The organism is Kitasatospora sp. HPM-01-4 (assembly GCF_051374625.1).
Lineage (GTDB): Bacteria > Actinomycetota > Actinomycetes > Streptomycetales > Streptomycetaceae > Kitasatospora.
On the sequence record NZ_JBPQGP010000005.1, the window covers coordinates 5204531 to 5318462 of the forward strand.

Consider the following 113932-nt stretch of genomic DNA (forward strand, 5'->3'; position numbering starts at 1 on the left):
GGCGTTGGCGAGCACCACCCGGTTGGCGATCGGGTCGTACACCGCGTACACGCAGGTCGCCAAGTGCTGTTCGTGGCCCAGGCGTTGGGCCTGTTCGTCGAGGTGGTAGAGCACCTCGTGCGGGGGCAGGTCGAGGGCGGCCAGGGTCTGCGCGCTGGTGCGCAGCTGGCCCATGACCGCGGCGGAGGTGAGCGAGTGGCCCATCACGTCGCCGACGATCAGCGCCATCCGGTTGCCGGGCAGGGGCACCGAGTCGTACCAGTCGCCGCCGACCTGGGCGCCGCTCTCGCCGGGCAGGTAGCGGTGCGCCAGCCGGACGCCGTGCCGCTGCGGCAGGTGGGCGGGCAGCATGCTGCGCTGCAGCTCGTCGGCGATCTCCCACTCGCGGGAGTAGCGCAGTGCGGTGTCCATGGCGAGCCCGGCCTGGGTGGCCAGGAGGGTGGCGGTGGCGGTGTCCGCGAGGTCGAAGGCGGTGGCGGCGTCGAAGGCGGCCGTCACCGGGTCCGTCGCGACGGGCTGCCGGGCCGGGACCTTGCCCGGGCGGCGGATCAGCAGCAGCAGTCCGAGCGCCGCCTTCCGTCCGCGCAGCGGCAGGGCGAGCAGCGCCGTGCCGGCCGCCAGCCGGGCCAGTGTGCGGGGGCCGTACAGCTCCTCCAGCAGTGGGCGCAGCCCGGCGGCGGACGGGGTGCCCAGGACCACGGGACCGGACGGCAGCTGCTGTCCGAGCGCCCGGGCGAGCGCCCCGTCCGGCTTCACCTGGAGGACGGGCGAGCGGCGGCCGAGCCGGGTGCCGTGGGCGTGGTGGACCCGCAGGACGGGCGGGCAGCCAGGGTCGCGTTCCAGGTTGGGCAGCGGGTCGCTCAGGTGCACCACGGCGGCGTCGGCCAGGGCCGGGACCACGACCCGGCTGAGGTCGCGCAGGGTCGCGGTCAGGTCGAGCGAGCTGTTGATCCGCCGGGCGGCGCTGTCCAGGTACGCCAGCCGTGCGGCGACCGGCCGGCGTCCGGCCGCGGCCTGCGGCGGGACGGCGGCGGGCGGTGCGATCTGGGGAATGGTCATCGTTGTCATCGGGAGTGGCGAGCGGCGCTGGACGGGCACGGTGGGCGGCTGCCCGGTCTGGGGCTGGTAGTGGTCGCGCACGGTCTGCCCGTTCCGGTAGGTCGTAGGAGTCAGGGGGAGTTCAGCGGTCCGGTGGCCGATCGTCGGCGTTCTCGACGGCTCCTGTGCCCGGCGGAGCCTTGGTCGGTGGGGCCTCGGTCATGGGGACCCGGGCCGTGCGCTTCGCCGGTCGGTCCACCCGCGGATCCGTCAGCCGGTCCACCGCCCCGGCCGGTCAGTCGGTCCGGCGGCACCGCAGGAACAGCTGCTCCTCCGGCGGCAGGGCGGTGTTCGCGGGGGCGTACGGGTGGCCCGAGTGCGCCTCGACCGCGAAGCCGGCTCCGGCCAGCGTCTGCTCCAGCTCCTCGCGCAGATAGCCGCTGATCCTTATCTCGTGCCCGAGGAAGGGCAGCGGCGCGTAGTCGAGATCGGCCTCCACCATGCCGAGCGCCAGCAGGCCGCCGGGCCGCAGCAGCGTGCGGATCCGGCGCAGCACCACGGGTATCTCGTCCTGCGGCAGCATGATCAGCGAGAAGAAGGCGGTCGCGGCGGCGAGACTGCCGGCTCCGTCAGGGCCCAACTCCGGTGCGCCCCAGGCGTGTACGGCGCGCGGCGTGGCCAGGTCGTACATGTCCATCCGGTGGTGGCCGGCCGCCGGGAACGCGTGGCGGGCCAGTGTCAGCATGCCGTCGGAGAGGTCCACCCCGGTGACCCGCAGCCCGCCCTGGGAGAGCTGGCGGATGGTCGGATCACCCGTGCCGCACCCGATGTCGAGAACGGGCGCGCCGGGCTCCAGCTCGGCCAGCAGCCAGTCGCCGCAGTCCAGTTGGCCGGCCTTCGCGGGGAAGGCCTCGCAGTAGCGGGCACCGATGGTGTCGAAGGCGACCGCCTGCAGCGCGCGCTCGGCCCGGCGGCGGGACTCCCGCTGATCGGGGCGCGGACCGGCCTGCTGATCGGTTCGGTGATCGGCTCGCTGGCCGGCGCGTTGGCCGGCCCGCTGATCGCTTCGGTGATCGACCGGCTGATCGGTCCGATGGCCGGCCGGCTGGCCGTTCCGTCGGTCGGCGGAGGCGGGCCCGCGGCCCTGGGCGGGATCGGATATCTGTCCGGTCGTCACGATTTCGAGGCACCTTTCCACCCTGGCCGCAGCGCGACGGCGCGACCGGCAGCCGCCCCCGGCCACCGGCCTCGCCACCTGCTGCGGTCCGCCACGCTCCCGCGTCACTGTGCTGCCTGCTGCCCTGCTGGTTCCGTGTCCCGTTGCTCGCTGTCGTGCGTGCCGCCGTGCCGGGGTTCCCGCTCCGGCCCTATCCCTCCCGGCAGTGCTTCAGGCACACTGCACTGGCCTACGAGAATAGGCGTGATCACTCGGCCATGGGATCCCTTTCCGGCCAACTCGTGGTCGTTGGGACGAATTTGGCCGGGATCGTGGGAGCACATCGGGGCAGGAGGGGGTGGTGCGGGCAGCTGCCCCGCGCCGCACAGTGGACCGAGCACAACCCTCCTGACCTGCGAAAAAGCAATCTGCGGCGGCGTTTATCGAACGTCAATCGGCGTCTGTCAGAGTTATTTCAGCGCCGGGGAAGCGTCAGGGCGTTCCCGCAGCCGGGGGGCTGCGGGGACGCCGACGTCACGGGGGATCTGACGCACGGGGGGATCTCCAGTCGGGGGACGGAGATCACGGCGCAGGGGGAGCGGAGGGCTCGGTGTGCTGCTGCTCAATGAGGTCCCGTAGGGGGAGGGCCTCGGGCACACCGAGCCGCGTGAAGATCGAGTGCGCCTCCTGGAGGCAGGCCAGCCCACGCGCGGGCTGGCCCGACTCCAGGAGCGCCTCGCCCAACGCGGCGTTCGCCAGGCCCTGGCAGTACGCCGCATCGATCTCCTGGGCGATCGACAGTGATTCGCCGGCCGCGTCGACGGCCTCCGGGTGCCGCCCGTCGGCCAGCAGACAGGCCGCGAGCCGGGCCAGCGAGTAGCCCTCCCAGACCCGGTGCTGCTGGGCCTGGTAGAGCTGGTGGGCCTCGCGCAGATGCCCGGCGGCCACCCCGGGGGAACCGGTGGCCTTCAGGACGACACCCAGTTGGTAGAGCGTGTCTGCCAGGCAGGGCGCATTGCCCGAGCCGCGTGCCGCGGCCACGGCGGCCTGAGCGGAGCGGATCGCCTCTGTCCGTTGTCCGAGCCCGAGTTGGGCCCGGGCGATGTTGCCCAGCGCCCTGGCCTCACTGATCGGCGCGTTCACGCCGCCGCGCATCACGGAGAGAGCCTGCTCGAAGAAGGGCAGCGCCTCCGCCGCCCGGTCGGCGATGACCAGGACGATGCCCAGCTGGTTGGCGACCGAGAGCCGCAGGTGCGGGTTGTCGTCCTCCCCCTGGAGCGCGAGGCTCTGGCGGAACGACAGCTCGGCCTGCTGGAACTCGCCCGCCAGGTGCTGGAGGTAGCCCAGGGCGAAGCGGATCCGGGCCATGGTCGCGGTGTCCTGCTGGGCCTGGGCGTTGTCGGCGGCCGCCTGCAGCGCCGCCCGGATCCGCCGGCCGTGCGAGGGATCCTCGACGATGGCCCGCAGCACGATGAAGAGGTCCACGGCAGGCCGCAGCAGCTCAAGCGGTTCGTGTACCGCCGTCTCCACGCTGCTCAGCACCAGGACCAGCTCGGAACGGAGCCAGTTCTGCGCGACCTCGGCGTCGTCCAGCCTGAGCCCGGCGGAGGCCTGGGCGTGCATCGGCTCCGGCAGCACGTCATGCGGCTCGATCACCTGCGCGGCGTTGCGCATGGTGGCGAGCAGCAGATCGAGCAGCCGCAGCCGGGCGGCCCGCCCGGTGGCGGCGTCGTCCAGCTTCTCGACCTGCCGTCGCGCGTACAGCCGCAGCAGATCGTGGTAGCGGTAGCGGCCCGGGGTGAAGCACTCCAGCATGTTGGCCTCGACCAGCGCCTCCGCCAGCGCCTCGGCGCGGTCCTCGTCGGTGCCGAGCAGGGCCGCGACGGCGGGGAGCGGCAGGTCGGGGGAGTCGACCAGCGAGAGCAGCCGGAAGGCGCGGGCCTCGTCCGCCTGCAACTGGCCGTAGCCGAGGCCGATGGTGGTCTCCACGGCCAGGTTGCCGAGCTGGAGCTCCTGCAGCCGACGCCGCTGATCCGCTAACCGTCTGGCCAGGTCCGAGACGCTCCAGCGCGGACGGCTCGCCAGTCGGGCCGCGGCGATCCGGACGGCCAGCGGCAGGAAGCCGCACGCGGTGACCACGGCCAGGGCCGCCTCCGGCTCGGCGGCCACCCGCTGCTCGCCCACGATCGCGGAGAACAGCGCCAGCGCCTCCTCCGGCGTCAGCTCCTCGACGTCCACCAGGTGCGCCCCGGGGATCTCGGCCAGCCGGGAGCGGCTGGTCACCAGGACGGCGTTGCCCGAGACGCCGGGGATGAGCGGCATCAACTGCCGGGCGTCCTTGGCGTTGTCCAGCAGGATCAGCATCCGCCGGTTCGCGAGCAGCGAGCGGTAGAGCACGGCTCGCTGCTCCAGCGAGTCCGGGGTCTCGGGCGCGCCCAGCGCGTACAGGAAGTCGCCGAGCACCACGGCCGGGTCGGCCGGAGAGTCGCCGGCGCCGCGCAGGTCCACGTACAACTGCCCGTCCGGGAAGTCCGACCTGAGGCCGTGGGCGACGTGGACCGCCAGGGTGGTCTTGCCGACTCCGCCGATCCCGGCGAGCGAGGTCACCACGACGGCCTGCCCGGAGCCGCCGCGCAGTACATCGCGGAGCTCGCCGACCAGCTTGTCGCGTCCGCTGAAGTCGGAGACGTCGGCGGGAAGTTGGGCGGGCGGCACGAATACGGCGGACTCGTCGGCCTCGATCGCGGGGGCGCTCACCTCGGCGGGGACCATCAGCGCGGGGTCGGCGGCGAGGATCCGGGAGTGCATGGCCGCCAGGCCGGCACCGGGCTCCACACCGAGTTCCTCGATCAGCAGCTTCCGGGTGTCCGCGTAGACACCGAGGGACTCCGCCTGCCGACCGCACCGGTACAGGGCGAGCATCAGCAGCTCGCGCAGCCGCTCGCGGAGCGGGTGCTCGGCCGAGAGCGCGCTGAGCTCACCGACGATCTCCGCGTGCAGGCCGATCTCCAGCGCCACCGTGCAGCGCTCCTCGGCGGCGGTGATCTGACGCGCGGCCAGCCGGTTGCGCTGTGCGTCGACATGCGGCCCGGGGATTCCGGCCAGCGGCCGGCCGCGCCAGAGCGTCAGTGCGGAGGCCAACAGCTGGTGCGCCAGTGGGAAGTCGCCCGCGGCCTTGGCTGTCGTAGCCTCCGCAATTTTTCTGTCAAACACGGACAGATCGAGAGATTCCGGTGGAATTTGCAGCGCGTATCCATCGCTCATCGAGACGAGGATCTCGGCCGGTTTCCGTACCACCCGATTGGGTTCAATGACGGCCCGCAGGCGTGACACGTAAGTGCGCAGTGCGGCTACGGCCTGTGGCGGCGGACGATCGCCCCAGAGGCCGTCGACCAGGTCCTCGGTGGTCACCGGTCGGCCGTGACCCAGCAACAGGGCCGTCAGTACGGCCTGCTGCTGGGGCGAACCAAGCGATAGCGCCTGGTCACCGCGCCATGCCTGGAGGGGGCCGAGCACCTGGAAGCGCAGCGCAGCAGAGTCCGGCCTCTCCCGCAGCTCCATACGTTCCCCCGAATGCCCGTGGTGGTTGATTGGGAATGCGACGTTCGGCGATCCGCCGCGAGGTGTCAGCTTATTGGCACACGCGCAAACATCGGAGAAGCGAACCCACCGAGGGGCGTTTATACGACATTTAACGATCCCTACGATACTGTCCCGGCGCCCCCACCAGCCCGGTCGGGTGCATGATCATCTGATGACCTGAAAGGCGGCCCCCCATGGCCGACAACGAGACCGTCACCGCCGCTCCGGTGGCGACGACACCTGTGGCCGAGGCCAACCCGGTCGAGCACACTCTGAACACCGTGGACCCGGCGCCGATCCTGAACGTCCTGCAGGCCGCGCAGACCGAGCAGCCGGCGGGTGAGCCGGTCGCCGCGCCCGCCCAGCCGAAGCCGGGCAAGGACTTCGAGCCGCTCGGCAACCTCGGCAACTGCCCCTGATCGCGGACAGAGCCGAGAGCGCCCCGTACCACCGGCCGGTGGCACGGGGCGCTCGGCGTTCCGGCTACTGCGCCGAGCGGACCCGCAGGTTGGTGATTAGCGGGCCGTCGGTGACCTCGGCGAAGAAGTCGTTGCCCTTGTCGTCGACGACGATGAAGGCCGGGAAGTCCTCGACCTCGATGCGCCAGACGGCCTCCATGCCGAGCTCGGGGTACTCCAGGACCTCGACCTTCTTGATGCAGTCCTGGGCGAGGCGGGCCGCGGGGCCGCCGATCGAGCCCAGGTAGAAGCCGCCGTGCTTGTCACAGGCCTGGGTGACCTGCTTGGAGCGGTTGCCCTTGGCGAGCATGACCATCGAGCCGCCGGCCGCCTGGAACTGGTCGACGTAGGAGTCCATCCGGCCGGCCGTGGTCGGGCCGAAGGAGCCGGAGGCGTAACCCTCGGGGGTCTTGGCGGGGCCGGCGTAGTAGACCGGGTGGTCCTTCATGTACTGGGGCATGCCCTCGCCCGCGTCCAGCCGCTCCTTGATCTTGGCGTGCGCGATGTCGCGGGCCACCACCAGGGTGCCGCTGAGCGAAAGCCGGGTCTTGACGGGGTACTTGGACAGCTGGGCCCGGATCTCGGACATCGGCCGGTTCAGGTCGACCCGCACGACCTCGTCGTCCAGGTGCTCGTCGGTGGTGTCCGGCAGGTACTTGGCCGGGTCGGTCTCCAGCTGCTCCAGGAAGACGCCCTCAGCGGTGATCTTGCCCAGCGCCTGGCGGTCCGCCGAGCAGGAGACGGCCATCGCGACGGGCAGCGAGGCGCCGTGCCGGGGCAGGCGGATCACGCGGACGTCGTGGCAGAAGTACTTGCCGCCGAACTGGGCGCCGATGCCGATCTTCTGGGTCAGCTCGAAGACCTTCTGCTCCAGCTCCAGGTCGCGGAAGCCGTGGCCGGTCTTCGCGTCGCCGCCGGTCGGCAGGTTGTCCAGGTAGTGCGCCGAGGCGTACTTGGCGGTCTTCAGCGCGAACTCCGCGCTGGTGCCGCCGACCACGATCGCCAGGTGGTACGGCGGGCACGCGGCGGTACCCAGCGAGCGGATCTTCTGCTCCAGGAAGGAGAGCATCGACGACTCGTTGAGGATCGCCTTGGTCTCCTGGTACAGGTACGACTTGTTGGCGCTGCCGCCGCCCTTGGCCATGAAGAGGAACTTGTACGCGTCGCCGTCGGTCGCGTAGAGCTCGATCTGGGCGGGCAGGTTGTTGCCGGTGTTCTTCTCGTCCCACATGGTGACCGGGGCCATCTGGGAGTACCGCAGGTTCAGCCTGGTGTACGCGTCGTACACGCCGCGCGCGATCGCGGACTCGTCGGAGCCGGCCGTCAGCACGTTCTGGCCGCGCTTGCCCATGACGATCGCGGTACCGGTGTCCTGGCACATCGGCAGGATGCCGCCGGCCGAGATGTTGACGTTCTTCAGCAGGTCCAGCGCGACGAAGCGGTCGTTGGGGCTGGCCTCCGGGTCGTCCAGGATGCGGCGCAGCTGGGCGAGGTGGGCGGGGCGCAGGTAGTGCGAGATGTCGTGCATCGCCTCGGCGGTGAGCAGCCGCAGGGCCTCCGGCTCGACCTGCAGGAAGGTGCGGCCCCCGGCCTCGAAGGTGCTGACGCCCTCGGAGGTCAGCTTGCGGTAGGGGGTGGTGTCCGCTCCGAGCGGGAGGAGATCGGAGTATTCGAACTCTGGCGTGGGAGCCATGGGGGAGGTCCTTAACTGATTCGGCTGCGACGACGAAGCATCCTCAAGGGTAGGCGCCGGGGCGGGAACGGGTGCGGGCGGGTGAACCTGCGTGACGGGGGTCACGGCCGATCGCCCCGGGCCGCGCCGAACCGGCGTTCGGCCCGGGCCGCGATGGCTAGGCTTGGCCCGTGGACAACTCGCCGTCGCCGCAGGACAAGCCGCAGGACCAGCCGTCGCCGCAGGACGGCCAGGACCGGCCGCCCGTCTCCATGACCAAGCCCGAGCAGACTCCGGTGCCCCGCCCGGCCGCACAGCCCGCCCCCGCCCCGCCCCGCTACGACACCGCACCCGTCTCCGAGGCCGAGATGCGGGCCTCGGACGCCGACCGCGAGCGGATCGCCGAACTGCTGCGCGACGCGTACGCGGAGGGCCGGCTCACGATGGAGGAGCACTCCGAGCGGATCGAGTCGGCGTACGCGGCGAAGACGCTCGGCGATCTCGTACCGCTGACCCGGGACCTGCCCGCGCACCGGCCGATCTCGGTGGAGAAGCCGCCGCTGCCGCAGCCGGAGTCCGAGCCGGCGCCGGCGCCGAGGATGCCGGCCCGTCAGGAGGCGCCGAGCCTGGTGGCGGTCTTCGGCGGGACGGAGCGCAAGGGGCGCTGGCGGGTCGGGCCGCACCTGCGCGCGGTGGCGGTGTTCGGCGGGGTGGAACTCGACCTCACGGACGCGGTGTTCGAGGCGCCCGAGGTGGTCATCGAGGTGACCGCGATCTTCGGCGGGGTGGAGATCCGGGTACCGGAGAACGTGAGCCTGCACGGCGGTGGCGTCGGCATCTTCGGCGGTTTCTCGGTCCGGGAGCAGACGGCGGCGGACCCGTACGCCCCGGTGGTCCGGGTGAAGGGCGCCGCGGTGTTCGGCGGTTGCGAGGCCAGGCCGCGCCGGGGCAAGAAGCTGCGCGAGTGGGCGCGCAGGCAGCTCGACCGCTGACCGCCCCGGGTGCCGGCCGCCCCCGGTCGCAGCACCCTTGCCCCATAGGGCGGTTGGACCCCCGGGCGTCACCCGGGTCCTCAACCTGCGCACCGGCCCGGACAGTTGCCCATGTCCGGGCCGGTGCTGCCATGTCCGGGCCGGTACCGCCGGGCCGGGGTGCGGGCAACTGGCCGTCCGGCACTCGCCCTTGGGTCGAGTGCAGTCCGTAGTCGGTCGGGTGCGGTGTGCATGAATCGGGATACCGCGGGGTAGTTCCTCCCGCACATCGTTTCTTGTACGGCTGTGACCCCGGAGACGGCAGAAGCCGAACCGGCCGAGGCCCGACGGGGTGAGCACGGGGCAGCCGGGCAGTGACGAGCCTTCCCCCGAGTCTCGAAACCTCGTAGGAGTAAGCCGTGCTGCATCCGATCGAGTCCAGCGCCCGTACCACCGTCATGATGGCGGGACGGCCCAGTCCCGCCGGCCTGCTCGGAGCCGGGACGCAGCAGCTCGACCGCCCCGAGGACAGCCCCTGGCACACCGGTGCGGCCTGCCGCCGCGACGAGGCCGCACTGTTCTTCGCACCCTCGAAGGAGCCCACCGCCGCCCGGCTCTCCAGGGAGGAGCAGGCCAAGCAGGTCTGCGCCCGCTGCCCGGTGCTGCTGGAGTGCCGGGAGCACGCGCTGGTCCAGCCGGAGCCGTACGGGGTGTGGGGCGGGCTGACCGCGGCCGAGCGGCGGGTGGTGCTGGCCCGGCGGCGGCGCCGCGACGGAGAGCTGCGGGACACCCACCGGGTGGGCGAGCAGCGGCGGATAGCGGGGTGACGGCCGGTGGGCCCCGGGAGACTCTCCCGGGGCCCACCGGCCGTTGCGCCGTCCGCAGGTCGCCGTCGACCCGCGTCCCGGCTGTCGTCAGTTGGCGCGGTCGAAGTCGATCGCGCTGTAGGCCCGCAGCTTCGACAGCTTGTGGACCGAGTCGATCTGGCGGATCGTGCCGCTCTTCGAGCGCATCACCAGCGAGCTGGTGGTGGCGGTCTCCTGGCGGTAGTGGACACCGCGCAGCAGTTCGCCGTCGGTGATGCCGGTGGCGACGAAGAACACGTTCTCGCCGCTGACCAGGTCGTCGGTGCTGAGCACGCGGTCGAGGTCGTGGCCCGCGTCCAGGGCCTTCTGCCGCTCGGCGTCGTCCTTCGGCCACAGCCGGCCCTGGATGACGCCGCCCATGCACTTCATCGCGCAGGCCGCGATGATGCCCTCGGGGGTGCCGCCGACGCCCATCAGCAGGTCGATGCCGGTGCCCTCGCGGGCGGCCATGATGGCGCCGGCCACGTCGCCGTCCGAGATGAACTTGATCCGGGCGCCGGCCTCGCGGATCTCCCGGACCAGGCCGTCGTGGCGGGGGCGGTCCAGGACGACCACGGTGACGTCCTCGACGGCGCTGCCCTTGGCCTTGGCCACCCGGCGGATGTTGACGGCGGGCGGGGCGGTGATGTCGACGAAGTCGGCGGCCTCGGGGCCGGCCACCAGCTTGTCCATGTAGAAGACCGCGCTGGGGTCGAACATGGTGCCGCGGTCCGCCACCGCCAGCACCGCCACCGCGTTGTTCATGCCCTTGGCGGTCAGGGTGGTGCCGTCCACCGGGTCCACCGCGACGTCGCACTCGGCGCCGGTGCCGTCGCCGACCCGCTCGCCGTTGTAGAGCATCGGGGCTTCGTCCTTCTCGCCCTCGCCGATGACGACCACGCCGTTCATCGAGACGGTGGAGACGAGAGTGCGCATGGCCTTCACGGCCGCGCCGTCGGCGCCGTTCTTGTCGCCTCGCCCGACCCAGCGGCCGGCTGCCATCGCGGCCGCCTCGGTGACCCGGACGAGTTCGAGGGCGAGGTTCCGATCAGGAGCCTCGGGTGCAACCTCAAGGGATCGGGGAAGGTTGTGCGAGTGGGCGGTCATCGTCGTTACCTCTCTGTACGCGACGGCCAGTGAGCGCCCGACTACTGCCCGGTCGAACGCCGTGGTGAGGGTGTTGCGATCGTATCTGGCTATGGAATGACTGTCTGTGGCGCCTACCGCTGTCACCTGCGATTCTGGGCTGATTTGAGTTGTTTCGGCCCATGGCGTGGACCCCGGGTGCAGGGGGTGGGACCCCGATGGGTCACCATGAGGGGGTGGCAGGCAACAGCAGCATGAAGGGCCGGCAGACGGTACGGGACATGGTCCTGTCGATGGCGGCTATCGGTGTCGTGGTCGCGGTGGGATACCTGTTCCTCCCGCACGGCGGTGGTGACGGCGTGCACGTCGTGGACTACCGCTCCTCGCTCGCCTCGGCGAAGCGCGCCGCTCCGTACCCGCTGCTGGGGCCCGACGGCCTCTCCGACAAGTGGCGGGCCACCTCGGTGCAGTACAGCCAGGACGCCAAGGGCAACGCCGTCTGGCACCTGGGCTTCGTCACCCCGGCCGGTGACTACGCGGCCATCGAGCAGAGCAACGGCACCCGGGACCAGGTCATCGAGGACGCCGTGGCCGGCGCCAAGCCGGACGGCAGCGCCTCGGTCGACGGCAAGCAGTGGGAGCGCTACCAGGGCAGCCGCTACCGCGGTCTGACCGTGCAGACCGGCAGCGCGACCACGGTGGTCACCGGAAGTGCCTCGTACCAGGAGCTCTCCGAGCTCGCCCAGTCGCTGAAGTAGGTCCGCACGGGCACAGCACGAAGTCCCCCGGCTCCGAGAGCCGGGGGACTTCGTGCTGTGCGGACCGGGGGCGTCAGACGGTGGTGACGACCTGGTCGTACTCCAGGCGCGGGCTGCGCGGGAACCAGGCGTTCTCGCCCGGCTTGCCGATGTTGACGACGGCCAGCACCGAGTGGTCGCCCTCGGGGAAGAACTCCTTGTTGACGGCCTCGGCGTCGTAGCCGGTCATCGGGCCGGCGGCCAGGCCGGCGGCGCGGACGCCGATGATGAAGTACGCGGCCTGCAGGGCACCGTTCAGGGTGGCGGAGGACTCGCGGGCCGAGCGCTCCGAGAAGAAGACGTCCTTGGCCTGCGGGAAGTGCGGGAACAGGGTCGGCAGCTCCTCGTGGAACTCGTTGTCCTGGGCCAGGATCGCGACCAGCGGGGCGGCGGCGGTCTTCGCCTGGTTGCCCTCGGCCAGGTGCTGCACCAGGCGCTGGCGGCCCTCGGGGGTGCGGACCAGGACGATGCGCAGCGGCGACTGGTTGAACGCCGTCGGGCCGTACTTGACCAGGTCGTAGATCGCCTGGACCTGCTCGTCGGTGACCGGCTCGTCGGTGAACGTGTTCGCGGTGCGGGCCTCGCGGAAGAGCAGGTCCTGGGCGGCGGCGTCGAGGACCAGGGCGTCGTTGGCTGCGGTAGTCATGCTTCTACACCTTTTGCTGGAGACGAATGCGTCGGGGCGGCAGCATCGCCGCTCGGCTGGTCCAACGGTATGTGAATGTTCAACTATTCCGCAAGGTGACAGAGATCCCGGTCACGTTCGCGCGGGATTCACGCCTGCGCGCCGTCGGCGCCCTCCTCCTCGGCCGCCAGGGCCGCGTCCAGTCGCGCCCGCGCGCCGTCCAGCCAGCGCTGGCAGACCTTCGCCAGCTGCTCGCCGCGCTCCCAGAGCGCCAGCGACTCCTCCAGCGGGACGCCACCCGCCTCCAGTCGCCGGACCACCTCCAGCAGCGCGTCCCTGGCCTGCTCGTAACCCAGGGCGTCGTCGCCGTTCCCCTGGCCTGCCACCTGCTCATCTGCCATGCGGCCCAGCCTAGGTGCTGCCCGTGACAGCGGGCGGGCCTTCGGGGTGCGGAGGGTTGTGCGGCCTGATTCGCAGCCGCCCGGCCCCTCCCCGGCAGTCGCGCAGGCATGGTCCGGGCGCGTGGTTCCCCGCATCCGGGGTGTCGCCCCGCAAGGCGGGTGGAGGGGCCGCGGTTATGCGGAGGCTTCCCCGACGGTGACCTCGAAGGCGCCCTCGGCGACCCTGGCGTGCAGCTGCTCCCCGGTCGAGACCTGGGCCGGGTCGGTGACCACGTGTCCGTCCGCCCGCTGCAGCACGGCGTACCCGCGCTCCAGTGTGGCGAGCGGCGAGAGCGCCACCACCCGCGCCAGGGTGTGCCCGAGATCCGACTCCGCCGCGTCCAGCCGGTGCCCGAGGCAGCGCCGGGCCCGCTCCAGCAGTGCGGCCACCTCGTCGGCGGGGCCGTCCACCAGTCGGTGCGGAGCGGCGAGTGCCGGCCGGCTGCGCACGCTCGCCAGCCCGGCCAGCTCCCGTTCGACCCGTCCGACCACGTGCCGCCGGGCCCGGTCCCGCAGCTGTCGCACCTTGGCCAGCTCCTCCCCGACGTCCGGCACGACCCGCTTCGCGGCGTCCGTCGGCGTCGAGGCCCGCAGGTCGGCGACCCAGTCGAGCAACGGCTGGTCCGGTTCGTGCCCGATCGCGCTGACCACCGGTGTCCGGGCGGCGGCCACCGTCCGCACCAACTCCTCGTCGGAGAACGGCAGCAGGTCCTCGACGCTGCCGCCGCCCCGGGCCACGATGATCACATCCACGTCCGGGTGTTCGTCCAACTCGCCTACCGCGGCCGACACTTGGGCAGCCGCGCTGACCCCCTGCACCAGTGCGTTCCGGACCTCGAAGCGCACGGCGGGCCAGCGGCGCCGGGCGTTCTCCAGGACGTCCCGCTCGGCGGCCGAACCGCGGCCGGTCACCAGGCCGATGCGCTGCGGCAGGAAGGGCAGCGGCCGCTTTCGCTCCGCCGCGAACAGACCCTCGGCCGCGAGCCGCCGCTTCAGGTGCTCCAGTCTGGCGAGCAGCTCGCCCAGCCCCACCAGCCGGATCTCGGAGGCCCGCAGCGAGAGCGTGCCGCGCGCCAGGTACCACTCGGGCTTGGCGAGCAGGATGATCCGCGAGCCCTCCTGGACGTCCTCGGCCACCCGGTCGAAGACCGACCGGAAGCACGTCACGGTCAGCGAGACGTCCCGCTCCGGGTCACGCAGCGTCAGGAACACCACACCGGCGCCCGGACGCCGGCTCAGCTGGGTGATCTGCCCTTCGACCCACACCTCGCCCAGCCGGTCGATCCAGCCCCCGATCAGCGCGGAGACCTTGCCGACCGGGATGGGTGCCTCGGGTGAGCTGGTGTTGGCCATGCGTACGAGGCTATCCCCGGCAGCCGACAGCGGGCCGGAATCCGGGCAACGGGGCAGCCGGCGGCGAGGACCGCCGGGCATCCCGGCGCCCGGCGGCGGAGCGGCCCGGGCGGCGGCCGACGCCGCACACTACTGACGGCGCCCGACGGCGGCCCCCTGGGTGACCAGCACCAGCAGCCCCACCAGCAGCCACAGCCCGCCCACCACCTGCGCGGCGTGCGAGGCCTCGACCAGCACCGCGACGATCACCACGATCCCCAGCACCGGGACCACCACGTGCCGCAGCCAGTGGTGCGAGTGGTGGCGGACCGCGTACCAGCCGAGCACCGAGGCGTGCAGCAGTACGAAGGCGGTGAGCGCGCCGACGTTGACCACCGAGGTCAGCTGGTCGAGCCCGTCGGCCCGGCGGGCCGCCCAGACCGCCGCGACCAGGGTGACCACCGCCGCCGTCAGCAGTGCCCGGCGCGGTACCGCCGACCCGGGGTCCACCGCCGCGAGCGCCCTCGGCAGCCGCCCTTCCCGGCCCATCGCGAACAGCAGCCGCCCGGCCGCCGCCTGCCCGGCCAGCGCCGCGAACGCCGCCCCGACCGCCTTGCTCAGCGCCACCAGGGTCTGCAGCCAGTGCCCGATCGAGGCGTCCACCGTCCGGTAGAACGCCGGGCCCTGCGCCGCCGGGTCCTGGGCCAGCTGCTCCGGGGTGAGCGGCTCCAGCAGCGCGGCCAGATAGGTCTGCACCACGAACAGCAGCCCGGCCAGCGCCAGGCACCACAGCACCGCCCTGGCCACCGCGGCCGAGGCCCCGACCGCCTCCTCCACGAACGAGGCGATCGCGTCGAAGCCCAGGTACGACAGCACCGCGACCGAAACCGCCGAGAGCACCGCCGCCGGTGAGAACCCGGTGACGGAGGCCAGCGGTGACCACCAGTCCCGGTGCGCTCCGTCGCGGACCAGTACCACCACCGCCGAGACCGCGAAGACCGCCAGTACCGCGACCTCCATCGCCAGCACCGCGAAGCCGACGGAGGCCGCCGTCCGCACCCCGGCCAGGTTCAGGCCGGTGGTGAGCAGCACCGCCAGCACCGTCCACACCCAGCGCGGCACCTCGGGGACCAGCGAGTTCAGCGCGATCCCCGAGAACAGGTACGCCACCGCGGGGATCAGCAGGTAGTCCAGCATCGCCATCCACCCGGCGACGAACCCCGCCCCCTCGCCCAGGGCCGCCCGGGCGTACGCGAACACCGAACCCGCCAGGGGTACCGCGCGCACCATCTGCGCGTACGAGAAGGCGGTGAACCCCATCGCCACGGTGGCCACCAGGTACACCGAGGCGAGGGCGCCGTCGCTCTTGGCGTCCAGCACCCCGAACACCCCGACCGGGGCCATCGGGGCGATGAACAGCAGCCCGTAGACCATCAGATCGCGCACACCGAGGCTGCGGCGCAGCCGGCCCGGCTCCACTCGCTCGTTCATCCCCCTCATTCCAGCACCGCGGGCCCCCTCGGCGGCGCAGGGCACGCGCGCCGTGGCGCCGCTGTCGCGGTCCGGACGGGGGAGGGCGGCCCTTACCATGGGACCCATGTCCAACACTGCTCAGCGCCGCGTCCTGCTCGCCGCCCCCCGGGGTTACTGCGCGGGCGTCGACCGCGCCGTGATCGCCGTGGAGAAGGCCCTTGAGCAGTACGGGGCGCCGATCTACGTCCGCAAGCAGATCGTGCACAACAAGTACGTCGTGCAGACCCTGGAGAAGCAGGGCGCGATCTTCGTCGACGAGACGGAGGAGGTGCCCGAGGGCTCGATCGTGGTCTTCTCGGCGCACGGTGTCGCCCCCTCGGTGCACGACGAGGCGAAGGCCGGCAAGCTCGCCACCGTCGACGCCACCTGCCCCCTGGTGACCAAGGTCCACAAGGAGGCCGTCCGGTTCGCGAACGAGGGCTACGACATCCTGCTGGTCGGCCATGAGGGCCACGAGGAGGTCATCGGCACGATGGGCGAGGCCCCGGACCGGATCCACCTGGTGGACGGTGCCGAGGACGTGGCCGAGGTGCAGGTCCGCGACGAGTCCAAGGTCGTCTGGCTGTCCCAGACCACCCTCTCCGTGGACGAGACCATGGCCACCGTCGGCGAGCTGAAGAAGCGCTTCCCGCTGCTGGTCAGCCCGCCCAGCGACGACATCTGCTACGCCACCCAGAACCGCCAGGTCGCGGTCAAGCAGCTGGCTCCCGAAACCGACCTGCTGATCGTGGTCGGCTCCAAGAACTCCTCCAACTCCGTCCGCCTGGTCGAGGTCGGCCTGGAGTACGGCGCCAAGGCGGCGCACCTGGTCGACTTCGCCGAGGAGATCGACGAGGCCTGGCTGGAGGGCGTCACCACGGTCGGCCTGACCAGCGGCGCCTCGGTGCCGGAGATCCTGGTCGAGGGCGTGCTGGCCTTCCTCGCCGAGCGCGGCTTCGCCGATGTGGAGATCGTCAAGACCGCCGAGGAGCACCTGATCTTCTCGCTGCCCAAGGAGCTGCGCCGCGACCTGCGCGCCGAGGCCGCCGGGAAGCTCTGAGCACCACCGCGACGCCCGGGACCCGAGGGGCTCCCGGGCGTCGCCGTGTCCGGGCCCGGGTATCAGCAGGCGGGTGCCACCGGGCACCCGTACGTTTGTGCACAGGCTGTGGATGACGGAGGGCAGTGGCCATGACGACGGTATTCGGCGTGGACATCGGCGGCTCGGGCATCAAGGGCGCGCCCGTCGACCTGGAGAGGGGCGAGCTCACCGAGGAGCGGTACAAGGTCCTCACCCCGCATCCGGCTTCGCCCGAGGCCGTGGCCGACGCGGTCTGCGAGGTGGTCCGGCACTTCGGCCACCAGGGCCCGGTCGGGCTCACCTTCCCCGGCGTGGTGGTCGACGGGCGCACCCGTACGGCGGCCAACGTCGCCAAGGACTGGATCGGCCGGGATGCCCAGGGTCTGTTCCGGCAGACGCTGGGCCTGCCCGCCACCGTGCTCAACGACGCCGACGCGGCGGGGCTCGCCGAGATCACCTACGGCGCCGGACGTGACCAGGACGGCGTGGTGCTCGTCCTCACCTTCGGTACCGGCATCGGCAGCGGCCTCTTCGTGGACGGCGTCCTCGTCCCCAACACCGAGCTCGGCCACCTGGAGCTGCGCGGCAAGGACGCCGAGCGCCGGGCCTCCTCGGCGGCCAAGGAGCGCCATGAGCTCAGCTGGTCCGAGTGGGCCGTCCGGGTGGACGAGTACCTCGACCTGGTGGACCGGCTCTTCGCACCCCGGCTGATCGTCATCGGCGGCGGGGTCAGCCGCAAGCACGACAAGTTCCTGCCGCTGCTGAAGGAGCGCGAGGCGAGAGTCGTACCGGCCCGCCTGCGCAACGACGCCGGCATCGTCGGCGCCGCCATGGCCGCCGCCAAGTCCGGCTGAGCGCATACGCGGGCCCGCGCGGCAGGCGCCGCACCCGGCGTGGCGGCTTCCGCCGAACCCGTACGTGTCCGAGGGATCCCGTTCAGCCGGTCGAACGGTTGCGCCGGAGGCGGCGCTGGGCGACGAACCGGGCCGCCACGATCATCCCGGCCAGACCGGTGCCGCCGAACAGCCATTCCGCCCGGACCGCCAGGCCGCTCGCCAGCGCCACCACCTGCCCGATCACCCCGGGCGCGGCGGGCGGACCGAAGAGCAGCAGCGCGGCGGCGAACGCGATCGGCCCGCTGATCGGCGCGGCGGCCAGGTCCGCGAACCGCACCCGTACGGCCAGCTGGAAGCAGACCACCAGGTAGCCCAGTCCGAACAGCACCCCGAGTCCGTCGAACAGCATCCGGTCAGCCGCCGCCGCCAGCACCGTCCCGGCCAGCGCCAGGACGCCGGTGCCGACGGCGGTGAGCCGGGCCGGCCGCCCGCTGCGCGGGCGTTCCCGGGCGCCGAGCTGAAGCGGCAGGCGCAGCCGGGACTTCGGCGGCGCGGGACGGACCCCGGAGGCCGTGCGCGGCCTGGCCGGCTGGCGGACCCGGGACTCGGGGGGCGTGGTGGGCCCCGGTACGGCGGCCTCGGCGGCGGTACCGGCTGGCGGTCGCCGTCTGGGCCCGGGCGGCTGGGTACGGATGCTCTGCTCCACCCACCCAACGTACGGTCCGATCATCGCCACACTGTGTAATGGCCGCGTTTGCCCCTCCCCCGTGTCCCGAACCGCGAGTAGTCTCGGGGCGATCTCCGGACCGGACCCTCCGGGTGCGATCTTTCGAAGTGACCAGGGGGAGAGCATGTCCGTCACCGAGCCGGCCTTCTCGTTCGAGCGGCTGCACCACGTCCAGCTGGACATTCCGGCGGGCGGCGAGGACCTCTGCCGCGAGTTCTGGGCCGGGGTGCTCGGGATGGCCGAGGTGGAGAAGCCGCCGGTGCTGGCGGCGCGCGGCGGCTGCTGGTTCCGCGGCGGCGGCCTTGAGGTGCACCTCGGTGTGGTGGCCGAGTTCGCCCCGTCCCGCAAGGGGCACCCGGGCATCCTGGTCCGTTCGCTGGACGAGCTGGCCGCCCGACTGGAGGCGCACGGCCACCCGGTGGTCTGGGACGACAACTTCCCCGGCTACCGGCGGTTCCACTCCGCCGACGGGCTGGGCAACCGGCTGGAGTTCCTGGAGCCGGCCCTTCCCACCGCCGGGGTCTGAGCCCGGACCCCGTTCGATCCCGGACCCCGTTCGGCTGGCCCTTAGACTGGGGGATCGGCCCCTACGGTGCCATTCCACTCCTCCAAGCCCACGGGACTGCGCTTCATGTCGCTCACGATCGGAATCGTCGGCCTGCCCAACGTCGGCAAGTCGACTCTTTTCAACGCCCTGACCAAGAACGACGTGCTGGCGGCCAACTACCCGTTCGCCACCATCGAGCCCAACGTGGGCGTCGTCGGCGTCCCGGACGTCCGGCTGGCCAAGCTCGCCGAGATCTTCGGCTCGCAGCGGATCCTCCCGGCCACCGTGGACTTCGTGGACATCGCGGGCATCGTGCGCGGCGCCAGCGAGGGCGAGGGCCTGGGCAACAAGTTCCTCGCCAACATCCGTGAGGCGAACGCCATCTGCCAGGTCGTCCGTGCCTTCACCGACCCGGACGTGGTGCACGTGGACGGCAAGGTCTCGCCCAAGGACGACATCGAGACCATCCACACCGAGCTGATCCTCGCCGACCTGCAGACCATCGAGAAGGTGCTGCCGCGGCTGCAGAAGGAGGCCCGGCTCAAGAAGGACACCGCGCCGGTGCTCGCCGCCGCCGAGGCGGCCCAGGCGGTGCTGGAGAGCGGCAAGACCCTCTTCGAGGCCGGGTTCGACACCACCCCGATCCGCGACCTCCACCTGCTGACCGCCAAGCCCTTCCTCTACGTCTTCAACGTGGACGAGGAGGAGCTGGCCGACGAGGACTTCAAGAACGCCCAGCGCGAGCTGGTCGCCCCGGCCGAGGCGATCTTCCTCAACGCCAAGATCGAGTCCGAGCTGATCGAGCTGGACGACGCCGAGGCCCTCGAGCTCCTCCAGTCCATGGGCCAGGAGGAGCCGGGTCTCGCCACCCTGGCCCGGGTCGGCTTCGACACCCTCGGCCTGCAGACCTACCTGACCGCCGGCCCCAAGGAAACCCGCGCCTGGACCATCAAGAAGGGCGCCACCGCCCCCGAGGCGGCCGGTGTGATCCACACCGACTTCCAGAAGGGCTTCATCAAGGCCGAGGTCATCTCCTTCGACGACCTGGTCGAGACCGGCTCCATCGCCGAGGCCCGCTCCAAGGGCAAGGCCCGGATCGAGGGCAAGGAGTACATCATGCAGGACGGCGACGTCGTGGAGTTCCGCTTTAACGTGTGACGTGCCGGGAGGGCGCTGCTCGGTCGCCGGAGCGGGCCGAGCAGCGCCCTGGTTGATGCCGCCGTGTCACGGTCGGCGGCTCACGTCGTCAGGTCAACTCTCGTAGTGGTAGCGGCATTGGGCGATGAGGACCGAGTCGTCGGTGGCTTTGTAGATGAGGCGGTGCTCGTCATTGATTCGACGCGACCAGTAGCCCTGGAACCCGTGCTTGAGCGGTTCGGGCTTTCCGATCCCCTCGTTGCCATTGCGTGCCACGTCGGCGATGAGCGTGTTGATCCGCTTGAGGATCTTGCGGTCCTGGAGTTGCCACCACAGGTAGTCCTCCCAGGCCCGGGAGGCGAAGACGATCTTCACTCGGGATTCGCCAGCTCCCGTGCGGTCCCGCCACCGCTCTCCAGCTCCTCGATGGAGGCCAGGAGGCGGCGCGCGTTCGCGGGGCTGCGCAGCAGGTAGGCGGTCTCTTTCAGGGACTGGTAGTCCTCCAGCGAGACGATCACCACCGGCTCGCGTCCGGCGCGAGTGATCACTATCTCCTCGCGGTCGTCCGTGACCGCGTTGAGCACTTCGGCGTACCGTGCGCGTGACTCCGAGTAGGTCATGGTCTTCATGGCTCGGCTCCTCCGGTAGGTACAAGAAACTGTACGTCTGTGTCCAGGTGGCGACAAGTCAGTCTGCAGACAGTCCTGGACGAAGTAACACCACGTTGCGGACCTGGCGACTGTGCAGGCCGGATGGGGTCGACTCGTTCAGGAGCCGATCCCGTCGCCATGCCCGTGCCGGATCGGTGCCGGATGTCCCGATGCGGAGGTCAGGTGCCGTAGACCGTGGAGCGGTGTCCGATGTGCACGACCCACACCACCAGTTCCCCGTTGTCGATCGTGTAGATGACGCGGTAGTCGCCCACTCGTAGGCGACGCCGTTCGGGTTGCGACACGAGTGCGGTGGTGCTGAAGCCGAGTGGATTGCTTTCCAGCTCGGTCAGCTTGGCCAGGATGCGGAGTGCCATGTCGCGGGGGATCTTCCGCAGCTCGGCCTGAGCCTCCGGTCGGAAGACGGTGCGGTACTCACTCACTGCGGGCCAGAGTCTCCCTCATGATGTCCTCGATGGGGATGCCGGCCGAGGGATTCGCCATGCGCTCGTCGATGATCCGGTTGATCTCGCGTTCTTCCCATTCCTGGTACTTGCGGAGCACCTCGATGGATACGACGGCGGCGACCTGCTTGCCACGGCGCGTGATCACGGTGGGGACGTCGTCGCGGTCGGCCCGCTCCACGACCTCGGCGAGATGCGCGCGGACATCGCGGATGGACTCTATGGGTAGCGGCTGCGTCATGTACTCAAGGGTACCGAGTGTTCCAGGTGTACACAATGGGCTCTCCGGCTCACCTGCGCCGGATGGCCCGCCTCTGTGCTGGATCCGATCTCCCGGGCCGGCGTCTGTGCAGGTGGGAGCGGTGTGTCCAAGAATCCGCCGCAAAGTCCGATCCGGCGCGCTCAGCCCGAGGGGCCCCGGTCCGGTCGGACCTGGGCCCCTCGGTGTCGCCGGTGTGCCTCAGCGCACGTGGACGAGCTTGACCTCCGTGGTGCGGTCGGTGAACGGACGGTCGCCCGGCACGCCGTCGTAGCCGTAGAGCACCCCGCGGAACTGCAGGGTGCCGCGGTGGGCGGCCCTGATCTTCACGTCGACCGTGGCGTCGTGCAGCGGGAGCGTGGTCAGGCGACCGCACTTGACGGTGCGCCAGGCGCCCGACTTGCCGAAGCGTTCCTGCACGCAGAGCCTGGCGTCGGTGGCCCCGTCATCGTCGGCCCGCCCCTTGATGTGGATGACCTGGCCGACGCTCACCTTGCCGGGCACGCTGAGTTCAGCGGAGCCCTTGGCGACCGCGGGTGTCACCGCGACCGCGACCGTGGCCATGCCCATGGCGCCGACCGCGGCGGCACGTGTCACGCCCCGCTTCAGACCGTTCTTCATCGACTCTCCCCCTGGTGGTCCGAACAGTTCGAGTGACGAGCACGCCACATCGCGCGCCACCCTGGCAAACGCGGCCGCTAGAAGCCGGTGTCGTAGGTGTAGAACTTGGTGTGGTCGAGCAGGTCGGCCGGGGTCACGTTGTTCCACGGCTTCATGGTCTCGTTGAGGTCGACCACATCGGGAGTGTTGCCGGTCGGCAGGTAGCTCCGGTCCGGGTGGCGGGACTGCCACTCGGCCCACAGCTTGTCGATGAAACAGTGGTGCAGCCAGAAGGCCGGGTCGTTGGGGGACATGCCGGTGGCCATGTGGCCGCCGATCCAGACGTGCACCCGGTTGTGCAGGTTGACGCCGCGCCAGCCTTCGAGGTGGTTGCGGAAGCCGTCGGAAGAGCTGTTCCACGGGGCCATGTCGTAGGTGGCCATGGCGAGTACGGACTCCGCCTCGGCCTTGGTCGGCAGTGCGGCGACGGCGCCGCCGAGGCTGCGACGCAGGTAGTTGCGGCTGTCCGGGCGCACCGTGAGGGTCCACTTGCCGCCGCTGTAGGCGAACGGCCCGGTGGTGACCTGGCCGTCGCTGCTGCGGCCGTTGCCGCCGAGGAAGTCCGGGCCCCAGATCGACGAGGTGGCGGTGCGGTCGGCCGTCCAGTCCCAGTAGGGCAGGGTGACGGCCGGGTTGATGCTCTGCAGGTCCTGCTCGAACTGGAGCAGGAACTTGCGGTGCCAGGGCAGGAAGGAGGGCGAGCGGTGCCCGGTCCGTTCGCCGTTGTCGGTGTCGCTGATGATGAAGGTGTTGTGGATGCTGACGTAGGAGTCGTAGCGTCCCTGGCGCTTGAGCTCCAGGAGGGCGTCGACGAAGTCGCGCTTCTCCTTGGCCGTCAGGGTCGCCTGGTTCTTGCGCACTGCCATGGAAGTTCCTCTTGGGTGGGTGCGGTCAGGGTCCGGTCGGTGGCTCTACCGCTCAGGTGAGCGGGAGCAGTTCGGCGCCCTGGAGGTCGACCACGGCGGCGCGGGCGAGTGAGCGCGGCGTGGCGTGGGTCTGGTAGTGGTTCACCACGCTGATCCAGGTGCCGTCGGCGTTCTGCATGACGTGCAGCTCCGCGCCGTCGACCAGGACCTGGTAGCCGCCGTGGTGGGCGGCGTGGCCGGTGGCGATCAGCCGGCCCTGGATCCGGCGGCCCTGGTACACCTCGTCGAACTCGTCCCCGGCGCCCGGGTCGGCGGCCACGGCGTGCTGCCTGGCGGGCCCGGTGAAGCCGATCACGGCGGTCCCGGCGGCCGCGGCGAGGGCGACACCCGCCCCCTGCAGCATTCGGCGGCGGGTGAGGTCGGACGGGCTGCGGCCCTCGGGTGCGGAGCCGTTCGCGGGCGTGGCGCTGTTCTCGGACATGGCGTCGTTTTTGGACATGGCTGAGTAACCCCCCTGGGTTGGCTGCTGGATGACGGATCGTCGGCCTGACGGGTGGGTCGAAGGCGATTTCCAAGGTCGATCCGCAAGCTCATGCTTACAGCCGGAGGTAGAGCGCAGGAACGGCCGATCGGCGGGGGTCGGACGGCTGTCCATATTTCCGGACATGCCTCGCCGAAAGTTGCATCCTGTACCAGTCAAGGACTTCTCTGAGTACGTCGGTCTCAGGCGTGTTTTGGTGAAGATTCTTTACAGAATCTGCCACTTGGCAGGAGATACTTCATCAACTACGCGCGTCATGTGACCGGTCTTACGGTTCCAGGATGGCGTGATGCCGTAGGTCCAGGTGGCCGGCGAGGGCTTCCCTGCCCTCGGGGGTGAGGCTCACCGCCCGGGTGGTGCCGATACGGACGATCCAGCCGGCGTCGAAGGCGTGGTGGCAGATGGCGGCCCCGACGGTCCCGGCGAGGTGCGGCCGGCGCTCGGTGAAGTCGAGACAGGGGCGGACGGCGGGCCGCTTGGAACCCTCGGGCAGGGTGATGCCCAGGGAGTCCAGCCACTCGGTGCCCGCGGCGGTCAGGGCCGGGCCGTGCCGCCAGTCCAGCAGGCCCCGCTCGGCCATGGCCTCGGTGATGGTGACCCCGAGCAGCCCGGCCAGGTGGTCGTAGCAGGTACGGGCCCGCGCCATGGCGCTGCGCCGGTTGGCGGCGGAGAGCGTCCGGGGCGGCGGGGCGAGCCAGCCGGGTGCCAGTGCGGAGAGGAGTTCGACCAGTTCGGCGGCCTCGGCGCCCGCCAGCCGGACGTACCGGTGGCGGCCCTGGCGCTCCTCGGCGAGCAGACCGCCCTCGGCCAGGGCGTTGAGGTGGGTGGTCGCGGTGGAGGCGGCGACCCCGGCGTGGCGGGCGAGCTCGTTGGCGGTCCAGGCCCGGCCGTCCAGCAGTGCCAGGCAGAACGTGGCCCTGGTGGTGTCGGCCAGCAGTCCGGCCAGCGAGGCGACCGCGTGCCCCTCGGCCCGTACCTCGTCCGCCGCCGCCCCGCGTTCCCGCATGCTCCGTGTCACGTACCCAGAGTGCACCCGCTCCACTTCGGCGGGCATCGAAGTGTCCGGCGCCTACGGTCGCCGTCATGACGACCACGACCATCGACGCCGCCGGACACCTCACCATCACGCCGAGCATCCTGTACTTCGGGACACCCGTGGTGCTGCTCTCGACCGAGAACGAGGACGGCTCGTTCAACCTCGCCCCGTTCTCCTCCGCCTGGGCCCTCGGCCAGGTGGTCGTCCTGGGGCTCGGCCGCGATGGCCAGAGCGGACGCAACCTGGCCGCCCGGCCGGAGCTGGTGCTGAGCCTGCCGACGCCCGGGATGTGGCCCGCGGTGGAACTGCTCGGCGGACTCACCGGCCAGCCCGAGGGGCCCGCCGCCACCGCGCCGCACACCCGGTACGAGCGGGACAAGTTCAAGGCGGCGGGGCTGCGCGCGGAACCGTCCGAACTGGTCCGTCCGCCCAGGGTGGCCGAGTGCCCGCTCCAGCTGGAGGCCCGGGCGGTGGACGTCCGGCACGACGAGGCGGGCGGGTTCCTGATCGTGCAGGCCGGGGTCTGCCGGGTGCACGCGGACCCGGCGATCGTCGTCCCCGGAACGCAGCACGTCGATCCGGGTGCCTGGAGTCCGCTGGTCTACAACTTCCGCCACTACTTCGGCCTGGGCTCCGAACTCGGCCACAGCTCCCGTTCGCTGACGGCCGGTGTCCGGCGGCCCAGGCCGTGAGGCGCCCGGCCGGCCGGGCGGGACGGCGACCGGTCAGCCGGGCGGGACGGTGACCGGTCAGCCGATCAGGACGCCGAGCGTGCCGTCGTCCGCCGCGGTGACCCGGACCTGTTCCAGGGTGTCCACGTGGACGGTCGGACGGTGGGCGGCGGCGCGCGGGCCGACTCCGACCACGGGCATTCCGGCCGCGCGGGCGGCCTGGATCCCGGCTTCGGAGTCCTCGAAGACGAGGCACGATTCCGGTGCGAGGCCGAGTGCGGCGGCGCCCTTGTGGAAGCACTCCGGGTCGGGCTTGCCGGCGCCGACCAGCTCGGCAGTGATCATGACGGGCGGCAGGGGCAGCCCGGCCGCGCCCATCCGGGCGCGGGCGAGGGCGTCGTCGGCCGAGGTGACCAGGGCGTGCGGGAGCCCGGTGAGCGAGGCGAGGAACGCCGCGGCGCCGGGGATCCCGGCGATGCCGTCGAGGTCGGCGGTCTCCTCGGCGAGCATCCGCCGGTTGTCCGCGAGGTTCTCCGCCACCGGCCGCTGCGGAAGCAGTACGGCCATGGCGAGGTGGCCCTGGCGGCCGTGGATCGTCCGCAGCACCTCGTCCGCGTCCAGCCCGTTGGCCGACGCCCAGCGGCGCCAGCAACGCTCGACCACCGCATCGGAGTTGACCAGGGTGCCGTCCATGTCGAGCAGCAGTGCCCCGGCGGTCAGCATGGTGGACGTGGCGGTCATACGGCCTCCTCGGCAGCGTGCGGGCAGATTTGTTTCCGTAGCATACAAAATCTGCCCGAGCGGGCCTCAGGCGAGCAGGTGCGCGTTGACCGCGCGGGCCGCCCCCGCCAGCTCCGGCAGCTCCTCGACCGCCACTCCCGCGGCGGTGAGCAGGGCGGTCCCCTGGCAGGCGGTGACGAAGAGGTCCGGCTCCCGCCAGGCGATCACGACCCGGGGGATGCCCGCCGCGATGATCAGCTGGGCGCAGGTGCGCGGCCGGGAGGCGCGCTGCCCGCAGGGTTCCAGCGAGCTGTAGACGGTGGCCGTGCGCAGCCGGGGGTCCGCGGCGGACAGTCGGGCGAGCGCGGCCTCCTCGGCGTGGTTGTGGGCGTCGAGCTCACGGCTGTAGCCCTCGCCGAGGACCTCGCCGTCGGCGCCCACGATCACCGCGCCGACCGAGAAGGCGGTCTCGGAGGGCGGGCAGAGCCGGGAGAGTTCGACGGCACGGCCGAGCCACCGCAGGTCCTCGGACATGGTCACGGGCTGGTCTCCTTGGGGGCGTACCTGAGCAGGACGACATCGCCCACCGTACGCGCCTCGACCAGTCGCATCCGCCGGGTGGGACCGCCGGGGTAGTCGGCTGGGCCGGCGAAGCGGGGGGCGTCGGCCTGGCCGACCAGCAGCGGGGCGATGGCGAGCTGCAGTTCGTCGGCGAGACCCTGGGCGAGGAACTGGGTGTGCACGCTGCCGCCGCCCTCGACCATCAGCCGCTCGACGCCGCGCGCCCCGAGGTCGTCGAGTACCTCGCCGAGATCCACCGGTGCGCCGAGGCCGACCACCTCGGCCAGCCCGGCCAGTTCGGCGCGCAGCCCGGGCGCCGCCGCCCGCGTGGTGTACGCGAGCTTCGCGCCGCCGGTGTGCCAGAAGGCAAGTCCGGCGCCGAGCGCCCCGCTCGCGCTGAGGGTGACCTTGAGCGGGTACTCGGGCTTGCCGACCGCGACCCGGGCCGCGCGCCGGGCGGCGGAGTTGACCAGCAGTCGGGGGTTGTCCCGGCGCAGGGTGTTGCCGCCGACCAGGATGGCGTCGCAGCCGGCCCGCTCCTGGTCCACCCGGTCGAAGTCGGCCGGGTTGGACAGCAGCAGGCGGTCGGGCGAGGCGTCGTCGAGGAAGCCGTCGACGGACATCGCGGCGCTCAGCAGGACGTACGGGCGGCGTGCGGCCACGGGCGGTCCGTTTCTCTGCGGGGGTGTACGAGGGGAAACGGTACGGCCGAGGGGCCGCTCCCCGCCCGCGCCCCTACGGCGTCCGGGGCGGGAGTGGCAGGGGGAGGGCGGGCAGGCCGTCGATGCTGGAGCCGACGTACTCCTTGCCCGCGCAGTACGCCCGGAACTCCTCGTCGTCCTTGCGCTCGAAGTACTGCGCGTGCAGGCCGCGGTCGCCCTGGTAGTCCATGAGCGGCACCGCGAAGCCGCAGGAGTCGCTCACCCGTTCGGCGCGCACCAGCACGACCGCGCGCAGCCCGGCGCCGTCCGCGGACGGGTCGAAGTGCGCCAGCAGCTCCCCGAAGCGCGGGTCGTCGCGGAAGACCGCCTCGCCGCGTCCGTGCACCCGTACCACCGTGGGCGGTCCGGTGAAGGCGCACCACATCAGGGTGATCCGCCCGTTCTCCCGCAGATGGGCGAGGGTCTCGGCGTGGCTGCCGCCGAAGTCGAGGTAGGCCAGGGTCAGTTCGTCCAGCACGGCGAGCGTCCCGGAGCGGCCCTTGGGGGAGAGGTTGACGTGCCCGTCCCCGGCGAGCGGGGCGGTGGCGGTGAAGAAGACCGGCTGGCTCTCGATGAAGGTCCGCAGGCGGCCGTCGATGCGTTCATAGGTCTTTCCCATGCGTCGATTGTGGCGACCGTGGCCCGGCGAGGTGAAGTGGATTCAGTGAGTGTCTTGCCATGCGAGATGCGTATTCTCGCAGATTGGGACATCCGCATACTCTCGTGAGTGCCGCGACGCGAGAGGGAGAAGCAGTGACTGATCGTCAGATTGTTTACACCCATGGGTACCAGGAGCCGGTGCTGCGCTCGCATCGCTCGCGTACGGCGGCTGACTCGGCGGCCTATCTGCTGCCCGAACTGCGGCCGGGGCAGCGCCTGCTGGACATCGGCTGCGGTCCCGGCACGATCACCGCCGACCTGGCCGAACTGGTCGGCCCCACCGGTCGCGTGGTCGCCGTGGACACCTCCGCCGAGGTGCTGGAGCAGGCCGCCGGGTACGCGGCCGGCCGCGGGCTGTCCAATGTGCTGTTCGAGGTCGCCGACGTGCACCGGCTTCCCTACCGGGACGGCGAGTTCGACGTGGTCCACGCCCACCAGGTACTGCAGCACGTCGCCGACCCGGTGGCCGCGCTGCGCGAGATGCGCCGGGTCACCGCGTCCGGCGGGGTGGTCGCGGCCCGCGACTGCGACTACGCGGCGATGACCTGGTACCCCCGACTCCCGGAGCCGGCCGAGTGGCTGGCGCTGTACCGGCGGATCGCCCGGGCCAACGGCGGTGAGCCGGACGCCGGGCGGCGGTTGCTCTCCTGGGCGCACGCGGCCGGCCTGGAGCGGGTCCGGGCCACCTCCAGCACCTGGACGTACGCCACGCCCGAGGAGCGCGCTTTCTGGGGCGGCATGTGGGCGGACCGCACGCTCCGGTCCGCGTTCGCGGAGAGCGCCGTCGCCCGGGGGTACGCCGACGCGGCCGGGCTGGAGCGGATCGCGGAAGGCTGGCGCTCCTGGGCCGCCTCGCCGGACGGCTGGTTCGCGGTCCTGCACGGTGAGGTGCTGGCCCGGGTCTGAACGCGCGGGGTACCCCGCCCGGGTTCACCGGCCTGTCGCCCGTACGGCTTTCGAGTGGTGCCCGGGCGACCGCCGGGCCGGGCGGCCGCCCCCGGTCCCGCTCCGGGCGGGCCCGCATTACCCGGTGTTAACCGGGTCCGTACCCGCCGGTAGCAGTGCGGCCGTAGCGTCCTCGGCAGTACCCGGCCCGGCCCGTCCCCCACCGGGCCGGGCCCGGTACGGCCGTGGCGGCTAGCGTGCGGGTATGGAGACGTACCGGGTGATGCGCCAGGACGACAACGGGAACCGCTTCGTGGTCGCCAAGGGCCTTGGGCGGGCGGAGGCCGAGGAACTGGCGGGCGAGTTCGAGGCCCGTGGCCACAAGCAGCTGTACTGGATCGAGGCCGAGCCCGCATAGGGTCTGGGACATGGAGAACCGGATCGTCGTCGGCGGAGCCCTCATCCACCAGGGCCGGGTACTGGCCGCCAGGAGGAGTGCGCCGCCCGAGGTGGCGGGCTACTGGGAGTTCCCCGGCGGAAAGGCCGAGCCGGGGGAGAGCCCGGAGCAGGCACTGGAGCGCGAACTGCACGAGGAGCTCGGCGTACGCGCCCGCGCGCTGCGCCAGCTGCCGGGCCGCTGGCCGATCCGGCCCGGGCTGGAACTGCGCATCTGGGCCGCCGAGTTGCTCTCCGGCGACCCGCAGCCGCTGGAGGACCACTCCGAACTGCGCTGGCTCGGCCCGTCCGAGCTCGCCGAGGTGGACTGGCTGGAGCACGACCGCGAGGTCCTCCCGCACGTCGCCCGGCTGCTCGACCAGTCCTGACCGCGGGGGGCTCGCCGGTCCTGGCCCGGTGCGTCGATCGGGAAGAGCACCCGACTCCCCGGGATACGCTGGCAATGTGACGGGTATGTCACCGTTCGGCAGCATTCGTCACCACTGGTGAGCAAGCCATCCCGTACCCGGAGTTCCGCCGAGGTGCGCAGCCCGAGAGCCGGAGGCCCCGTCCGTGTCGAGTACGGCTAGCGGCGGGGGAGCACGGCAAGGCCAGGGGCTCCCCCGGCGTGGTCCGCTGCGCCCGGCCGGTCCGGTGGCCGGGAGCGTCGGTACGGGCCGGGGGCTTGGGAGTGCCGCTGCGCGCGCCCGGCTACGCCGCCGTACGCCCCCCGCCGCGCCGCCGGTGCTCCCGGCACCGGTCCGCCGTCGCGAGGCCCCACCGCGGGCGCCCACCTCGCGCGGCCGCCCGACCGCACCGTTCCCGGGCTCCGGTACGCCGCCGCCCCGGTCCGGCCGGCGCGCCCAGGGCAGCCTGTTCGACGTGGTGAAGGTGGCCATCACGATCCTGGACACCTCGGGCCGGGTGGTGCTGTGGAGCCCGGCCGCCGAGGAACTGCTCGGCTGGCCGAGCGAGCTGGTGGTCGGCCGCCGGGTCGACGACCTGGTGGACGACAGGGAGGTCATCGCCAACACCGAGGCGGCGATCCGGGAGGCCGTGCGCACCGGTGGCTGGCACGGGCTGATCGGGCTGCGCCACCGGGACGGCGAGCTGGTCGAGGTCGAGGCCCGGGTCTCGCTGCTGGTGGACGGGGACGGCACGCCCTTCCTCCAGGCGGCGCTGGTGGACGCCGGGACGCTCCAGGCGGTCGAGCGCGATCTCGCGGTGCGGGACGCGCTCTTCGAGCAGTCCCCGCTCGGCATCGCGATCCTCGACACCGACCTGCGCTACACCGCCGTCAACCGGACCCTCGCCGAGCTGAACGGCATCGCCGCCGAGGACCACGTGGGCCGTACCACCGGCGAGACCCTGCCGGAGCGCGCCGCCGACGAGATCACCACCATCCAGCGGCAGGTGCTGGCCACCGGCGAACCGGTCGTCGACGTCACCCTCGCCGCGCCGGCCACCGCCAGGGCGGGCTACCGGTCGATCTCCTACAGCCGGATGACCGACCGCTCGGGCCGGGTGCTCGGCATCTCCGGCACGGTGATGGACGTGACCGAGCGGTACCGGGCGGTGTCCAAGGTCGAGAACGCCAGGCGCAGGCTCTCGCTGCTCAACGAGTTCGGGTCCAGGGTCGGCGACCTGCTGGACGCCTCGCGGATCGCCCAGGAGCTGGCCGGCGCGGTGGTCCCCCGGCTGGCCGACTACTCCGCGGTGATCCTGCTTCAGGCGGTGGCGCACGGCGACGACCTGCCCCGGCACGGCCACGACCGGCGGACCTCACTGCTCCAGCTGGGCACCGCCTCGATCCAGGACGGACCCGAGGTGGAGACGATGCTCCGCCGGGGAGCCAGGATCACCTTCGCCGAGGACTCCGCCTTCGGCCGGGTACTGCGCAGCGGCGTGGCCGAACTGCTCTCCGGCCCCGAGGAGCTGAGCGACCTCTCCTACCCCGGCGACCCCAAGATGCAGGCGGCGCACGACCTGGGCGTGCATTCGCGACTGGTGGTACCGCTGCGCGCCCGGGGTATCGTGATCGGTCTGCTGGTGGTCAGCCGCGCGGGTTACCGGGAGGGCTTCGACCGGGACGACCTGGCGTTCACCGTCGAGCTCGCCGACCGGGCGGGCAGCTCACTGGACAACGCCCGCCTGTACGCGCGCGAGCGCACCGCCGCCCTCACCCTCCAGCGCACCCTGCTGCCCCAGCAGGTCCCGCAGCCCGCCGGCATCGAGGTCGCCTACCGGTACGTGCCGGGCAGCAGCGGCACCGAGGTGGGCGGCGACTGGTTCGACGTCATCCCGCTGCCGGGCGAGCGGACCGCGCTGGTGGTCGGCGACGTGATGGGCCACGGCCTGCGGGCCGCCGCCACCATGGGACGGCTGCGCACCGCCGTACGTACCCTGGCCGGGCTCGACCTGCCGCCCGAGCTGCTGCTGCGGCACGTCAACGAGCTGGCCGACGACCTGGCCCAGGGCCCGGACGAGGCGCTGCTGGCCACCTGCGTGTACGCGGTCTTCGACCCGTCGACCGGACGGCTGGTCGTCACCAAGGCGGGCCACATCCCACCGGTCCTGGTCGTGCCCGGGGAACGGGCCGAGCAGGCCGCCCTGACCGGCAGTCCGCTGCCGGGCGGCGCCGGGCGGGTGGTGGAGCTGCCGTCCGGTGCGCCGCTCGGGGTCGGCGGTGTGCCGTTCGAGTCGATCGAGCTGGAGATCCCCGAAGGCAGTCTGCTGGCGCTGTGCACGGACGGCCTGGTGGAGTCCAGGGACAAGGACCTGGACGTCGGCCTCGGGCGGCTGATCAGTGTGCTGGAACAGCCGTACCCGTCGATCCATCAGGCGTGCGAGGCGGTGCTGGCCACCATGGAGCACGGCCAGGAGCCGGACGACGTCGCCCTGCTGCTGGCCCGGCTGGGCCGGGGCCGGACCGGTACCCCGACGGCCGGCTGGACGCTGCCGGCCGAGCCGACCGCGGTCTCCCGGGCCCGCCGCCTGGTGCGCGGCACCCTGGCCGACTGGTCCGTGGAAGGGCTCACGGACACCGCCGAACTGCTGGTCAGTGAGCTGGTGACCAACTCGGTCCGGTACGCCAGCGCACCGATCGGCGTCCGGCTGACCCTGGGTGACACCCTGCTGGTGGAGATCTCCGACCCGCTGCCCGATCCGCCGCGCGAGCGCCACGCGGCCGAGGCCGACGAGGGCGGCCGGGGTCTCGAGCTGGTGGGCCGCCTAGCGCTGCGGTGGGGTGCCCGGGCCGAGGGCATGGGGAAGGTGGTCTGGTTCGAACTGGCGACCGATGGTTCGGGCCGGGGGGCGGCAATCAGATAGCCGGATGTTCACCGTCGCCATTGGACGTTCATCAATACGCTGTTCTCCGTCACAATCGTGCATGATCTTGTCGGATCTGATCATCATTCAGGTCCGATAAGCTCCGTGTGCCTGATCCCGGTGTGTCGATCCCGGCCGAGCCGTCTGGTTCGAACAGTCGACGCCGGGTAAGGACCCGGGGCGGGACCGCCCTTGATTCGATGTTGTGATGTCCGGGGCGTGTGCGCCTGCCCCCGGATGATGAATACTCGGGTTCTCGACATCCGGATGGCCACGGGTTGGAGGGTCGGTCCGTTGAACAGCATCCCGGCACCGAACGCGCCGAGCAGCGACAGCACTACTGCCCTGCCCGGACAGCACGGTGTCCCGACCGACCGTGGCAGGGACCGCTGCGCGCCCGGCAGCTGGGGACACACCCAGCCGGGCTCCATCTACGACTTCGTCAGGGTCGCCACCTTCGCGATCGGCCCGGACGGGCGGATCAGCCAGTGGAGCGGCCGGGCCGCCGAGTTCTTCGGCGTCCCCGCCACCGAGGCGGTAGGTGCCGACCCGATCACCACCTTCGTCCCCCGCGAGCACTGGCAGCGCGGCCGGGTCCGGCTGGAACGCATCCTGGCCGGCGAGGAGTGGGTCGGCACGGCGCCCTACCGGGACGCCGACGGCACCGAAGGCCTCGCCGAGGTCTACGCGATGCCCGACGCGGTGCCCGACACCGGCACACCCGGCGCCACCTGTCTCGCGGTCGATCTCGGACGGCTGCGCCGGATCGAGACCGACCTGGCCGCCTCGGAGGCCGTCTTCGGGCAGACCCCCACCGGCTTCTTCCTCTTCGACAACGAGCTGCGCCTCCAGCGGGTCAACGACGCCTTCGCCGCGAGCGTCGGACTCTCACCCGCCGAGCTGCAGGGGCTCACCCCCTACGACCTCTTCCTGTCCGGAGAGGCCGAGCGGCTGCTGGTCGCGCTGCGCAAGGTGCTCGACGGCGGCGGCCCGATCGTCGACCTGCGGATCACCGGGGCCGTCCCGCGCACCGCCGGCGTCCCCGCCCCCACCGCCGGCCGCCAGGGCGGCGGACGCCGCTGGGCCGTCTCGCTCTACCGGCTCACCGGCGCGGCCGGACACCCGATGGGCGTCGCCGGCCAGGTCATGGACGTCACCAGCCGGCACGTCGCCGAGCGCGAGGCCGCCGGGGTCCGCCGCAGCCTCGCCCTGCTGAACGAGGCCAGCAGCCACATCGGCTCCACCCTCGACCTGGAGACCACCGCCAAGGAACTGCTGGACGTGATCGTCCCGCAGTTCTGCGACCTGGCCACCGTCGACCTCTACACCGCGCTGCTCACCGGCGACTCGGGACCGATCTCCGGCCGGCCGGGGCTCTCCGACGGCTGCGGCGAACTGCGCCGGGTCGCCGTCTCCAGTGTGGTCGGCGGCGCCTCCAGCGTGCTCGGTGCCGAAGGGTCGGTGCCGGTCGCCGAGGCCGGCGGAAGCCTCTGCTACCCCCGCCGCTCCCCGCACGCCCGCGCACTGCGCACCGGCCGCAGCGTCGTCCCCCAGCCGGGCCCCGACCCGCTGCTGCGCTCCACCCTGGTCGTCCCGCTGGTCGCCCGCGACCAGGTGCTCGGCCTGGTCCAGCTCTCCCGCGCGATCGGCAGCGAGCCCTTCGACGCCCGCGACGTCGCCATCGCCGAGGAACTGGTCGCCCGCGCCGCCGTCTGCGTCGACAACGCCCGCCTCTACCGCCGCGAGCACGAACGCGCCCTGCTGCTCCAGCGCAGCCTGCTGCCCCCCGGCAACCCCGCCGCCACCGGCCTGGAGATCGCCCGCCGCTACCTGCCCAGCAACAACAACACCGAGGTCGGCGGCGACTGGTTCGACGTCATCCCGCTGCCCGGCAGCCGTACCGCCCTGGTGATCGGCGACGTGATGGGCCGCGGCCTGCGGGCCGCCGTCGCGATGGGCCAGCTCCGTACGGCGGTGCGCACCCTCGCCATGCTCGACCTCGACCCCGCCGAGGTGCTCGGCGCGCTGGACGAGATCGCCCGCGGCCTCGGCGGCGACAGCGACCGCCCCGGGGAGGAGTCCACCGAGCTCTACCTCGCCACCTGCGTGTACGCCGTGTACGACGCGGTCAAGCAGCGGTGCACCTTCGCCAACGCGGGCCACCTGCCGCCCGTCCTGCTCAGCCCCGGTGAGCCCGCCAGGATGCTGGACGTCCCGCCCGGCCTGCCGCTCGGCGTCGGCGGCGAACCCTTCGAGGAGGTCTGGGTCGACCTGCCGGACGGCGCGGTGCTCGGCCTCTACACCGACGGCCTGGTGGAGTCCCGCAAGCACCAGCTGGACGAGGGCCTGCGTGCCTTCCGTACGGCGCTCACCGGCGGCTCCAAGGAGCTGGAGAAGCTCTGCGACCAGGTGCTGGACGAGCTGATCCCGCACCACGGCGAGGACGACATCGCGCTGCTGATGGCCAAGGTGCAGAGCCTGCCCGAGGACGCGGTGGGCGACTGGAAGCTGCCCGCCGAGCTGACCAGCGTCGGCAAGGCCCGCGACCTCGCCTGCGCCTGGCTGCTCACCCGGGGCCTGGACGAACTGGTGGACACCACCGAGCTGCTGGTCAGCGAGCTGGTCACCAACGCGCTGCGGCACGGGCGGGGCGAGATCCGGCTGCGGCTGCTCCGGGACCGTACGGTGGTCTGCGAGGTCTGGGACGACGGCTACGCGCAGCCGAGGCAGCGCCGTGCCCAGGAGACCGACGAGGGCGGCCGCGGCCTGCAGCTGGTCAGCCTGCTGGCCGAACGCTGGGGGAGCCGCCGGACGCCCAACGGCAAGATCGTCTGGTTCGAGCTGGCGCTGTAGCGGCCCTCGGCCGCGGGGCCGGCCGGGGCGCGGGAGACCTGCGGCCGGCCTCGGAGCGTCGAGGGGGCTCCATCCACCCGAGGCGTCGGGGGCCGGCCCGGGTGTCTGCCGTCGACCGTGTGTCTCCGATAGGCCGGGAGGGTGCTTCCGGGGGGCGGGACGCCGTGTCGGACGGTCCGGGGAGGACGGGTGGCCTTCAGTGGTGGTCCGCCCTGAATCCTCGGATCAGCTGACCATCCGCCGGAGAAGTGCATGCGCGTCCCCCAGGTCACCGCCGCCGCCCTCGCCCTGATGCTGAGCACCGCACTGGCCGGCTGCTCCGAGGACAACGCTCCGCCCGTGCCGACCGCCGCGGACCTCGCCCGCGCCGACCGGTCCGCCGTCCGCGAGGGCGGCACCCTGCGCTGGGCGGTGGACTCGGTCCCGGCCACCCTGAACGTCTTCCAGCCCGAGGCGACCGCCGACTCGCAGCTGCTCGCCCACGCCCTGCTCCCCAGCCTGTTCCGGCTGGACGAGCACGCCCGGCCCGCCGCCGACCCCGACTACCTGGTCTCCGCCCAGTCCACCAAGGCCGGGCACACCCCGCAGGTCGTCACCTACCGGCTCAACCCCAAGGCCGCCTGGAGCGACGGCACCCCGATCTCGGCCGCCGACTTCACCGCCCAGTGGCACGCCCTCTCCGGTACCGCCCCGGCCTTCCACAGTGACCGCCCGGCGGGGTACGCCGCGATCGGGTCCATCGAACAGGGCGCGGACGCCCACGAGGTCAAGGTCACCTTCAAGCGGCCGTACGGCGCCTGGCGCGCCCTGTTCAGCCCGCTCTACCCGGCCGCGTCGATGGGCACCCCGGACGCCTTCAACCGGCCGCTCACCGCCGAGACGCTGCGGGTCTCGGCCGCGCCGTTCAAGGTGCGTTCGTACGACCGTGAGGCCGGGAAGGCGGCGCTGGTCCGCAATGTCAGGTGGTGGGGCAACCCCGCCAAGGCCGAGGAGATCGACTTCCTGGCCACCCCGGCCAACGCCCGCCTGGACGCCCTGGACCAGGGCAAGGTGGACATCGCCCCGCTCACCTCCGCGATCGACCACGCCCTGGCGGACCGGTCCGGTGCCGGAGCCCTGTCCTCGGCCGGCGCATCGGCCGGTGCATCGGGGAGTGCCTCGGCCGGTGATTCCGCGTCGGCGGCCGCCCATGATTCGGCGTCGGCCTCCGCGTCGGATTCCGATTCGGCCTCCGCGTCGGAGACCGGCCCGTCGGCCTCGCCGAAGCCGTCCCCGTCCTCCGCTTCCGCGCGGCCGTCGCGCGGCACCTCCGCCTCGGCCGCCGGGTCCTCCTCGGCGAAGCAGAGCCCGGCCGCGCCGCCGGCCGCCGCCGCCCTGGTGGACGCCTCGGACCAGGCGCTGCACCGGGCCGAGTCGATGCCCGGGCTGACCCTGCACCGGGCCGCCTCGCCAGCCTTCACCCAGCTCACCCTGAACGCCGCCAGGGCGCCGCTCACCGACACCACCGTCCGGCAGGCGGTCGCCCTGGCCGTGGACCGGGGGCGGATCGCCAAGGCGGCGCTCGGCCCGCTGGGACTGCCGGCCACCCCGCTCGGCAACCACCTGCTGATGGCCGACCAGGACGGCTACCAGGACAACAGCGCCGCCGCCGGGGACGAGGACACCAACGCCGCCAAGCTGCTGGACAGGGCGGGCTGGAAGCGGACCAGCTCGGGCCGGGCCAAGGACGGCAAGCAGCTCGTCCTCACCCTGCTGATCCCGGACGGTTCCGCCACCGCACGGCGCACGGCCGACGCCCTCACCGCCAACCTGGCGGAGGCCGGGATCACCCTGCGCTCCCAGCCGGTGCCCGCCGAGGAGTTCGTCAGGGACCACCTGGCCACCGGCGACTACGATCTGGCGCTCTTCTCCTGGCCCGCCACCGGGTTCCCCGGCGCCGAGGAGCGCGCGCTCTACGCCAAGCCCCAGCCGGGAGCCGACGGCATCCCGGTGGTCGGCCGCAACTACGCCAGGGTCGGCACCGAGGAGATCGACCGGCTGTTCGACCGGGCCGCCTCCGAACTCGACCCGGGCGCGCAGCGCAGGCTGCTCCAGCAGGCCGACGCCCGGATCTGGCAGCTCGCCCACTCCGTCCCGCTCTACCAGCGCCCCGATCTGGTCGCGGTCCGCGACACCGTCGCCAACGCCGGCGCGTACGGCTTCGCCGGCCCGCGCTTCCAGGACCTGGGCTTCCGCAGCGCCGGCTGAGCCGCGCCCGGGCACGGCCGGGTCGCCCGCCACTGTTCGGTTCCGGCCGCGCCACGGCCGGTTCTGATCATCTTCGGACGCCCGTTTCGGATTCGTTGGGTGGTTCCACGTACCATAGGAGGAAGCCGTGGCATGTCATCGTGCCCGGCGGGTGGACCGGTAGTAGCAGGCGGACCGGGCGGCGGCGATCAACAGGGATCGCAGGTCGCCCACGGCGAAGACGCTGATCGACGCTGTACGCAGCCGGGCGCCGTAACCCACGATTCCGGGAGAATCCGCTAGGCATGCCCACGCGCAACGACATCCGTAACGTCGCCATCGTCGCCCACGTCGACCACGGCAAGACCACCCTGGTCGACGCCATGCTGAAGCAGGCCGGCGCCTTCGCCGCCCACCAGCAGCTCGACGACCGGATGATGGACTCGAACGACCTGGAGCGCGAGAAGGGCATCACCATTCTCGCGAAGAACACCGCGGTCAAGTACCACCCGAAGGACGGTGGCGCGCCGATCACCATCAACATCATCGACACCCCGGGCCACGCCGACTTCGGTGGCGAGGTCGAGCGCGGTCTGTCGATGGTGGACGCGGTCGTCCTGCTGGTCGACGCCTCCGAGGGCCCGCTGCCGCAGACCCGCTTCGTGCTGCGCAAGGCGCTCGCCGCCCGGCTGCCCGTCATCCTCTGCATCAACAAGACCGACCGCCCGGACTCCCGGATCGACGAGGTCATCAACGAGACCTACGACCTGTTCCTGGACCTGGACGCGGACGAGGACCAGATCGAGTTCCCGATCGTCTACGCCTGCGCCCGTGACGGCGTCGCCTCGCTGACCAAGCCGGAGAACGGCACCGTTCCCGCGGACAGCACCAACCTGGAGCCGTTCTTCTCCACCCTGCTGGAGCACGTCCCGGCCCCCAGCTACGACGAGGACGCGCCGCTCCAGGCCCACGTCACCAACCTGGACGCCGACAACTTCCTCGGCCGCATCGCGCTGCTCCGCGTCGAGCAGGGCGAGCTGCGCAAGGGCCAGACCGTCGCCTGGATCAAGCGCGACGGCTCGATCCAGAACGTCCGCATCTCCGAGCTGCTGATGACCGAGGCGCTCACCCGCAAGCCGGCCGAGGTGGCGGGCCCGGGTGACATCTGCGCCGTCGCCGGCATCTCCGAGATCATGATCGGTGAGACCCTGGCGGACCCGGAGAACCCGGTCGCGCTGCCGCTGATCACGGTCGACGAGCCGGCGATCTCCATGACCATCGGTACCAACACCTCGCCGCTGGTCGGCAGGGGCGGCAGCGGCAAGGGCGCGGACGCCAAGTCCGGCGCCAAGGTGGACCGCAAGGTGACCGCCCGCCAGGTGAAGGACCGCCTGGACCGCGAGCTGATCGGTAACGTCTCGCTGCGCGTGCTGGACACCGACCGTCCGGACGCCTGGGAGGTGCAGGGCCGCGGTGAGCTGGCGCTGGCCATCCTGATCGAGACCATGCGCCGCGAGGGCTTCGAGCTGACCGTCGGCAAGCCGCAGGTGGTCACCAAGGACGTCAACGGCAAGGTCCACGAGCCGGTCGAGCGCCTGACCGTGGACGTGCCCGAGGAGCACATGGGTGCGGTCACCCAGCTGATGGGCGTCCGCAAGGGCCGGATGGACAACATGTCCAACCACGGCTCGGGCTGGGTCCGGATGGAGTTCGTGGTGCCGTCCCGCGGCCTGATCGGGTTCCGTACCGAGTTCCTGACCAACACCCGCGGCACCGGTATCGCGCACTCGATCCACGAGGGCCACGAGCCCTGGTTCGGCGCGCTGAGCACCCGCAACAACGGTTCGCTGGTCGCCGACCGCGCCGGTGTGGTCACCGCCTTCGCGATGACCAACCTGCAGGAGCGCGGTGTGCTCTTCTGCGAGCCGGGCACCGAGGTGTACGAGGGCATGATCGTCGGCGAGAACTCCCGCTCCGACGACATGGACGTCAACATCACCAAGGAGAAGAAGCTCACCAACATGCGGTCCTCGACCGCGGATGTGGCCGAGTCGATCGTTCCGCCGCGCAAGCTCTCGCTGGAGCAGTCGCTGGAGTTCTGCCGCGAGGACGAGTGCATCGAGGTGACCCCGGAGACCGTGCGTATCCGCAAGGTCGTCCTGGACCAGAAGGAGCGTGGACGTACCGCGTCGCGCGCCAAGAAGGGCTGACGCTCTTTCGGTAGCGCCCTAAGGGCCGGCCGTTCCCCCCTCCGCGGAGGGGGGAACGGCCGGCCCTTTTTCACGCTCTGTGATCGATGAGCGCAGCCTGATGATCATCTAGATGTCCGGTTATCGTGCGTAACCGACCGTTATTCAAGGCGAACTGTCCGTTTCGTACCTGTCTGGGTATGTCTCGAATGTCCGATTTTTAAAAACAATCAAACTTTCATGTGACCAAATTGAAATGCGTAATGGTCACTTAAGTATCCGAGCGTGGTCGATAGTGGGTTCAGTCGAGCTCGGGTCAAGGGTTACGCGCAGGGGTGCGCGCCGAAACCTCGGGCGAGGAAGCGCTGCAGGGGTCTGGCCGGGCCTCCGGCTTCGGCCGGCTCCCGCGGTGCTCTCCACGTTTGGATAACGGATACAGGAGGCACACCCATGCGCGGTGCCAGCCAGGCCAAGTGGGTCGTCGCGGCTGTCGCGGTCGCCCTTGCCGCCACTGCCTGTGGCAGCAGCGGCGGTTCGTCGAGCAGCGGCGAGGCCGACAGCAGCGGCATGTTCAGCTACCAGAGCACTGAGCCGCAGCACCCGCTCCAGCCGGCGAATGCCATGGAGGTCGGCGGCGGCCGCATCATCAAGAACCTGTTCCGCGGGCTGGTCGACTACGACCCGGCCACCGGCAAGCTGCGCAACCAGGTCGCCGACAAGATCGAGACCACCGACTCGCAGCACTGGACCGTGACCCTGAAGTCCGGCTGGACCTTCCACGACGGCACCCCGGTGACCTCGCAGTCCTTCGTGGACTCCTGGAACTGGTCCGCCAACACCAAGAACAACCAGGTCAACAGCAACTGGTTCTCCGACATCGCCGGTTACCAGGACGTCCACCCGGAGAAGGGTGACCCGTCCACGGACAAGATGTCCGGTCTGAAGGTCGTGGACGACACCCACTTCACCATCGACCTGACCGCCCCGGTCTCGTACTTCGAGTACAAGCTGGGCTACACCGCCTTCTCGCCGCTGCCGAAGGTCTTCTTCACCGACCCGGCCAAGTACGGCGAGTCCCCGGTCGGCAACGGCCCCTACAAGTTCGTCTCGTGGGAGCACAACAAGGCCGTCACCCTGGCCGCCTACGACAAGTACGAGGGTGCCGACAAGCCGAAGAACGGCGGCATCGTCTTCAAGAACTACACCCAGGCCGAGGCCGCCTACAAGGACCTGGTCTCGGACAACCTGGACGTGCTGGACCAGGTCGACCCGAGCGACCTGGCCTCGTACAAGAACGACCTGGGCGACCGCGCGGTCGACCAGCCGATGGGTGGCATCACCTCCATCGCCTTCGCGATGTACCAGGACGGCTGGAAGGACGCCGACAAGGCGAAGGTCCGCCAGGGTCTGTCCATGGCGATCGACCGCGACACCATCACCAAGACCGTGCTGCAGGGTTCGCGGATGCCGGCCGACGGCTGGGTGCCGCCGGACGTCGCGGGCTACAAGAAGGCCGCCTGCGGTGAGGCCTGCACCTTCAACCCGGCCAAGGCCAAGGAGCTGATCGCGGCCGGCGGCGGCGTCCCGAACAACAAGGTGACGATCCTCTACAACGCCGACGGCGGCCACAAGGAGTGGGTCGACGCGGTCTGCAACTCGATCCGCCAGAACACCGGTATCGAGTGCGTCGGCGACCCGAAGCCGGACTTCAAGACCGCCCGTGACCTGATCGACGGTCACAAGGTCGACAGCATCATGCGCTCGGCCTGGCAGCAGGACTACCCGCTGAACGCCAACTTCCTGCGCGACCTCTACGGCACCGGTGCCTCCGCCAACGACTCGCAGTACTCCAGCCCGGAGTTCGACCAGCTGTCGAAGGCGGCCGACGCGGCCACCTCGATCGACAAGACCACCGACCTGTACAGCCAGGCCGAGGCCGTTCTGGCCAAGGACATGCCGTCCATCCCGCTCTGGTACTACAAGGTCAACTCCGGCTACTCGAACAAGGTTCAGAACGTCAAGTTCGACTCCTTCGGTGACCCGGTGTTCACCCAGGTCGAGATCAAGAAGTAAGCAGGCCGGTACCACCAGGCCCGCCAGGGCTGCCGTCGACGCAGCCCGGGACCAGCAGCAGGCGTAACGGGCCGGTGCCGACCCCTCCCCCCACGAAGGGCGGTGGGTCGGCACCGGCCGCTTCCACGCCGACCACGCAATGGAGGCATGATGGGGCGTTTTGTCGCGAGGCGACTGCTCCAGATGATCCCGGTGTTCATAGGTACGACCGCACTGATCTTCTTCATGGTGCATGTCCTACCGGGTGACCAGGTCCGGGCGATGTGGGGAGACAAGCAGCCGGATCCGGCTCAGCTGGCCTCACTCAAGCACAAGTTCCACCTGGACCTGCCGCTCTGGCAGCAGTACGTGGAGTACATGAAGGGCCTCTTCACCGGGGACTTCGGCGAGACCCTGGCGGGCCGGAAGGTCACGGACGTGATCTCCGAGGCCATGCCGGTGACCGTCCGCCTGGCCCTGATGGCCTTCGGCATCGAGATCGTCTTCGGTGTCGCGATCGGTCTGCTCTCCGGGCTCAAGCGCGGCAAGTTCGCGGACAAGAGCACCCTGGTGCTCACCCTGATCCTGATCTCCATTCCGGTGCCGGTGCTCGGCTTCGTCTTCCAGACGGTCTTCGGCATCAACCTGAAGCTGGTCAAGCCCACCGTCCAGGACTCCATGGACCTGCAGCAGCTGCTGCTGCCGGCCGTCGTGCTGGGCTCGCTCTCGCTGGCCTACGTGGCCCGGCTGACCCGTACCTCCATCGTGGAGAACATCCGTGCCGACTACATCCGCACCGCGGTGGCCAAGGGCCTGCCGCGCCGGAAGGTGATCGGCACCCACCTGCTGCGCAACTCGATGATTCCCGTCATCACCTTCCTCGGCACCGACCTCGGCGCCCTGATGGGCGGCGCGATCGTCACCGAGGGCATCTTCAACGTCAAGGGTGTCGGTAACGCGCTCTACCACGCGATCAACCAGAAGGAGGGCGCGACGGTCACCGGGTTCGTGGTCGTCCTCGTGCTCGTCTACCTCGCCGCCAGCCTGATCGTGGACCTGCTGTACGCGGTCCTGGACCCGAGGATCCGGTATGCCTGACCTGATCGACAAGAAGTCCGCCACCGACCCGGCCGAGAGTGCCGTGGTCGAGGCAGCTGCCAAGCCCGAGAAGGCCCGCAGCCTCGGCTCGGACGCCTGGGACGACCTGCGCCGCCGTCCGATCTTCCTCATCTCGGCGGCACTGATCCTGGTGCTGATCGTGATGAGCATCGCCCCCGGTCTGTTCACCTCGGTGGACCCGCGGGCCGGCGACCTGACGCACGACTACCTGAGGGCGCCGAACTACAGCCACTTCTTCCAGGGCGACTGGTTCGGCTACGACGTCCAGGGCCGCTCCATCTACGCCCGGGTGGTCTACGGCGCCCGGGCCTCGATCGTGGTCGGTATCTGCGTCACCGCGTCCGTGACCGTGCTCGGCGGTCTGATCGGCATGCTGGCCGGCTACTTCGGCGGCTGGGTGGATACCCTGCTCTCCCGGCTCACCGACGTCTTCTTCGGCATCCCGCTGCTGCTCGGCTGCCTGGTCGTGCTGAACGCCTTCACCGAGCGCACGGTGTGGAGCGTGGTCTTCGCGCTGGCCTCGATCGGCTGGACCCAGATGGCCCGCGTGATGCGCGGTTCGGTGATCACCGTCAAGCAGGCCGACTACGTCACCGCCGCCAAGGCGCTCGGTGCCGGCACCGGACGGATCCTGCTCAAGCACGTGCTGCCGAACGCGATCGCGCCGGTGATCGTGGTGGCCACCATCGCACTCGGCGGCTACATCGCGACCGAGGCGACGCTGAGCTTCCTCGGTATCGGCCTCCAGGACCCGACGATCTCGTGGGGTATCGACATCGACTCGGCCCAGAAGGCGATCCGGCAGGCGCCGTTCGCGCTCTTCTTCCCGGCCGGCATGCTCAGCCTCACCGTGCTGGCGTTCATCATGCTCGGTGACGCGGTCCGCGACGCCCTCGACCCGAAGCTGCGCTGAGAGAGGCGGAACGCACCATGACCACTGTCACTGAGAAGACCGAGGGCCAGGAGCGCCTGACCCCCGGCACCCCGTTGCTCGAAGTCCGCGACCTGCACGTGGAGTTCGTGACCCGGGACGGCATCGCCAAGGCCGTCAACGGTGTCAACTACTCCGTCGCCGCGGGCGAGACGCTGGCCGTGCTCGGTGAGTCCGGCTCCGGCAAGTCGGTGACCGCGCAGACCATCATGGGCATCCTGGACATGCCCCCGGGCCGGGTCACCGCCGGTGAGATCCTCTTCCGGGGACAGGACATGCTCAAGATGTCCAAGGAGGAGCAGCGCAAGCTGCGCGGCCGGAAGATCGCGATGATCTTCCAGGACGCGCTCTCCGCGCTCAACCCCGTGCTGAGCGTGGGCTACCAGCTCGGCGAGATGTTCCGGGTGCACCAGGGCGCCTCCCGCAAGGAGGCCAAGGCCAAGGCCATCGAGCTGATGGACAAGGTCCGCATCCCGGCGGCGAAGGAGCGGGTGAACGACTACCCGCACCAGTTCTCGGGTGGTATGCGCCAGCGCATCATGATCGCGATGGCGCTGGCCCTGGAGCCGGACCTGATCATCGCCGACGAGCCCACCACCGCCCTGGACGTCACCGTCCAGGCCCAGGTGATGGACCTGCTGGCGGAGCTCCAGGCCGAGTACAACATGGGCCTGATCCTGATCACCCACGACCTCGGCGTGGTCGCCGACGTGGCCGACAAGATCGCGGTGATGTACGCGGGCCGGATCGTGGAGACCGCCCCCGTGCACGAGCTGTACGCGAAGCCCGCGCACCCGTACACCCAGGGTCTGCTGAAGTCGATCCCGCGCCTGGACCAGAAGGGCCAGGACCTGTACGCGATCAAGGGCCTGCCGCCGAACCTGCTCAAGGTCCCGGCCGGCTGCGCGTTCAACCCGCGCTGCGACGTGGCCACCGACCTCTGCCGTACCGAGATCCCGGCACTGCACCAGGTCACCGACAAGGACGGCGCCGAGCTGGCCGGCCGCCGCAGCGCCTGCCACCTCTGGAAGGAGACCCTCCATGGCTGAGCCGATCCTGGAGGTCAAGGACCTGGTCAAGCACTACCCGCTGACCCAGGGCGTTCTCTTCAAGAAGCAGATCGGTGCGGTCAAGGCCGTCGACGGCATCTCCTTCGAGCTGCACAAGGGCGAGACCCTGGGCATCGTCGGTGAGTCCGGCTGCGGCAAGTCGACCCTGGCCAAGGTGCTGATGAACCTTGAGCGCGCCACCGCCGGCGAGGTGCGGTTCAAGGGCGAGGACATCTCCAAGCTCTCCGGCGCCGCCCTCAAGGCGGTGCGGCGGAACATCCAGATGGTGTTCCAGGACCCGTACACCTCGCTGAACCCGCGGATGACGGTGGGCGACATCATCGGGGAGCCGTTCGAGATCCACCCCGAGGTGGCGCCGAAGGGCGACCGCCGTAGGGCGGTTCAGGATCTGCTGGACGTGGTGGGTCTGAACCCGGAGTACATCAACCGGTATCCGCACCAGTTCTCGGGTGGTCAGCGTCAGCGGATCGGTATCGCCCGTGGTCTGGCGCTGAAGCCGGAGATCATCATCTGTGACGAGCCGGTCTCGGCGCTGGACGTGTCGGTGCAGGCGCAGGTGATCAACCTGCTGGAGAAGCTGCAGCAGGACTTCGACCTCTCCTACATGTTCATCGCGCACGACCTCTCGATCGTCCGGCACATCTCGGACCGGGTCGGGGTGATGTACCTGGGCAAGATGGTGGAGATCGGCACGGACGAGGAGATCTACGAGCACGCCACCCACCCGTACACCCAGGCACTGCTGTCCGCGGTCCCGGTACCCGACCCGAGCGGGCGCGAGGGCCGCGAACGGATCATCCTGTCCGGGGACATCCCCTCACCGGCCAACCCGCCCTCCGGCTGCCGCTTCCGCACCCGCTGCTGGAAGGCCGAGGAACGCTGCTCCACCGAACTGCCGCTGCTCGCGGTGCCCTCCCTGGAGGGACCGGCCGCGCACGAGTCCGCCTGCCACTTCGCCGCGGAGCGCGAGGTAGCGAAGAGCGCTGCCTGACGTACCGTCAATCACCGGGCCCGGTTCGCACATCCGTGCGAGCCGGGCCCGGTGGCGTTCGGGTGGCCCATCCGGAGGCATGTCGGTCGCGTCGCCGGTGCCCCGCGCCTCTCATGGGTTGTGATCGTCACACAACCCGAGGAGGGCACCCATGCCTACGGTCTCCCGAGTGCGCTGGGCCGTGATCGCCGCGACGTCGCTGGCTCTGGCGGCCACCGGCTGCGGGGGCGGAGGCGGCTCGGGCGGTGGCGGCGGCAGCGCGAGCGGGATCGTCACGGCATGGTGGGGCGACCCGCAGAATCCGCTGGAACCGGCCAACACCAACGAGGTGAACGGCGGTGCGGTGCTCGACATGATCTTCACCGGCCTGGTGGCGTACGACCCGGAGACCAGCAAGGCCCAGAACGCGATGGCCGCGTCGGTCTCCTCCGGCGATCAGCAGCACTGGACCGTCAAGATCAAGCCGGGCTGGAGGTTCAGCGACGGCACTCCGGTCACCGCCTCCTCCTATGTGGACGCCTGGAACTACGGCGCGCTCTCCACCGACAGACAGGTGGGCTCCAGCTTCTTCCAGTACATCCAGGGCTACTCCGACGTGGCCCCCGCCTCCGGGAACCCCACGGCGAAGACCATGTCGGGGCTGAAGGCGGTGGACGACACCACCTTCACCGTCGTGCTGAGCCAGAAGTTCTCCACCTGGCCGCAGACCCTCGGCTACGCCGCGTACTACCCGCTCCCGAAGAGCTTCTTCACCGACCACGCGGCCTACCTGGCCAAGCCGGTGGGGAACGGGCCCTACACGATCACCTCGTGGACCAGGGGCCAGCGGATGCAGCTGCGGCCCAACCCCGACTACGCGGGCGGCAACAAGCCGAGGAACGCCGGTGTCGACCTCAAGGTCTACACCGACACCAACGCCGCCTACGCCGATCTGCAGGCCGGGAACCTGGACGTGGACAACGGCCTGCCGAACAACGCGCTGAAGACCGCCAAGTCCGATCTCGACGGGCGGTTCCTGAGCGAACCCGCCGGGATCATCCAGACCGTCTCCTTCCCGCTCTACCGGGCGGACTGGAGCACCGAGAACGCCAGGCTGGTCCGCCAGGGCATCTCGATGGCGATCGACCGCTCCACCATCAGCAGGGTCGTCTTCGACAACACCCGTACGCCCGCCAGTGACTTCACCTCGCCGGTCCTCGGAGCCTTCGGCGGCTACAAGGAGGGGCTCTGCGGCGACGCCTGCAGACACGACCCGGACCGGGCCAGGCAGCTGATCCAGCAGGGCGGCGGAATCCCGGGCGGCCAGCTGACCATCAGCTACAACGCCGACGGCCCGCACAAGGAGTGGGTCGACGCGGTCTGCAACAGCGTCAACAACGTGCTGGGCGACACCAAGGCCTGCGTCGGCCGTCCGGTCGGCACCTTCGCGGACTTCCGCAACCAGGTCCACGGCAAGCAGCTGACCGGCGCCTTCCGGACCGGCTGGCAGATGGACTACCCGCTGATCCAGGACTTCCTGCAGCCGGTGTACGTGACCGGGGCCTCCTCCAACGACTCCGGTTACGCGAACAAGGCCTTCGACGCCCTGATGAACCAGGCGAACGGGGAGTCCGACCCGGCGAAGGCGGTCGCCGGCTACCAGGAGGCGGAGAAACTGCTGGCCGCCGATCTGCCGGCGATCCCGCTCTGGTACCAGAACGGCACGGTCGGCTGGTCGGCCCGTACCTCCGGCGTGATGCTGAACCCCTTCAGCGTCCCGGTCTACACCGAGATCACCGTCAAGTAGCCGGCAGCGGCGGCTGGTTCACCGACGCGGCGGCACCGGCCGCCGAGCCCTCGACGGCCGACTGGAGGTTCGTATGGGTCGCTACGTCATCAGACGCCTGCTCCAGATGATCCCGGTCTTCATCGGGACCACCTTCCTGATCTTCGTCATGGTCCACGCCCTGGGCGACCCGGTGGCCGCGCTCTTCGGCGACCGGGCGCCGGACCCGGCCGTCGCGGCGCAGATCCGCGAGCAGTACAACCTGAACGACCCGCTCTGGCTGCAGTACCTGAAGTACATGGGCAGGCTGTTCCGGTGGGACTTCGGGACCACCTTCAGCGGGCAGAGCGTCACCTCGCTGCTGGCCACGGCCTTCCCCACCACGCTCAGGCTGACCGCGGTGGCCTTCACCATCGAGGTGGTCATCGGGATCTCCCTCGGAGTGCTGAGCGGCCTGCGCCGGGGCGCGGCCGCCGACAACGGGGTACTGGCGCTGACCCTGGTGGTGATCTCCATCCCGACCTTCGTCACCGGCTATGTGCTCCAGTACCTGGTCGGCGTGGAGTGGGGAGTGGTGCCGGCGACCGTCGGCGACCAGGTGACCCTGGACCGGCTGATCCTGCCGGGCATCGTGCTGGCCTCGGTCTCGCTGGCGTACGTCGCCCGGCTCACCCGGACCACCGTCGCCGAGAACGCCCGCGCCGACTACGTCCGCACCGCCGTCGCCAAGGGGCTGCCGCGCGGCCGGGTGGTGGTGAACCACCTGCTGCGCAACTCGCTGATCCCGGTGGTCACCTTCCTCGGCACCGACCTGGGCGCGCTGATGGGCGGTGCGCTGGTGACCGAGCGGATCTTCAACATCCACGGCGTGGGCTACTACCTGTACCAGGGCATCGTCCGCCAGAACACCGGCACCGTGGTCGGCTTCGTGACCATCCTGGTGATCATCTACCTGGCGGCCAATCTGCTCGTCGACCTGCTCTACGCGGTCCTGGACCCGAGGATCCGGTATGCCTGACCAGGAGAAGTACCACGAGGCGGACCCGCTGGCCGAGGCCGGCACCGAGGAACTGGAGCTCCAGAGCGCGGTCGAGAACCGGACCTTCGACCTCGGCACCATGGATGCGCAGTCGGTGCTGAAGAACGAGCGGCTCCAGGACCGGCCCCACACCCCCGGTGCCGACGACCGGGTGGCGGCCCGCAGCCTGTGGCAGGACGCCTGGCGGGACCTGCGGCGCAACCCGGTCTTCATCGTCTCCGGACTGCTGATCCTCTTCCTGGCGCTGGCGGCGGTCTGGCCCGGCCTGCTCACCTCGACCGACCCGCTCAGGTGCGACCTGTCCAGGTCCCAGCAGAGCGCCACCGCCGGGCACCCCTTCGGCTTCGACAACCAGGGCTGCGACGTCTACGCCAGGACGGTGTACGGCGCCCGCGCCTCGATCACGGTCGGCGTCTGCGCCACCGCCGGGGCGGCGCTGGTCGGCACCCTGATGGGGGGTCTGGCCGGCTTCTTCGGCGGCTGGTTCGACTCGGTGGTGTCCCGGCTCGCCGACGTCTTCTTCGGCATCCCGATCCTGCTCGGCGGCCTGGTCTTCCTGTCCGTGGTGCCCAGCCAGTCGATCTGGATCGTGGTGGCCTTCATCGTGGTGCTCGGCTGGCCGCAGATCGCCCGGATCTCCCGGGGCTCGGTGATCACCGTCAAGCAGCAGGACTACGTCACCGCCGCCGAGGCGCTCGGGGCCGGGAGCGGCCGGATCCTGCTGCGGCACATCCTGCCCAACGCGGTCGCCCCGGTCATCGTGGTGGCCACCATCGCGCTCGGCACCTACATCGCCCTGGAGGCCACCCTGAGCTTCCTCGGTGTGGGGCTCAAGCCGCCCACGGTCTCCTGGGGCATCGACATCTCCTCGGCCTCGGACTCCTTCCGCAACGCGCCGCACATGCTGCTCTACCCCGCGGGGGCGCTCAGCCTCACCGTGCTGGCGTTCATCATGCTCGGCGACGCGGTCCGCGACGCCCTCGATCCCAAGCTGCGCTGAGGAGGGCGAGCGATGGCTACCAGCATGAGCAGCCGGCAGACCGACCCCCGGCCGGGCGAGTCCGGGCCGGCGGACGAACCTCTGCTTCAAGTGCGCGACCTGCACGTGGAGTTCCGTACCCGGGACGGTGTCGCCAAGGCCGTCAACGGGGTCAGCTACGGCGTCCGGGCGGGGGAGACGCTGGCGGTGCTGGGGGAGTCGGGTTCGGGCAAGTCGGTGACCGCGCAGGCCGTCATGGGCATCCTGGACAGCCCGCCCGGCTTCGTGACCGGAGGCGAGATCCTCTTCAAGGGCCGGGACCTGCTGAAGATGGGGCAGGAGGAACGCCGGCGGATCCGCGGCTCGCAGCTGGCGATGATCTTCCAGGACGCGCTCTCCGCGCTCAACCCCGTGCACTCGGTGGGCTACCAGCTCGGCGAGATGTTCCGGGTGCACCGGGGCGCCTCCCGCAGGGAGGCCAGGGCCAGGGCCGTCGAGCTGATGGACAAGGTCCGCATCCCGGCGGCGAAGGAGCGGGCGGACGACTATCCGCACCAGTTCTCGGGTGGTATGCGTCAGCGCATCATGATCGCGATGGCGCTGGCTCTGGAGCCGGATCTGATCATCGCGGACGAGCCGACGACGGCGCTGGATGTGACGGTGCAGGCGCAGGTGATGGAGCTGCTGGCGGAGCTGCAGCGGGAGTACCGGATGGGGTTGATCCTGATCACCCATGATCTGGGGGTGGTCGCGGATGTGGCTGACAAGATCGCGGTGATGTACGCGGGGCGGATCGTGGAGACCGCGCCGGTGCACGAGCTGTACGCGCACCCGGCGCACCCGTACACCCGGGGACTGCTGGACTCGATTCCGCGCCTGGACCAGAAGGGCCAGGACCTGTATGCGATCAAGGGCCTGCCGCCCAACCTGCTGCGGATTCCGCCGGGTTGCGCCTTCAGTCCCCGCTGTCCGAGGGCGCAGCAGATCTGCCGCCAGGAGGTGCCGAGGCTCTTCCAGGTCACCGAGGAGGACGGGCGCGTGGTGGCCGGGCGGGGCAGTGCCTGCTTCTACTGGAAGGAGACCCTCCGTGGCTGAGCCGATCCTCGAGGTGCGGGCGCTGGTCAAGCACTTTCCGTTGACCCAGGGCGTTCTGTTCAAGAAGCAGGTCGGTGCGGTGCGTGCGGTGGACGGGGTCTCCTTCGAGTTGCGGAAGGGGGAGACGCTTGGCGTCGTCGGTGAGTCCGGGTGTGGCAAGTCGACGTTGGCCAAGGTGCTGATGAACCTTGAACGGGCCACGGCCGGTGAGGTGTTGTTCAAGGGGGAGGAGATCTCGGGGCTGAGGGGTGCGGGGCTGAAGGCGGTGCGGCGGAACATCCAGATGGTGTTCCAGGATCCGTACACGTCGCTGAACCCGCGGATGACGGTGGGTGACATCATCGGGGAGCCGTTCGAGATCCATCCGGAGGTGGCGCCGAAGGGCGACCGCCGTAGGGCGGTTCAGGATCTGCTGGACGTGGTGGGTCTGAACCCGGAGTACATCAACCGGTATCCGCACCAGTTCTCGGGTGGTCAGCGTCAGCGGATCGGTATCGCCCGTGGTCTGGCGCTGAAGCCGGAGATCATCATCTGTGACGAGCCGGTGTCGGCGCTGGACGTGTCGGTGCAGGCGCAGGTGATCAACCTGCTGGAGAAGCTGCAGCAGGACTTCGACCTCTCGTACATGTTCATCGCGCACGACCTCTCGATCGTCCGGCACATCTCGGACCGGGTCGGGGTGATGTACCTGGGCAAGATGGTGGAGATCGGCACGGACGAGGAGATCTACGAGCACGCCACCCACCCGTACACCCAGGCACTGCTGTCCGCGGTCCCGGTACCCGACCCGAGCGGGCGTGAACGGCGGGAGCGGATCGTGCTCTCCGGCGACGTCCCGTCGCCGGCCGATCCTCCGTCGGGCTGCCGCTTCCGCACCCGCTGCTGGAAGGCGCAGGAGCGATGCGCGGTGGAGGTGCCCGCGCTGACCGTCCGGGAGTGGCTGGAGGGATCGGCCGCGCATGAGTCCGCCTGCCACTTCGCGGCGGAGCACGAGAACGGATAGCGCACCGCGGAGCGTGAGATCAGCCTCAGCACGCCAAAAGTAGATCATTTCGCTGCCTTTTCCGCCCGGTCAGGGAATCGCTATTCGGATAATCTTGTCCGCTATCCGGAAAGCGGTACAAGTAATTCCATGGCCGATATGTCTCCGTCTGTCAGTCAATGGCCGGGCTTGGGTGTGCCATGTAATAGAAAAGAGATGTGAGGAAGATTCCATACGGGGTCGGCGGGCTCGATAGTTGCTCTGCGTGTGCCGACGGACGCATCGCCAACTAGGCGAATGGGTCCCGGTGTTGGCCTCTGTCATGCCTGGAACACCGGCTGTGGAGAGGCCCTTCGTTCCCGCGCCCCGAATCGAGAGGCAGTTGAATGAGGCTCACCAAGACAATGCGTTTGGCGGCGCTGGCCGCCACCACGGTCCTGGCTGTTTCGGCCTGCAGTAATGGCGGCGGCTCGGGCGGTGGCGGTGGAAATGCGACGGCGAGTGGCAATGGTCCCGCCAAGGACGGTGGCACCTTCCGACTCGGCATTGTCGAGCCTACTGCGATCGATCCGTACAACGTGCAGGAGTCGGAGGGCACTCTGGTCGCCCAGAATCTGTTCACCGGCCTCACCAGCGTCGATGCCAGCGGCAAGATCAGCAATGCGCTGGCCGAGAGCCGGACCTCGAACGACGACTGCAGCCAGTGGACGTTCAAGATCAAGGGCGGGACCACCTTCTCCAACGGAGAGCCGGTGGACGCGCAGTCGTTCATCCGCGGCTGGACCCGGGTCGCGGCCAAGGACGCGGCCTCCGACGTGGCGTACCACATGAACGAGATCGACGGCTTCAAGGAGCTCCAGGACGGCTCCGCCACCACGTTCCGGGGCCTGTCGGCGCCCGACGCGACCACCCTCGTGGTCAAGCTGGCGGTCAAGGACTGCGAGTTCGACATCCGTACCTTCCACACCGTGTTCAGCCCGATGCCGAAGGTGGCCGGCTCGGCCACCAACAAGACCTTCAACGACATGCCGATCGGCAACGGGCCGTTCAAGATGGAAGGCCCCTGGCAGCACAACAGCAAGATCACGCTGGTCCGGAACGACAGCTACGGCCTGACCAAGGCCCACCTGGACCGGATCGAGATCTCCATCCTGAACTCGGCCAACGCGGACCAGCTGGAGTACCAGGGCTTCCAGGCGGGCCAGTTCGACTGGGCCCGGATACCCACCGAGCAGCTGCCCGTCGCCAAGGCGACCTACGCGCCGAAGAACGAGTGGTACGACTGGGCGGCCAACGGCATGAACTACCTGATGCCGATCACCTTCCAGGGCCCGCTGAAGAGCAAGGAGGCGCGGCTGGCGGTCTCCTACGCGATCGACCGTGACGCCATCGTCAGCGGCGTGTTCAAGGGCTTCAACCAGAAGGCCACCACGCTGGTGCCCGCGGCCTTCAAGGACGCCTACCAGGCCGGCGTCTGCGTCAGCTGTGTCAAGCAGGACAAGGAGAAGGCCAAGGCACTCGCCGCGCAGGCCGGTCTGACCCCCGGCACCAAGCTGTACTTCGGCTACAACACCGGTGGCGGCCACGAGGCCTGGGTGCAGGCCGTCGCCCAGCAGCTCAAGGACGTGCTCGGGCTGGACGTCCAGCTCGACGGCATGCCGTTCAAGGACATGCTGAAGAAGGACAAGTCGGCGAGCGCCACCGGTATGTACCGGGCGTCCTGGGGCGCGGACTACCCGACCCCCGGCAACTACCTGGCACCGCTGCTCGCGACCGGCTCCATCAACGAGGACCCGACCACCCACGACGCCCAGGGCGACAACGCCGGCCGCTACAGCAACCCGGCCTTCGACGCCCTGCTGCAGCAGGCCACCGCCACCAAGGACCCGGTCGCGCGCGACAAGATCTACCAGCAGGCCGAGAAGCTGGCGATCGGCGAGGACCAGGCACTGATCCCGGTCTTCACCCGCCAGCAGGAGCGTGTCGCCAACACCCAGAAGTGGGCCAACCTGACCTACGACTTCAACGAGAACCCGACCCTGGCCACGGTCTCGCAGAAGTAGCCCGTCCCTTCGCGCCAGGCGTGGTCCGCTCCTGAACCCGTGAACGCCCCTGACCGGTTGACCGAAGGGGCCTGGCACAACGCCGTCGCCCCCGCCTCGACCAGGCGGGGGCGACGGCCCCCGGGTGCCTGCCGGATCCGGCGGTGTACGGGGGAGAGGGCGACGCCGCTCTGCCGCGACCCCACAGAGAGGCACATGCCATGGGTAGGTATCTGCTGCGAAGGCTCGGACAGATGGTGATCGTGCTGCTCGGCGCGACGCTGATCCTCTTCGCCTGCCTGTTCGTCATCCCCGGTGACCCGGTCGGCTCGCTGGCCGGCAGCGAGCGCTCCCGGGACCCCGCGGTGATCGCCGAGCTGCACAAGCGGTACGGGCTCGACAAGCCGGTGATCGTCCAGTACGGCACGTACCTCGGCAAGCTGGCGCATGGCGACATGGGTGAGGACTACACCCAGCGCCGCCCGGTCACCGAGATCCTCGGCCCCAAGCTGGTCAACACCTCCAAACTGGCCGTCGTCGCCATCGTCTTCGACGCGGTGATCGGCGCCGCCGTCGGCGCGCTGGCGGCACTCAAGCGGTACTCGCTGGTGGACACGGCGGTCACGCTGGTCACCACGATCCTGGTCGGCTTCCCGACCTTCGTGATCGGCATGCTGATGCTCAACCTCTTCGCCGTACAGCTCAAATGGGTGCCGGTGATCGGCGATCCCGGCGATCCGCTGCAGATCATCCTGCCCGCGATCACGCTGGCCATCGTGGACGCGGCCCTGGTCGCCCGGCTGATGCGCGGCACCATGCTGGAGGTGCTGCGCGCCGACTACGTGAAGACCGCGATCGCCAAGGGAGTACCCAGGCGCCAGGTGCTGCTCAAGCACGTGATGCGCAACTCGGTCATCCCGGTGGTGACTTACCTCGGTATCTCGTTCGGCGGCCTGATGGGCGGGGCGATCATCACCGAGACCATCTTCAACTGGGACGGCATCGGCATGGCGATGTCCACCGCGATCCAGCAGCAGAACAACCCGGTCGTGGTCGGGGTGGCGACCTGGGGTGTCGCCATCTTCGTGCTGCTCAACCTGGTCGTCGACCTGCTGTACGCGATGCTCGACCCCCGCATCCGGCTGAGCTGAGGGCAGTGAGATGACTGACGACAAGACGAAGGAAACCGCCGTACCGGGCAGGCCGGTTCCCGGGCAGCGCAAGGATCCGGGTCCGGCCGGGGCCCAGGCCGAGCCGGCCGTCAGGGTGGTCAAGGAGTGGCAGGAGGTCTGGCACCGCTTCGCCGCCAACAGGCTGGCCCTGGTCGGTCTGGTGCTGGTCGTGGGACTGTTCCTCACCGCCCTCTTCGCGCCGCTGATCGCCCCGCACGACCCGCTGCGGCAGGACCTGATGAACACGCTCAAGCCCCCGAGCGGCGACCACCTCTTCGGCACCGACGTCCTCGGCCGCGACCAGCTCTCCCGGGTGATCTACGGATCCAGGATCGCGGTCATCGTCGGCCTGGTGTCGATCCTGCTGACCCTGTTCATCGGCATCGTGCTCGGTGCGATCGCGGCCTACTTCGGCCGGTTCTACGACACGCTGACGATGCGCGTCGCCGACGTGTTCTTCGCCTTCCCGCTGCTGATCGGCGCGATCATCATCATCACCGTGACCGGTCGCGGGGTCTGGCCGGTGGTGCTCTCGCTCGCCGTCTTCGGCTGGGCCACCGTGGCGCGACTGCTGCGGAGTTCGGTGCTCTCGACCCGCGAGATGGACTACGTGCACGCGGCGCGCGCACTGGGTGCCGGACACCTGAGGGTCATCCTGCGGCACATCCTGCCCAACTCGATCGCGCCGGTCATCATCTACGGCACGTTCAACGTCGGTACCGCCGTGGTCGCGGAGGCCTCGCTCTCCTACCTCGGCGTCGGCGTCAGCCCGGAGGTGCCGGAGTGGGGCAACATGCTCGCCGCCGGCCGGGGGTTCATCGGCGTCTACGACTACATGTGGACCCTTCCCTCGCTCGCGGTGGTGCTCACCTCCCTGGGCTTCATCTTCCTGGGCGACGGCGTGCGCGACGCCCTCGATCCCAAACTGCGGTGAGCGGCGTGGAGTTGACGGACGTGACCGGACCGGGAGACGGCAGGGACAGGGCGATGACGGAGTCGGTGCGGAACGAGACGGGCGCGCCCCTGCTGCAGGTCGACGACCTGCAGGTGGAGTTCGTGACCCGGGACGGCGTGGCCAGGGCGGTCAACGGCGTCAGTTACAGCGTCGGATCGGGGGAGACGCTGGCGGTGCTGGGGGAGTCGGGTTCGGGCAAGTCGGTGACCGCGCAGGCCGTCATGGGCATCCTGGACACCCCGCCCGGGAGGATCACCGGCGGCAGGGTGCTCTACCGGGGTGAGGACCTGCTCACCATGCCCGAGGAGGACCGGCGGAAGATCCGCGGCCGGAGGATCGCGATGATCTTCCAGGACGCGCTCTCCGCGCTCAATCCGGTGTTCTCGGTGGGCTGGCAGCTCGGCGAGATGTTCCGGGTGCACGAGGGGATGTCCAAGAAGGACTCGCTGAAGAAGGCCGTCGAGCTGATGGAGCGGGTGCGTATCCCGGCGGCGAAGGAGCGGGTGAACGACTATCCGCACCAGTTCTCGGGTGGTATGCGTCAGCGCATCATGATCGCGATGGCGCTGGCTCTGGAGCCGGATCTGATCATCGCGGACGAGCCGACGACGGCGCTGGATGTGACGGTGCAGGCGCAGGTGATGGAGCTGCTGGCGGAGCTGCAGCGGGAGTACCGGATGGGGTTGATCCTGATCACCCATGATCTGGGGGTGGTCGCGGATGTGGCTGACAAGATCGCGGTGATGTACGCGGGGCGGATCGTGGAGACCGCGCCGGTGCACGAGCTGTACGCGCGCCCGGCGCACCCGTACACCCGGGGACTGCTGAAGTCGATCCCGCGCCTGGACCAGAAGGGCCAGGACCTGTACGCGATCAAGGGCCTGCCGCCCAACCTGCTGCACATACCGGACGGCTGTGCGTTCAACCCGCGCTGCGAGCGTGCCGTTGACCGGTGCCGCACCGAACTGCCGCTGCTGCAGCCCGTGCTGGACGAGGAAGGCGCCGAGCTGGCCGGCCGCCGCAGCGCCTGCCACCTCTGGAAGGAGACCCTCCGTGGCTGAGCCGATCCTGGAGGTCAAGGACCTGGTCAAGCACTACCCGCTGACCCAGGGCGTTCTGTTCAAGAAGCAGATCGGTGCGGTCAAGGCCGTCGACGGCATCTCCTTCGAGCTGCACAAGGGCGAGACGCTGGGCGTCGTCGGTGAGTCCGGGTGTGGCAAGTCGACCTTGGCCAAGGTGCTGATGAACCTTGAACGGGCCACGGCCGGTGAGGTGTTGTTCAAGGGGGAGGAGATCTCGGGGCTGAGGGGTGCGGGGCTGAAGGCGGTGCGGCGGAACATCCAGATGGTGTTCCAGGACCCGTACACCTCGCTGAACCCGCGGATGACGGTGGGGGACATCATCGGGGAGCCGTTCGAGATCCACCCCGAGGTGGCGCCGAAGGGCGACCGTCGCAAGGCGGTTCAGGATCTGCTGGACGTGGTGGGTCTGAACCCGGAGTACATCAACCGGTATCCGCACCAGTTCTCGGGTGGTCAGCGTCAGCGGATCGGTATCGCCCGTGGTCTGGCGCTGAAGCCGGAGATCATCATCTGTGACGAGCCGGTCTCGGCGCTGGACGTGTCGGTGCAGGCGCAGGTGATCAACCTGCTGGAGAAGCTGCAGCAGGACTTCGACCTCTCCTACATGTTCATCGCGCACGACCTCTCGATCGTCCGGCACATCTCGGACCGGGTCGGGGTGATGTACCTGGGCAAGATGGTGGAGATCGGCACGGACGAGGAGATCTACGAGCACGCCACCCACCCGTACACCCAGGCACTGCTGTCCGCGGTCCCGGTACCCGACCCGAGCGGCCGCGAGGGCCGCGAACGGATCATCCTGTCCGGGGACATCCCCTCACCGGCCAACCCGCCCTCCGGCTGCCGCTTCCGCACCCGCTGCTGGAAGGCCGAGGAACGCTGCTCCACCGAACTGCCGCTGCTCGCGGTGCCCTCCCTGGAGGGACCGGCCGCGCACGAGTCCGCCTGCCACTTCGCCGCGGAGCGCGAGATCGGGCAGAGCCCGGCGGAGCGCGAGATCGGATAACGCGCAGGCCGGCGACAGCCGGACGGGCCCCGGAGGTGAGATTCCCTCCGGGGCCCGTCCCGTTGAGCGGCTCAGAGTCGAGCGGTCATCACTTGGAGAAGCCGATGTTCTCCATGATGTAGTCCGACAGACCCGGGGAACCGAGGTTGGCGACGGCCTTCTTCACGCCGAAGATGGCCGGGCGCTGGTACATCGGGATCAGACCGGCGACCTTCCACTCCTCGGCGTCCGCCTTGTCGACGTTGGCGAGCTCGCCGGCGGTGTCGGGGGCCGAGACGGCGGCGTCCAGGTCCTTGTCCAGCGCGTCACTGCCGACCTGGCTGTAGTTGGCGCCACCGTTCGTCTTGTACTGCGGCATCATCGAGCTGGCCACGAACGGGTTGCCGAGCAGCGCGAAGACGGTCATGTCGAAGTCGAACTTGTAGACGTACTTGTCGAAGAACTGGTCCGACGGGGCGGTGAAGGTGGTCACCTTGACGCCGACCTGCTGCAGCATCTGGGTGATCATCGAGCTCTCGTTGGTGGCGGTGGTGACACCGGCCGGGATGACGAGCTTGAGCGAGAGCTCCTTGCCGTCCTTCTTGCGGATGTCGCCGTCCATCTTCCAGCCGGCCGCGTCCAGCGCCTTCTTGGCCGCGTCGGGGTCGAACTTGCTCAGGCCACCCGAGTTGTCCTTGTAGCCGTTCTGGGTCGGCACCAGGAAGTGGTTGTTCATCGCCGCGGCCGGCCAGTTCAGGCCGTTGAGGTCGGACTTGGCGATGGTGTCGCGGTCGATGGCCTGGAAGATGGCCTGGCGCACCGTCGCGTCGGTCAGCATCGGGCTCTTGCCGTTGAGCATGATGTGGCGGAAGTCCGGGCCACCGGCGATCCGGGCCTCACCGTCGGCGGTGGACTGGATCTGCTTCAGACCGGCGGCGTCCGGGCCGTTGTTGAAGAAGTCGATCTCACCGTTGGCGAAGGCCTGCGGCATGGCGTTGGTGTCCATCGCCTTGAAGACGATCTTGTCCAGCAGCGGCTTGTCACCCGAGTAGTTGGGGTCGGCCACCACGGTGACGGTCTTCGCGGTCTGGTCGATCTTGTCCAGCTTGAACGGGCCGGAGGTGACCGGGATGTTGTTCACGAAGCCCGTGTTGAACAGGTCCGGGGACGCCATGTACTTGGCCGGGAGCAGCGGCGCGTTGGCGACGCTGTTGAACATGCTCTGCCAGTCCGAGTACGGATTCTTGAAGGTCATGATCGCCTGGTAGTCGTCGGCGCCCTTGACGACGCTCTCGACCTGGTCGAAGCCGGCGGTCGAGGTGACCTTGAAGTCCTTGTTGGTGCCGTTCTGGGCCTGCCAGTTGGTCTGGATGTCCTGCCAGGTGATCGGGGTGCCGTCGGACCACTTGGCCTTCGGGTTGAGGGTCCAGGTGACGACCTGCTTGCCGTCCTTCATCTCGGACTTGGCGTCCAGCAGGTAGGCCTTGTTCGGCGTCTGGGTGCCACCGGCGTCCGAGCGCCAGAGGGTCGGGAAGAGCGCCTTGGCCACGTCGATGGTGGCCGACTCGTTGCCGTCGGTCTCCAGCGGGCTCCACTGGCTGGACATCTGGTCGATGGCCCAGTTGAGGGTGCCGCCCTGCTTCAGCTCGGCGCGGTCCTTGGGGTTCAATGCCGTCTGGGTCAGCTTGGGCGCGGCGGAGGCGGCCGGGGCGGCGGAGTCGTCGCTCTTGCTGCTGGAGCAGGCGGTCAGCGACAGCGAGGCGGCGGCGATGGTGGCGACCAGCGCGACCGGGGTCCGGTTGAGCTTCAAGGGATTCCCCCTGGTGGGTTACGGAGATGTGGGAGTGAACCCGGCAGCGTCGTTGGCGACGGGTGGTGCCGGTGGAGCGACTGCGGTGGTGCTGGTGGTGCGGGACGCCCTGGGGCGCGGCTGGTGGGGGTCAGATCACTTCCAGGGCCTTGGCGAAGTGGCAGGCGGCCGAGTGGTCGTCGGCGAGCTTCGCGTTGGCGGGGTCCTCGTCACGGCAGCGCTGCTGCTCGTTCTCACCGAGGGTCTGGAACTTCGGGCAGCGGTTGCGGAACCGGCAGCCGCTCGGTACGTCGGCCGGGCTGGGCAGGTCACCGGTGAGCAGGATCCGGGCCCGCTCGCGCTCCTGGCGCGGGTCCGGGAGCGGTACGGCGGAGAGCAGGGCCTGGGTGTAGGGGTGGGACGGCGCGTCGAAGATCGCGTCGGTCTCGCCGACCTCGACGATCCGGCCCAGGTACATCACGGCGATCCGGTCGGCGATGTGCCGGACCACCGAGAGGTCGTGGGCGACGAACAGGTAGCTGAGGCCGAGCCTGGTCTTGAGCTCGTCCAGCAGGTTGAGCACGCCCGCCTGGATGGAGACGTCCAGTGCGGAGACCGGTTCGTCCAGGATGACCAGCTTGGGCTCCAGGGCCAGGGCCCGGGCGATGGAGATGCGCTGCCGCTGGCCGCCGGAGAACTCCTGGGGGTAGCGGTCGGCGTGGTCGGGGTTGAGGCCGACCAGCTCCAGCAGCTCCGGGATGCGGGCGGCGATCCTGGCCCTGTCCCAGCCGTGGGTCTTGAGCGGCTCGGCGAGGATGTCACCGATCGGCATCCGGGAGTCCAGGGCCGCCATCGGGTCCTGGAAGACGATCTGCATGTCCCGGCGCAGCGCCTTGCGGTCGGCCCGGCTCATGCTCTTGGTCTCCTTGCCGAAGACCGCGACGGTACCGACCTGGTCCTTGGGCAGGTCCAGGATCTCCAGCAGGGTGGTGGTCTTGCCGCAGCCGGACTCGCCGACCAGGCCGAGCGTCTCGCCCTCGCGGATGTCCAGCGAGATGCCGTCCACCGCGCGCACCACGCCGACCTTGCGCTTGACCACCGCTCCCTTGCTGAGCGGGAAGTGCTTGGTCAGGTTGTCCAGCTCCAGGACCGTGGCGCGCTCGGCACGGGGGCGCTGCGTCAGCGCGGAGGCCTCGGGCAGCTCGGGCACCGGGTAGATGGTGGCCGGGTCCAGGGTGTCGCCCAGCTCGTGGCTGCGGTGGCAGGCGGTCGGGTGCGTGCCGCCGTCCCTGACCGACAGCTCCGGCTCGACCTCGCGGCAGCGGTCGATGGTGATCGGGCAGCGGGCCGCGAACGGGCAGCCCCGGGGCAGCTCCACCATGGACGGCGGAGTCCCCTCGATCGGGGTGAGCGCGCGGCGCTCGGTCTCGTCCAGCCGCGGGATCGAACCCAGCAGGCCGATGGTGTACGGCATCCGGGGGGAGTAGTACACCTCGTCGACGCTGCCGGCCTCGACCGGCTTGCCCGCGTACATCACCTGGACGCGGTCGGCGAAGCCGGCCACCACGCCGAGGTCATGGGTGATCATCACGATGCCGGCGCCGGTGACCTCCTGGGCCTTCTTCAGCACCTCGAGCACCTGGGCCTGGATGGTCACGTCCAGCGCGGTGGTCGGCTCGTCGGCGATGATCACCTTGGGGTCGTTGGCGATCGCCATGGCGATCATGGCGCGCTGGCGCATACCGCCGGAGAACTCGTGCGGGAAGTTGTCCACCCGGCGCTTGGGGTCCGGGATGCCGACCACGTTGAGCAGGTCGATGGCGCGCTCGCGGGCCTGCTCCTTGGTCATCTTCTGGTGGATCTGCAGCGCCTCGATGATCTGGGTGCCGACGCTGTACACCGGGGTGAGCGCTGACAGCGGGTCCTGGAAGACCATGCCGATGTCCTTGCCGCGGATCAGGGACATCTCGTTGTCCGAGAGGCCCAGCAGTTCGCGTCCGCCCAGCTTGACCGAGCCGGTGACCGAGGCGGTGTCGGGCAGCAGACCGAGCACGGCCATCGAGGAGACGGACTTGCCGGAGCCGGACTCACCGACGATCCCCAGCACCTCGCCCGGACGGACGGAGTACGACACACCGCGCACCGCGCGGACCGGTCCCGCCTCACTGGGGAAGGAGACGACCAGGTCGCTGACGTCGAGGATGGGCTGAGACTTGTCCAGCCGGGAGTCGGTCACCGGTCGGAGTCCTTCCTTGGTACGGGTGCTGTCCGAGGGCTGAGGGGGAGTGGCGGCGGCCGTCATGAGGTGCTCAGCGCGTCGGTGGAGGTGCTCGGGCCCTGCAGCTTCTGGTCGGAGAGCCCCTTGCCGGCCTTCTCCGTGCCCTGGGGCTTGAGCTTCTTGGCCTTGGCCTTGGCGCCGGAGGCGTTCGGGTCGAGGGCGTCGCGCAGGCCGTCGCCGATGAAGGCGACCGCGATGCCGATCAGGACCAGGCAGCCGGCCGGGAAGTAGAAGAGCCACGGGTAGGCCGGGGCGTTGGTGGTGTTGTCGGCGATGATGGTGCCGAGCGAGACGTCCGGCGCCTGGATGCCGAAGCCGAAGTAGGACAGGCCGCTCTCGCCGATGACCGCGGCGCCGACCTGGATCACCATGTCGATGATCAGCAGCGAGGCCATGTTCGGCAGGATGTGCCGGAAGATGATGACCGGTCCGGACACGCCCATGTACTTGGCGGCCTTGACGAACTCACGGTCCTTCAGGGTCAGCGTCATCGAGCGCACCACGCGGGCGGTGATCATCCAGCTGAACGCCGCCAGCAGCACCACGAAGATCAGCCAGCTGGCCCCCTGGAAGATCGGCGAGAGCACGGCGACGAGGAGGAAGGACGGCAGCACCAGCAGCAGGTCGACCGCCCACATCAGGACGCGGTCGATCCAGCCGCCGTAGTAGGCCGCGACGGCGCCGACGGCGCCCGCGACCAGGGTGCTGATCAGGCCGACCAGGATGCCGATCACCAGGGACTTCTGCAGTCCGCGCATGGTCAGCGCGAAGAGGTCCTGGCCGCCCTGGTTGGTGCCCCACCAGTGGTCACCGCCCGGAGGGGCGTTGAACGCCATGTAGTCGTGGTGCAGGTAGTCGTACTTGTCCACCAGCGGGCCGCCGTAGGCCATCACGAAGAGGATGACCAGGACGGCCAGACCGACCAGCGCCAGCCTGTTGCGGGTGAAACGGCGGAAGGTGAGTTTGGCGCGGCTCTGCCGCTTGGCGGGCTTGGGCTGCCCCGTGGTTGCGTCGCTCATGGCTTCTTCTCCTGGACTGAGTAAGGGACGTGATGCTCCGTCGGGTGCTCAGCGCACCCGGACGCGCGGATCGAGCGCCGCGTACATCAGGTCGGAGAGGAATCCCGCGATAAGCACCAGCACGGCGGTGAAGAGCGAGACGGCTGCCGTCGCGTTCACGTCGTTGCGGGTGATCGAGGTGACCAGTAGTTCGCCCATGCCGTGCCAGCCGAAGGTCTTCTCGGTGAAGGTGGCGCCGACGAACAGCAGGACGATGTTGTAGACGAGCAGCGGGACGACCGGCAGGATCGCGGTCCGCAGGCCGTGCTTGACGAGTGCGGCGCGGCGGCGCAGGCCCTTGGCGCGCGCGGTGCGCAGGAAGTCGCTGCCCAGCACGTCGAGCATGGTGCTGCGCTGGTACCGGCTGTAGAGCGCGACCTGGATCAGGATCAGCGTCAGGCCGGGCAGCAGCATGTGCTCGGCCCGGTTGCCCAGCGCGGCGAAGTCCCAGCGGCCGGCGAACTCGGGGTCGGTCTCACCGGTGAAGTGGATGGTGCCCGCGCCGAGGAACTGGATCGTTCCGAGCTTGAGGAAGAGACCGAGGATGAAGACCGGCATGGCCAGGATGAAGAACGAGGCCAGCGTGGTGAACCGGTCGAAGAACTTGTACTGCTTGATGGCGCCGAGTGCGCCGACCGCGACACCGCCGACCGAACCGATCAGGGTGGCCAGCAGCAGCAGACGGGCCGAGACGCCGAGCCGGCGGGCGATCTCGTCGTTGACCGGAGAGCCGTCGATGGTCTTGCCCAGGTCGCCGTGCACGACGCCGTCCGCCCAGGTCGCGAAGCGGGTGACGATCGGCGTGTCCGGGTTCATGTTCACGTCGTCGAGCGTCTTGGAGATGGTCGACTTGGGGATCGGAGGGTTGCGACCTTCGTAGTTCGCCTGCGGGTGCAGGCTCAGGCCTGCTACGAAATATGAGAGAGAAGCGGCAAGGACGACCAAAATCAGATTATTGGCCAGCTTGCGCAGCAAATAGCGACCCAAGGTGGTTCTCTCTCCCTCGTGCGGTCCTGCGGGCGCCGACTGCACAAGGCCCCGGCTGTGCGATCAGTGGGGATGGCAGTTCCCACACTTGATGCCGAGGGGCGTCTCGGAGGTCGGACGGTTGGTCAGAAATGAGACAGCCGCGGTAGGACGGCTTGCTGCCACATCTTGCTAACCCGGTGAACGCTTGTCGACTGGCCCCGGATCAAATGTTGGTAACGCTGCGCGCAATCCGCCAGGTCGGAGGCCGTTTTGACCATGGGTTCATCGGCTCAGGCGCAGGCTAGGGGCCATATTTCGGGCTTGAATGCCCTCGGAGCACAGGCTTCCGCTACTGTGTGGCAGTTGGTGTGATATGTCCGGTTATAGGTCGCCAATGGCGAGTATTCGCCACCTCTCGCGGATTGGACGCCGGACTGATGGGGGTGCCCGCGATGGAAAGTAAATGTCCGATATTTTGAGACATATATCCCTTGGGTCGGCTTTCGGGGAGAACGCCCGAGGCCGGGGCCCATGACGGGCCCCGGCCTCGGGGTGCGGAGCGGTTCGGTCAGATCTGGAAGCGGTAGACCCGGTCCTTGGCCGCCGTCTTGTCGATGACGGAGGTGATGGCGTCCGCGACGTCCTGCGGGGTGACCTGCACCGGGGCGCCGCCCTTCTTAATCTTGACCTTGTCGAAGGCGACCTTCTTCAGGGCGTCGTTGAGCTTGTCGAGGTCCCACTTCAGCACGACCTTGCCGGAGTCGTCCGGCGCCAGGGTGAGGGCCTGGCTGGCCGTCACCTTGCCGAAGTCGAAGCCCTTGGTGCCCGCGTAGACCGACACCGTGCCGTTCAGCACCGACTTGCCGAGGGTGTCGGCGGCCGTCCTCAGGGCGTCCTCGGTGACCTTCGGCTGGGCCGCGGCCACCGGTACGGTCACCACGGCGTCCGGTTTGCCCGCGGCCCGGTCCCGGTACGCCTGCTCGATCAGGTCCATCGCGGCGTTGGCGTCCACGGCCTGCCCCGCCTTGCCGGGGACGACCTCGGTCTGCCCGGCGGCGGTGAAGCGGACGAAGCCCTCCTGGAGGCCCTGGGCGGACTTGCCGCTGAGGGTCTGCAGAGTGGCCTTCAGCTTCGCCCGGTCCACCTTCACCTGCGGCTCGACGGCCGTGCTGCCGCCCTTCAGCGAACCGATCACCTCGACCGGGTTGTAGCTGTGCTTGGTCAGGCCGTCCACGGTGGCCGTGGTGTCGAAGCTCAGACCGGCGGTGGCCGGGTCGAGATCGACCGTCTGGTCGCCGAGCTTGAGCTTCAGCGGCTGCTGCCCGGCCTTGCCGACCGAGCTGTCCAGCGTGCTCACCGCCTGGTCGCGGGAGTCGCCGCCGATGTCGGTGCCGAGCACCGTGGTGCCCTTGGGGATATCGGCCTGATTGAGCATCAGTCCGGTTCCGTACGCGGCCGCGCCGATGAAGAGCACCCCGCCCACCGCGTAGCCGGCCAGCTTCTTCACCTTGCCGCCACGGGACTTGGCTGCCGGGGCGGAGGCGGACGCGGCCTTCGGCTGCGCGGCCTTGGCGTCCTTGCCGGCCTCCTTGCCGCCCTCCGGGGCGGTCGGGGCCTCGGGGCCGTCGGCCTTCTCGGCGCCCTGCGGGGCGGACCCGAAGGCGGGACCGCCGGGGCCGCCGGGGGCGCCGGGTGCACCGGGGGCGCCGGGGAACGGCGCGGGCGGCTCGAATCCCGGCGACTCGGCGAAACGGCCCTGGGTGGGCCTGCCGTCTGGGAAGGGGCGGGAGCGTTCGGAGGCCGAAGCGGCCTGCGGGCCGGCGCCCGGACGGCCGGGGGCGAAGGGGTCGGAGCCGGCCGCCGGCTGGGAAGGCGAGCCGAACCGGTTGGCTGCGGGCGGCCCGGATATGCCGGCCGCCTGCGGGCCCTCCCCGATCGGCTCGAAGCCGCCGACCTGGGTGTCCTCCTGCCCGCCCGGCATGGGACCGGCGGCCGATTCGGCGCCCTTGGGCGCTGCCTGACGGCGCGGCGCGGCGGCCCCGGTACGGAACGGGTCGGCCTGGGCGGGGCCGGTGGCGAACGGGTCCGCCGGTGCCGGCTCGGCCGCGAAGGGGCCGCCCTGGGCGGGGTTGGGTGCGAAGGGGTCGGCCTGGGCGGGGTTGGCCGCGAAGGGGTCGGCCTGTGCGGGGTTGGCCGCGAAGGCGCCGCCCTGCGCGGGGTTGGCCGCGAAGGCGCCGCCCTGTGCGGGGTTGGCCGCGAAGGGGTCGGCCGCCGGGGTGTTCGCGAAGCGGCCGCCCGGGGTCGTGTTGCCCGCGAAGCGGCCGCCGTTCGCCGGCTCGGTCGCGAACGGGTCGGCCGCCTGCCGGTTGCCCGCGGCGGGGAAACCCTGGCCGGGCTCGCGGTACGGCTCGGCGGAGTACGGGGCGCCGGCGGCCGGTCCACCCGGGCCGAACGCGCCGCCGCGACCGGCGTCCTGGGGGAATCCGTCGGCCTGCCGCGGCTGCCCGCCGGCCGTGAACGGGGAGGCCTGCGCACCCGGCGGCTGAGCCCCGGGCATACCGCCGGCCCGCGGCCGGTCCTGGGCCGCACGCTCCGGCTCGGCCCCGCCCGGCAGGCCCTGCCCCGGGGCACCCTGGCCCTGCGGCATGAACTCCTGGGCGGCGGGCCCGGCAGCGCGCATGCCTTCGGCACCCGCCCCGTCGGCCGGCGAACCGCTCGCGGCGGCACCGGCGGCAGCTCCGGCCACCGCGGCGCCGGCCCCCGCACCCGGGGTACCGGTGCCCGGGCCGGCCGGCACCGTCCCGGTGTCCTGCTGACGGCTGCGCTGACGCGGCCGGAACCACTCGCCGGTCGACTCCGCGGAACTGCTCTGCGGCTGGGCACCCGCCTGCTGACCGCCGTTCTGCCACTCCGGCGGCAGGTTCGGCGGTGTCGAAGGCCGGGCGGCGGGGTCGATGACCCCGAGCACGGGGGAGGACGGCGTGGCGGAACGGTGCCGGGGCCCGGACGGCTCGGCGGGCGCGGCCTCCTCGTTCTTCACGGGGCTGCGCATCACCACCGGCGGGATCGGCCGGGAGCCGGGGATGTTGATCCGGATCCTGGTGGTCAGCGTGGTCTCGGTCTTCGGCGTCTCGTCGTCCGCCGCCGGCTCGTTCGCAGCCGGGCCTTCCCCCAGCCTCCGGCCGGGGGTGCCCCCAGGGCCGAACGGGTCGGCGCCGTAGCCGTTCGGGAGACCCGTGCCGTACGGCGGGGTGCCCGACGGGTACGCGTCCGGTCCCTCCCCCGGTCGCCGGCCGGAGTTGCCCCCAGGCCGCCGCGGCGGGTACGCGCTGTCAGATTCGCGGCTGCTCAATGCTGCTCTGCTCCGGGTTCGCAGCCGCGCTGTGGAACGGCGACCGCGGGTTGTGGGGCGTCAGCCCGGCGGCGCGGCGAGTACCGCCGCGCGATGGACCGGACAACCCCTCCGACACCAGTCTTCTTATCGTGTTGGCTGCGGCAGGCCGCCGGCCTCGCGATCGGGTGAGGCTACCTGCTCGTCCCGTGCACCGCATCGACCGGGCGATTCCGCCGTTGCACCACCTTACTGGGAAGAAAGTAGACGGTGAGCTGGTTCGGATAGAACCTGATACGTCCGGGTTCCTCCGGTATGAGCCTACGTGCGGTGCACTCTGACTGCTCGTCGCGGCTCTGTTACCGCTTCGGCCCCGGTGCCCCGAACCCGAAGCCGCCCCGGGTCGGCAGGGTGGCGCAGATCACCCCGCCGACCGCGCCGAGGAAGAGGTAGGCGTACGAGGTGAAGCCCGCGGAGAGGATGAAGTCTCCCTTGGGGCGAGGGCTCATCAGCACCATCAGCATCAGGAACCAGCCCCCCAGCGGCACTCCGGCGCCCAGCTTGGTGCCGGTGAGCCGGAGCCCGCCGTAGAAGAGGGCCAGGCAGGCGGCCACCGCCAGCAGCATCCCGAAGGGCTGCCAGAGCGCCTGCACGAAGCAGCCGCAGAGCGAGACCACCAGGCCGAGCAGGAAGAGGAACACGTACGCCACGATCCGTCCGGTGCGTGACGGCTGAGGCTCGGCCAGTCGCTCGGCCTGGGTGCCGAGCACCTTGGCGGGGAGGCCGCGCCAGGCGGGTGCGCCCTTCGGGGGAGTGGTCATCGGAGGGACTCCGCGTTCGCCGGGGTGGGGTTGGGATCGGCTGCCTGCCGCCTTGAAGCGACCGGCTCCGCCACGTCGAGGCCGGCGAAGAGATCGGTCTCGGGCAGCCGGCCACCCGGTTCACCGCGGACCAGCTGGTAGTACTCGGTCGTCACGACCGGCTGCGCCAGGTGGTTGCTGAGGGCGAAGAACTCGCCGTTCACGGCGATCTGGGTGCGGTGCGCCCGCAGCGCGGCCGTCTTCGCCGCCGCGTGGGCGGTGCCGTCGAACACGGTGGTGACCAGCTCGTCGTCCACCACGCCCGGGATGTCCGAGACCTGGGCCACCCCGGGGAAGGGCCGCCGGGCGGCGGCCTCGGCCAGGCCCCGGTCGATCACCGAGCGCGGCATCCGGTTCCAGTAGACCTTGGCGATCCGCCAGGCCGCGCCCAGCTCGGCCCGCCAGGCCGGGTCGGCCGCCAGCTCGTACGCCCGCATGGCGACCCGGTGCGCCTTGATGTGGTCGGGGTGGCCGTAGCCGCCGTTCTCGTCGTACGTCACCAGCACCTGGGGCCGCACCTCCCGGATCACCGCGACCAGGTGGCCGGCGGCCTCGTCCAGGTCGGCCTGCCAGAAGCAGCCGGGGACGTCGTTCTCGGGCACGCCCATCATCCCGGAGTCCCGGTAGCGCCCGGGGCCGCCGAGGAAGCGGAAGTCGGCGACGCCGACCGCGCGCATCGCCTCGGTCAGCTCGCCGATCCGGTACCGGCCCAGGGTGTCCTCGCGGTCGGCCGTCAGGTGGGCCAGCTCGGGCGGGATCACCTCGCCCCCCTCGCCGAGGGTGCAGGTCACCAGGGTGACCGCGGCTCCTTCGGCGGCGTACCGCGCCATCGTGGCGCCGTTGCCGATCGACTCGTCGTCGGGGTGGGCGTGCACCAGCAGCAGGCGCCGGGGCGGCCGGTCGGTGGCAGAGGTCATGGACAGCAGCCTATCGACCGGGGCCGGGACGACGGTGCCCGGCGCCCGGCGGTTACCGGATCCGGGGGCACCGGGCCGCTCCCGCGCTCCGCCGCGACCTAGACCGACCGGCAGTAGGGCCCGTGGCGTCGCGTGCCGATAGCTCTCTCCCTCCTTGCCCGCCATCGGGCGGGGGTACCCCCGGCCGAAGGCTGGGGGCGAGGGGCCCTCGGACGCACATCCCTCGTCGCGCGCAGCGCCGCCGCGCTCTCCTCACGATGCACGCCCAGACTCGGCTCTCGACCCTCCCCCAGCCTTCGGCCGGGGGGACCCCCTTCTTGATCCACGCTCCCTATCGTCGGTCGGTCCTAGAGCTTCAGGCCATTGAGCATCCCTGCCAGGTTGCTGGTCACCGCCTGGATCGACGGGGCGATCGAGCTGGACGCGAGGTAGAAGCCGAGCAGCGCACAGATGATCGCGTGCGCCAGCTTCAGCCCCGATCGGCGGATCAGGACCACCACGATGACCAGCATCAGCATGGCCGCGGAGATGGACAAAGCCATGTCGGCTCACACCCTTTCTCGGGTGCGCCGCCCTCCCCGAGGGCGGCGGTCGGGACGTGCGGGACGAGCTCTCGACCCGGCCGGGCGCAGGGTGCGGGCACACCTGGACGCCACGGTTCCGAATCGACCAGTCAAGGAATACCCGATCAGTAAGGCTTGCATTACTCTCCGTGAGGCGGCAGGGTCGGGGCACGGAAGCGTCCGCAGGGCGCAGGGCCCGGTGAGAAGGGGTGTCGGGGCCGCGCGGAGTCAGTTGGGGGCGCTGCGCCGAACGGGTGATCCCCGCGTCGGGCAGGCCGTATGGTTCGGTGCCATGACCACCGACACAACTGCGGACACCTTCCCCCGGCAGCATGCGCGGACCCTGCGCTACACCGTCGGCGCGCCCCGGGCCTTCACCGTCGCACCCGACGGCTCCCGGGTCCTCTTCCTGCGCTCCAGGTCCGGCAGCGACCGCGCCAACCTGCTCTGGGCGCTCGACACCGCCACCGGTGAGGAGCGGATCGTCGCCGACCCCGTCGCCCTGCTCGGCGGCGGCGAGGAGAACCTCTCGGCCGAGGAGAAGGCCCGCCGCGAGCGCAGCCGCGAGGGTGCGGCCGGGATCGTCGGTTACGCCCTGGACGGCGCCGGTGCGCTGGCGGCCTTCGCCCTCTCCGGACGTCTGTTCACCGCCGACCCGGCCACCGGGGAGAGTCGCGAACTTCCGGCCGTAGGACCGCTGTTGGACCCGCGGCCGGCGCCCGACGGCAGCTGTGTCGCCTATGCGACCGCCTCCGGCCAGCTGCGGATCAGCCGCACCGACGGCAGCGGGGACCGCGCCCTCGCCGAGCCGGAGCGAGACGGAATCACCTGGGGCCAGGCCGAGTTCATCGCCCAGGAGGAGATGGACCGCGACCGCGGCTACTGGTGGTCCCCCGACAGCGACCGGCTGCTGGTGGCCCGCGTCGACGACGCGCCCGTCCGCCACTGGTGGATCGCCGACCCGGCCAACCCCGCCAGCACCCCCGCCGAGATCGCCTACCCGGCGGCCGGCACGCCCAACGCCGAGGTCGGTCTCTGGCTGATCGGCCTGGACGGCTCGCGCACCGAGGTGCGCTGGGACCGCGAGGCCTTCCCCTACCTGGCCCGGGTGCACTGGTCGGCGGGCGGCGCGCCGCTGCTGCTGGTCCAGGCCCGCGACCAGCGCAGCCAGCAGATCCGCAGCGTCGACCTCGCCACCGGCGAGAGCGGACTGCTGGTCGAGGAGCGGGACCAGGCCTGGCTGGAGCTCTTCTCCGGCGTCCCCGCCTGGACTCCCGACGGCCGGCTGGTGCGGATCTCCGACGAGAGCGGCGCCCGCGCCCTGGTGGTAGGCGACCGTACCGTCACCGGCGACGAGCTGCACCTGCGCTCGGTGGTCTCGGTCGACGCGGACGGCGTGCTCTTCAGCGCCTCCGCCGGTGTGGTCGACGCGGTCCTGGAGCCCGGTGCGATCGGCGCGTTCGGCATCGCCCCCGAGGACGGCGCACAGCCCGTCGCGCTCGGCGAGGCCGGTGTGGTGGCGGCGGTCCGGGCGGGCGGGGTGACCGTACTGTCCTCGGCCGACCCGGCCTGGGCCGGAGCCAGGGTCGAGGTGCTGCGCGAGGGCAAGGTGATCGCCACCGTCGCCTCCCACGCGGAGGCCCCGCTGCTCACCGCCCGGCCGCACTTCACGCTCGCGGGCGAGCGGCGCATCCCGTGCGCGGTCTTCCTGCCCACCGGCTACGACCGCGAGCGGGACGGCCTGCTGCCCGTACTGATGGACCCGTACGGCGGACCGCACGGCCAGCGGGTGATCCGCTCCCACAACCCGCACCTGACCTCGCAGTGGTTCGCCGACCAGGGCTTCGCCGTGGTCGTCGCGGACGGGCGCGGCGCCCCGGGCAACAGCCCGGCCTGGGAGAAGTCCGTCGCCTTCGACTTCGCCGGGGTCACCCTGGACGACCAGGTGGCCGCGGTGCAGGCGCTGGCCGGCGAGTACCCGCTCGACCTCGGCCGGGTCGGCATCCGCGGCTGGTCGTACGGCGGCTACCTCTCCGCGCTCGCCGTACTGCGCCGCCCGGACGTGTTCCACGCGGCCGTGGCCGGCGCTCCGGTGACGGACTGGCAGCTCTACGACACCCACTACACCGAGCGCTACCTCGGCGACCCCGCCGAGCGGCCCGAGGTGTACGCGGCCAACTCGCTGATCGGGGACGCGGCCCGGCTCGAGCGCCCGCTGCTGATCGTGCACGGCCTCGCCGACGACAACGTGGTGGCCGCGCACACGCTGCGGCTCTCCTCCGCGCTGCTCGCCGCCGGACGTCCGCACAGCGTCCTGCCGCTCTCCGGGGTCACCCACATGACCCCGCAGGAGCAGGTCGCGGAGAACCTGCTGCTGCTCCAGGTCGACTTCCTGAAGAACGCGCTGGCGCACTGACGGGGCCACCCCGCCCCGGGCCCGAGGGCCGGGTCTTCGGGCGAGGGTGAGCGGCACAGGGGCGCGGGGCCCGACCGGAGTCCCGCGCCCCTGGCATGACATCCGTCATACCGAGGACACGACGGTGCACACTGCCGGGGCACCCCCCGGTCGCGGGAGCCTGAACAGGTCAGGCGAACGGGAAAGGTGTGGGACGGATGAGTGCGGTCATGGCGGGGCTTCGAACGGACGGGGAGGTGGCCGCCTTCCGCGACGTGAGCAAGAGCTACGGCCGGGTCAGGGCGGTGAACGGCCTCGACCTGGTGCTGCGGCCCGGTGAGACGGTGGCTCTGCTCGGGCCGAACGGGGCCGGGAAGTCGAGCAGTCTGGACCTGCTGCTCGGCCTGCGCGAGCCGGACCGGGGCACTGTCTCGCTGTTCGGCGGCACCCCCCGCGCCGCGATCGAGGCCGGCCGGGTCGGCGCGATGCTGCAGAGCGGCGGCCTGATGGGCGACGTCAAGGTCCGCGAACTGGTCAGGTTCGCCTGCGACATCCACCCGCGCGGACACCGGCCGGCCGAGGTGATGGAGAACGCGGGCATCACCGAGCTGGCCGACCGCCGGGCGGACAAGCTCTCCGGCGGCCAGGAGCAGCGGGTGCGCTTCGCCCTCGCGATCGCCGGCGCCAACGACCTGATCGTGCTGGACGAGCCGACCACCGGCATGGACGTCTCGGTCCGGCAGCAGTTCTGGGCGACCATGCGGGCCCAGGCCGACGCCGGCCGCACCGTCCTGTTCGCCACCCACTACCTGGAGGAGGCCGACTCGATCGCCGACCGGGTGCTGGTGCTGCACCGGGGGCGGCTGATCGCCGACGGCACCTCGGCGGAGATCAAGGCCAAGGCCGGCGCCCGCCGGATCGCCTTCGAGCTGCACCCCGGCGACCCGCGGGCCGAGGAATCGCTGCTGCGCACCCTGCCGGGCGTGGTGAGCCTGGACGTCACCGGCCGCTCGGACGGCGTCCGGACGGTGCGGATCCGCAGCACGGACGCCGACGCGTCGGTCGCCGCCGTCTACCGGGCCGGGCTCTACCCGCACGGCCTCGAAGTCACCAGTCTCGGCCTGGAGCAGGCCTTCCTGACCATCACCGGCGAGCAAGACGCCGCCGCCGACGACCTTGCCGCCGAGGAGGGCGGGCGATGACCACCCTGATCCAGCTGGAGATCATGCGCACCCTGCGCAACAAGCGGTACCTGATGTTCAGCCTGCTCTACCCGGGCCTGCTGTACCTGTTCTTCATCAGCGCGTACCACGGCGGGAACGTGGCGGGCGGCACCCCCGCGAAGTCGTACTTCATGGTCTCGATGGCGACCTTCGGCGCGGTCGGCGCAGTGCTCGGCAACAGCGCCCAGCGGATCTCGCTGGAGCGCAAGAGCGGCTGGATACGGCAGCTGCGGCTGACCGCGCTGCCGGGGCGGGCATACACCATCGCCAAGATCGCGTCCTGCGCGGTGACCACGCTGCCCGCGATCGCGGTGGTCTTCGCGATCGGCGCGGTCGAGGGGGTCGAGCTGTCGGCGGCCAGGTGGGCCGGGCTCGGGCTGGCGCTCTGGCTCGGCAGCTTCGTCTTCGCGGCACTGGGCGTGGCGCTCGGCTACGCCGCGGCGCCGGACTCGGTGCAGCCGATCGTCATGATCACCTACATGCTGATGGCGGTCTTCGGCGGCACCTGGTTCCCGGTGAGCGGCTCGCTGAAGAACGTCGCCCGGTTCGACCCGGTGTACATGTACAACCAACTGGCCGCCTTCATCCAGCCCGGGCACTCGGTGGACACCGCCGCGGTGGGCGGACTGGCCGGCTTCCTGGTGGTCTTCGTCGCCGCCGCGGCCCATCTGTACCGCAGGGACACCAAACAGGCATGATGTCCGCCATGTCCAACACCGCACTGCCCCCCAGCCCCGCCGATTCCGGGGAGGAGGGGCAGCGCGGGTCCTACGGCAACATTCCCGGGGCCGAGGTGGAGACCCGGCGCCAGCTGGTGGTCAAGCTGGCCTGGATGTCGCTGTGGATGATCTACCTGGTCTACCCGGTCAAGGACCTGGTCACCCGGCACGGCCCGGCCGCGACGGCGGCCGGGGCGCTGGCCCTGGCGGCGTTCCTGGGCGTCTACGTGGCCCTGGTCGCGATCCGCTCCTCCCGGCCGGACTCCTGGCGCGGCAGCGTCCGGCTGGTCGGGGTCATGCTGCTGCTGGCGGTGGTCACCTCCGTCGGGCTCGGCCAGCCCTGGCTCACCCTCTTCACCTACTGCTCGGTCTGCGTGGCGGCGGTGCTGCCGCCGAGGCTGGCGCCGCGCGGGGTCGCCGGGACCACGGGGCTGACGCTGGCGGTGGGGCTGCTGATCCACGCGGACACCGACACCATGGCCTCGGTCGTCCTGCCCTGCTTCCTGGGCGGCCTGGCGATGACCGGTCTGCAGCGGCTGGTCGCCACCATGCGCGAGCTGCGCGAGGCCCGGGCCACGGTGGCCCATCTGGCCGCCGCGGAGGAGCGGCTGCGCCTCGCCCGCGACCTGCACGACCTGCTCGGCCACTCGCTCTCGCTGATCACGCTGAAGAGCGAACTGGCCGGGCGCTTCATGGACTCCGACAAGCCGGAGCAGGCCCGGGCACAGGTCGCCGACATCGAGAAGGTCGCCCGGCAGTCGCTGATCGACGTCCGGGAGGCGGTCGGCGGCTACCGCCGTCCCACCCTGCCGGTCGAGCTGGCCGCCGCCCGCACCGCCCTGACCACCGCCCAGATCACCCTGGAGGCCCACCCCTCGGTGGCCGGGGAGCACCCGGGACTCGGCACCGAGGAGGCCGGAGCGCTCGCCTGGGCCCTGCGCGAGGCCGTCACCAACATCGTCCGGCACGCCTCCGAGGCCACCGTCTGCACCGTCACCATGGACGAGACCTGGGAGGGCGAGGGCGAGCGCTACGCCGTCCTGGAGATCACCGACAACGGGCGCGGTGCCGGCAAGTCGCTTCCGGGCAACGGGCTCTCGGGCCTGCGGGAGCGCCTCGCCCTGGTCGACGGCCGCCTGGAGACCGGGTCGGGCCCGCGCGGAAAGGGCTTCCGGCTGCGGGCGCTGGTGCCGGCCCGCACCGTCACGAGCGTCGGCGGGCCGGAGCACCCGGAGGCGAGCGGGAAGGCCGCATCTCCCGAGCCGAAGGGTGCGCCGGTGCCGTAAGGGAGGAGGGAGCGCGGGAGCGACGAGTGTCGGCGCCGACCTTGCCGGTCAGCGGCTCCGCCGCGGGGAGCGCCCGGAGGCGAGCGGAAGGGTCACAGCGGCCGGTAGTGTGCCCCGGTGATCAGAGTGCTGCTGGCCGAGGACCAGGGAATGGTGCGGGAGGCGCTCGCCGCGCTGCTCGGCCTCGAGGGGGACATCGACGTCGTCGCGCAGGTCGCGCGGGGCGACGAGGTCGTGGACGCGGTCGAGGCGCATGACGTCGAAGTGGCCGTTCTGGACATCGAGATGCCCGGGATGACCGGGATCGACGCGGCCGCGGAGGTACGGCGCCGCCGGCCCGGGACGAGGGTCGTGATCGCGACCACCTTCGGGCGTCCCGGCTACCTGCGCCGCGCCATGGAGGCCGGGGCGGACGCCTTCCTGGTGAAGGACGCCCCCGCGGCCGAACTGGCCGAGGCGATCCGGCGGGTGCTGCGCGGTGAGCGGGTGATCGACCCGGCACTGGCCGCCGCCGCCCTGGCCGAGGGCGCCAATCCGCTGACCGCCCGCGAGCGCGACGTCCTCGCGGCGGCGGCCGACGGTGCGGTCAACGCGGACATCGCCAGGCGGCTGCACCTCTCGGAGGGCACCGTACGCAACTACCTGTCCATGGCCATCCAGAAGACCGCGGCCCGCAACCGCGCGGAGGCCGTCCGGGTGGCCAAGGACAAGGGCTGGCTGTAACGCCCTTCCGGCGCCGGTGTTCGCACGGGCGCCGGTCACGCGGCGGCGGCCGGGCACGGCCCCGGCGGTCGTCGACCGGGGCCGGGCGCTGCTCAGTTGAGGCGGTGACGGGCGGCGCGGGCCTCGTGGCGGACGCGCTCGGCGGATTCCGGGTCGAAGGTGTCCAGGATCTCCGCGTAGGCGTCCATCTCGGCGGCACCGGCCAGGAAGTGGCCGGTGCGGACAAGGAGTTCGGCCCGTTCCAGGCGCAGGCTGGCCGGGTGGCGGGGGAGCAGCAGGGCCAGCTCGGTGGCCCAGAGCTGGGTGCGGGCGTGCTCGGGGCGGTCCGAGGCCCAGCTGCGGATGTTGCCGAGCACCCGCAGTACGGTGTCCAACGGCTGTGCGGGGGTGAGGAGTTCCGGCGAGAACGGGTGGCCGGTGGCGGCGACCAGCTGGTCGACGTCCTCCAGGTCGAGCAGCCGCCCGCCGTGGAAGGGGTCGGCGAGCACGTACTCGTCGCCGCCCGCGGGGCCGCCCACGGCGACGATGAAGTGCCCTGGCAGGGCGATCCCGTGGACGGTGAGGCCGACCCGGTCGGCGACCGCGCACCAGACCATCGAGAGCATGATCGGCAGTCCGCGCCGCCGCCGCAGCACGTCCGGCAGCAGCGAGGACTCCAGCCGCCGGTAGTCCGAGGGGCGGCCGTGGAAGCGCTCCCGTCCGCCGAGCACGGCGGCGAGCAGCGCGGCGGTCTCCTCCGGGCTGGCCGGGGCCCGCTCGGCCACCGCCTGCCGCACCGTCGTCGCATGCCGGTCGAGCGCGACCCGGCAGGCCGTCAGCAGCTCGTCCAGGGTGGTGGGCTCGTCCGGGGCGGCCAGGGTGTGCTCGGCGGCCGCCAGCAGGCAGAGCAGCACCGGATCGGGGTGCTCTGACCTGGCCTCGGCACGGAAACGTGTTCTGCTCTGCTCGGTCAACAGAAGCCTTCGTCGGTCCGGGGGTCGGTACTGCCTCGGGGGCCGGTCCTACCGCTGGGGAAGCTGGGCGTAGTGGTAAGTGTGACTCGTCCGGAAGCCGAGCTGGTCGTAGAGGGCGATCGCGCCGGTGTTCTCCGCCTCCACCTGGAGGCAGGCGCCACTCGCGCCCTCCTCGGCGGCCCGTGCGGCGAGCACCGCCATCACGGTGGTGGCGAGACCGGTGCGGCGCGCGTACGGGGCGACCTCGATCGCGCTGAAGCAGGCCCACGGGCCGTCGACCGCGCAGCGGCCGATCGCCAGCGGGCTCTCGGGGCCGGGGACGGTCGCGAACCAGACCGAGGGCCCGCCGTGCAGGACCTGGACCGCGGCCCGCTCCAGCCCGGCGTCGGTGCCGACCCGGCGGTACTGGGAGAGCCACTCGGGCCCGGCGGTACGCGAGAGCCGCACCCGGTCGTGGCCGGTGCCCAGCCGGGTGAGCGGGGCCAGCGGCGCGGTGCGGACCAGGGTGGGGGCGTACCGGGCGCTCAGCCGGTCGAGCTCGGCGACGAGCTCCTCGGACGAGCCGGGGGTGGTCACCTCGACGTACGCGGGGAGGCCGCGCTCCCGGTACCAGTCCTGGACGGCGGTCAGCGCCCCGGGCAGCGGGAGTCCCGGATCGCCCAGCGCCTGGACCGAGTTGGCCCGCCGGGTGAACCCGGACGCGGCCCGCAGGGTCCACTCGCCGAGCGCCTGCCGCTCCACCGCGGGCCAGCCGCGTGCCGCGATCCGCTGGAGTGCCACCGGGTCGGCCTCGGGCGTCCGGGCCGAGGTGCGGGCCGGGAAGAGCGGTACCGTCTTGCCCGCGACCAGCAGTTTCTCGGGGAACGAGACCGGCCGACCGTCACGTGGGACGACGGTCAGTCCATGATCGTCCCAGGATTCGAGCACGCCGATCACATCGCGGAACACGGGACGGCCCTCCGCGAACTCCGCCAGGCGCCGGACGGAGACCCGTCGTCCCACGTCAGAGCGGTCTATCCGGACCTCTGGACGGGCCTCGACCGGACCTTGACCTGTCATGTGGGGCACCTCCTGTGCATTTGCGGGCTCTGACCCGCGATACTAGGGCGGGCATCGACGACACCGCGCTCACCCGCGCACGCGAGCAAGAGCAAACAGTTTGGGGCGCCAGCCCTTCCGAGGAGGAACGTAAGCGTGACCTACGTCATCGCGCAGCCTTGTGTCGACGTCAAGGACAAGGCGTGCATCGAGGAGTGCCCGGTCGACTGCATCTACGAGGGCCAGCGCTCTCTGTACATCCACCCGGATGAGTGCGTCGACTGCGGTGCGTGTGAGCCGGTCTGCCCGGTCGAGGCGATCTTCTACGAGGACGACACTCCGGAGGAGTGGAAGGACTACTACAAGGCGAACGTCGAGTTCTTCGACGACCTCGGCTCGCCGGGTGGCGCCTCGAAGCTCGGCCTGATCGAGAAGGACCACCCGTTCATCGCGGCGCTTCCGCCGCAGGGCGAAGAGTGAGCAACTGAGTGAGCACTTCTGACACTCCGCACGCGCCGCTCCCGGGTCATCCGGGGGCGGCGCGCCGCGTCTCCGACCTGCTGCCGGTCTTCCCCTGGGACAGGCTGGAGCCGTACAAGCGCACCGCCCTGGCGCACCCCGGCGGGCTCTGCGACTTCTCCGTCGGTACTCCGGTGGACCCGGTGCCCGAGGTGATCCGGAAGGCGCTGGCCGCCCACTCCGACACCCCCGGCTACCCGACCGTCTGGGGTCCGCTGGAGCTGCGCCGGGCGATCGCGGGCTGGCTGAACCGCCGGGTCGGTGCCGAGATCGGGCCCGACGCGGTCCTGCCGACCATCGGCTCCAAGGAACTGGTCGCCTGGCTGCCGACCCAGCTGGGCCTCGGCCCCGGCGACCAGGTGGCGTACCCGCGGCTCGCCTACCCCACCTACGAGGTCGGCGCCCGGCTCTGCGGCGCCGAGCCGGTCGAGTACGACGACGTGGCCGAGCTCGACCCCGCGCGGGTCCGGCTGCTCTGGCTGAACTCGCCCTCCAACCCGACCGGTCGGGTGCTCTCCAGGGACGAACTGCGCCGCGCGGTGGCGTGGGCGCGCGAGCACCGGGTGCTGCTGGTCAGCGACGAGTGCTACCTGGAGCTCGGCTGGGAGGCCGACCCGGCCTCGGTGCTCGACCAGGAGGTGTGCCGGGGCGACCACGAGGGCCTGCTGGCGGTGCACTCGCTCTCCAAGCGCTCCAACCTGGCGGGTTACCGGTCCTCGTTCATCGCCGGCGACCCGGTGGTGATCAAGGAGCTGCTGGGGATCCGCAAGCACAGCGGCATGATCGTGCCCGCCCCGGTGCAGGCGGCCACCGTCGCGGCCCTCGCGGACGACGCGCACGTGGCCGAGCAGAGGGCCAGGTACGCGGAGCGCCGTGCGGCCCTGCGGAACGCTCTGGAGGCGTACGGCTTCCGGATAGAGCACTCCGAGGCGAGCCTCTACCTGTGGGCCACCCAGGACCGTCCGTGCTGGGAGACCGTGGCCGAGCTGGCCGAGCTGGGCATCCTGGTGGCGCCCGGTGACTTCTACGGGCCGTCCGGCGGACAGTTCGTGCGGGTGGCCTTCACGGCGACCGACGAGCGGGTGCGGGCTGCGGTGGAGCGGTTGACGCGCTGACGGCGCGTCCGGGGGGCGGTGTCCGATGTCCGGCCGCGCGCGAACGGCCGGCTGCCTCCGTGGAGGGCCGGCCGCCCGCGCGGTCCGTCGGACCCGACCCCGCGCCCCTGCCGGATGACCGGCAGGGGCGCCGGATCAGCGGCCGAGGCCGCCGAGGAGGTGGGCGACCGGGCTGAGGCCGAGGGCGTCGAGCGGGTTGCCGCTGCCGAGGTCGGGCACGCCGCCGAGGCGGTGGATGCCGGCGTGGTCGCCCAGCTGGTCGAGGGTGCCGTTGAGCGGTACGGCCTTGGTGACGCCGCCGGGGAGCCTGTCGGTCACGGCGTCGGTGTCGGGCACGCCGCCGGTGGGCAGGGCGCTGGCGACCGTGGTGCCACCGGGCACCGCCTGGGTCAGGTGCTCCAGCTCGGCGGAGGCGCCGCGGGTGCTGGGCATGCTGCGCGGCAGCGCGGGCAGGGCCTTGGCGGCCTCCGGGGCCAGCCGCTCGGTGAGGGCGGGGACGGCCTTGCCGGCGACCCTGGTGAGCGCGCCGGTGACGGCGGTGGTCCTGGCGGCCTGACCGGCGACCTTGCCGAGGGAGTGGTCGGCGTTCGGCAGGGTCTTGGCGACGGTCTTGCCGGCGGCGTCCGCGGTGGCCGGGACGCCCGCCTGGACGGCGGCCGCGCCGGTGGTGCCGAGGGCCTCGCCGAACTCGTGGGTAGCTCCCTGCACCGTGGCGGACGAGTCCGGGGCGTCCAGCTGGGTCAGCCCGGCCCCCAGGTCGGTCGTCGGGGGCACCAGGTCGGCGGCGGAGGCGGACCCGGCCCCGACCAGAGGTGCCGCACCGGCCGCGACGAGCAGCGCGGCCTGGGCGATCCGGCGCGTGAGGGGGAGAGACATGGTGCTCCTAAGTGGTGAGTTCCTACCGTCCGGCGAACGGACGACGTGAATACCGCTGGAGGAGCGAGAAGGTTTCGGGCCGTACGGGTCAAGCGTTCTCAAAGATCGGACGATCGTTTTTGGGGCAATCCGGACGGATCGGCCAAGAGGCGGATCCCTGCGGAAACGTCACATCCCTTGTGGCGCAAAGGGACCTTGACCGAGGACCGGTGTCAGTCCGGAACGGGTGGCGTCACACCGCGGACGTCCACCGGGGTTGACCGGAATCACCCGTTCGGCGGTAACCCGGTCAACCCCGGCTCGACGGCCGTCAGCTCTTGGCCGGGGCGCCCAGGGTGACCAGCACCCGGTCGGTCGAGGGGGCGGTGGTGCTCGCCTTCCAGCCGTCGTTCGGCCGGTCCACCCGCCAGATCCTGCCGTCGTACGCCACCGCGCCGATGCCCAGCTGCTGCGAGTGGGCCACCGACCACTGCGCCACGGCCCAGCCGCTCTGCCGCAGCGCGTCCGGCCCGGAGTCGGTGCTCGCGGCCGGCTGCGGGGTGAGCGCGATCACCGTGCGCGGGTCGTTGTCGGCCTTGGCCGCGGGTGCCGCGGAGACCGTCTTGCCGAACTCGCGGCGGACCCGTGCGCTGACGTCCAGCGGCTGGGCGGAGTCGGTGGCCGTGGGGGACTGCGAGGGGACGGTCAGGTCGTCCACCACGCAGCTGAGCGCGGCCGACTCGCGGCCGGTGAGCACCGAGGCGACCAGTGTGGCGTTGCTCTCGTGCTTGGCGTACGCCTGCGGGTAGCCGCTGCGCTGCACCTGCTGGGCCGCGTCGGTGAGCGGCATCCGGGCGTAGCCGGGGATCTTCACCAGGACGTCGAGGAACTTGTTGGTGGCATACACCGGGTCCATGATCTGGTCCACCGTGCCCCAGCCCTGGGACGGCCGCTGCTGGAACAGGCCGACCGAATCCCGGTCCCCGCCGGGGATGTTGTGCAGCTTGGACTCCTGCATCGCGGTGGCCAGCGCGATGGTGACGGCGCGTTCGGGCAGGCCGCGGGAGATCGCCACCGAGGCGATGGTCGCGGCGTTGGCCGCCTGCGAGAGGTCGAGCGTGCCCTTGCCCGAAGCGGTGTTTATCGTGCAGCCCTCCGGCGGCGCGATCAGCCGGTCCCGGTTGAGGTAGACCACCACGCCCGCCAGCACGGCGAGCGCCAGCAGACCGATGAGCACCCGGCGCCCCGGCCGCCGTCGGCGGCCGACCGCCTCGCCGTCCTGCTCGCCCGCTGCCATGTCGGTCACCGTTTCCCCTCTCGCCTCGCGTCTCTTGCGCTCGCACACCGTACCCACTCGGACGGCTGTACGGGCACGCCGGTTGCGCGGGGGCCCGGAAACGAGGCCCTGACGAGGCCCGCCAACGTGGCCGACGCCACGTCCGGCCGACTGGAACGGAGCGTGCGGGGCTACGCTAGGCGTCCATGAGCAGCCCTCACACGCCTCTGGACCTGACCCTCGACGGTGGCGCACTGACCGCCAGGCTCGTCGACTTCCCCTCCGTCAGCGGAGACGAGCAGGCGCTCGCCGACGCGGTCGAGAGCGCACTGCGGGCCCACTCCCACCTCACCGTGGACCGGTTCGGCAACAACGTCGTCGCCCGCACCAACCTCGGCCGGGCCGAACGCGTGCTGCTGGCAGGCCACTTGGACACCGTGCCGATCGCCGACAACCTGCCCTCGCGCATCGAGGGCGACCTGCTCTACGGCTGCGGAACCTCGGACATGAAGTCAGGAGTCGCGGTCCAGCTGCGACTCGCCGCCACGCTCACCGAACCCGGCCACGACCTCACCTTCGTCTTCTACGACTGCGAGGAGATCGAGGCCTCCCGCAACGGCCTCGGCCACCTGGCCAAGGCGCACCCCGACTGGCTGAAGGCCGACTTCGCGGTGCTGATGGAGCCCAGCGGCGGCATGGTCGAGGGCGGCTGCCAGGGCACCCTGCGCGCCCAGATCAGGCTGACCGGCACCCGGGCCCACTCCGCGCGCAGCTGGCTCGGCGACAACGCCATCCACCACGCCGCCGAGGTGCTCGGCCGGCTCGCCGCCTACGAGCCGCAGCGGGTGGTGATCGACGGCCTGGAGTACCGCGAGGGCCTCAACGCGGTCCGGATCGACGGCGGGGTGGCCGGCAACGTCATCCCCGACGAGTGCGTGGTCACCGTCAACTTCCGCTACGCGCCCAACCGCAGCACCGAGGACGCCGAGGCACACGTCCGCGAGGTCTTCGACGGGTTCGAGGTCACCGTCACCGACCACGCCCCGGGCGCCCTGCCCGGCCTCTCCCAGCCCGCGGCCCAGGCCTTCCTGGCGGCGACCGGCGGCCAGGCCCGGGCCAAGTTCGGCTGGACCGACGTGGCCAGGTTCAGCGCGCTCGGCGTGCCCGCGGTCAACTACGGCCCGGGTGACCCGAACCTGGCGCACAAGCGCGACGAGCACTGCTCGCTCAGCGCGATCGCCGAGTGCGAGGAGCGGCTGCGGGCCTGGCTGGGCTGAGCGGTGTCCGGCCGGTCCCGGCCGGGTGCCCTGCCGCGCGGCGCACTCGGCCGGGACCGGGTCCGTCAACCTCGATGCCGCCCTGCGTTCCCCCTCCGTTCCCCGCAAAGCCACAGCGGCGGGCGTAGGGTTTCGCCATGACAGGCACTGGAGAGGAAAAGCGCTACGGGCACGGTCCGGAGCGGACCGGCGCGCCCACGCGGAAGAAGGCCTGGCCGGAGAAGCAGAAGGGCCCGGTGCTGCTGCGCCGCGACCAGGTCGAGACCGGCACCACGGACCAGCGCTTGCTGGACACCACCGGACCGACCGACTGGCTGCACACCGATCCGTGGCGGGTCTGGCGGATCACCTCCGAGTTCGTCGAGGGCTTCGGCGCGCTGGCCGAACTCCCGGCGGCGGTCAGCGTGTTCGGCTCGGCCCGCACGCCCGTGGACTCGCCCGAGTACGCGGCGGGCGTGGCGATCGGGCGGGCGCTGGCGCAGGCCGGGTACGCGGTGATCACCGGCGGCGGGCCCGGCGCGATGGAGGCCGCCAACCGGGGCGCCTCGGAGGCGGGCGGACTGAGCGTCGGCCTCGGCATCGAGCTGCCCTTCGAGCAGGGGCTCAACGAGTTCGTCGATCTCGGGCTGAACTTCCGGTACTTCTTCGTCCGCAAGACGATGTTCGTGAAGTACGCGCAGGGCTTCGTGGTGCTGCCGGGCGGACTGGGCACGCTGGACGAGCTCTTCGAGGCGCTGACCCTGGTGCAGACCAAGAAGGTGACCAGGTTCCCGGTGATCCTCTTCGGCAGCGCCTACTGGGGCGGGCTGGTCGAGTGGCTGAGGAACACCCTGGTCGCCGAGAAGAAGGCGTCCCCGCAGGACCTGGAGCTGTTCCACGTCACCGACGACGTGGACGAGGTCCTGGAGATCCTGGCGGAGAGCCGCCGCCCCAACGGGGACATCTGACCCCGCCGCCGGGGCCCGCGCCTCCTCGGGGCGGGAAGCGATCCCCGGCCCCCGCGCCCTCGGGGGTTCCCCGGCCCCGCGTGCTACGCCAGTCCGCGGCGGGCCACCGCCGGGGGCCGGACGCCGCGGATCGAGGCGACCATGTCGAGTACCTGGCGGGTCTCCGCGACCTGGTGCACCCGGTAGACCTGGGCGCCCAGCCAGGCCGAGACGGCGGTGGTCGCCAGGGTGCCCAGCAGCCGTTCGTCGACCGGCCGGTCCAGGGTCTCGCCCACGAAGTCCTTGTTGGAGAGCGAGACCAGCACCGGGAAGCCGGTCGCGGTCATCTCCGGCAGCCGGCGGGTGGCCTCCAGCGAGTGCCGGGTGTTCTTGCCGAAGTCATGGCCCGGGTCGATGATCAGCCGGTCCTTGCGCACACCCAGCTCCAGGGCCCGCTCGGCCAGCCCGACGGTGACCTTCAGGATGTCCGCCATCACGTCCGCGTACCCGATCCGGTGCGGCCGGGTACGCGGCTTCGCACCGCCGGCGTGAGTGCAGACCAGGCCCACGTCGTGGCGGGCGGCGACCTCGGCCAGCTTCGGGTCGGCCCCGCCCCAGGCGTCGTTGAGCAGGTCGGCGCCGACCTCGCAGACCGCCTCGCCGACCTCGTGCCGCCAGGTGTCCACACTGATCACGGCCTCGGGGTGGCGCTTGCGCAGCTCGGCCACGAAGGGCACGGTACGGCGCAGCTCCTCCTCGACCGTGACCTCCTCGCCGGGGCCCGCCTTGACCCCGCCGATGTCCAGGATCGCCGCGCCCTCCGCCATCGCGCGGTCGGCGGCGGAGAAGGCGGCCTCGTCGGCGAAGGTGGCACCGCGGTCGAAGAAGGAGTCAGGGGTCCGGTTGACGATCGCCATGATCACCAGCTCGTGCTCGCCGAACTCACGTGGCCCAAGGCGCAGTACCACCGGTATCTCCTCCACAGCTCGCCCGGGTGCGATGATGGGCCCCGGCCTACCTCAGGGACCATGATCCCACCTGTTTCCAAGGCCGGCTCGGAGTGTGGAGGACAGCTCGTGTTCTGGGTGATCGTGGCGGCGATGGCCGTGGTGGTCGGCGGCGCTGCCCTGGTGGCGCTCGGAGGCGGCGGTGGTCTGCCGGAGGCGGTGCCGGACCGTATCTCCGCCCGGCTCCCGCAGGACCGTCCGCTCAGCCGCCACGACGTGGACGAGATCCGGCTCCCGATGGCCCTGCGCGGCTACCGGATGGACGAAGTGGACGACGTGCTCGACCGCCTCGGCGCCGAACTCGCCTACCGCGACTCCCGGATCGCCGAACTGGAGGCCGCGGTGGCCTCGGCCGCGGCCCCGGCCTCGCCGGAGGGCGCCGGCCCCGAGGACGGGAAGCCGCTGCCCGGTGCGGAGGCCTCCGCCGGGGAGGCCGGCGCCGGGACCGCCGACGCGAAGGGCACCGACGCCGGGACGGCCGACGCCGGGACGGCCGACGCCGGCACCGCCGACGCGAAGGGCGCCGAGACGAAGGGCGCCGAGACCGCCGGAGATGCCGCCGCCGACGGGGAGGGCGAGAAGTGACCGGCGCCGTACCCGGTCCCGACGGCCTGCTGCGGTGTGCCTGGGGCCTGTCCACCGACGACTACCTCGAGTACCACGACACCGAGTGGGGCCGGCCGGTGCACGGCGACGACGCCCTGTTCGAGCGGATCTCGTTGGAGGCGTTCCAGTCCGGGCTGTCCTGGATCACCATCCTGCGCCGCCGGGAGGGCTTCCGGTCGGCCTTCGCCGGGTTCCGGGCCGCCGAGGTGGCGGAGTTCGGGCCCGCCGACGTCGAGCGGCTGCTCCAGGACGAGGGCATCATCCGCAACCGGGCCAAGATCGAGGCGACGCTGGCCAACGCCAGGGCCGCACTGGCCCTGGGCGCGGGCGGTCTGGACGAGCTGATCTGGCGTCATGCCGGCGACCCGGACCGGCCGGCCCCCCGTAGTCACGAAGAGGTGCCGGCCGTCACGCCCGAGTCCACGGCGCTGGCCAAGGAACTCAAGAAGAACGGCTTCCGCTTCGTCGGACCGACCACGGCCTACGCCCTGATGCAGGCCTGCGGCCTGGTCAACGACCACCTCGCCGACTGCTGCGCGCGGTCGGGCCGTTAGAGCCGGTCCGGCAGAACCGTGCGGCGGGGTCGAGGAAGCGCGCGGCTTCGCGACGGGCCGGCCGCGCGGTTCCTCGGGTCCTCGGGCGTCACCGTCCCAGGAAGACCGGCTTCTCCTTGGCGAGGAAGGCGTTCACCGCGATCCGGTGGTCCTCGCTGGCCCCCGCCAGGGTCTGCAACTCGTCCTCCTTGTCGAGCAGTTCGCTCAGGGAGTGCGAAGCCCCGTACGCCAGCGACTCCTTGACGGCGCCGTATGCGACCGTCGGCCCCTCGGCCAGTCGCTTGGCGAACTCCCTTGCGGTGTCGCGGAGTTCGGCGGCCGGTACGACCTGGGTGGCCAGGCCGAGCCGGAGTGCCTCCTCCGCCTTCACGGTCCGCGGCAGCATCAGCAGCTCGGTGGCCCGGGCGTGCCCGACCAGCCGGGGCAGGGTCCAGGAGGCACCCGAGTCGGCGGTCAGCGCGACCCCGGCGAAGGAGGTGTTGAACCCGGCGGTGTCGGAGACGATGCGGAAGTCGCAGGCGAAGGCCAGCGAGGCGCCCGCGCCGGCCGCCACCCCGCCGACCGCCGCGACGGTCGGCTTGCGCATCCCGGCCAGTGCGCGCAGCAGCGGGTTGTAGTGCTCGGCGACGGTGCGCAGGGCGCCCTCCCCGGTCTCCTCCTGGCGCTTGAGCAGGCCGACGTGCTCCTTGAGGTCCTGCCCGACGCAGAACGCCCGGTCGCCGGCGCCGGTGAGCAGCACGGCGCGGACCGCGCCGTCCTCGGCCGCCGCGGTGACCGTGTCGCGAAGCGCCACCTTGGTGGCCACGTCCAGCGCGTTCATCGCGTCCGGACGGTTGATGGTGATGACGGCGAGGCCGCCGTCGAGCTCGTACAGCACGGAGTCGGACATCGGCGAGGTCTCCCCGGGTCTCAGGTGGTGGGACGGTGTCAGCATGCCCGAGCGGGCGGGGTGCCGGGGAGTGTGAGGTGCGGCACCTTTTCGCGTCGCCCGCGCCGCCGTGGGATCGAGGGCGGGGCACCGGCCGGGAGCCGGGGAAGTGCTGGCGCAGTAGCGCCCTGATGAGGCTTCCGGCAGCCGATGGGCGCTTCGGACGGGTGTGGTCGGGCTTGCGGAGGGAGTGATGTTGGTCATCGGGTCGCCGCATGCGGGATAATGGCTTCCGATCAATGCGTTCGATACCGGCGGTGGACGGACTGCCGGTGCGTAGCTGAGCGGTTGCAGGAAGGGGAACGAGCATGGCGGCCATGAAGCCGCGGACGGGTGACGGCCCGCTCGAGGTCACCAAAGAGGGGCGAGGCATCATCATGCGAGTTCCGCTCGAAGGCGGCGGACGCCTCGTGGTGGAGCTCACGCCCGATGAGGCCGATGCCCTGGGCGAGGCCCTGAAGAAGGCCTGCGGCTGACGCGGCGGGTGCTCCCCTCATCCTCGGTAGATGATGCGTACGGAGCCCGGGTCCCGGAACACACCGGACCCGGGCTCTGCGCTGTCCGGGGGGAGTTGGACCGGGCCGCAGTCATCGCTTGACCGCGCACAGCAGCCCGTCGCTCACCGGCAGCAGGGCGGGCAGCAGCAGGTCGCTCTCCCGGATGTCGGCGACCAGCCCGCGCACCGCGTCGGTCTGCGGGTCGCCGTGGTCGGGCTCGGCCAGCCGGCCCTCCTGGAACACGCCCTCGAAGCAGACCATGCCGCCGGTTCTGAGCAGCCGCAGCGACTCCGCCAGGTACTCCTGCGACTCGGCCGGATCGCCGTCGCAGAACACCAGGTCGTACTGGCCGTCGGCGAGGCGCGGCAGTACCTCCAGCGCCCGCCCCGGTATGAAGCGCGAGCGGTTGGAGGCGAAACCCGCCGCGTGGTACGCCTCGCGGGCGAGCTGCTGGCGGACCGGTTCGGCGTCCACGGTGGTGAGCACACCGTCACTGCGCATGCCGCGCAGCAGGTAGAGACCGGAGACGCCGGTGCCGGTGCCGATCTCGGCGACCGCCTTGGCGTCCAGCGCGGCCGCGAGCAGCCGGAGGCAGGCGCCGCCGCTCGGTCCGATCGCGCGGATGCCGGTCCTGGCGGACTGTGCCCGGGCGTAGGTGAGCACCGCGTCCTCGCCGATGTAGGTATCGGCGAGAGCCGCGTGAGCGGGCCCGAACTCGCTGATGGCTGCCTCTTTCGGAGCGCCGGCTGTCGGCCTGGTGGCGGCCGGATGTCGATATTTCCTGCCACAGATTACTGGCCGCCGGGAACCGCGTTCGAGGGCCGGGCGTTGATCCAGGCGGAACGGGCGGTCGGCCCGGGTACCTACCCGGTCGAGCACTTTTATCCGGAACTGACGGGTGAGGTGGATATGGTGGTGGCCCTGCTGGGCAGAAGAGCCGACCGAGGAGGTGTGGCCGAGGGCGACGTCCCTGTGCGGCGGCACCCCCGCGGCACCACGTCGGCCCGTACGCCGAAGCCCGTGATGAACCAGCCTGCGCACTCCCCCCTGGACAAGTCGACCGCAGCCGACACCGCGATGGCCGAGGCCCCCGCCGAGCTCGCGACCTTCGCCGAGGGCCCCGACGCGCAGACCTGGACGCCGCCCAGCTGGGAGGAGATCGTCGAGGCGCACAGCGCCCGGGTCTACCGGCTGGCCTACCGTCTGACGGGCAATCAGCACGACGCCGAGGACCTGACCCAGGAGGTCTTCGTCCGGGTGTTCCGCTCGCTCTCCACGTACAGCCCCGGCACCTTCGAGGGCTGGCTGCACCGGATCACCACCAACCTGTTCCTGGACATGGTGCGCCGCCGCCAGCGGATCCGTTTCGACGCGCTGGCCGAGGACGCGGCCGAGCGCCTGGCCAGCCGTGAGCCGAGCCCGGCCCAGCACTTCAGCGACACCCACTTCGACGCCGACGTCCAGCACGCCCTGGACACCCTGGCGCCCGAGTTCCGCGCCGCCGTGGTCCTCTGCGACATCGAGGGCCTCTCCTACGAGGAGATCGCGGCCACCCTCGGAGTCAAGCTGGGCACCGTGCGCAGCCGGATCCACCGCGGCCGCTCGCACCTGCGGACCGCGCTGAAGCACCGCGCCCCCGGTTCCGCCCCCGGGCGCATCCGGCGCGGCGGCACGGCGGAGCCGGTGGCGGTCGGTGTCGAGTCCGGCTCCCTGGGCGGGAGTGAACGGGGGCGCTCGTGAGTGGCGCCAACCTCTCGGGTGCCGGCCGCCCCCCGGGGGCCGCTTCGGAGGACGCGGGCCGTCGGCGCGGGGCCGGCTGGGCCCAGCGCGGCCGCCGCGGCGAGCCGGAGCGGCGCACGCCGGAGGGCCACGAGCTGCGGGCCGTCGCGGTCCGCACCGCCGAGCCGCCGGCCGAGGAGCACCACCTGGGCGACCGGCTGACCGCCTTCCTGGACGGCGAGCTCGGCCATGACGCCCGTGAGCGGGTCCAGGCCCACCTGGCGACCTGCCCCGACTGCCTGGCCGAGGCGGACGAGGGCCGCGCGGTCAAGCAGCTGCTGACCGGGACCGGCACCCCGGCGCCCTCCACGATGCTGATGTCCCGTCTGCTGGCGGTCGCCGCACTGCCGGACGACGAGCCGGGCCCGGGCCCCGGTGCCGGCTCCGCCGCGACCGGCACCATAGGCGGCAGCCGGCTGACCGGAGGCTCCTTCGGGCGCGGGGCCGGGGCCTCGTTCGGCGGCGGGGCGCTGGGCGCCGAGTCGCCGCTGCCCGGGGTGGATCCGCGGGCCGGCCGCTCGGGCTTCCTGCGCCGCTCGCCCGCCGGTGTACCGGCGGCACTGCCGGTGCCCGCGCCGCTGGCGGCCCTGGCCGCCCCGGTCGCGGTCCACCCGCCCGTCGCCCACCACCAGACGCCCTCCGGGGGCACCTCCACGCCGCCCCGACGGCGCAGGTTCGTCTTCGCCGCCGCGGCCGGGGCCTTCTCCGTGGCGGCGGTCACCCTCGGCGGGGTCGGCGACCTCAACACCTCCGGCGGCGGCCAGCAGCACGGCAACAGCGTCACCCCGGCCCGGGGCCCCGGCGGGCAGCTGGTCCCGATGACGGTGCAGGAGCCGGTGGACTACCCGGTCTTCCCGGCCCGCGCCCCGTACGGTGCCGGCTCCGTCCCGCTGTCCCCGTACGGCGTCCAGCCGCAGCCCGTTCCGTCACCTCACCAGCACGAGTTCCGTTAGCCTTCCGGGCCCGGTCGCACCGGTACCGGGCGGGTCTGCCGCGGTTCGGCCATCGGCCGGTCTTTGCCACCGCTTCATCCTGCGGTGGGACACGGACCGGGTCGGTGGCCATTACGCTGTATAGACCGTTGTCCGCCGGGCTCATCGGGTTCGACCACCAGGAGCTGGGAGCTTACGTGTTCCAAGACATAGGCCTACCTGAGGTCCTGACGCTTCTCGTCATGGGCATCGTGATCTTCGGGCCGGACAAGCTCCCCAAGCTGATCCAGGACGTCAGCGGTTTCATCCGCAAGGTGCGGAACTTCGCGGACAGCGCCAAGGAGGACATCCGCAGCGAGCTGGGCCCGGAGTTCAAGGACTTCGAGTTCGAGGACCTGCACCCGAAGACCTTCGTCCGCAAGCAGCTGCTCGGCGCGGACGAGGACCCGCTGGGCCTGAAGGAGATCCGGGACGGCCTGGACATCAAGTCCGTACTGAACGACGAGCCCGGACCGGCCATGACCAGCGCGAAGGCCGATCTGACCAAGAGCGCCGCCCCGGCTCCCGGCGGTGCCCCGCTGAGGGACGGCGAGCGCCCTCCGTTCGACGTCGACGCGACCTGACGGACCATCAGCCCGCCCCGCCCGGCAGCCCGGCCGGGCGGGGCATCGCCGTGCACCCCGGTTATGGTGTCGATTGCCTCCGCTGTGCCGTGGATCACGGACCCTCCGGTGCCGAGTCGCCGGACGGAGGCAGCGCCGTACGCCACCATGGAGCGCGCTACGGCTCGGAACGGCGTATCGAGGAGGCCCGGGGATGGACACGACGAGTCATGCTGCGGTGGGGACAGCCGAGGGCCTGGTCGGTGCCCAGCCCGGCCCGGCGGTTGCGGCCGATCCGCTGGCACCGTACCTGGCGGCGGACTTCCCCTGGTACGGCCTGGACGACGGCTGGACCGGCCGCCGCTGGCTGATGCAGGCCGGCGGCGGTGGACGGGCGGCCCACCACGGCGCCATCGACTACGGCACGCTCGGCCACGGTGAGGAGCCGGCCAGGACGTACGAGCCGAAGAACCTCCGCCGCTTCGCCGTGGTGGTCACCGTGGCCCGCCGGGACGTCCGTCGCAGCGCCGACAACACCGGCATGCTGGAGGCCACCTCGGCCTCCTCCGCGGCCTGGCTGGCCGGCTCCGGCCTGCTCGCCAACAGCTGGCCCGGCCAGCTCGACCGTGCCCTGCGCCAGGACTGGCTGGACCAGCAGTCCGCCCTCGCCTGGGACCTGGCCGACGACCTGGACGGCCCCGGCTGGAACTCCCTCACCCTCCCGGTGAACGGCATCCCCCAGCCCTTCCGCTACCGCGAGTCCGAATACGGCTGGGTGCTGGCCGGCGAGGCTCCGGGCGTCCTTCTGGGCGCCTACGGCCGCGGCGTGAGCGCCTACGGCGTCGGCTTCGCCACCGTTCCCGACCTGACGGCCTACACCCGGTCCTGAGCGGGACGGCCCTTCAGGGTCACGAGGCGAGGGGCAGGGGGCGAAAAGGCGGGGGCGCGGGGCCACTGCCCCGCGCCCCCGGTCCGTTCGTCCGGAGGGGCCGACTCAGAACTTGTTCTTGGGCGTGAGCCCCAGCGAGAGCCCGGAGAGGCCGCGCTTGCGGCCGCCGAGCTTGCCCGCGACGGCGCGCAGGGCGGCGCCGGCGGGGGAGTCGGGGTCGGACAGCACGACCGGCCTGCCGTCGTCGCCGCCCTCCCGCAGCCGGACGTCGATCGGGATCGAGCCGAGGACGGGGACGGTGGCGCCGACCGTCCGGGTCAGCGCGTCGGCGACGATCTGACCGCCGCCGGTGCCGAAGACGTCGATCATCTCGTCGCAGTGCGGGCAGGGCATGCCCGACATGTTCTCGATCACGCCGACGATCTTCTGGTGGGTCTGCACCGCGATGGTGCCGGCCCGCTCGGCCACCTCGGCGGCGGCCATCTGCGGGGTGGTGACGATCAGGATCTCCGCGTTCGGGACCAGCTGGGCCACCGAGATGGCGATGTCGCCGGTGCCGGGCGGCAGGTCGAGCAGCAGGACGTCCAGGTCGCCCCACCAGACGTCGGCCAGGAACTGCTGGAGCGCGCGGTGCAGCATCGGGCCGCGCCAGACCACCGGGGCGTTGCCCGGGGTGAACATACCGATCGAGATCACCTTCACGCCGTTCGCCTGCGGCGGCATGATCATGTCCTGGACCTGGGTCGGGCGGCCCTCGACGCCCAGCATGCGGGGCACGCTGTGGCCGTAGATGTCGGCGTCCACCACGGCGACCTTCAGGCCGTCGGCGGCCATCGCGGCGGCCAGGTTGACGGTGACCGAGGACTTGCCGACGCCGCCCTTGCCGGAGGCGACCGCGTACACCCGGGTGAGCGTGCCGGGCTTGGCGAACGGGATCTCCCGCTCGGGGGCACCGCCGCGCAGCAACTGGGAGAGTTCCTTGCGCTGCTGGTCGCTCATCACGTCGAGTTCGACCTCGACGGTGGTCACGCCGGGCACCTTGGCGACCGCCTCGGTCACCCGCGTGGTGATGGTGTCGCGCATCGGGCAGCCGGAGACGGTCAGGTACACCGCGACACGGACCGCGCCGCCCTCGGTGATCTCGACCGATTTCACCATGCCGATCTCGGTGATCGGGCGGTTGATCTCCGGGTCGTGGACGGTCGCCAGGGCCTTGCGTACGGACTCCTCCGTCACGCCGGGGGCAACCTCTGTCTCGTTGGCCATGCCTTGATGGTACGGCGGACGTCGAAGTAGTTGACGCCCCAGTAGCGTGCTGCCGATCACAGCACCTCGGAGGACTCCCGCTGGCCGTCGAACCGCCGCCCGTCGAGGCGTTGGCCGTCGAACCGCGGACCGTCGAACCGCTGGCCGTCCAGCTCCTTGAGCAGCGACTGGAGCTCGGAGCGGATGAAGTCGCGGGTGGCGACCTCGCCGAGCCCGTGGCGGAGCGCGGCGACCTCGCGGGTCAGGTACTCGGTGTCGGCGATGTTCCGTTCGCTCCGGGCCCGGTCCTGCTCCATGTTGACCCGGTCGCGGTCGTCCTGGCGGTTCTGCGCGAGCAGGATCAGCGGCGCCGCGTAGGAGGCCTGGAGCGAGAGCACCAGGGTCAGGAAGATGAACGGGTACGGGTCGAAGCGGAGGCTGTCCGGCAGCAGGGTGTTCCAGCCCAGCCAGACGATGATCACAACCGTCATCCAGACGATGAACCGCCCGGTGCCCAGGAAGCGGGCGATCCGCTCGGAGAGCTTGCCGAAGGCCTCCGGGTCGTAGCTGGGCAGGCTCACCAGGCCGGGACGGCCGGTGCGCGGCTGGTCGAGCCGGGTACGGGGAGCGGCACTGCTGCCGGTGCCCTCGGACCTGGTCGAGTGCCGGACGCCCTCCCGGGCCCGCAGTTCGCGCAGCCGGCGCAGTTCGCTCAGCTCGCCCTGGGGGCGCTGGCCCGTGCTCTCGTCCCGCCTGTTCCTGCGGTCAGCGTCCACCCGCGGCCTCGCTCTCGTGCTCGTGGTTCAGGGCCTCACCGCCGTGCAGCGCGGCCTCGCGCCAGTCGTCCGGCAGCAGGTGGTCCAGTACGTCGTCGACGGTCACCGCGCCCAGCAGGTGGTCGGCCTCGTCCACCACCGGGGCGGCCACCAGGTTGTAGGTGGCGAGGTAGCTGGTGATCAGCGGCAGCGGGGTGTCCGGCGACAGCGGATCGAGGTCGTCGTCCACGATCGAGCCGACCAGGACGTACGGCGGCTCCCGCAGCAGCCGCTGGAAGTGCACCGTGCCCAGGTAGGTGCCGGTCGGCGTCTCGTTCGGCGGGCGGCAGACGTACACCTGGGCGGCCAGTGCGGGCTTGTGGTCCGAGACCCGGACCCTGGCCAGCGCCTCGGCCACCGTGGCGTCGGGCTCCAGGACGATCGGCTCGGTGGTCATCAGACCGCCGGCGGTGTCCTCCTCGTAGGAGAGCAGCCGGCGTACCGAGGCGGCCTCCTCGGGCTCCATCAGGCCCAGCAGCCGCTCGGCGTCCTCCTCGGGCAGGTCGGAGAGCAGGTCGGCGGCGTCGTCCGGGTCCATCGCCTCCAGGACGTCGGCCGCGCGCTCCTCCTTCAGCTTGCCGATGATCTCGACCTGGTCGTCCTCGGGCAGCTCCCCCAGGACGTCCGCCAGCCGGTCGTCGTCCAGCGCGGCGGCCACCTCGGCACGGCGCTTGGCCGACAGGTGGTGCAGCACGTTGGCCAGGTCGGCCGGGCGCAGCTGCTCGAAGGTGGCCAGCAGGTTGGCCGCGCCCTGGCCCTCCTCGGCGAGCGAGAAGCCGGTCACCGCCGACCAGTCCAGGGTGAGGGTCTCGCCCCTGGCCTTGCGCAGCCGGGTCATCTTGCCGGTCTGTACGAAGACCTTGCTGATCTCCCACTCGCGCAGCCGACTCGGCACCATCGCGACGTCCAGCACGGTCACCGGCTCCTGGGTCTTGGTCCAGGTCACCGTGCGGTCCAGCAGTTCGGCCAGGACCAGGGTCTCGGACGGGCGCTGCTCGAACCGCCGCACGTTGATCACGCCGGTGGTCAGCACCTGGCCGGACTCCAGGCTGGTCACCCTGGTCATCGGGAGGAAGACCCGGCGTCGGCCGATCACCTCGACCACCAGGCCGAGCACCCTCGGCGGCCGTCCGCCGAGCCGGAGTGACACCACCACGTCGCGGACCCGGCCCACCTGGTCGCCGTTGGGGTCGAAGACCGCGATCCCGGACAGGTGCGAGATGAAGACCCGGCTGCCTGGTCCTGCCATGGACTCCCTCTCTGCTGCGGATGCGTGCTGCTCCGCGCAAGGGTACCGGGGCCGGACCAACGAGGCCCGTCGATCGGCGGGGGTCTTTCAGCGGGGGTGCTGGAGGGCGCCCCGGGGAGCCCCGGCGGGGTTCAGCCCTTGCGGCGCCCCAGCACGAGCTTCGGCAGCCCCGCCGGGATCGGCTTGCGGGTGGTCACCGGCGAGGGCATCGGGACCGCGGCGTGCGAGCCGTCCGGCATCGATCCCGGCTGCTCGGTGAGCGGCCCGGACGGCTCCAGCCGGAGCACCCGGCACTCGCGGGCCCACCGCTCGCCGATGGAGTCGGTGTCGGGTGCGTTCAGCCGCTTGCCCTTGAGCTCCTCGACCGCCGCGGTCCACTCCTCGCTCTTCGGCGCCAGCTCGCTGACCCGGGCCGTCCAGCCGACCAGCCGGCCCCACTTGTCCTTGCTGCGGACCGTCACCGCGGCGGTGGAGCCCGCGACGAGTCCGTGCAGCGGCTGCTCGGCGCCGTCGCCGACTACCACCACCGCGCCGTCGTGCCACGCGTGCCAGAGCGCCCGGCTGTGCGGCTGCCCCTCGGCGCGTACCCAGAGGAGGCCGGACTTCTTCGCGGCCTCCTCCAGCAGCGCACGGTCGAGGAAGGCGTCGGCGGTCGTCGTAGGCTCCATGCCGCACAGCGTAAGGCCTGGGTGTCCGCACGGCGTGTGTCCACCGGTCGGGAAGGCGGTTACCAGGTCAGGCCGCAAGCCCTACCGTGGAACCGGTTCGTCCGCCTTCGTTCTCCAGAGGAGAGCCGTGCCCGCCGCCAGGCCCGACACCGAGGTGTCCACCGTCGCCCCGAGCCCCGTCGGCGCCCATCCCCGCCCGCTGCCCAGGCTGGACCTGCTGCTGCTCGCGCTCTCCGTCGGCGGGATCTCGCTCTCCGCTCCGCTGATCAGCGCCACCGCCGCTCCCGCGCTGGCGATCGCACTCTGGCGCAACGTCATGTCGGTCGGCGTGCTCGGGCCGTACGCGCTGCTGCGGCACCGTGCCGAGCTGCGCGGGATCGGCCGGCGGGAGCTGCTGCTGGCGATGGCCGCCGGTGCGCTGCTCGCGGCGCACTTCGCGCTCTGGATGCCCAGTCTGCGGATGACCTCGGTGGCCTCGTCGACCGCGCTGGTCACCACCACACCGCTGTGGACGATCCTGCTGATGCGACTGGCCGGCCACCGGGCGCCGCGGCTGGTCTGGACCGGGATGACGCTGGCCTTCGCCGGAGTGCTGGTGCTGACCGGCGTGGACCTGTCGGTCTCGCCCCGGGCCCTGCTCGGGGACGCGCTGGCGCTCGGCGCGGGGCTGGCCGCCGCGGGCTACATACTGCTGGGTGCCGAGGTCCGGCGGACCACCAGCACCACCGCGTACACGCTGGTCTGCTACGCCGGCGCCTCCGTCGTCCTGCTCGGGGTCTGCCTGGCGGCCGGGACCCCGATCACCGGCTGGCCGGCCGGGGTGTGGGGGCAGATCGCCCTGCTGATGGTGACCGCGCAGCTGCTCGGGCACTCGCTGAGCAACCGGGTGGTCCGTACCCTGGGCCCGTCGGTCACCTCCACGGCGATCCTGCTGGAGACCCCGGGCGCGGCCCTGATCGCCGCGTTCTGGCTGGGCCAGTGGCCGCCGGCCGCCGCCTACCCGGCCGTCGCCCTGATCCTGCTCGGCCTGGTTCTGGTCGCCCGCGGCGGCCGCGGCACCTGACCCGCCGCGGTGTCCGGCCCGCCCGCGGTGGCCGCTAGAGCCACCCGTTGCGGCGGAACCCCCGGTACATGCCGACGCAGATGAGCGCGATCCCCCCGAGCACCACCGGATACCCGTACTCGCTCTTGAGCTCGGGCATGTTCTCGAAGTTCATGCCGTAGACGCCGGTGATCATGGTCGGCACGGCGAAGATCGCCGCCCAGGCGGTGATCTTGCGCATGTCCTCGTTCTGCGCCACCGACACCTGCGCGAGATTGGCCTGGAGCAGCGAGTTGAGCAGCTCGTCGAAGCCGTGCACCTGCTCGGTGACCCGGGCCAGGTGGTCGGCGACGTCCCGGAAGTACTTCTGGACGCCCGGGTCCACCAGTCGCTGGACCGGCTCGGAGAGCTGCTGCATCGGCCGCAGCAGCGGTGTCACCGCGCGCTTGAACTCCAGTACCTCGCGCTTGAGTTGGTACACCCGGCCGACGTCGGTGCCGCGTCCGCCCTTGTTGGTGAAGACGTCGTACTCGATCTCGTCCACGTCGTTCTGCAGCCGGTCCGCGACCAGCAGGTAGTTGTCCACCACCTGGTCGGCGATCGAGTGCAGCACGGCGGACGGGCCGCGGCCGAGCAGCCCGGAGGCGTCCGGGTCGGTCTCCAGACGGTGCCGCAGGTCCTGCAGCGAGCTGTGCCCGCCGTGCCGGACGGTGATCACGAAGTCCGGGCCGACGAAGACCATCAGCTCACCGGTCTCGACCACTTCGCTGGTCGGCGTCAGCTGGTCGTGCTCGACGTAGCGGATGGTCTTGAAGACGGCGAACAGCACGTCGTCGTAGCGCTCGACCTTGGGCCGCTGGTGGGCGTGGACCGCGTCCTCGACGGCCAGCGGGTGCAGGCCGAAGCGCTGCGCGATGCCCTCGAACTCGGCCGCGGTCGGTTCGTGCAGCCCGATCCAGCTGAACGAGCCGGTATCCGTCTCCCCGGCCTGCCGGACCCGCTGGACGGCCTCGCGAGGACTGCAGCTCTCGCCGTGCCGCTTGCCGTCCCGGTAGACCGCGCAGTCCACCACGGCCGAGGCGGCGCGCCCGTCGAGGGTGTCCAACCCGGCGACCTCGGCCCGACGGCGGTTCGGGCGGACGGCGGCGCGCAGGTTGTTGATCATCGACATGGCAGGCTCCTCGGACGGGAACCGTCGCACGGCGGCCCGATGGCGGGTGGCGGGTGCGACGGCGGAAGAAACACCGGGTGATTCCGGGCCTGCGGCCGGTCCAGCTGCCTTGCTGGGGCACGGTGAGGACTGCGCGGCTCCGGGGGAGGTGCTCGCCGGGCCGGTGGTGACGCCGCCTCAGTTGCCGGATCGGGAAGGGATCAACGGCACGTACGGTGAAGGCGACGCGGCGGCCGGGCAGAGCTGCCGGTACTGCATGGTCGGCTGGTATCCACCGCAACCACCTCCTTCGCGCCGCTGCCCCGGGGAGAGGATCCCCAGTGGCCGGCTGCCCACACTAACAGTCGGTGTGGTGACGGGAGCGGGGGGTCCGACGGCCGCTCCACGGCCGGGCGTTAAGGTCTGGCCATGGCGCACGACTTCCCTCTTTTCGGCGACCCCACCGACCCCTCGGGGAACGGCCCCGACGAGCTCTCCCAGGAGGCGGTGCTCGCGGCCGTCGAGGCCCGCCTGCTGACCACCTTCGGGGAACCCAGCGGCCGGGCGGCCGTCACCTTCCTCGGCGCGGACCGGATCGAGGTGCTGCGCTTCGGACCCGACACGGACGGACTGGTGAGGTACGTCACCCTCGGCATGGCGGCCGCGCCGATGTCCGACCCGACCGCCGTGGTCGCCGACCCGGTCCGCGGACCCCGGGTCGAGTTGGTGCTCACCGTCCGTGGAGGGCGCGACGACGTGCTCCGCACGCTGGCCACCTTCGCCGCCACCCCGCAGGTCGAGGGCCTGGTCCTGGCCCCTGGCGGCTCGATCGACCTCGGCTCCCCGCTCTGGGAGGGCGCCCCCTTCACCTCCGTCCTCGCCGCCGAACCCGGCGGCCTGGTACCGGACCTGCCCCTGGCCGACCCCGCCGACCCGGTGCGCTTCCTCCCGCTGCTCCCGATGACCCCCAACGAGGCCGCCTTCAAGCGTGTCCACGGCGCCGACGTCCTCCAGGAACGCTGGCTGCGCCACGGAACCGACCTGCGCGACCCCGGGCGCCGGGGCGTACCGCTCGACTGAGCGCCGGCCGGCCGCCGGGCCGGGCGAACCCACGGGAAGCGCGCGGTCAACCAGCCGCGGCGGCAGGGGAGTTCACCGGCCGGGGGGCTCGCAGCCCCTCGGGGGGCTGAACCACCCGCCCTCGCGGCGGGCCGGTGGCGCGGCCCGCGCCGCCGGGGCGGCCTCAGCCGGTGACCGGCCGCGCCCCCGTCGCCTGGGCCAGCAGCGCCTCGTACACCTCGGGGTCGGTGGTGTACTCGCCGAGGCGTACGTCCTTGCGGCTGCCGTGGTAGTCGCTGGAGCCGGTGACCAGCAGTCCGAGGTCGGCGGCCAGGCCCCGCAGGCGCTCGCGGGTCGCCTCGTCGTGGTCCAGGTGGTCCACCTCCAGCGCGGCGAGACCGGCCGCCGCCAGATCGGCGATCACCTGCTCGGAGACCGTACGGCCGCGCTTGACCGCCCCGGGGTGCGCGAACACCGGTACCCCGCCCGCCGCCCTGACCAGCCGGACCGCCGTCACCGGGTCCGTCTCGTGCTTGCGGACGTCCGCCCGGCCGCCGTTGGCCAGCCAGTCCGGGGTGAAGGCGTCCGACACGGTCGGCACGATGCCGGCCTCGACCAGTGCGCTGGCGATGTGCGGACGCCCGACCGAACCCGCGCCGGCGATCCGCCGGACCTGCTCCCAGTCGATCGGTGCGCCCAGCTCCCGGCAGCGCTCCACGATCGCCCGCCCGCGCCTGAACCGGTCGGTGCGGACCAGTTCGCGCTCGGCGGCGAACGCCGGCTCGGCCGGGTCGAAGAGGTACGCCAGCAGGTGCATGCTGATGCCGTCCACCTGGCAGGAGAGCTCGGCGCCCGGAACCAGGGTCAGCCCGGTGCCCCGGACGGCCTCCGCGGCCTCCGCGTGCCCGGCCACCGTGTCGTGGTCGGTCAGCGCGACCACGTCGAGCCCGGCCGCCACCGCCGCGGCGATCAGCTCGGCGGGGGAGTCGGTGCCGTCGGAGGCGTTGCTGTGGGCGTGCAGGTCGATGCGCACGGTCTTCGACACTCCAGGAACAGGGCGGACGCGTGCGCCCCAGGATAGTCAGCGCCCGTTGACGCCCGGAGGCCGTTCCCGCGGCCCGACCGCCCGCTCAGCCGAGCAGCCGGGGCGAGAGCGCCCCGCAGGGCAGCAGTCCGAGCTCCGCGCCCGCGTCCCGCAGATCGGTGAGTACCAGCTCGTCGTACATCATCAGCGCCGACTGCTCGGGCCAGGCGATCGCCCAGAGCCACAGGCCGCGCGCCTCGCCGACGAAGACGGCGCGGTCCACGGGGGCGTCCGGCACATGGAACATCGGGGTCGGCCGGCCGGCGGCGAGCAGCTTGGCGTCGGCGGGTTTGTAGAGCGACACCGACTCTCCCGGGTCGGGCCCCGCCAGGCCCGCGTACCGGGCACCCAGGCCGACACCCAGCTCCTCGGCGACCAGCACCAGTTCACCGAAGCCGCCCAGCGGCGCCGGCCCCGAACAGGCGACCGCGGTGGCCCGGGCGCCGGAGACGTCGTCCCCGGCGTGCGCGATACCGGTGAACAGCCAGCCGACCGGCAGCGGCCAGGGCAGCCAGACGGGGACCTGGGAGCGGGCCACGGCCACGCTCAGCGCCTCCACACTCGGGGGCAGCACCGGCTGCATCGGATGCACGGCGCCGTGCTGGTCGCACTGCCAGGTGTCGGAGAAGAGGCCGGGCGCGCGGACCCGACTACCGCACCTTGGGCAGCTTGGCTCGCCCCTCATAGCGGACAACGCTCCTCCCTCCGGAGCGCCGCGTCAAGGACGATCACCCGTACGGAGTGCGTCGCGCTGCTCCCTCGGGGTGGCCGGTGCGGGCGGCTGCCCCGGGAGTGGATGTCCGGTGCCGGGCGGCGGCAAACGTCCTCCCGGGAACAGGCAGCGGCGATGTGGCGCGAGGGAACGGGGCGGAGTCGGGAGCGAACACACTGACGCCCCGTCAACGACACTTCTTCGGGTCGCAGGGTGACGGGGCGTCAGTCAGGTATCGGAACGTCGGACGCGGCCTCGGCGGGGGCCTCGGTCGGTCCGGCGTGGGTCACGCCGCCTTGCACGGTCGGATGTAGAGGCGTTCCCCGGTGCGGGCGGCGGCCTCGACGAACTCGCGGACGGTGTCCGCGTCGGCGATCAGGCGGTCGGTGGCGACGCCGTCGGCGTCGTCCAGTCGGAGGATCTCGAAACGCATGTGCCTCTCCCTTCCTCTGCCCCGCTCGGGGGCGATTCGGCTCGGTCGTCGTGCGTGTGCCGTTTCCGGCGTGCGGGCCACGGTGTAGTGGCGCTGCTTCCGGGCGACTGCCCGGCCGCGAGTCCTGGCTCCGGCGAACCGTCGCCATCGGGGTCAACGGGGCGGCAGTACGCGACTATTCCCGGACAGAATCAAATATTACCCGACCTAACGAAATTTGTCGCGCGAGTTGCCGCGTCCCGGTGGGGGCGGGCGGGCGGGGGTGGTCCAGGGGTAAGGAGTTTGACCGGGTGTCAGGTGTCAGGTCGTGAGGGTGAGGGAGCCGTAAGGTCCTGAGGGGTCAGGCGGCCCAGAACCCGGTGAGTGCGGCGGCCGTCGCGTCCGGCCGCTCGGCGTTGGGGGAGTGCCCGGCACCGGCGATCACCACATGACGGGCGGACAGGAGCTCCGCCATCCGGGACTGCTCCGCCACCGGCCAGGCGTAGTCCTGCTCTCCCGAGACCACCAGCCGGGGCAGCGCGACGCCGGACAGCTCCGCGACCCGGTCCGGGGCGGCGACCAGATGGCCGCCCATCGCGATCAGCGCCTGCGGGACGTTCGCCAGCCAGCGGCGGTGCAGGAAGTCCGCGATCTCGGGACGCGGGGAGGCAACGCCCTTGTCCGCGTCCAGCTGCCGCATGACCTGCCAGATCGACTCCAGGTCCATCGACCCCAGGGCGTCGACCAGCATCCTGGTCCTGGCCGCCTCGCCCGGCGTGATCGGGCCGGGGCCGGTGGCGAGCAGCGTGAGCGAGCGCCAGGGCAGCTCCCGCTGCTCGGCCGCCGCCATGAGGACGGCCTGGCGGGCCACCTGGCCGCCGAAGGAGTGCCCGAGCAGGTGTAGAGGTCCGCCGTCGGCCAGCTCCGCCGAGAGCGCGAGGACGTCGCGGGCCAGCTCGTCGATCCCGTAGGCGGCCGGATCGGCCGGTCCGCCGCTCTCGTACTGGCCGCGCTGGTCCACCGCCAGCACCCGGTACCCGGCAGCGGCCAGCGGCTCCAGCAGCGCGATGAAGTCCTCCTTGCTGCCGGTGAAGCCCGGCAGCAGCAGCGCCGTCCCGCGTACGGCCTGCTCGGGGACCGCCTCCAGCGCGGCCAGGCTGCCGCGGGAGGTCTCCACCCGCAGCGCCCGCGCACAGCCGGGAAGCCTCAGGAACGGCGGTGTGCTCATCGGTTCTACTCCTCGGTAGCCACAACTGCTCCGAGCTTAGACCGACCGGCGACAGGGCCCGCGGCGTCACATGCCGTCCAGGGGCGGGAGAACGCCGACGGGCGGGCCGGGTCGCGATGACCCGGCCCGCCCGTTCGGGGTGGTTCAGCTCTCCGGGGTGGCCTCGGGGGCCGCCGTGGAGCGGCGGGTGCGGGTACGGGTACGGGTGCGGCGCGGGGTCTGGCCGGCCTCCGCCTCGCCGTCCTCGGCCTTCGCGGCCGCGGTACCGGTCTCCACGGCCTCGGTGGCAGCCGCGGCCTCGTCGCTCGCGGTGCTGCGCGGACGCCGGCGGCGCCGACGCGGAGCCTCGGCCGAGGCCGCGTCCTCGCCCGATGCCGACTCCGAGAAGACCATCGAGGGGGCGGCCGCCGGGGCCGGCACCGTGGCGGTGGTACCCGCCTGGTCCCCGGCCTCGGCCGCGGTGCCCGCCGGAGCCGCGGCGCTGCCGGCGGCCTCGGCGCTCACGCCGCCGCGGGTGCGACGACGCTGCCGAGGGGTGCGCGCCGGACGCTCGGCCGGAGCCTCCTCGGTGACGGCCGCGCCCCCGCGACCGCCCCGTGCCCGGCTGGAGCGCGAACCGCGGCCGCCGGTCTCGCCGAGGTCCTCGACCTCCTCGGCGCCCAGGCCGGCCCGGGTCCGCTCGGAGCGCGGCAGCACGCCGCCGGTCCCCGGGGCGATCTTCAGCAGCTCGTACAGGTGAGCCGAGGTCGAGTACGTCTCCTCCGGCTCGTTGAACGGCAGGTCCAGCGCCTTGTTGATCAGCTGCCAGCGCGGGATGTCGTCCCAGTCGACCAGCGTGACGGCGGTGCCGGAGGCGCCGGCGCGGCCGGTGCGGCCGATCCGGTGCAGGTAGGTCTTCTCGTCCTCGGGGCACTGGTAGTTGACCACGTGGGTGACACCCTCGACGTCGATGCCGCGGGCGGCGACGTCGGTGCAGACCAGGACGTCGACCTTGCCGTTGCGGAAGGCCCGCAGGGCCTGCTCGCGGGCGCCCTGGCCGAGGTCGCCGTGGACCGCGCCGGCCGCGAAGCCGCGCTTGGTCAGCTGCTCGGAGACGTCGGCTGCGGTCCGCTTGGTGCGGCAGAAGATCATGCACAGCCCGCGGCCCTCGGCCTGCAGGATGCGCGAGACCATCTCGACCTTGTCGAGCGAGTGCGCACGGAAGATGTGCTGCTCGATGTTGGCCACGGTGGTGCCGGTGTCGTCCGGGGCGGCGGCCCGGATGTGGGTCGGCTGGCTCATGTAGCGGCGGGCGAGAGCGATCACCTGGCCCGGCATGGTGGCCGAGAACAGCAGGGTCTGCCGCTTGGCCGGCAGCATGGTGATGATCTTCTCGACGTCCGGCAGGAAGCCCAGGTCGAGCATCTCGTCGGCCTCGTCCAGGACCAGCGCGCGGACCTTGGACAGGTCCAGCTTGCGCTGGCCGGCCAGGTCGAGCAGCCGGCCCGGGGTGCCGACCACGATGTCGACGCCCTTCTTGAGCGCCTCCACCTGCGGCTCGTACGCCCGGCCGCCGTACACCGCGAGCACGCGGACGTTGCGGACCTTGCCGGCCGTCTGCAGGTCGTTGGTGACCTGGGTGCACAGCTCGCGGGTCGGCACCACGATCAGCGCCTGCGGGCTCTCGGAGAGCTGGTCCTCGGTGGCGCGGCCGGCGTCCACGTCGGCGCGGACGACGACCCGCTCGATCAGCGGGAGGCCGAAGCCGAGGGTCTTGCCGGTGCCGGTCTTGGCCTGGCCGATGACATCGTGGCCGGTCAGCGCGACCGGCAGGGTCATCTCCTGGATGGGGAAGGGGTGGACGATGCCGACGGCCTCCAGGGCCTCGGCTGTCTCCGGGAGGATCCCCAGCTCCCGGAAGGTGGTCTTGTTGGGTTCGACGGTGGTGGACAGGGTGCTGCCTCTTCCATGTGGTGGGGCCGAGAGCGAGAGGCGGGGCGGGCAGCCGCACGGCTGATCGGGGGCCTTGTCAGGCCCTGCCACAGCCGCGGGACGCACAACCGCGCCTGCCCCTGCGGCCTGCCGGCTCGAGCGGCCCGGTGGCGGGCGCGTCATCCGGCGGCGTGGGGGAGGGTTCCCGTGAGGAGCCTGGCGCGGGACCTTCGCCGTACGGCGCGGTCCGCAACGGCCCTCGCTCGGCCACTGATGCGGTGCCAAGGCTTGAAGTCCAAGCCAAGGTCGGAGCCGATCGGCTCTCCGACCGGGCATCCGCGTACGTGAGCGCTCGATGTCCGTACGGAGCACGTGTACGCGGCCCGCCGTGGGGTGGCCGGCCGCGTGAATACACCAAGCCTCGCCACCAACCATACAGTCCGGCGACGACTCGAACACGTGACGCGGCTAACGCGGCAGCCGTGCTGGTCGGCGGTGGTCCGACGGCGGCGGCCGACCGGTCTAGGGTGGCGAGCCGTGACTCGGCCCCGGGTGGGCCGGGTGCTTCCCGCTCGTCCGGCGACGCGGGTGTACGGCGGCCGAGCCCGGGCCGCCGTGCTGTGGCAGAGTCCCAACTGTACAACGGGCCATCGAGAAGCGAGGACTGATGGAGACTCAGGAATCCGGTGCCGAGCGCCCGGTCGGCTCGATCGGGAACTGGACGACCTGTGCGGCGGACCCGGGCTACCGGGCGGCCGTGCTCGACCTGCTCGGCGCGCTCGCGTACGGCGAGCTGAGCGCCTTCGAGCGGCTCGCCGAGGACGCCAAATTCGCCCCCGGTCTCGCCGACAAGGCGGCGCTGGCCAGGATGGCCTCCGCCGAGTTCCAGCACTACCAGCTGCTGCACGACCGCCTGGTGGAGATCGGCGCGGACCCGACCGAGGTGATGAGTCCCTTCGTCGAGCCGCTGGAGTCCTTCCACCGGATGACGGCGCCCTCGGACTGGCTGGAGGGCCTGGTCAAGGCGTACGTCGGCGACTCGATCGCCACCGACTTCTACCGCGAGGTGGCGGTCCGGCTGGACGACGACACCCGTGAGCTGGTGCTGCGGGTGATGGCGGACACCGGGTACGCGCAGTTCGCCGTGGACCGGGTGCGGCAGGCGATCGACACGGACAGCCGGGTCGGCGGGAGGCTGGCGCTCTGGGGCCGTCGGCTGATGGGGGAGGCGCTCAGCCAGGCGCAGCGGGTGGTCGCCGAGCGGGACGCGCTCTCCAACCTGCTGGTCGGCGGCGCACGGGTGCAGGGCTTCGACCTGGTCGAGGTCGGCAAGATGTTCACCCGCATCACCGAGGCCCACACCAGGCGGATGGCCGCCCTGGGACTGGCCTCCTGAGCCAGGCGGAGCGGTCACCCGGGCCGGAGAGGCAGCCCGTCCGGGCCGGGGCGGGCCCTCGGGGCGTGGATTCCCCGGCGAGCGGGGAGCCGGGCGACCGGCCGGGAGCCCCCCGTACGGCTTCCCGCGCTGCCGAGGGCGGCCCCTGTGCTCCCTGGGGCCTGCCCCGTGCTCAGGCGTGGCGGTGGCGGCCGCGTGCGGCGGCGTGCTCGGGGCGGGCGAGGACCGAGACCAGTGCGGCGGATCCGATCACCGAGATCGCCAGCGAGACGGCGGGCAGCCGGGCGTCCAGCGTGTACCGGGAGATCCACCCGGCGAGCAGGGCGGCCACCACCCCGGTACCGACGGTGAGGCTGCGCGCGGCCGGGAAGTACTCGGCCAGCAGGGTCACCGCCCCGGCCCCGACGGCCAGTCCGACGAGCACGAAGGCGAACGACTCGACGAGCACGGGCTGCCTCCCGGGGCCGATCGGGCGCGCGGCGAACGGTGCGCGCGTGGTTCCGGTTCGGCCATACCCGCCCGCCACGGGTGGTACGCACACCAGGTCGAAACGGCATCGCCCCGCCCTCCGGAGGAGGAGTGGGGCGATGCCGTAGGGCCCGTGGCGCCGGCGGTGCCTCAGACGGTGCCGAAACCCACCTTGCGCGCGGTCGGCTCGCCGATCTCGATGTAGGCCAGGCGCTCGGCCGGGACGATGACGCGGCGGCCGTGCTCGTCGGTCAGCGAGAAGACCTTCGAGGAGCCCTCCAGCGCCTTGGCGACCGCGCTCTCGACCTCATCGGCAGACTGCGGGCTCTCAATGACGATCTCGCGGGGCGCGTTCTGCACGCCGATCTTGACCTCCACGGCTTCCTTCCCTCCGGGGTTGCAGCCATCCATGCGCGGGCTCCTCGAACAGGAGTTCGTGGTGATCGCGCCGTACGGCTTCACCTTAGAGCACGGGCGCCGCCGCCAGGGGAAGGTCCGGTGATCGCTCTCCGCTCCGCTCAGCCCGCGGACGCGGCCGGGGACTGGTCGTTCGGGTGCATCGGGAAGCCCTTCAGTCCGCGCCAGGCCAGGCTGGCCACCAGCCGGACGGCCTCGTCACGGGGGATCTCCAGCCCCTGCGAGAGCCAGTAGCGGGCGGTGATCTGGGCCAGGCCGCAGACCCCGGCGGCGAGCAGCTTGGACTCCGCCTCCGGCAGGTCGGTGTCCTCCGCGATCACCGTGCTGACCAGCGTCGCGCTGGCGTCCGAGGCGCGCTCGACCCGCTCGCGCACGGCCGGCTCGTTCGTCAGGTCGGACTCGAAGACCAGACGGAACGCGCCGGACTCGCTGGAGACGTAGTTGAAGTACGCCTCCATGGTCGCGGCGACCCGCTGCTTGTTGTCGCTGGTCGCGGAGAGCGCCGCGCGGGTGGCCTCGACCAGGGCGTCGCAGTGCTTGTCCAGCAGCGCGAGGTAGAGCTCCAGCTTCCCCGGGAAGTGCTGGTACAGCACCGGCTTGCTGACTCCGGCGCGGTCGGCGATGTCGTCCATGGCCGCGGCGTGGTAGCCGTGGGCGACGAACACCTCCTGCGCGGCACCGAGCAGTTGTTCACGGCGGGCGCTTCGCGGCAGGCGGGCACCGCGCGGGCGCTCCTGCGCCTCCTGGATGGCCGTCACGGGCGCTCCTCACTTCACGGTCTGCGGCAGCGCGCCCATCGGGTGGACAGTGTGCCGGGTATAGCTGGCAAGGTCACTGATTCTACTTTTGAGTAATGGGATCCGCCCCCGGTGCAGGCGAGAAAAGCGCAGGAACGCCTTTTCGGGAGCCCACAACGGGTGCCCACAATACGGCGCCGCGCCGCACTGTCCAGAGGACGAGACGGAACTGTTCGGCGAGGTGGGGGGCCGAATCCGGAGAAACCGGTCCCACCTACCATCGTGCTCCATGAGCGCTGAGCAGCAGGTCGGGTCCGAGGACGCTCCGGTTCGCACCGTCGCCGTGCCGGGGGCGGTCCTCTCGGTGAGCGGGCCCCGGCCCGACGGTGACGGCCTGCCGCCCGCGCTCTTCGTCCACGGACTGGGCGGTTCCCGGGACAACTGGACCGAACTCATGGCCGCGCTCGCCGGCCAGGTCTCCGGCGAGGCCCTGGACCTGCCGGGCTTCGGTGGCTCCGAGCCGCCGCAGGACGGCAACCTGTCCGTCTCCGGCCACGTCCGGGCGGTGATCGGCTACCTGGAGGCGTCCGGGCGCGGGCCGGTGCACCTGTTCGGCAACTCGCTGGGCGGCGCGGTGGCCGTCCGGCTGGCCGCACTCCGCCCCGACCTGGTGCGCAGCCTCACCCTGATCTCGCCCGCCCTGCCCGAGCTGCCGCCGCAGCGCACCGCCTGGCCGACCGGTCTGCTCGCGGTTCCGGGCGTACCCGCGTTGCTCCGCCGCGCCCCGGCCGGGCGCCGCAGCCCGGAGCAGACCGTCGAGGGCTTCCTCGACCTGGTCTACGGCGACCCGGCCGCGGTGTCCGCCGAGCGGCGGGAGCGCGCCGTGAGCGAGTACCGGCGGCGGCTCGGCGTCCCGTACGCGATGCGGGCGATGGCCGGCACGACGCGCGGGATCGTCTCCGCCTACACCGAGCGCGGCGAACAGTCGCTGTGGCGGCAGGCCGAGCAGGTGAAGGCACCGGTGCTGCTGGTGTACGGGCTGAGGGACAAGCTGGTCTCGTACCGGTCGGCGCGACGGGCCTGCGCGGCCTTCGCCGACGCGCGGCTGCTGGTCCTGCCGGACTCCGGGCACGTGGCGATGATGGAGCACCCCGGGCAGGTGGCCAGGGCGGTCCGGGAGCTGCTCGCCGAGATCTGACCGTCCGGCCCGGAGCGGGCCCGTGACCGGCCGGGGTGCCGCCTGGCCGGCGGTCCGGAACGCGGGGTGCCGGTGGAGGTAACGGGCGTTCACTCGATCAGGTGGCAACCGGGCGGGTGAGCGAGGAGGGCCGGGGTTTCGTTCTACCTTCGTGGTGTCGGACCGAACACAGGTGTGGGGGGAGTAGCAGCCGCGGGTGCCCCGTGGGGCGGCTGCGCGGGTGCCGGTCGGTCTCGCCGGGCCCGTAGCGGGTGCTGCCCTTCCCCGAGCGTCGCGGCTCCGCCGAGCGCCGGGCCGTCCAGTGCCGGATCTCGCGGCAGAGCGGGCTCCACCGGGTCCCGGTCCGGCCTGCCGTCGGCAGCCGTCCCGGACCGCCCCGATCGCCCAGCTCTGGAGGTTGTCGTGCGAATAGCTCTGCTCACCGAGGGCACCCGTCCCACAGCGCGGCGTTCCGGTGGCGGCCGGTGCGGCCGGCTGACGGACGCCCCGGTCGAGTACGGGTTCGGGCACCGCGGACCGGCCGGTCTGGGCCGTGCGGAGCAGCTTCCGGTCCGTGCGGTGGCGGCGTGCGGGGTGTCGTGGCTCGTGGGCGTGCCCGGTGCGAGGCCCGGCGGAGCCCGGGCGGGTGGCGGTGGCGCGGTCACGGGCCCGGCGGAGGCGGTCTGATGGGCGGCCACGAGGAGCCGTTACCGGGGCCGCTGCCCCCGGCGCCGGGGAGCCGGCCGTGGTGCGCGGCGGGGGCCGGGGCCGCGCCGCCGGAGGCGCGGGGGCGGCTGTCGGCGCCGCCCCGGTCGGGGGGCCCGGTACGGGAGCCGGCGGAGCGCCACCGCGGCCCGCGCGGGCAGGCGGGTGGCCGGCCGGGCGGAGCGGCCGGCCCGGCGGAAGCCGGACACGGGCAGGCGCGGCGCCACCGGCGAGCGGAGGCCCCCGTGCCCGCCGAGGAGCGGCACACCCAGGTGCCCCGCCGGGCGGCCGCCGATCCGCCCGCCCGGTGCACGCCGCCCGGGCCGTCCCCGCAGCGCCCCACCGGAAGCGCGCGCGGCAGCGCCGTCGGGTGCGGGCCACCGGGCGCCGTCGTCCCCACCGCACCGCTGCCGCCCTGTGCCCGGGCGCTGCCCGGGCGTCCCGGGGCGAGCCGACCGGACGCCCCGCCGCTCTGAACCGGCGCGTGCCCGTCCGTACCCGTCCGTACCCGTCCAACCGAACACCCGTAACCTGCCGTGCCCGCGAGGGGCGGCGTCGTGGAAGGACACCCCCGATGAGGGTGCTGCTGCTGGGAGCCGACGGTTTCATCGGCCGTCGGGTCGCCGACCGCCTGCTGGCCGACGACGAACTCCAGGTGACCGTGCTCGGCCGCCGCGACTCGGCCGACATCCGCTTCGATCTGACGGCCGGCAGTCCCGGGGCGCTGGCCAGGTTCCTGGACGCGGTGGTCCCGCAGGTGGTGATCAACTGCGCCGGGGCCACCTACGGCTCCTCGCGGACCCTGATCAGGGCGAACACCCTCGCGGTCGCCACCGTGTGCGAGGCGATCCGGCGCAGCCGGGAGCCGGCCAGGCTGGTGCACGTCGGTTCGGCGGCCGAGTACGGTCCGGTGCCCTCGGGCGTACCGATCCCGGAGACCGCCGAGCCCAGGCCGGTCGGCCCGTACGGGGTGTCCAAGCTGGCGGGGACGGAGCTGGTGATCTCCTCCGGGCTGGACGCGGCGGTGCTGCGGGTCTTCGACGTGGTCGGTCCGGGGTCGCCGGCGGCCTCGCTGTTCGGGCGGCTCGCGGAGGGGCTGCGCCGGGCGCTGGAGCAGGACGAGCGGCAGGTGCGGATGCCGGACCTGTCCGGATACCGGGATTTCGTGGATGTCCGGGACGTCGCCAGGGCGATCGGGGCGGCCGCGGTCTCGGCCGCCACCGGGGTGATCAACATCGGCAGCGGCCATGCGGTCCGGGCCCGGGACGCGGCCCAGCTGCTGGTCAGGGCCGCCGGTTTCGAGGGCACCGTCAGCGAGGACGCCCGCCAGGTGCTGCTGCCCGGCCAGAGTGCGGCCGACCCCGGCCAGCGGACGCCGGAGGCCCGTCCGGTGCCGGTACCGGAGCCGGTGCAGTGGCGGCAGGCGGATGTGCGGACCGCCAGGGACCGTCTCGGATGGCGGGCACTTGTGCCGCTGGAGGAGTCCCTGGGGGACATCTGGCTGGAGACCGCCTGCCGGGTCTGACCGCGCGAAAGGCAGGCCGGGCAAGGGCGGTGGCGCCGGACGGCCCTCGGCGGCCGGTCCACGATCCGGCGGTGCCGTCTCGCTGAACGGACATGCTGTCTCGGAATAGCCGACCGGCATGACACTGTTGGCGTAGCTGGAATCGAAAGCTGCAACCGAACAGACGACCATCGGAGTCCACGTGTCGCTGCCACCCCTGGTCGAGCCGGCCGACGAGCTCACCGTAGACGAGGTCCGCCGGTACTCCCGTCACCTGATCATCCCGGATGTCGGGATGGCCGGGCAGAAGCGGCTGAAGAACGCCAAGGTGCTGTGCGTCGGCGCCGGCGGCCTCGGCTCGCCCGCCCTGATGTACCTGGCCGCGGCGGGTGTCGGCACGCTCGGCATCGTCGAGTTCGACGTCGTCGACGAGTCGAACCTCCAGCGTCAGATCATCCACGGCCAGTCCGACGTGGGCCGCTCCAAGGGCGAGTCCGCGCGGGACTCGGTCAAGGAGATCAACCCGTATGTCAACGTGATCCTCCATGAGGAGCGCCTCGACAACGACAACGTCATGGAGATCTTCTCCGGCTACGACCTGATCGTGGACGGCACCGACAACTTCGCCACCCGCTACCTGGTGAACGACGCGGCGGTGCTGCTCGGCAAGCCTTACGTCTGGGGCTCGATCTACCGCTTCGACGGCCAGGCCAGCGTCTTCTGGGCCGAGCACGGCCCCTGCTACCGCTGCCTCTACCCGGAGGCCCCGCCGCCGGGCATGGTCCCGTCCTGCGCCGAGGGCGGCGTGCTGGGCGTGCTCTGCGCGTCCATCGGCTCGATCCAGGTCACCGAGGCGATCAAGCTGCTCGCCGGTGTCGGCGACCCGCTGGTCGGCCGCCTGATGATCTACGACGCCCTGGAGATGAGCTACCGCCAGGTCAAGGTCCGCAAGGACCCGAACTGCGCCCTCTGCGGTGAGAACCCGACCGTCACCGGGCTGATCGACTACGAGTCCTTCTGCGGTGCCGTCTCCGAGGAGGCCCAGGAGGCCACGGTCGGCTCGACGATCACCTCCAAGCAGCTCAAGGAGTGGATCGACAACGGCGAGAACATCGAGATCATCGATGTCCGCGAGGTCAACGAGTACGAGATCGTCAGCATCCCGGGCGCCAAGCTGATCCCCAAGGGCGAGTTCCTGATGGGCACCGCGCTGGAGACGCTGCCGCAGGACAAGAAGATCGTGCTGCACTGCAAGACCGGCGTCCGCTCGGCCGAGGTGCTGGCCGTGCTGAAGTCGGCGGGCTTCTCCGACGCCGTCCACCTGGGCGGCGGCGTGATCGGCTGGGTCAGCCAGATCGAGCCGCACAAGCCGACCTACTAGTCCGTTCCAGGACGTACCGGTCCTCGCCCGGGAGCAGAAGGAGATCTGCTCTCGGGCGAGGCCGGGAGGGCTGCCGGGCTCCGGACGCCGCCCTGCAGCGCTCGGAGTTCCTGCGGCCTCAGAGCGCGTTCTTGCGCTGGAGGACGTTGTACGAGATCCAGCCCGGCAGCACCGGCAGCCAGAAGGTCAGCAGGCGGTAGAGGAAGACCGCCGGGGTGGCGACGGTCGGGGAGACACCGGCCACCGTGAGGGCACCGATCAGCGCGATCTCGACCGGGCCGATGCCGCCCGGGGTCGGGATCGCGGACCCGGCCGCATTGGCGGTCAGGAAGACCACGGCCACCACCGAGAAGCTCAGCGTCCCGCCGAAGGCCTGGATCGAGGCGTCCAGACAGGCGGTGAAGCTCAGGGTGAGCAGCAGGATGCCGCCGAAACCGGTGATCAGCTTGCTCGGTGTCTGCATCAGGTCGAGCATCCGGGGGACCACACCGAAGAACAGCGAGCGGACCCGGGTCACCACGAACCGCCGCAGCGGGGCCACCGCCGCCACCACCAGCGCCAGCACGGCGGCCGTCAGCACGCCGATGATCACCGTCCGGGAGGCGCCGAGGTCGCCGCTGGTCTGGGTGCCGGTGATCAGACCGAAGCTGAACAGCAGCAGCAGGTGGCCGCCGAGCCCGGCCAGCTGGGAGGCGCCGACGCTGGCCACCGCCTGCCCCGGGCGGACACCCGCCTTCTGCAGGTAGCGGGTGTTCAGCGCGATACCGCCGATCGCGGCCGGTGCCACCAGCTTGACGAAGGACCCGGCCAGCTGCGCGGCCACGGTCCGCCGGAACGGCAGCCGCTCCGGCACGAAGCCGGTCAGGCTCATCGCCGCGGCGCCGTAGCTGGCGGCGGCGGCGGCCAGCGCGACCGCCGCCCAGGCCCAGTTCATGTGGGAGAGCCTGAGCTGCGCGGGCTGGATGGTGGTCAGCGCCAGGTACGCGGCGAAGGTCAGCGCGATGACCATGATCAGGGTCTTCGGCTTGAGCCGCTCCAGCTTCGCCGGGGCCATCGGGGCCTCGGGCGCGATCTGCAGGATCTGGCCGCGGATCCGGCTCAGCAGGTCCTCGCCCGCTGCCGCGATGTCCTCCTCGGCCTGCGCTTGCGTCCGTTCGCCGGCCGCCACCTGCTCCAGGGCCAGCGCCTGGGCGGCGGCCTTGCGCTCCTTGGTGAGCCGCTGGAGGTCGACCCTGGTGGAGCGGCTCATCCCGACCGGCTGGAGCAGCGGCAGCGCCGCGGCGACCCGGTCGGCGCCGAGCACCCGGTTGGCGACGGCCACCGCGCGCTCCGGGCCGACCCGCAGCGCGAAGGTGGTGAGCAGCTGGGCGACGTCGATGCGCAGCGCCAGGTCGCTGGCGGCGATGTCCCCGCCGGAGAGGTTGACCAGGCAGCCGGTCTTCCCGTCCACCACCAGCATCGACTCGCCGGTGAGCCGGCGGTGGGCGATCCGCCGCTCGTGCAGCGCGCCGACCGACTCCCAGAGCGAGGCCATCACCTGGTCGGTGATCTCCTCGTCGGACAGCTCGTCCAGGGTGGGCCCGGAGACCTTCTGGTAGACCAGGATCGCGGCGTCGGGACCGAGCTCGGAGGTGGCCACCAGCTGCGGCGCGACGGCCCCGGAGGCGGCCGCCGCGTAGGCGATCAGGGCCTCCTGCTCCAGTGCCTGGCGCAGCGACTGCGGGCTGCGCCGGACCGCCACCGAGCGCAGCCGCAGCCGCCGCCAGGCCCGGTAGAAGAAGCCGGAGGCCTGCTGCTCGCGGTCGATGATGTGGACGTCCAGCTCGGGCCCCTCCTGCTGCCGGACGTAGTAGCGGCGGGTGCCGCCGGGGGCGTCGGGGGCCCGGACCGCGCCCACCGG

General features: G+C 71.6%; 104 protein-coding genes (2 of these 104 cut by a window edge). 53 read left to right on the top strand and 51 right to left on the bottom strand.

Annotated features, from left to right (window positions below; translation table 11 throughout):
* The 3 genes from ACSMTC_RS22680 to ACSMTC_RS22690 form a co-directional block, all read right to left on the bottom strand.
* Window positions 1-1059 carry the 5' portion of an ATP-binding SpoIIE family protein phosphatase gene (locus ACSMTC_RS22680; RefSeq protein ID WP_436561545.1) on the bottom strand. Its footprint begins 705 nt before the window's first position, so the window shows 1059 of its 1764 coding nt (coding positions 1-1059); the start codon lies at window positions 1057-1059; the stop codon falls past the left edge of the window.
* Window positions 1060-1333: 274 nt separating this feature from the next.
* Entirely contained in the window at window positions 1334-1993 is a 660-nt protein-coding gene (locus ACSMTC_RS22685; protein ID WP_436564771.1) for a class I SAM-dependent methyltransferase, read from the bottom strand.
* A gap of 783 nt (window positions 1994-2776) precedes the next feature.
* A complete protein-coding gene (locus tag ACSMTC_RS22690) occupies window positions 2777-5755 on the bottom strand; it encodes an AfsR/SARP family transcriptional regulator (protein ID WP_436561546.1) in 2979 nt (992 codons plus the stop codon).
* A gap of 215 nt (window positions 5756-5970) precedes the next feature.
* Here ACSMTC_RS22690 and ACSMTC_RS22695 point away from each other — a divergent pair, with 215 nt between their 5' ends.
* Window positions 5971-6195, top strand: a complete 225-nt coding sequence (locus tag ACSMTC_RS22695) for a hypothetical protein (RefSeq protein WP_436561547.1) — start codon at window positions 5971-5973, stop codon at window positions 6193-6195.
* A 64-nt stretch (window positions 6196-6259) separates the two neighbouring features.
* On the opposite strand, the gene ACSMTC_RS22700 is transcribed toward ACSMTC_RS22695, so the two are convergent.
* The gene (locus tag ACSMTC_RS22700) at window positions 6260-7927 is read right to left on the bottom strand and encodes a fumarate hydratase (RefSeq protein ID WP_436561548.1); all 1668 of its coding nucleotides are present in this window, start codon (window positions 7925-7927) and stop codon (window positions 6260-6262) included.
* Window positions 7928-8178: 251 nt separating this feature from the next.
* Here ACSMTC_RS22700 and ACSMTC_RS22705 point away from each other — a divergent pair, with 251 nt between their 5' ends.
* On the top strand, window positions 8179-8898 hold the full coding sequence (locus tag ACSMTC_RS22705; protein WP_436564772.1) for a DUF1707 SHOCT-like domain-containing protein: 720 nt from the start codon (window positions 8179-8181) through the stop codon (window positions 8896-8898).
* 437 nt (window positions 8899-9335) lie between these two features.
* The gene (locus ACSMTC_RS22710; RefSeq protein WP_436564773.1) at window positions 9336-9704 is read left to right on the top strand and encodes a WhiB family transcriptional regulator; all 369 of its coding nucleotides are present in this window, start codon (window positions 9336-9338) and stop codon (window positions 9702-9704) included.
* Window positions 9705-9791: 87 nt separating this feature from the next.
* Here ACSMTC_RS22710 and glpX read toward each other — a convergent pair whose 3' ends face one another.
* Window positions 9792-10829: a class II fructose-bisphosphatase gene (glpX, locus tag ACSMTC_RS22715; RefSeq protein ID WP_436561549.1), complete on the bottom strand. Its 1038-nt coding sequence runs from the start codon at window positions 10827-10829 to the stop codon at window positions 9792-9794.
* A gap of 215 nt (window positions 10830-11044) precedes the next feature.
* Between glpX and ACSMTC_RS22720 the strand changes: the two genes are divergently transcribed.
* Entirely contained in the window at window positions 11045-11566 is a 522-nt protein-coding gene (locus tag ACSMTC_RS22720; RefSeq protein ID WP_436561550.1) for a DUF4245 domain-containing protein, read from the top strand.
* 73 nt (window positions 11567-11639) lie between these two features.
* Here ACSMTC_RS22720 and ACSMTC_RS22725 read toward each other — a convergent pair whose 3' ends face one another.
* The 4 genes from ACSMTC_RS22725 to ACSMTC_RS22740 all read right to left on the bottom strand — a co-directional run bounded on the left by ACSMTC_RS22725 (window position 11640) and on the right by ACSMTC_RS22740 (window position 15493).
* Window positions 11640-12251 carry a malonic semialdehyde reductase gene (locus ACSMTC_RS22725; RefSeq protein ID WP_436561551.1) on the bottom strand — a complete coding sequence of 204 codons (612 nt, stop codon included), beginning with the start codon at window positions 12249-12251 and terminating at the stop codon, window positions 11640-11642.
* Between the two features lie 128 nt (window positions 12252-12379).
* Window positions 12380-12631 (bottom strand): exodeoxyribonuclease VII small subunit, encoded by a 252-nt coding sequence (locus tag ACSMTC_RS22730; protein WP_436561552.1) that lies wholly within the window; start codon window positions 12629-12631, stop codon window positions 12380-12382.
* 174 nt (window positions 12632-12805) lie between these two features.
* Window positions 12806-14023, bottom strand: coding sequence for an exodeoxyribonuclease VII large subunit (xseA, locus tag ACSMTC_RS22735; RefSeq protein WP_436561553.1), 1218 nt, complete (start codon window positions 14021-14023; stop codon window positions 12806-12808).
* 129 nt (window positions 14024-14152) lie between these two features.
* A complete protein-coding gene (locus ACSMTC_RS22740; RefSeq protein ID WP_436561554.1) occupies window positions 14153-15493 on the bottom strand; it encodes an APC family permease in 1341 nt (446 codons plus the stop codon).
* 97 nt (window positions 15494-15590) lie between these two features.
* Here ACSMTC_RS22740 and ACSMTC_RS22745 point away from each other — a divergent pair, with 97 nt between their 5' ends.
* Both ACSMTC_RS22745 and ppgK read left to right on the top strand, forming a co-directional pair.
* Window positions 15591-16574 (top strand): 4-hydroxy-3-methylbut-2-enyl diphosphate reductase, encoded by a 984-nt coding sequence (locus tag ACSMTC_RS22745; protein ID WP_436561555.1) that lies wholly within the window; start codon window positions 15591-15593, stop codon window positions 16572-16574.
* A gap of 131 nt (window positions 16575-16705) precedes the next feature.
* Entirely contained in the window at window positions 16706-17449 is a 744-nt protein-coding gene (gene ppgK, locus ACSMTC_RS22750; protein ID WP_436561556.1) for a polyphosphate--glucose phosphotransferase, read from the top strand.
* A gap of 82 nt (window positions 17450-17531) precedes the next feature.
* Here ppgK and ACSMTC_RS22755 read toward each other — a convergent pair whose 3' ends face one another.
* Window positions 17532-18137: a DUF6542 domain-containing protein gene (locus ACSMTC_RS22755; RefSeq protein WP_436561557.1), complete on the bottom strand. Its 606-nt coding sequence runs from the start codon at window positions 18135-18137 to the stop codon at window positions 17532-17534.
* 145 nt (window positions 18138-18282) lie between these two features.
* On the opposite strand from ACSMTC_RS22755, the gene ACSMTC_RS22760 reads away from it, so the two are divergent.
* Together ACSMTC_RS22760 and ychF are read left to right on the top strand one after the other, a co-directional pair.
* Window positions 18283-18684: a VOC family protein gene (locus ACSMTC_RS22760; protein ID WP_436561558.1), complete on the top strand. Its 402-nt coding sequence runs from the start codon at window positions 18283-18285 to the stop codon at window positions 18682-18684.
* 105 nt (window positions 18685-18789) lie between these two features.
* Entirely contained in the window at window positions 18790-19863 is a 1074-nt protein-coding gene (ychF, locus tag ACSMTC_RS22765; protein ID WP_436561559.1) for a redox-regulated ATPase YchF, read from the top strand.
* 93 nt (window positions 19864-19956) lie between these two features.
* On the opposite strand, the gene ACSMTC_RS22770 is transcribed toward ychF, so the two are convergent.
* The 8 genes from ACSMTC_RS22770 to ACSMTC_RS22805 form a co-directional block, all read right to left on the bottom strand.
* A complete protein-coding gene (locus ACSMTC_RS22770) occupies window positions 19957-20217 on the bottom strand; it encodes a Txe/YoeB family addiction module toxin (protein WP_436561560.1) in 261 nt (86 codons plus the stop codon).
* Window positions 20214-20471, bottom strand: coding sequence for a type II toxin-antitoxin system Phd/YefM family antitoxin (locus ACSMTC_RS22775; protein WP_436561561.1), 258 nt, complete (start codon window positions 20469-20471; stop codon window positions 20214-20216). The genes ACSMTC_RS22770 and ACSMTC_RS22775 overlap by 4 nt, the downstream gene beginning before the upstream one ends.
* A gap of 200 nt (window positions 20472-20671) precedes the next feature.
* Window positions 20672-20935, bottom strand: coding sequence for a type II toxin-antitoxin system RelE family toxin (locus ACSMTC_RS22780; protein ID WP_436561562.1), 264 nt, complete (start codon window positions 20933-20935; stop codon window positions 20672-20674).
* Window positions 20928-21197, bottom strand: coding sequence for a type II toxin-antitoxin system Phd/YefM family antitoxin (locus tag ACSMTC_RS22785; protein WP_436561563.1), 270 nt, complete (start codon window positions 21195-21197; stop codon window positions 20928-20930). Before ACSMTC_RS22785 ends, ACSMTC_RS22780 begins: the two co-directional genes overlap by 8 nt.
* A 219-nt stretch (window positions 21198-21416) precedes the next feature.
* The gene (locus tag ACSMTC_RS22790; RefSeq protein ID WP_436561564.1) at window positions 21417-21836 is read right to left on the bottom strand and encodes a hypothetical protein; all 420 of its coding nucleotides are present in this window, start codon (window positions 21834-21836) and stop codon (window positions 21417-21419) included.
* A 77-nt stretch (window positions 21837-21913) separates the two neighbouring features.
* Window positions 21914-22741 (bottom strand): tyrosinase MelC2, encoded by an 828-nt coding sequence (melC2, locus tag ACSMTC_RS22795; protein ID WP_436561565.1) that lies wholly within the window; start codon window positions 22739-22741, stop codon window positions 21914-21916.
* Window positions 22742-22793: 52 nt separating this feature from the next.
* Window positions 22794-23222 (bottom strand): apotyrosinase chaperone MelC1, encoded by a 429-nt coding sequence (gene melC1, locus ACSMTC_RS22800; RefSeq protein ID WP_436561566.1) that lies wholly within the window; start codon window positions 23220-23222, stop codon window positions 22794-22796.
* 328 nt (window positions 23223-23550) lie between these two features.
* Complete coding sequence (locus ACSMTC_RS22805) at window positions 23551-24288, bottom strand: ArsR/SmtB family transcription factor (RefSeq protein ID WP_436564774.1); 738 nt, start codon at window positions 24286-24288, stop codon at window positions 23551-23553.
* Between the two features lie 77 nt (window positions 24289-24365).
* Between ACSMTC_RS22805 and ACSMTC_RS22810 the strand changes: the two genes are divergently transcribed.
* Window positions 24366-25010, top strand: coding sequence for a flavin reductase family protein (locus ACSMTC_RS22810; RefSeq protein WP_436561567.1), 645 nt, complete (start codon window positions 24366-24368; stop codon window positions 25008-25010).
* Window positions 25011-25067: 57 nt separating this feature from the next.
* Here ACSMTC_RS22810 and ACSMTC_RS22815 read toward each other — a convergent pair whose 3' ends face one another.
* From ACSMTC_RS22815 to ACSMTC_RS22830, 4 genes are all read right to left on the bottom strand, one after another.
* Window positions 25068-25730, bottom strand: a complete 663-nt coding sequence (locus ACSMTC_RS22815; protein WP_436561568.1) for an HAD-IA family hydrolase — start codon at window positions 25728-25730, stop codon at window positions 25068-25070.
* Between the two features lie 66 nt (window positions 25731-25796).
* On the bottom strand, window positions 25797-26243 hold the full coding sequence (locus ACSMTC_RS22820) for a deaminase (protein ID WP_436564775.1): 447 nt from the start codon (window positions 26241-26243) through the stop codon (window positions 25797-25799).
* A 2-nt stretch (window positions 26244-26245) separates the two neighbouring features.
* Entirely contained in the window at window positions 26246-26932 is a 687-nt protein-coding gene (locus ACSMTC_RS22825; protein ID WP_436561569.1) for a RibD family protein, read from the bottom strand.
* Window positions 26933-27005: 73 nt separating this feature from the next.
* Complete coding sequence (locus ACSMTC_RS22830) at window positions 27006-27590, bottom strand: pyridoxamine 5'-phosphate oxidase family protein (protein ID WP_436561570.1); 585 nt, start codon at window positions 27588-27590, stop codon at window positions 27006-27008.
* 134 nt (window positions 27591-27724) lie between these two features.
* Between ACSMTC_RS22830 and ACSMTC_RS22835 the strand changes: the two genes are divergently transcribed.
* The 22 genes from ACSMTC_RS22835 (at window position 27725) to ACSMTC_RS22940 (ending at window position 57829) form a co-directional block, all read left to right on the top strand.
* Entirely contained in the window at window positions 27725-28537 is an 813-nt protein-coding gene (locus ACSMTC_RS22835; RefSeq protein WP_436561571.1) for a methyltransferase domain-containing protein, read from the top strand.
* Between the two features lie 244 nt (window positions 28538-28781).
* A complete protein-coding gene (locus ACSMTC_RS22840; RefSeq protein ID WP_436561572.1) occupies window positions 28782-28934 on the top strand; it encodes a hypothetical protein in 153 nt (50 codons plus the stop codon).
* 10 nt (window positions 28935-28944) lie between these two features.
* Window positions 28945-29340, top strand: a complete 396-nt coding sequence (locus ACSMTC_RS22845; protein WP_436561573.1) for a (deoxy)nucleoside triphosphate pyrophosphohydrolase — start codon at window positions 28945-28947, stop codon at window positions 29338-29340.
* A 493-nt stretch (window positions 29341-29833) separates the two neighbouring features.
* Window positions 29834-32281, top strand: a complete 2448-nt coding sequence (locus ACSMTC_RS22850) for a SpoIIE family protein phosphatase (RefSeq protein WP_436561574.1) — start codon at window positions 29834-29836, stop codon at window positions 32279-32281.
* 294 nt (window positions 32282-32575) lie between these two features.
* Window positions 32576-35134 (top strand): SpoIIE family protein phosphatase, encoded by a 2559-nt coding sequence (locus ACSMTC_RS22855; RefSeq protein WP_436561575.1) that lies wholly within the window; start codon window positions 32576-32578, stop codon window positions 35132-35134.
* A 252-nt stretch (window positions 35135-35386) separates the two neighbouring features.
* Entirely contained in the window at window positions 35387-37381 is a 1995-nt protein-coding gene (locus ACSMTC_RS22860) for an ABC transporter family substrate-binding protein (RefSeq protein ID WP_436561576.1), read from the top strand.
* A gap of 284 nt (window positions 37382-37665) precedes the next feature.
* Window positions 37666-39570 carry a translational GTPase TypA gene (typA, locus tag ACSMTC_RS22865; RefSeq protein ID WP_436561577.1) on the top strand — a complete coding sequence of 635 codons (1905 nt, stop codon included), beginning with the start codon at window positions 37666-37668 and terminating at the stop codon, window positions 39568-39570.
* A gap of 429 nt (window positions 39571-39999) precedes the next feature.
* Entirely contained in the window at window positions 40000-41622 is a 1623-nt protein-coding gene (locus ACSMTC_RS22870; protein ID WP_436561578.1) for a peptide ABC transporter substrate-binding protein, read from the top strand.
* Between the two features lie 150 nt (window positions 41623-41772).
* Complete coding sequence (locus ACSMTC_RS22875; protein ID WP_436561579.1) at window positions 41773-42699, top strand: ABC transporter permease; 927 nt, start codon at window positions 41773-41775, stop codon at window positions 42697-42699.
* On the top strand, window positions 42692-43633 hold the full coding sequence (locus ACSMTC_RS22880; RefSeq protein WP_436561580.1) for an ABC transporter permease: 942 nt from the start codon (window positions 42692-42694) through the stop codon (window positions 43631-43633). Before ACSMTC_RS22875 ends, ACSMTC_RS22880 begins: the two co-directional genes overlap by 8 nt.
* A 17-nt stretch (window positions 43634-43650) precedes the next feature.
* Window positions 43651-44700, top strand: coding sequence for an ABC transporter ATP-binding protein (locus ACSMTC_RS22885; protein WP_436561581.1), 1050 nt, complete (start codon window positions 43651-43653; stop codon window positions 44698-44700).
* On the top strand, window positions 44693-45712 hold the full coding sequence (locus tag ACSMTC_RS22890) for an ABC transporter ATP-binding protein (protein ID WP_436561582.1): 1020 nt from the start codon (window positions 44693-44695) through the stop codon (window positions 45710-45712). The genes ACSMTC_RS22885 and ACSMTC_RS22890 overlap by 8 nt, the downstream gene beginning before the upstream one ends.
* Window positions 45713-45863: 151 nt before the next feature.
* The gene (locus ACSMTC_RS22895; protein WP_436561583.1) at window positions 45864-47498 is read left to right on the top strand and encodes a peptide ABC transporter substrate-binding protein; all 1635 of its coding nucleotides are present in this window, start codon (window positions 45864-45866) and stop codon (window positions 47496-47498) included.
* A 73-nt stretch (window positions 47499-47571) separates the two neighbouring features.
* Window positions 47572-48495, top strand: a complete 924-nt coding sequence (locus tag ACSMTC_RS22900; RefSeq protein ID WP_436561584.1) for an ABC transporter permease — start codon at window positions 47572-47574, stop codon at window positions 48493-48495.
* 100 nt (window positions 48496-48595) lie between these two features.
* Window positions 48596-49516 carry an ABC transporter permease gene (locus tag ACSMTC_RS22905; protein ID WP_436564776.1) on the top strand — a complete coding sequence of 307 codons (921 nt, stop codon included), beginning with the start codon at window positions 48596-48598 and terminating at the stop codon, window positions 49514-49516.
* 24 nt (window positions 49517-49540) lie between these two features.
* Window positions 49541-50590 (top strand): ABC transporter ATP-binding protein, encoded by a 1050-nt coding sequence (locus ACSMTC_RS22910; RefSeq protein ID WP_436564777.1) that lies wholly within the window; start codon window positions 49541-49543, stop codon window positions 50588-50590.
* On the top strand, window positions 50553-51593 hold the full coding sequence (locus ACSMTC_RS22915; RefSeq protein WP_436561585.1) for an ABC transporter ATP-binding protein: 1041 nt from the start codon (window positions 50553-50555) through the stop codon (window positions 51591-51593). Before ACSMTC_RS22910 ends, ACSMTC_RS22915 begins: the two co-directional genes overlap by 38 nt.
* A 557-nt stretch (window positions 51594-52150) precedes the next feature.
* Window positions 52151-53635 (top strand): peptide ABC transporter substrate-binding protein, encoded by a 1485-nt coding sequence (locus ACSMTC_RS22920; protein WP_436561586.1) that lies wholly within the window; start codon window positions 52151-52153, stop codon window positions 53633-53635.
* Between the two features lie 200 nt (window positions 53636-53835).
* A complete protein-coding gene (locus ACSMTC_RS22925; RefSeq protein WP_436561587.1) occupies window positions 53836-54765 on the top strand; it encodes an ABC transporter permease in 930 nt (309 codons plus the stop codon).
* A 10-nt stretch (window positions 54766-54775) separates the two neighbouring features.
* Complete coding sequence (locus ACSMTC_RS22930; protein WP_436561588.1) at window positions 54776-55720, top strand: ABC transporter permease; 945 nt, start codon at window positions 54776-54778, stop codon at window positions 55718-55720.
* Window positions 55721-55773: 53 nt separating this feature from the next.
* Complete coding sequence (locus ACSMTC_RS22935) at window positions 55774-56802, top strand: ABC transporter ATP-binding protein (RefSeq protein WP_436561589.1); 1029 nt, start codon at window positions 55774-55776, stop codon at window positions 56800-56802.
* Entirely contained in the window at window positions 56795-57829 is a 1035-nt protein-coding gene (locus ACSMTC_RS22940; protein ID WP_436561590.1) for an ABC transporter ATP-binding protein, read from the top strand. The genes ACSMTC_RS22935 and ACSMTC_RS22940 overlap by 8 nt, the downstream gene beginning before the upstream one ends.
* An 88-nt stretch (window positions 57830-57917) precedes the next feature.
* On the opposite strand, the gene ACSMTC_RS22945 is transcribed toward ACSMTC_RS22940, so the two are convergent.
* The 8 genes from ACSMTC_RS22945 to ACSMTC_RS22980 all read right to left on the bottom strand — a co-directional run bounded on the left by ACSMTC_RS22945 (window position 57918) and on the right by ACSMTC_RS22980 (window position 69552).
* Complete coding sequence (locus ACSMTC_RS22945) at window positions 57918-59618, bottom strand: ABC transporter family substrate-binding protein (protein ID WP_436561591.1); 1701 nt, start codon at window positions 59616-59618, stop codon at window positions 57918-57920.
* Between the two features lie 130 nt (window positions 59619-59748).
* Window positions 59749-61833 carry an ABC transporter ATP-binding protein gene (locus ACSMTC_RS22950; protein ID WP_436561592.1) on the bottom strand — a complete coding sequence of 695 codons (2085 nt, stop codon included), beginning with the start codon at window positions 61831-61833 and terminating at the stop codon, window positions 59749-59751.
* Between the two features lie 62 nt (window positions 61834-61895).
* The gene (locus ACSMTC_RS22955) at window positions 61896-62894 is read right to left on the bottom strand and encodes an ABC transporter permease (RefSeq protein ID WP_436561593.1); all 999 of its coding nucleotides are present in this window, start codon (window positions 62892-62894) and stop codon (window positions 61896-61898) included.
* 48 nt (window positions 62895-62942) lie between these two features.
* Complete coding sequence (locus tag ACSMTC_RS22960; protein WP_436561594.1) at window positions 62943-63920, bottom strand: ABC transporter permease; 978 nt, start codon at window positions 63918-63920, stop codon at window positions 62943-62945.
* Between the two features lie 550 nt (window positions 63921-64470).
* Complete coding sequence (locus ACSMTC_RS22965) at window positions 64471-67254, bottom strand: hypothetical protein (RefSeq protein ID WP_436561595.1); 2784 nt, start codon at window positions 67252-67254, stop codon at window positions 64471-64473.
* A gap of 338 nt (window positions 67255-67592) precedes the next feature.
* The gene (locus ACSMTC_RS22970) at window positions 67593-68054 is read right to left on the bottom strand and encodes a DUF6113 family protein (protein WP_436561596.1); all 462 of its coding nucleotides are present in this window, start codon (window positions 68052-68054) and stop codon (window positions 67593-67595) included.
* A complete protein-coding gene (mshB, locus tag ACSMTC_RS22975) occupies window positions 68051-69010 on the bottom strand; it encodes an N-acetyl-1-D-myo-inositol-2-amino-2-deoxy-alpha-D-glucopyranoside deacetylase (protein WP_436561597.1) in 960 nt (319 codons plus the stop codon). The genes ACSMTC_RS22970 and mshB overlap by 4 nt, the downstream gene beginning before the upstream one ends.
* 347 nt (window positions 69011-69357) lie before the next feature.
* On the bottom strand, window positions 69358-69552 hold the full coding sequence (locus ACSMTC_RS22980) for a DUF2304 domain-containing protein (RefSeq protein WP_436561598.1): 195 nt from the start codon (window positions 69550-69552) through the stop codon (window positions 69358-69360).
* 313 nt (window positions 69553-69865) lie between these two features.
* Here ACSMTC_RS22980 and ACSMTC_RS22985 point away from each other — a divergent pair, with 313 nt between their 5' ends.
* The 5 genes from ACSMTC_RS22985 (at window position 69866) to ACSMTC_RS23005 (ending at window position 75919) form a co-directional block, all read left to right on the top strand.
* A complete protein-coding gene (locus ACSMTC_RS22985) occupies window positions 69866-71989 on the top strand; it encodes a S9 family peptidase (RefSeq protein ID WP_436561599.1) in 2124 nt (707 codons plus the stop codon).
* Between the two features lie 197 nt (window positions 71990-72186).
* Window positions 72187-73170, top strand: coding sequence for an ABC transporter ATP-binding protein (locus ACSMTC_RS22990; protein WP_436561600.1), 984 nt, complete (start codon window positions 72187-72189; stop codon window positions 73168-73170).
* The gene (locus ACSMTC_RS22995; protein ID WP_436561601.1) at window positions 73167-73889 is read left to right on the top strand and encodes an ABC transporter permease; all 723 of its coding nucleotides are present in this window, start codon (window positions 73167-73169) and stop codon (window positions 73887-73889) included. The genes ACSMTC_RS22990 and ACSMTC_RS22995 overlap by 4 nt, the downstream gene beginning before the upstream one ends.
* An 8-nt stretch (window positions 73890-73897) precedes the next feature.
* The gene (locus ACSMTC_RS23000; protein WP_436561602.1) at window positions 73898-75196 is read left to right on the top strand and encodes a sensor histidine kinase; all 1299 of its coding nucleotides are present in this window, start codon (window positions 73898-73900) and stop codon (window positions 75194-75196) included.
* Between the two features lie 117 nt (window positions 75197-75313).
* Window positions 75314-75919 carry a response regulator gene (locus ACSMTC_RS23005; protein WP_436561603.1) on the top strand — a complete coding sequence of 202 codons (606 nt, stop codon included), beginning with the start codon at window positions 75314-75316 and terminating at the stop codon, window positions 75917-75919.
* A 92-nt stretch (window positions 75920-76011) separates the two neighbouring features.
* On the opposite strand, the gene ACSMTC_RS23010 is transcribed toward ACSMTC_RS23005, so the two are convergent.
* Window positions 76012-76872, bottom strand: a complete 861-nt coding sequence (locus ACSMTC_RS23010; RefSeq protein WP_436561604.1) for a SirB1 family protein — start codon at window positions 76870-76872, stop codon at window positions 76012-76014.
* Between the two features lie 48 nt (window positions 76873-76920).
* Window positions 76921-77931: a GNAT family N-acetyltransferase gene (locus ACSMTC_RS23015; protein ID WP_436561605.1), complete on the bottom strand. Its 1011-nt coding sequence runs from the start codon at window positions 77929-77931 to the stop codon at window positions 76921-76923.
* A 135-nt stretch (window positions 77932-78066) separates the two neighbouring features.
* Here ACSMTC_RS23015 and fdxA point away from each other — a divergent pair, with 135 nt between their 5' ends.
* Both fdxA and dapC read left to right on the top strand, forming a co-directional pair.
* Window positions 78067-78390: a ferredoxin gene (fdxA, locus tag ACSMTC_RS23020; protein ID WP_344638379.1), complete on the top strand. Its 324-nt coding sequence runs from the start codon at window positions 78067-78069 to the stop codon at window positions 78388-78390.
* An 8-nt stretch (window positions 78391-78398) separates the two neighbouring features.
* Window positions 78399-79544, top strand: a complete 1146-nt coding sequence (dapC, locus tag ACSMTC_RS23025) for a succinyldiaminopimelate transaminase (RefSeq protein WP_436561606.1) — start codon at window positions 78399-78401, stop codon at window positions 79542-79544.
* Window positions 79545-79679: 135 nt separating this feature from the next.
* Here dapC and ACSMTC_RS23030 read toward each other — a convergent pair whose 3' ends face one another.
* Complete coding sequence (locus tag ACSMTC_RS23030) at window positions 79680-80420, bottom strand: hypothetical protein (protein WP_436561607.1); 741 nt, start codon at window positions 80418-80420, stop codon at window positions 79680-79682.
* Between the two features lie 310 nt (window positions 80421-80730).
* A complete protein-coding gene (locus ACSMTC_RS23035; RefSeq protein ID WP_436564778.1) occupies window positions 80731-81696 on the bottom strand; it encodes a VldE C-terminal domain-containing protein in 966 nt (321 codons plus the stop codon).
* A 185-nt stretch (window positions 81697-81881) separates the two neighbouring features.
* Between ACSMTC_RS23035 and dapE the strand changes: the two genes are divergently transcribed.
* Both dapE and ACSMTC_RS23045 read left to right on the top strand, forming a co-directional pair.
* The gene (dapE, locus tag ACSMTC_RS23040; RefSeq protein ID WP_436561608.1) at window positions 81882-82952 is read left to right on the top strand and encodes a succinyl-diaminopimelate desuccinylase; all 1071 of its coding nucleotides are present in this window, start codon (window positions 81882-81884) and stop codon (window positions 82950-82952) included.
* 137 nt (window positions 82953-83089) lie between these two features.
* Window positions 83090-83899 (top strand): LOG family protein, encoded by an 810-nt coding sequence (locus tag ACSMTC_RS23045; protein ID WP_436561609.1) that lies wholly within the window; start codon window positions 83090-83092, stop codon window positions 83897-83899.
* A gap of 83 nt (window positions 83900-83982) precedes the next feature.
* Here the strand turns inward: ACSMTC_RS23045 and folP are convergent, their stop codons facing one another.
* Window positions 83983-84795, bottom strand: coding sequence for a dihydropteroate synthase (gene folP, locus ACSMTC_RS23050; RefSeq protein WP_436564779.1), 813 nt, complete (start codon window positions 84793-84795; stop codon window positions 83983-83985).
* 159 nt (window positions 84796-84954) lie between these two features.
* Between folP and ACSMTC_RS23055 the strand changes: the two genes are divergently transcribed.
* Window positions 84955-85470 carry a DivIVA domain-containing protein gene (locus ACSMTC_RS23055; protein ID WP_436561610.1) on the top strand — a complete coding sequence of 172 codons (516 nt, stop codon included), beginning with the start codon at window positions 84955-84957 and terminating at the stop codon, window positions 85468-85470.
* A complete protein-coding gene (locus ACSMTC_RS23060; protein ID WP_436561611.1) occupies window positions 85467-86045 on the top strand; it encodes a DNA-3-methyladenine glycosylase I in 579 nt (192 codons plus the stop codon). The genes ACSMTC_RS23055 and ACSMTC_RS23060 overlap by 4 nt, the downstream gene beginning before the upstream one ends.
* Window positions 86046-86133: 88 nt before the next feature.
* Here ACSMTC_RS23060 and ACSMTC_RS23065 read toward each other — a convergent pair whose 3' ends face one another.
* Window positions 86134-86934, bottom strand: coding sequence for an enoyl-CoA hydratase/isomerase family protein (locus tag ACSMTC_RS23065; RefSeq protein ID WP_436561612.1), 801 nt, complete (start codon window positions 86932-86934; stop codon window positions 86134-86136).
* A gap of 347 nt (window positions 86935-87281) precedes the next feature.
* On the opposite strand from ACSMTC_RS23065, the gene ACSMTC_RS23070 reads away from it, so the two are divergent.
* On the top strand, window positions 87282-87449 hold the full coding sequence (locus ACSMTC_RS23070; RefSeq protein ID WP_014137929.1) for a DUF3117 domain-containing protein: 168 nt from the start codon (window positions 87282-87284) through the stop codon (window positions 87447-87449).
* Window positions 87450-87560: 111 nt separating this feature from the next.
* On the opposite strand, the gene ACSMTC_RS23075 is transcribed toward ACSMTC_RS23070, so the two are convergent.
* Window positions 87561-88193 carry an O-methyltransferase gene (locus ACSMTC_RS23075; protein WP_436564780.1) on the bottom strand — a complete coding sequence of 211 codons (633 nt, stop codon included), beginning with the start codon at window positions 88191-88193 and terminating at the stop codon, window positions 87561-87563.
* A 354-nt stretch (window positions 88194-88547) separates the two neighbouring features.
* On the opposite strand from ACSMTC_RS23075, the gene sigE reads away from it, so the two are divergent.
* The 4 genes from sigE to ACSMTC_RS23095 all read left to right on the top strand — a co-directional run bounded on the left by sigE (window position 88548) and on the right by ACSMTC_RS23095 (window position 91672).
* Window positions 88548-89210, top strand: a complete 663-nt coding sequence (gene sigE / locus ACSMTC_RS23080) for an RNA polymerase sigma factor SigE (protein ID WP_436564781.1) — start codon at window positions 88548-88550, stop codon at window positions 89208-89210.
* Entirely contained in the window at window positions 89207-90202 is a 996-nt protein-coding gene (locus ACSMTC_RS23085; protein WP_436561613.1) for an anti-sigma factor family protein, read from the top strand. Before sigE ends, ACSMTC_RS23085 begins: the two co-directional genes overlap by 4 nt.
* 176 nt (window positions 90203-90378) lie before the next feature.
* Window positions 90379-90804: a sec-independent translocase gene (locus tag ACSMTC_RS23090; RefSeq protein WP_436561614.1), complete on the top strand. Its 426-nt coding sequence runs from the start codon at window positions 90379-90381 to the stop codon at window positions 90802-90804.
* Window positions 90805-90997: 193 nt separating this feature from the next.
* Entirely contained in the window at window positions 90998-91672 is a 675-nt protein-coding gene (locus ACSMTC_RS23095; RefSeq protein WP_436561615.1) for a hypothetical protein, read from the top strand.
* A 105-nt stretch (window positions 91673-91777) separates the two neighbouring features.
* Here the strand turns inward: ACSMTC_RS23095 and ACSMTC_RS23100 are convergent, their stop codons facing one another.
* From ACSMTC_RS23100 to ACSMTC_RS23115, 4 genes are all read right to left on the bottom strand, one after another.
* Window positions 91778-92938, bottom strand: coding sequence for an Mrp/NBP35 family ATP-binding protein (locus tag ACSMTC_RS23100; RefSeq protein ID WP_436561616.1), 1161 nt, complete (start codon window positions 92936-92938; stop codon window positions 91778-91780).
* A 56-nt stretch (window positions 92939-92994) separates the two neighbouring features.
* Window positions 92995-93606, bottom strand: a complete 612-nt coding sequence (locus ACSMTC_RS23105; protein ID WP_436564782.1) for a DUF1003 domain-containing protein — start codon at window positions 93604-93606, stop codon at window positions 92995-92997.
* A 76-nt stretch (window positions 93607-93682) separates the two neighbouring features.
* Window positions 93683-94981, bottom strand: a complete 1299-nt coding sequence (locus ACSMTC_RS23110; protein ID WP_436561617.1) for a magnesium transporter MgtE N-terminal domain-containing protein — start codon at window positions 94979-94981, stop codon at window positions 93683-93685.
* 131 nt (window positions 94982-95112) lie between these two features.
* Complete coding sequence (locus ACSMTC_RS23115) at window positions 95113-95649, bottom strand: pyridoxamine 5'-phosphate oxidase family protein (protein WP_436561618.1); 537 nt, start codon at window positions 95647-95649, stop codon at window positions 95113-95115.
* Window positions 95650-95776: 127 nt separating this feature from the next.
* Between ACSMTC_RS23115 and ACSMTC_RS23120 the strand changes: the two genes are divergently transcribed.
* On the top strand, window positions 95777-96712 hold the full coding sequence (locus ACSMTC_RS23120; RefSeq protein WP_436561619.1) for a DMT family transporter: 936 nt from the start codon (window positions 95777-95779) through the stop codon (window positions 96710-96712).
* A 34-nt stretch (window positions 96713-96746) separates the two neighbouring features.
* Here ACSMTC_RS23120 and ACSMTC_RS23125 read toward each other — a convergent pair whose 3' ends face one another.
* Entirely contained in the window at window positions 96747-97862 is a 1116-nt protein-coding gene (locus tag ACSMTC_RS23125) for a magnesium and cobalt transport protein CorA (protein WP_436561620.1), read from the bottom strand.
* A gap of 408 nt (window positions 97863-98270) precedes the next feature.
* Here ACSMTC_RS23125 and ACSMTC_RS23130 point away from each other — a divergent pair, with 408 nt between their 5' ends.
* Window positions 98271-98921, top strand: coding sequence for a suppressor of fused domain protein (locus ACSMTC_RS23130; protein ID WP_436561621.1), 651 nt, complete (start codon window positions 98271-98273; stop codon window positions 98919-98921).
* 163 nt (window positions 98922-99084) lie between these two features.
* On the opposite strand, the gene ACSMTC_RS23135 is transcribed toward ACSMTC_RS23130, so the two are convergent.
* The 5 genes from ACSMTC_RS23135 to ACSMTC_RS23155 all read right to left on the bottom strand — a co-directional run bounded on the left by ACSMTC_RS23135 (window position 99085) and on the right by ACSMTC_RS23155 (window position 104154).
* Entirely contained in the window at window positions 99085-99933 is an 849-nt protein-coding gene (locus ACSMTC_RS23135; protein ID WP_436564783.1) for a PHP domain-containing protein, read from the bottom strand.
* A 97-nt stretch (window positions 99934-100030) separates the two neighbouring features.
* Window positions 100031-100669, bottom strand: coding sequence for a DUF6758 family protein (locus ACSMTC_RS23140; protein ID WP_436561622.1), 639 nt, complete (start codon window positions 100667-100669; stop codon window positions 100031-100033).
* A gap of 313 nt (window positions 100670-100982) precedes the next feature.
* Window positions 100983-101129, bottom strand: a complete 147-nt coding sequence (locus ACSMTC_RS23145) for a hypothetical protein (protein ID WP_436561623.1) — start codon at window positions 101127-101129, stop codon at window positions 100983-100985.
* A gap of 340 nt (window positions 101130-101469) precedes the next feature.
* Window positions 101470-102336, bottom strand: a complete 867-nt coding sequence (locus ACSMTC_RS23150) for an alpha/beta fold hydrolase (protein WP_436561624.1) — start codon at window positions 102334-102336, stop codon at window positions 101470-101472.
* Window positions 102337-102480: 144 nt separating this feature from the next.
* Window positions 102481-104154 (bottom strand): DEAD/DEAH box helicase, encoded by a 1674-nt coding sequence (locus ACSMTC_RS23155; protein ID WP_436564784.1) that lies wholly within the window; start codon window positions 104152-104154, stop codon window positions 102481-102483.
* Between the two features lie 760 nt (window positions 104155-104914).
* Here ACSMTC_RS23155 and ACSMTC_RS23160 point away from each other — a divergent pair.
* Window positions 104915-105643: a ferritin-like fold-containing protein gene (locus ACSMTC_RS23160; protein ID WP_436561625.1), complete on the top strand. Its 729-nt coding sequence runs from the start codon at window positions 104915-104917 to the stop codon at window positions 105641-105643.
* Window positions 105644-105815: 172 nt separating this feature from the next.
* Here the strand turns inward: ACSMTC_RS23160 and ACSMTC_RS23165 are convergent, their stop codons facing one another.
* The 3 genes from ACSMTC_RS23165 to ACSMTC_RS23175 all read right to left on the bottom strand — a co-directional run bounded on the left by ACSMTC_RS23165 (window position 105816) and on the right by ACSMTC_RS23175 (window position 107286).
* Complete coding sequence (locus ACSMTC_RS23165) at window positions 105816-106091, bottom strand: hypothetical protein (protein WP_436561626.1); 276 nt, start codon at window positions 106089-106091, stop codon at window positions 105816-105818.
* 170 nt (window positions 106092-106261) lie between these two features.
* Window positions 106262-106489 (bottom strand): DUF3107 domain-containing protein, encoded by a 228-nt coding sequence (locus tag ACSMTC_RS23170; protein WP_436564785.1) that lies wholly within the window; start codon window positions 106487-106489, stop codon window positions 106262-106264.
* Window positions 106490-106629: 140 nt separating this feature from the next.
* Entirely contained in the window at window positions 106630-107286 is a 657-nt protein-coding gene (locus ACSMTC_RS23175; protein WP_436561627.1) for a TetR/AcrR family transcriptional regulator, read from the bottom strand.
* 268 nt (window positions 107287-107554) lie between these two features.
* Here ACSMTC_RS23175 and ACSMTC_RS23180 point away from each other — a divergent pair, with 268 nt between their 5' ends.
* The 3 genes from ACSMTC_RS23180 (at window position 107555) to moeZ (ending at window position 112032) form a co-directional block, all read left to right on the top strand.
* Complete coding sequence (locus ACSMTC_RS23180; RefSeq protein WP_436561628.1) at window positions 107555-108463, top strand: alpha/beta fold hydrolase; 909 nt, start codon at window positions 107555-107557, stop codon at window positions 108461-108463.
* Window positions 108464-109721: 1258 nt separating this feature from the next.
* Complete coding sequence (locus tag ACSMTC_RS23185) at window positions 109722-110672, top strand: NAD-dependent epimerase/dehydratase family protein (RefSeq protein ID WP_436561629.1); 951 nt, start codon at window positions 109722-109724, stop codon at window positions 110670-110672.
* A 181-nt stretch (window positions 110673-110853) separates the two neighbouring features.
* Window positions 110854-112032: an adenylyltransferase/sulfurtransferase MoeZ gene (moeZ, locus tag ACSMTC_RS23190; protein ID WP_436561630.1), complete on the top strand. Its 1179-nt coding sequence runs from the start codon at window positions 110854-110856 to the stop codon at window positions 112030-112032.
* 118 nt (window positions 112033-112150) lie between these two features.
* Here moeZ and ACSMTC_RS23195 read toward each other — a convergent pair whose 3' ends face one another.
* Window positions 112151-113932, bottom strand: partial view of a flippase-like domain-containing protein gene (locus ACSMTC_RS23195; protein ID WP_436561631.1) — the 3' portion only. 858 nt of this gene lie beyond the right edge of the window; the window shows 1782 of its 2640 coding nt (coding positions 859-2640); its start codon lies beyond the right edge, outside the window — the gene reads right to left on this strand; its stop codon occupies window positions 112151-112153.

Coding starts and splice junctions, on each gene's coding strand:
- ACSMTC_RS22690 (WP_436561546.1), bottom strand. CDS start 5,755: ATGGAGCTGCGGGAGAGGCCGGACTCTGCTGCGCTGCGCTTCCAGGTG.
- ACSMTC_RS22695 (WP_436561547.1), top strand. CDS start 5,971: ATGGCCGACAACGAGACCGTCACCGCCGCTCCGGTGGCGACGACACCT.
- ACSMTC_RS22700 (WP_436561548.1), bottom strand. CDS start 7,927: ATGGCTCCCACGCCAGAGTTCGAATACTCCGATCTCCTCCCGCTCGGA.
- ACSMTC_RS22705 (WP_436564772.1), top strand. CDS start 8,179: ATGACCAAGCCCGAGCAGACTCCGGTGCCCCGCCCGGCCGCACAGCCC.
- ACSMTC_RS22710 (WP_436564773.1), top strand. CDS start 9,336: ATGATGGCGGGACGGCCCAGTCCCGCCGGCCTGCTCGGAGCCGGGACG.
- glpX (WP_436561549.1), bottom strand. CDS start 10,829: ATGACCGCCCACTCGCACAACCTTCCCCGATCCCTTGAGGTTGCACCC.
- ACSMTC_RS22725 (WP_436561551.1), bottom strand. CDS start 12,251: ATGACTACCGCAGCCAACGACGCCCTGGTCCTCGACGCCGCCGCCCAG.
- ACSMTC_RS22730 (WP_436561552.1), bottom strand. CDS start 12,631: ATGGCAGATGAGCAGGTGGCAGGCCAGGGGAACGGCGACGACGCCCTG.
- xseA (WP_436561553.1), bottom strand. CDS start 14,023: ATGGCCAACACCAGCTCACCCGAGGCACCCATCCCGGTCGGCAAGGTC.
- ACSMTC_RS22740 (WP_436561554.1), bottom strand. CDS start 15,493: ATGAACGAGCGAGTGGAGCCGGGCCGGCTGCGCCGCAGCCTCGGTGTG.
- ACSMTC_RS22745 (WP_436561555.1), top strand. CDS start 15,591: ATGGGACCCATGTCCAACACTGCTCAGCGCCGCGTCCTGCTCGCCGCC.
- ppgK (WP_436561556.1), top strand. CDS start 16,706: ATGACGACGGTATTCGGCGTGGACATCGGCGGCTCGGGCATCAAGGGC.
- ACSMTC_RS22760 (WP_436561558.1), top strand. CDS start 18,283: ATGTCCGTCACCGAGCCGGCCTTCTCGTTCGAGCGGCTGCACCACGTC.
- ychF (WP_436561559.1), top strand. CDS start 18,790: ATGTCGCTCACGATCGGAATCGTCGGCCTGCCCAACGTCGGCAAGTCG.
- ACSMTC_RS22775 (WP_436561561.1), bottom strand. CDS start 20,471: ATGAAGACCATGACCTACTCGGAGTCACGCGCACGGTACGCCGAAGTG.
- ACSMTC_RS22785 (WP_436561563.1), bottom strand. CDS start 21,197: ATGACGCAGCCGCTACCCATAGAGTCCATCCGCGATGTCCGCGCGCAT.
- ACSMTC_RS22790 (WP_436561564.1), bottom strand. CDS start 21,836: ATGAAGAACGGTCTGAAGCGGGGCGTGACACGTGCCGCCGCGGTCGGC.
- melC2 (WP_436561565.1), bottom strand. CDS start 22,741: ATGGCAGTGCGCAAGAACCAGGCGACCCTGACGGCCAAGGAGAAGCGC.
- melC1 (WP_436561566.1), bottom strand. CDS start 23,222: ATGTCCGAGAACAGCGCCACGCCCGCGAACGGCTCCGCACCCGAGGGC.
- ACSMTC_RS22805 (WP_436564774.1), bottom strand. CDS start 24,288: ATGCGGGAACGCGGGGCGGCGGCGGACGAGGTACGGGCCGAGGGGCAC.
- ACSMTC_RS22810 (WP_436561567.1), top strand. CDS start 24,366: ATGACGACCACGACCATCGACGCCGCCGGACACCTCACCATCACGCCG.
- ACSMTC_RS22815 (WP_436561568.1), bottom strand. CDS start 25,730: ATGACCGCCACGTCCACCATGCTGACCGCCGGGGCACTGCTGCTCGAC.
- ACSMTC_RS22820 (WP_436564775.1), bottom strand. CDS start 26,243: ATGTCCGAGGACCTGCGGTGGCTCGGCCGTGCCGTCGAACTCTCCCGG.
- ACSMTC_RS22830 (WP_436561570.1), bottom strand. CDS start 27,590: ATGGGAAAGACCTATGAACGCATCGACGGCCGCCTGCGGACCTTCATC.
- ACSMTC_RS22840 (WP_436561572.1), top strand. CDS start 28,782: ATGGAGACGTACCGGGTGATGCGCCAGGACGACAACGGGAACCGCTTC.
- ACSMTC_RS22845 (WP_436561573.1), top strand. CDS start 28,945: ATGGAGAACCGGATCGTCGTCGGCGGAGCCCTCATCCACCAGGGCCGG.
- ACSMTC_RS22860 (WP_436561576.1), top strand. CDS start 35,387: ATGCGCGTCCCCCAGGTCACCGCCGCCGCCCTCGCCCTGATGCTGAGC.
- typA (WP_436561577.1), top strand. CDS start 37,666: ATGCCCACGCGCAACGACATCCGTAACGTCGCCATCGTCGCCCACGTC.
- ACSMTC_RS22870 (WP_436561578.1), top strand. CDS start 40,000: ATGCGCGGTGCCAGCCAGGCCAAGTGGGTCGTCGCGGCTGTCGCGGTC.
- ACSMTC_RS22875 (WP_436561579.1), top strand. CDS start 41,773: ATGGGGCGTTTTGTCGCGAGGCGACTGCTCCAGATGATCCCGGTGTTC.
- ACSMTC_RS22880 (WP_436561580.1), top strand. CDS start 42,692: ATGCCTGACCTGATCGACAAGAAGTCCGCCACCGACCCGGCCGAGAGT.
- ACSMTC_RS22885 (WP_436561581.1), top strand. CDS start 43,651: ATGACCACTGTCACTGAGAAGACCGAGGGCCAGGAGCGCCTGACCCCC.
- ACSMTC_RS22890 (WP_436561582.1), top strand. CDS start 44,693: ATGGCTGAGCCGATCCTGGAGGTCAAGGACCTGGTCAAGCACTACCCG.
- ACSMTC_RS22895 (WP_436561583.1), top strand. CDS start 45,864: ATGCCTACGGTCTCCCGAGTGCGCTGGGCCGTGATCGCCGCGACGTCG.
- ACSMTC_RS22900 (WP_436561584.1), top strand. CDS start 47,572: ATGGGTCGCTACGTCATCAGACGCCTGCTCCAGATGATCCCGGTCTTC.
- ACSMTC_RS22905 (WP_436564776.1), top strand. CDS start 48,596: ATGGATGCGCAGTCGGTGCTGAAGAACGAGCGGCTCCAGGACCGGCCC.
- ACSMTC_RS22910 (WP_436564777.1), top strand. CDS start 49,541: ATGAGCAGCCGGCAGACCGACCCCCGGCCGGGCGAGTCCGGGCCGGCG.
- ACSMTC_RS22925 (WP_436561587.1), top strand. CDS start 53,836: ATGGGTAGGTATCTGCTGCGAAGGCTCGGACAGATGGTGATCGTGCTG.
- ACSMTC_RS22930 (WP_436561588.1), top strand. CDS start 54,776: ATGACTGACGACAAGACGAAGGAAACCGCCGTACCGGGCAGGCCGGTT.
- ACSMTC_RS22935 (WP_436561589.1), top strand. CDS start 55,774: ATGACGGAGTCGGTGCGGAACGAGACGGGCGCGCCCCTGCTGCAGGTC.
- ACSMTC_RS22955 (WP_436561593.1), bottom strand. CDS start 62,894: ATGAGCGACGCAACCACGGGGCAGCCCAAGCCCGCCAAGCGGCAGAGC.
- ACSMTC_RS22970 (WP_436561596.1), bottom strand. CDS start 68,054: ATGACCACTCCCCCGAAGGGCGCACCCGCCTGGCGCGGCCTCCCCGCC.
- mshB (WP_436561597.1), bottom strand. CDS start 69,010: ATGACCTCTGCCACCGACCGGCCGCCCCGGCGCCTGCTGCTGGTGCAC.
- ACSMTC_RS22980 (WP_436561598.1), bottom strand. CDS start 69,552: ATGGCTTTGTCCATCTCCGCGGCCATGCTGATGCTGGTCATCGTGGTG.
- ACSMTC_RS22985 (WP_436561599.1), top strand. CDS start 69,866: ATGACCACCGACACAACTGCGGACACCTTCCCCCGGCAGCATGCGCGG.
- ACSMTC_RS22990 (WP_436561600.1), top strand. CDS start 72,187: ATGAGTGCGGTCATGGCGGGGCTTCGAACGGACGGGGAGGTGGCCGCC.
- ACSMTC_RS22995 (WP_436561601.1), top strand. CDS start 73,167: ATGACCACCCTGATCCAGCTGGAGATCATGCGCACCCTGCGCAACAAG.
- ACSMTC_RS23000 (WP_436561602.1), top strand. CDS start 73,898: ATGTCCAACACCGCACTGCCCCCCAGCCCCGCCGATTCCGGGGAGGAG.
- ACSMTC_RS23015 (WP_436561605.1), bottom strand. CDS start 77,931: ATGACAGGTCAAGGTCCGGTCGAGGCCCGTCCAGAGGTCCGGATAGAC.
- ACSMTC_RS23030 (WP_436561607.1), bottom strand. CDS start 80,420: ATGTCTCTCCCCCTCACGCGCCGGATCGCCCAGGCCGCGCTGCTCGTC.
- ACSMTC_RS23035 (WP_436564778.1), bottom strand. CDS start 81,696: ATGGCAGCGGGCGAGCAGGACGGCGAGGCGGTCGGCCGCCGACGGCGG.
- dapE (WP_436561608.1), top strand. CDS start 81,882: ATGAGCAGCCCTCACACGCCTCTGGACCTGACCCTCGACGGTGGCGCA.
- ACSMTC_RS23045 (WP_436561609.1), top strand. CDS start 83,090: ATGACAGGCACTGGAGAGGAAAAGCGCTACGGGCACGGTCCGGAGCGG.
- folP (WP_436564779.1), bottom strand. CDS start 84,795: ATGGCGATCGTCAACCGGACCCCTGACTCCTTCTTCGACCGCGGTGCC.
- ACSMTC_RS23065 (WP_436561612.1), bottom strand. CDS start 86,934: ATGTCCGACTCCGTGCTGTACGAGCTCGACGGCGGCCTCGCCGTCATC.
- ACSMTC_RS23070 (WP_014137929.1), top strand. CDS start 87,282: ATGGCGGCCATGAAGCCGCGGACGGGTGACGGCCCGCTCGAGGTCACC.
- sigE (WP_436564781.1), top strand. CDS start 88,548: ATGGCCGAGGCCCCCGCCGAGCTCGCGACCTTCGCCGAGGGCCCCGAC.
- ACSMTC_RS23095 (WP_436561615.1), top strand. CDS start 90,998: ATGGACACGACGAGTCATGCTGCGGTGGGGACAGCCGAGGGCCTGGTC.
- ACSMTC_RS23100 (WP_436561616.1), bottom strand. CDS start 92,938: ATGGCCAACGAGACAGAGGTTGCCCCCGGCGTGACGGAGGAGTCCGTA.
- ACSMTC_RS23110 (WP_436561617.1), bottom strand. CDS start 94,981: ATGGCAGGACCAGGCAGCCGGGTCTTCATCTCGCACCTGTCCGGGATC.
- ACSMTC_RS23115 (WP_436561618.1), bottom strand. CDS start 95,649: ATGGAGCCTACGACGACCGCCGACGCCTTCCTCGACCGTGCGCTGCTG.
- ACSMTC_RS23125 (WP_436561620.1), bottom strand. CDS start 97,862: ATGTCGATGATCAACAACCTGCGCGCCGCCGTCCGCCCGAACCGCCGT.
- ACSMTC_RS23130 (WP_436561621.1), top strand. CDS start 98,271: ATGGCGCACGACTTCCCTCTTTTCGGCGACCCCACCGACCCCTCGGGG.
- ACSMTC_RS23140 (WP_436561622.1), bottom strand. CDS start 100,669: ATGAGGGGCGAGCCAAGCTGCCCAAGGTGCGGTAGTCGGGTCCGCGCG.
- ACSMTC_RS23145 (WP_436561623.1), bottom strand. CDS start 101,129: ATGCGTTTCGAGATCCTCCGACTGGACGACGCCGACGGCGTCGCCACC.
- ACSMTC_RS23150 (WP_436561624.1), bottom strand. CDS start 102,336: ATGAGCACACCGCCGTTCCTGAGGCTTCCCGGCTGTGCGCGGGCGCTG.
- ACSMTC_RS23155 (WP_436564784.1), bottom strand. CDS start 104,154: ATGACCCTGCCGGTCGCGCTGACCGGCCACGATGTCATCGGCCAGGCC.
- ACSMTC_RS23160 (WP_436561625.1), top strand. CDS start 104,915: ATGGAGACTCAGGAATCCGGTGCCGAGCGCCCGGTCGGCTCGATCGGG.
- ACSMTC_RS23180 (WP_436561628.1), top strand. CDS start 107,555: ATGAGCGCTGAGCAGCAGGTCGGGTCCGAGGACGCTCCGGTTCGCACC.
- ACSMTC_RS23185 (WP_436561629.1), top strand. CDS start 109,722: ATGAGGGTGCTGCTGCTGGGAGCCGACGGTTTCATCGGCCGTCGGGTC.